Origin of the sequence: Streptomyces sp. NPDC002018, from assembly GCF_042890865.1 — a bacterium.
Taxonomy (GTDB): Bacteria; Actinomycetota; Actinomycetes; order Streptomycetales; family Streptomycetaceae; genus Streptomyces.
In genome coordinates this window covers 172,470-287,812 of the sequence record NZ_JBIASO010000005.1, presented here as the reverse complement: position 1 = coordinate 287,812, position 115,343 = coordinate 172,470, and the positions used below count along the sequence as shown (strand labels likewise).

88 protein-coding genes, 1 pseudogene and 1 riboswitch (1 of these 90 only partly in view) are annotated in these 115,343 nt (G+C 71.3%); of the genes and pseudogenes, 64 read left to right on the top strand and 25 right to left on the bottom strand.

All coding sequences use genetic code 11. The annotated features are described in order from the left end of the window. Window positions 1-57: the beginning of a diiron oxygenase gene (locus ACFYYH_RS10775; RefSeq protein ID WP_388548641.1), read on the bottom strand. Its footprint begins 816 nt before the window's first position; 57 of the gene's 873 nt are visible here — the first part of the coding sequence; its start codon is at window positions 55-57; its stop codon lies off the left edge, out of view. Window positions 58-533: 476 nt separating this feature from the next. On the opposite strand from ACFYYH_RS10775, the gene ACFYYH_RS10770 reads away from it, so the two are divergent. From ACFYYH_RS10770 to ACFYYH_RS10745, 6 genes are all read left to right on the top strand, one after another. After that, window positions 534-4,103, top strand: a complete 3,570-nt coding sequence (locus ACFYYH_RS10770) for a BTAD domain-containing putative transcriptional regulator (protein ID WP_388548895.1) — start codon at window positions 534-536, stop codon at window positions 4,101-4,103. A gap of 291 nt (window positions 4,104-4,394) precedes the next feature. Continuing rightward, a complete protein-coding gene (locus tag ACFYYH_RS10765) occupies window positions 4,395-5,183 on the top strand; it encodes a protein phosphatase 2C domain-containing protein (RefSeq protein ID WP_388548639.1) in 789 nt (262 codons plus the stop codon). Window positions 5,184-5,369: 186 nt separating this feature from the next. Continuing rightward, a complete protein-coding gene (locus ACFYYH_RS10760; protein WP_388548637.1) occupies window positions 5,370-7,136 on the top strand; it encodes a condensation domain-containing protein in 1,767 nt (588 codons plus the stop codon). Next, window positions 7,133-8,419, top strand: a complete 1,287-nt coding sequence (locus ACFYYH_RS10755) for an MFS transporter (protein ID WP_388548635.1) — start codon at window positions 7,133-7,135, stop codon at window positions 8,417-8,419. The genes ACFYYH_RS10760 and ACFYYH_RS10755 overlap by 4 nt, the downstream gene beginning before the upstream one ends. Window positions 8,420-8,421: 2 nt before the next feature. Then, window positions 8,422-9,495 carry a LuxR family transcriptional regulator gene (locus ACFYYH_RS10750; RefSeq protein ID WP_388548633.1) on the top strand — a complete coding sequence of 358 codons (1,074 nt, stop codon included), beginning with the start codon at window positions 8,422-8,424 and terminating at the stop codon, window positions 9,493-9,495. After that, entirely contained in the window at window positions 9,492-10,133 is a 642-nt protein-coding gene (locus tag ACFYYH_RS10745; RefSeq protein WP_388548630.1) for a pyridoxamine 5'-phosphate oxidase family protein, read from the top strand. The genes ACFYYH_RS10750 and ACFYYH_RS10745 overlap by 4 nt, the downstream gene beginning before the upstream one ends. A gap of 117 nt (window positions 10,134-10,250) precedes the next feature. On the opposite strand, the gene ACFYYH_RS10740 is transcribed toward ACFYYH_RS10745, so the two are convergent. Next, window positions 10,251-10,913: an alpha/beta fold hydrolase gene (locus tag ACFYYH_RS10740; RefSeq protein WP_388548627.1), complete on the bottom strand. Its 663-nt coding sequence runs from the start codon at window positions 10,911-10,913 to the stop codon at window positions 10,251-10,253. A 424-nt stretch (window positions 10,914-11,337) separates the two neighbouring features. Here ACFYYH_RS10740 and ACFYYH_RS10735 point away from each other — a divergent pair, with 424 nt between their 5' ends. The 5 genes from ACFYYH_RS10735 (at window position 11,338) to ACFYYH_RS10715 (ending at window position 18,869) form a co-directional block, all read left to right on the top strand. Continuing rightward, complete coding sequence (locus ACFYYH_RS10735) at window positions 11,338-13,464, top strand: hypothetical protein (RefSeq protein WP_388548625.1); 2,127 nt, start codon at window positions 11,338-11,340, stop codon at window positions 13,462-13,464. Between the two features lie 78 nt (window positions 13,465-13,542). Beyond that, window positions 13,543-14,964, top strand: coding sequence for an N-acetylglucosamine/diacetylchitobiose ABC transporter substrate-binding protein (gene ngcE, locus ACFYYH_RS10730; RefSeq protein WP_388548623.1), 1,422 nt, complete (start codon window positions 13,543-13,545; stop codon window positions 14,962-14,964). Between the two features lie 434 nt (window positions 14,965-15,398). After that, a complete protein-coding gene (locus ACFYYH_RS10725) occupies window positions 15,399-16,649 on the top strand; it encodes a PP2C family protein-serine/threonine phosphatase (protein ID WP_388548893.1) in 1,251 nt (416 codons plus the stop codon). Window positions 16,650-16,656: 7 nt separating this feature from the next. Beyond that, window positions 16,657-18,393, top strand: a complete 1,737-nt coding sequence (locus ACFYYH_RS10720) for a CHASE3 domain-containing protein (protein WP_388548620.1) — start codon at window positions 16,657-16,659, stop codon at window positions 18,391-18,393. Continuing rightward, window positions 18,390-18,869 (top strand): response regulator, encoded by a 480-nt coding sequence (locus tag ACFYYH_RS10715; RefSeq protein ID WP_388548618.1) that lies wholly within the window; start codon window positions 18,390-18,392, stop codon window positions 18,867-18,869. The genes ACFYYH_RS10720 and ACFYYH_RS10715 overlap by 4 nt, the downstream gene beginning before the upstream one ends. An 86-nt stretch (window positions 18,870-18,955) precedes the next feature. Here ACFYYH_RS10715 and ACFYYH_RS10710 read toward each other — a convergent pair whose 3' ends face one another. After that, window positions 18,956-20,083 carry a PP2C family protein-serine/threonine phosphatase gene (locus ACFYYH_RS10710; RefSeq protein ID WP_388548615.1) on the bottom strand — a complete coding sequence of 376 codons (1,128 nt, stop codon included), beginning with the start codon at window positions 20,081-20,083 and terminating at the stop codon, window positions 18,956-18,958. A 134-nt stretch (window positions 20,084-20,217) separates the two neighbouring features. Between ACFYYH_RS10710 and ACFYYH_RS10705 the strand changes: the two genes are divergently transcribed. The 3 genes from ACFYYH_RS10705 (at window position 20,218) to ACFYYH_RS10695 (ending at window position 21,848) form a co-directional block, all read left to right on the top strand. Beyond that, entirely contained in the window at window positions 20,218-20,733 is a 516-nt protein-coding gene (locus ACFYYH_RS10705; protein WP_388548612.1) for a MarR family winged helix-turn-helix transcriptional regulator, read from the top strand. Between the two features lie 178 nt (window positions 20,734-20,911). Next, window positions 20,912-21,313, top strand: a complete 402-nt coding sequence (locus ACFYYH_RS10700) for an STAS domain-containing protein (protein WP_388548609.1) — start codon at window positions 20,912-20,914, stop codon at window positions 21,311-21,313. Between the two features lie 118 nt (window positions 21,314-21,431). Beyond that, window positions 21,432-21,848, top strand: a complete 417-nt coding sequence (locus ACFYYH_RS10695; RefSeq protein ID WP_388548606.1) for an ATP-binding protein — start codon at window positions 21,432-21,434, stop codon at window positions 21,846-21,848. Between the two features lie 88 nt (window positions 21,849-21,936). Here the strand turns inward: ACFYYH_RS10695 and ACFYYH_RS10690 are convergent, their stop codons facing one another. From ACFYYH_RS10690 to gcvT, 4 genes are all read right to left on the bottom strand, one after another. Then, a complete protein-coding gene (locus tag ACFYYH_RS10690; protein WP_388548604.1) occupies window positions 21,937-23,319 on the bottom strand; it encodes an L-serine ammonia-lyase in 1,383 nt (460 codons plus the stop codon). 190 nt (window positions 23,320-23,509) lie between these two features. Then, window positions 23,510-24,781 carry a serine hydroxymethyltransferase gene (gene glyA / locus ACFYYH_RS10685; RefSeq protein ID WP_388548601.1) on the bottom strand — a complete coding sequence of 424 codons (1,272 nt, stop codon included), beginning with the start codon at window positions 24,779-24,781 and terminating at the stop codon, window positions 23,510-23,512. A 33-nt stretch (window positions 24,782-24,814) separates the two neighbouring features. Beyond that, window positions 24,815-25,192 carry a glycine cleavage system protein GcvH gene (gcvH, locus tag ACFYYH_RS10680; RefSeq protein ID WP_388548598.1) on the bottom strand — a complete coding sequence of 126 codons (378 nt, stop codon included), beginning with the start codon at window positions 25,190-25,192 and terminating at the stop codon, window positions 24,815-24,817. Between the two features lie 145 nt (window positions 25,193-25,337). Beyond that, window positions 25,338-26,477 carry a glycine cleavage system aminomethyltransferase GcvT gene (gcvT, locus tag ACFYYH_RS10675; RefSeq protein ID WP_388548595.1) on the bottom strand — a complete coding sequence of 380 codons (1,140 nt, stop codon included), beginning with the start codon at window positions 26,475-26,477 and terminating at the stop codon, window positions 25,338-25,340. A gap of 147 nt (window positions 26,478-26,624) precedes the next feature. Beyond that, a riboswitch (glycine riboswitch) is annotated at window positions 26,625-26,722 on the bottom strand. 172 nt (window positions 26,723-26,894) lie between these two features. Between gcvT and ACFYYH_RS10670 the strand changes: the two genes are divergently transcribed. The 11 genes from ACFYYH_RS10670 to ACFYYH_RS10620 all read left to right on the top strand — a co-directional run bounded on the left by ACFYYH_RS10670 (window position 26,895) and on the right by ACFYYH_RS10620 (window position 39,182). Then, a complete protein-coding gene (locus tag ACFYYH_RS10670) occupies window positions 26,895-27,572 on the top strand; it encodes an AAA family ATPase (RefSeq protein WP_388548592.1) in 678 nt (225 codons plus the stop codon). An 88-nt stretch (window positions 27,573-27,660) separates the two neighbouring features. Then, complete coding sequence (locus ACFYYH_RS10665) at window positions 27,661-28,395, top strand: enhanced serine sensitivity protein SseB (protein ID WP_388548589.1); 735 nt, start codon at window positions 27,661-27,663, stop codon at window positions 28,393-28,395. Between the two features lie 296 nt (window positions 28,396-28,691). Next, window positions 28,692-29,477 (top strand): enhanced serine sensitivity protein SseB C-terminal domain-containing protein, encoded by a 786-nt coding sequence (locus ACFYYH_RS10660; protein WP_388548586.1) that lies wholly within the window; start codon window positions 28,692-28,694, stop codon window positions 29,475-29,477. Window positions 29,478-29,887: 410 nt separating this feature from the next. Further along, entirely contained in the window at window positions 29,888-30,886 is a 999-nt protein-coding gene (locus tag ACFYYH_RS10655) for an ABC transporter permease (RefSeq protein WP_388548583.1), read from the top strand. A 44-nt stretch (window positions 30,887-30,930) separates the two neighbouring features. Then, window positions 30,931-32,694: an ABC transporter substrate-binding protein gene (locus ACFYYH_RS10650; RefSeq protein WP_388548580.1), complete on the top strand. Its 1,764-nt coding sequence runs from the start codon at window positions 30,931-30,933 to the stop codon at window positions 32,692-32,694. A 126-nt stretch (window positions 32,695-32,820) separates the two neighbouring features. Continuing rightward, window positions 32,821-33,831 carry an ABC transporter permease gene (locus ACFYYH_RS10645; RefSeq protein ID WP_388548578.1) on the top strand — a complete coding sequence of 337 codons (1,011 nt, stop codon included), beginning with the start codon at window positions 32,821-32,823 and terminating at the stop codon, window positions 33,829-33,831. After that, entirely contained in the window at window positions 33,828-34,952 is a 1,125-nt protein-coding gene (locus ACFYYH_RS10640) for an ABC transporter ATP-binding protein (protein ID WP_388548576.1), read from the top strand. The genes ACFYYH_RS10645 and ACFYYH_RS10640 overlap by 4 nt, the downstream gene beginning before the upstream one ends. Next, complete coding sequence (locus ACFYYH_RS10635) at window positions 34,949-36,136, top strand: ABC transporter ATP-binding protein (RefSeq protein WP_388548573.1); 1,188 nt, start codon at window positions 34,949-34,951, stop codon at window positions 36,134-36,136. The genes ACFYYH_RS10640 and ACFYYH_RS10635 overlap by 4 nt, the downstream gene beginning before the upstream one ends. 126 nt (window positions 36,137-36,262) lie before the next feature. Further along, on the top strand, window positions 36,263-36,937 hold the full coding sequence (locus ACFYYH_RS10630; protein WP_388548570.1) for a trimeric intracellular cation channel family protein: 675 nt from the start codon (window positions 36,263-36,265) through the stop codon (window positions 36,935-36,937). A 39-nt stretch (window positions 36,938-36,976) separates the two neighbouring features. Beyond that, window positions 36,977-37,819 (top strand): thioesterase family protein, encoded by an 843-nt coding sequence (locus ACFYYH_RS10625; protein ID WP_388548567.1) that lies wholly within the window; start codon window positions 36,977-36,979, stop codon window positions 37,817-37,819. Window positions 37,820-38,018: 199 nt separating this feature from the next. Next, on the top strand, window positions 38,019-39,182 hold the full coding sequence (locus ACFYYH_RS10620) for a cysteine desulfurase family protein (RefSeq protein ID WP_388548564.1): 1,164 nt from the start codon (window positions 38,019-38,021) through the stop codon (window positions 39,180-39,182). A 98-nt stretch (window positions 39,183-39,280) separates the two neighbouring features. On the opposite strand, the gene ACFYYH_RS10615 is transcribed toward ACFYYH_RS10620, so the two are convergent. Next, window positions 39,281-39,994 carry an N-acetylmuramoyl-L-alanine amidase gene (locus tag ACFYYH_RS10615; RefSeq protein WP_388548562.1) on the bottom strand — a complete coding sequence of 238 codons (714 nt, stop codon included), beginning with the start codon at window positions 39,992-39,994 and terminating at the stop codon, window positions 39,281-39,283. A 61-nt stretch (window positions 39,995-40,055) separates the two neighbouring features. On the opposite strand from ACFYYH_RS10615, the gene mnmA reads away from it, so the two are divergent. After that, window positions 40,056-41,183, top strand: a complete 1,128-nt coding sequence (gene mnmA / locus ACFYYH_RS10610) for a tRNA 2-thiouridine(34) synthase MnmA (RefSeq protein ID WP_388548560.1) — start codon at window positions 40,056-40,058, stop codon at window positions 41,181-41,183. A gap of 277 nt (window positions 41,184-41,460) precedes the next feature. On the opposite strand, the gene ACFYYH_RS10605 is transcribed toward mnmA, so the two are convergent. The 3 genes from ACFYYH_RS10605 to ACFYYH_RS10595 all read right to left on the bottom strand — a co-directional run bounded on the left by ACFYYH_RS10605 (window position 41,461) and on the right by ACFYYH_RS10595 (window position 44,496). Continuing rightward, window positions 41,461-43,041: a peptidoglycan-binding protein gene (locus ACFYYH_RS10605; RefSeq protein ID WP_388548558.1), complete on the bottom strand. Its 1,581-nt coding sequence runs from the start codon at window positions 43,039-43,041 to the stop codon at window positions 41,461-41,463. Between the two features lie 250 nt (window positions 43,042-43,291). Further along, window positions 43,292-44,077: an alpha/beta fold hydrolase gene (locus ACFYYH_RS10600; RefSeq protein ID WP_388548556.1), complete on the bottom strand. Its 786-nt coding sequence runs from the start codon at window positions 44,075-44,077 to the stop codon at window positions 43,292-43,294. Window positions 44,078-44,166: 89 nt separating this feature from the next. After that, entirely contained in the window at window positions 44,167-44,496 is a 330-nt protein-coding gene (locus ACFYYH_RS10595; protein ID WP_388548553.1) for a DUF427 domain-containing protein, read from the bottom strand. 226 nt (window positions 44,497-44,722) lie between these two features. Here ACFYYH_RS10595 and ACFYYH_RS10590 point away from each other — a divergent pair, with 226 nt between their 5' ends. The 11 genes from ACFYYH_RS10590 (at window position 44,723) to ACFYYH_RS10540 (ending at window position 57,624) form a co-directional block, all read left to right on the top strand. Continuing rightward, window positions 44,723-45,262 carry a TIGR00730 family Rossman fold protein gene (locus tag ACFYYH_RS10590; RefSeq protein WP_388548550.1) on the top strand — a complete coding sequence of 180 codons (540 nt, stop codon included), beginning with the start codon at window positions 44,723-44,725 and terminating at the stop codon, window positions 45,260-45,262. A gap of 29 nt (window positions 45,263-45,291) precedes the next feature. Further along, on the top strand, window positions 45,292-45,981 hold the full coding sequence (locus ACFYYH_RS10585) for an SDR family oxidoreductase (RefSeq protein WP_388548548.1): 690 nt from the start codon (window positions 45,292-45,294) through the stop codon (window positions 45,979-45,981). Beyond that, window positions 45,978-46,973 carry a methionine synthase gene (locus ACFYYH_RS10580; protein ID WP_388548546.1) on the top strand — a complete coding sequence of 332 codons (996 nt, stop codon included), beginning with the start codon at window positions 45,978-45,980 and terminating at the stop codon, window positions 46,971-46,973. The genes ACFYYH_RS10585 and ACFYYH_RS10580 overlap by 4 nt, the downstream gene beginning before the upstream one ends. Window positions 46,974-47,015: 42 nt before the next feature. Next, window positions 47,016-49,319, top strand: a complete 2,304-nt coding sequence (ligA, locus tag ACFYYH_RS10575) for an NAD-dependent DNA ligase LigA (RefSeq protein WP_388548544.1) — start codon at window positions 47,016-47,018, stop codon at window positions 49,317-49,319. A 237-nt stretch (window positions 49,320-49,556) separates the two neighbouring features. Continuing rightward, window positions 49,557-51,686 carry a putative bifunctional diguanylate cyclase/phosphodiesterase gene (locus ACFYYH_RS10570; protein WP_388548542.1) on the top strand — a complete coding sequence of 710 codons (2,130 nt, stop codon included), beginning with the start codon at window positions 49,557-49,559 and terminating at the stop codon, window positions 51,684-51,686. Window positions 51,687-52,035: 349 nt separating this feature from the next. Beyond that, complete coding sequence (gatC, locus tag ACFYYH_RS10565) at window positions 52,036-52,332, top strand: Asp-tRNA(Asn)/Glu-tRNA(Gln) amidotransferase subunit GatC (RefSeq protein WP_066945642.1); 297 nt, start codon at window positions 52,036-52,038, stop codon at window positions 52,330-52,332. A gap of 5 nt (window positions 52,333-52,337) precedes the next feature. After that, on the top strand, window positions 52,338-53,849 hold the full coding sequence (gatA, locus tag ACFYYH_RS10560; protein ID WP_388548540.1) for an Asp-tRNA(Asn)/Glu-tRNA(Gln) amidotransferase subunit GatA: 1,512 nt from the start codon (window positions 52,338-52,340) through the stop codon (window positions 53,847-53,849). After that, entirely contained in the window at window positions 53,846-54,088 is a 243-nt protein-coding gene (locus ACFYYH_RS10555; RefSeq protein WP_388548537.1) for a hypothetical protein, read from the top strand. The genes gatA and ACFYYH_RS10555 overlap by 4 nt, the downstream gene beginning before the upstream one ends. A 16-nt stretch (window positions 54,089-54,104) precedes the next feature. Further along, window positions 54,105-55,613, top strand: a complete 1,509-nt coding sequence (gene gatB, locus ACFYYH_RS10550; protein ID WP_388548535.1) for an Asp-tRNA(Asn)/Glu-tRNA(Gln) amidotransferase subunit GatB — start codon at window positions 54,105-54,107, stop codon at window positions 55,611-55,613. Window positions 55,614-55,768: 155 nt separating this feature from the next. Continuing rightward, on the top strand, window positions 55,769-57,025 hold the full coding sequence (locus ACFYYH_RS10545; protein WP_388548891.1) for an arsenic transporter: 1,257 nt from the start codon (window positions 55,769-55,771) through the stop codon (window positions 57,023-57,025). Window positions 57,026-57,075: 50 nt separating this feature from the next. Beyond that, on the top strand, window positions 57,076-57,624 hold the full coding sequence (locus tag ACFYYH_RS10540; RefSeq protein ID WP_388548532.1) for a universal stress protein: 549 nt from the start codon (window positions 57,076-57,078) through the stop codon (window positions 57,622-57,624). A gap of 124 nt (window positions 57,625-57,748) precedes the next feature. On the opposite strand, the gene ACFYYH_RS10535 is transcribed toward ACFYYH_RS10540, so the two are convergent. Continuing rightward, the gene (locus ACFYYH_RS10535) at window positions 57,749-58,624 is read right to left on the bottom strand and encodes an oxidoreductase (protein ID WP_388548529.1); all 876 of its coding nucleotides are present in this window, start codon (window positions 58,622-58,624) and stop codon (window positions 57,749-57,751) included. Between the two features lie 200 nt (window positions 58,625-58,824). Here ACFYYH_RS10535 and ACFYYH_RS10530 point away from each other — a divergent pair, with 200 nt between their 5' ends. The 6 genes from ACFYYH_RS10530 (at window position 58,825) to ACFYYH_RS10505 (ending at window position 66,984) form a co-directional block, all read left to right on the top strand. Continuing rightward, window positions 58,825-59,421 (top strand): TetR family transcriptional regulator, encoded by a 597-nt coding sequence (locus ACFYYH_RS10530; protein WP_388548527.1) that lies wholly within the window; start codon window positions 58,825-58,827, stop codon window positions 59,419-59,421. A 49-nt stretch (window positions 59,422-59,470) separates the two neighbouring features. Continuing rightward, window positions 59,471-61,768, top strand: coding sequence for a phosphocholine-specific phospholipase C (locus ACFYYH_RS10525; RefSeq protein ID WP_388548524.1), 2,298 nt, complete (start codon window positions 59,471-59,473; stop codon window positions 61,766-61,768). Between the two features lie 150 nt (window positions 61,769-61,918). After that, the gene (locus ACFYYH_RS10520; RefSeq protein ID WP_388548521.1) at window positions 61,919-62,482 is read left to right on the top strand and encodes a GNAT family N-acetyltransferase; all 564 of its coding nucleotides are present in this window, start codon (window positions 61,919-61,921) and stop codon (window positions 62,480-62,482) included. Between the two features lie 183 nt (window positions 62,483-62,665). Continuing rightward, window positions 62,666-63,292, top strand: a complete 627-nt coding sequence (locus ACFYYH_RS10515) for a hypothetical protein (RefSeq protein ID WP_388548518.1) — start codon at window positions 62,666-62,668, stop codon at window positions 63,290-63,292. 286 nt (window positions 63,293-63,578) lie between these two features. Continuing rightward, the gene (locus tag ACFYYH_RS10510; RefSeq protein ID WP_388548517.1) at window positions 63,579-63,833 is read left to right on the top strand and encodes a hypothetical protein; all 255 of its coding nucleotides are present in this window, start codon (window positions 63,579-63,581) and stop codon (window positions 63,831-63,833) included. An 88-nt stretch (window positions 63,834-63,921) separates the two neighbouring features. Beyond that, window positions 63,922-66,984 carry an AAA family ATPase gene (locus tag ACFYYH_RS10505; protein WP_388548514.1) on the top strand — a complete coding sequence of 1,021 codons (3,063 nt, stop codon included), beginning with the start codon at window positions 63,922-63,924 and terminating at the stop codon, window positions 66,982-66,984. An 85-nt stretch (window positions 66,985-67,069) separates the two neighbouring features. Here the strand turns inward: ACFYYH_RS10505 and ACFYYH_RS10500 are convergent, their stop codons facing one another. The 3 genes from ACFYYH_RS10500 to ACFYYH_RS10490 all read right to left on the bottom strand — a co-directional run bounded on the left by ACFYYH_RS10500 (window position 67,070) and on the right by ACFYYH_RS10490 (window position 69,748). Further along, on the bottom strand, window positions 67,070-67,234 hold the full coding sequence (locus ACFYYH_RS10500) for a DUF6191 domain-containing protein (RefSeq protein ID WP_237539716.1): 165 nt from the start codon (window positions 67,232-67,234) through the stop codon (window positions 67,070-67,072). A gap of 48 nt (window positions 67,235-67,282) precedes the next feature. Then, complete coding sequence (locus ACFYYH_RS10495; RefSeq protein ID WP_388548511.1) at window positions 67,283-68,440, bottom strand: PQQ-dependent sugar dehydrogenase; 1,158 nt, start codon at window positions 68,438-68,440, stop codon at window positions 67,283-67,285. A 312-nt stretch (window positions 68,441-68,752) separates the two neighbouring features. Then, window positions 68,753-69,748 carry an aldo/keto reductase gene (locus ACFYYH_RS10490; RefSeq protein ID WP_388548508.1) on the bottom strand — a complete coding sequence of 332 codons (996 nt, stop codon included), beginning with the start codon at window positions 69,746-69,748 and terminating at the stop codon, window positions 68,753-68,755. A gap of 73 nt (window positions 69,749-69,821) precedes the next feature. Between ACFYYH_RS10490 and ACFYYH_RS10485 the strand changes: the two genes are divergently transcribed. From ACFYYH_RS10485 to serA, 6 genes are all read left to right on the top strand, one after another. After that, entirely contained in the window at window positions 69,822-70,760 is a 939-nt protein-coding gene (locus tag ACFYYH_RS10485; protein ID WP_388548505.1) for a 2-hydroxyacid dehydrogenase, read from the top strand. Between the two features lie 231 nt (window positions 70,761-70,991). Further along, window positions 70,992-73,940, top strand: coding sequence for a putative bifunctional diguanylate cyclase/phosphodiesterase (locus tag ACFYYH_RS10480; RefSeq protein ID WP_388548503.1), 2,949 nt, complete (start codon window positions 70,992-70,994; stop codon window positions 73,938-73,940). A gap of 235 nt (window positions 73,941-74,175) precedes the next feature. Next, window positions 74,176-76,029, top strand: a complete 1,854-nt coding sequence (locus tag ACFYYH_RS10475) for an acetolactate synthase large subunit (RefSeq protein ID WP_388548500.1) — start codon at window positions 74,176-74,178, stop codon at window positions 76,027-76,029. 49 nt (window positions 76,030-76,078) lie between these two features. Then, window positions 76,079-76,603, top strand: coding sequence for an acetolactate synthase small subunit (gene ilvN, locus ACFYYH_RS10470; protein WP_066945691.1), 525 nt, complete (start codon window positions 76,079-76,081; stop codon window positions 76,601-76,603). A gap of 38 nt (window positions 76,604-76,641) precedes the next feature. Further along, a complete protein-coding gene (ilvC, locus tag ACFYYH_RS10465; protein WP_388548497.1) occupies window positions 76,642-77,736 on the top strand; it encodes a ketol-acid reductoisomerase in 1,095 nt (364 codons plus the stop codon). 265 nt (window positions 77,737-78,001) lie between these two features. After that, complete coding sequence (gene serA, locus ACFYYH_RS10460; RefSeq protein WP_388548494.1) at window positions 78,002-79,594, top strand: phosphoglycerate dehydrogenase; 1,593 nt, start codon at window positions 78,002-78,004, stop codon at window positions 79,592-79,594. A 338-nt stretch (window positions 79,595-79,932) separates the two neighbouring features. Here the strand turns inward: serA and ACFYYH_RS10455 are convergent, their stop codons facing one another. Beyond that, on the bottom strand, window positions 79,933-81,543 hold the full coding sequence (locus tag ACFYYH_RS10455) for a PucR family transcriptional regulator (RefSeq protein ID WP_388548491.1): 1,611 nt from the start codon (window positions 81,541-81,543) through the stop codon (window positions 79,933-79,935). A 184-nt stretch (window positions 81,544-81,727) separates the two neighbouring features. On the opposite strand from ACFYYH_RS10455, the gene ACFYYH_RS10450 reads away from it, so the two are divergent. Together ACFYYH_RS10450 and pruA are read left to right on the top strand one after the other, a co-directional pair. Continuing rightward, window positions 81,728-82,654 (top strand): proline dehydrogenase family protein, encoded by a 927-nt coding sequence (locus ACFYYH_RS10450; protein WP_388548489.1) that lies wholly within the window; start codon window positions 81,728-81,730, stop codon window positions 82,652-82,654. A 45-nt stretch (window positions 82,655-82,699) separates the two neighbouring features. Beyond that, the gene (gene pruA, locus ACFYYH_RS10445; protein ID WP_388548487.1) at window positions 82,700-84,331 is read left to right on the top strand and encodes an L-glutamate gamma-semialdehyde dehydrogenase; all 1,632 of its coding nucleotides are present in this window, start codon (window positions 82,700-82,702) and stop codon (window positions 84,329-84,331) included. Window positions 84,332-84,521: 190 nt separating this feature from the next. On the opposite strand, the gene ACFYYH_RS10440 is transcribed toward pruA, so the two are convergent. Continuing rightward, window positions 84,522-85,364, bottom strand: coding sequence for a DUF1206 domain-containing protein (locus tag ACFYYH_RS10440; RefSeq protein WP_388548484.1), 843 nt, complete (start codon window positions 85,362-85,364; stop codon window positions 84,522-84,524). A 380-nt stretch (window positions 85,365-85,744) separates the two neighbouring features. On the opposite strand from ACFYYH_RS10440, the gene ACFYYH_RS10435 reads away from it, so the two are divergent. After that, complete coding sequence (locus ACFYYH_RS10435; protein ID WP_093602575.1) at window positions 85,745-85,873, top strand: hypothetical protein; 129 nt, start codon at window positions 85,745-85,747, stop codon at window positions 85,871-85,873. A 174-nt stretch (window positions 85,874-86,047) separates the two neighbouring features. Here the strand turns inward: ACFYYH_RS10435 and ACFYYH_RS10430 are convergent, their stop codons facing one another. Next, entirely contained in the window at window positions 86,048-87,643 is a 1,596-nt protein-coding gene (locus ACFYYH_RS10430) for a fibronectin type III domain-containing protein (protein WP_388548481.1), read from the bottom strand. A 169-nt stretch (window positions 87,644-87,812) separates the two neighbouring features. On the opposite strand from ACFYYH_RS10430, the gene ACFYYH_RS10425 reads away from it, so the two are divergent. The 3 genes from ACFYYH_RS10425 to cimA all read left to right on the top strand — a co-directional run bounded on the left by ACFYYH_RS10425 (window position 87,813) and on the right by cimA (window position 92,165). Continuing rightward, entirely contained in the window at window positions 87,813-88,859 is a 1,047-nt protein-coding gene (locus ACFYYH_RS10425; protein WP_388548478.1) for a 3-isopropylmalate dehydrogenase, read from the top strand. Window positions 88,860-89,084: 225 nt separating this feature from the next. After that, window positions 89,085-90,173, top strand: a complete 1,089-nt coding sequence (locus tag ACFYYH_RS10420) for a branched-chain amino acid aminotransferase (RefSeq protein ID WP_388548476.1) — start codon at window positions 89,085-89,087, stop codon at window positions 90,171-90,173. A 384-nt stretch (window positions 90,174-90,557) separates the two neighbouring features. After that, the gene (gene cimA, locus ACFYYH_RS10415; protein WP_388548474.1) at window positions 90,558-92,165 is read left to right on the top strand and encodes a citramalate synthase; all 1,608 of its coding nucleotides are present in this window, start codon (window positions 90,558-90,560) and stop codon (window positions 92,163-92,165) included. A 66-nt stretch (window positions 92,166-92,231) separates the two neighbouring features. Here the strand turns inward: cimA and ACFYYH_RS10410 are convergent, their stop codons facing one another. Further along, entirely contained in the window at window positions 92,232-94,112 is a 1,881-nt protein-coding gene (locus tag ACFYYH_RS10410; protein ID WP_388548473.1) for a lectin, read from the bottom strand. 294 nt (window positions 94,113-94,406) lie between these two features. Here ACFYYH_RS10410 and ACFYYH_RS10405 point away from each other — a divergent pair, with 294 nt between their 5' ends. The 5 genes and pseudogenes from ACFYYH_RS10405 to ACFYYH_RS10385 all read left to right on the top strand — a co-directional run bounded on the left by ACFYYH_RS10405 (window position 94,407) and on the right by ACFYYH_RS10385 (window position 102,514). Continuing rightward, a complete protein-coding gene (locus ACFYYH_RS10405) occupies window positions 94,407-95,384 on the top strand; it encodes a LacI family DNA-binding transcriptional regulator (RefSeq protein WP_388548471.1) in 978 nt (325 codons plus the stop codon). A gap of 172 nt (window positions 95,385-95,556) precedes the next feature. Beyond that, window positions 95,557-95,787, top strand: a pseudogene (locus ACFYYH_RS10400) (family 1 glycosylhydrolase); the annotation flags it as partial. A 209-nt stretch (window positions 95,788-95,996) separates the two neighbouring features. Continuing rightward, the gene (locus ACFYYH_RS10395; RefSeq protein WP_388548468.1) at window positions 95,997-97,877 is read left to right on the top strand and encodes a discoidin domain-containing protein; all 1,881 of its coding nucleotides are present in this window, start codon (window positions 95,997-95,999) and stop codon (window positions 97,875-97,877) included. A 70-nt stretch (window positions 97,878-97,947) separates the two neighbouring features. Beyond that, window positions 97,948-101,031, top strand: coding sequence for a glycoside hydrolase family 3 N-terminal domain-containing protein (locus tag ACFYYH_RS10390; RefSeq protein WP_388548467.1), 3,084 nt, complete (start codon window positions 97,948-97,950; stop codon window positions 101,029-101,031). A 133-nt stretch (window positions 101,032-101,164) separates the two neighbouring features. Beyond that, window positions 101,165-102,514 carry a hypothetical protein gene (locus ACFYYH_RS10385; protein WP_388548464.1) on the top strand — a complete coding sequence of 450 codons (1,350 nt, stop codon included), beginning with the start codon at window positions 101,165-101,167 and terminating at the stop codon, window positions 102,512-102,514. A 101-nt stretch (window positions 102,515-102,615) separates the two neighbouring features. Here the strand turns inward: ACFYYH_RS10385 and ACFYYH_RS10380 are convergent, their stop codons facing one another. Continuing rightward, complete coding sequence (locus ACFYYH_RS10380) at window positions 102,616-103,242, bottom strand: YceI family protein (protein ID WP_388548461.1); 627 nt, start codon at window positions 103,240-103,242, stop codon at window positions 102,616-102,618. A gap of 261 nt (window positions 103,243-103,503) precedes the next feature. Here ACFYYH_RS10380 and ACFYYH_RS10375 point away from each other — a divergent pair, with 261 nt between their 5' ends. Then, entirely contained in the window at window positions 103,504-104,013 is a 510-nt protein-coding gene (locus ACFYYH_RS10375) for a hypothetical protein (protein ID WP_388548459.1), read from the top strand. A 193-nt stretch (window positions 104,014-104,206) separates the two neighbouring features. On the opposite strand, the gene ACFYYH_RS10370 is transcribed toward ACFYYH_RS10375, so the two are convergent. Next, on the bottom strand, window positions 104,207-105,397 hold the full coding sequence (locus tag ACFYYH_RS10370; RefSeq protein ID WP_388548888.1) for a glycoside hydrolase family 64 protein: 1,191 nt from the start codon (window positions 105,395-105,397) through the stop codon (window positions 104,207-104,209). Between the two features lie 403 nt (window positions 105,398-105,800). On the opposite strand from ACFYYH_RS10370, the gene ACFYYH_RS10365 reads away from it, so the two are divergent. From ACFYYH_RS10365 to ACFYYH_RS10355, 3 genes are all read left to right on the top strand, one after another. Further along, window positions 105,801-108,173 carry a polysaccharide lyase 8 family protein gene (locus ACFYYH_RS10365; protein WP_388548885.1) on the top strand — a complete coding sequence of 791 codons (2,373 nt, stop codon included), beginning with the start codon at window positions 105,801-105,803 and terminating at the stop codon, window positions 108,171-108,173. Window positions 108,174-108,325: 152 nt separating this feature from the next. After that, complete coding sequence (locus ACFYYH_RS10360; RefSeq protein ID WP_388548456.1) at window positions 108,326-109,909, top strand: acyl-CoA carboxylase subunit beta; 1,584 nt, start codon at window positions 108,326-108,328, stop codon at window positions 109,907-109,909. Window positions 109,910-109,959: 50 nt separating this feature from the next. Beyond that, complete coding sequence (locus tag ACFYYH_RS10355; protein WP_388548454.1) at window positions 109,960-110,163, top strand: acyl-CoA carboxylase subunit epsilon; 204 nt, start codon at window positions 109,960-109,962, stop codon at window positions 110,161-110,163. A 140-nt stretch (window positions 110,164-110,303) separates the two neighbouring features. Here ACFYYH_RS10355 and ACFYYH_RS10350 read toward each other — a convergent pair whose 3' ends face one another. From ACFYYH_RS10350 to ACFYYH_RS10335, 4 genes are all read right to left on the bottom strand, one after another. Then, window positions 110,304-110,885 carry an ATP/GTP-binding protein gene (locus tag ACFYYH_RS10350; RefSeq protein WP_031229389.1) on the bottom strand — a complete coding sequence of 194 codons (582 nt, stop codon included), beginning with the start codon at window positions 110,883-110,885 and terminating at the stop codon, window positions 110,304-110,306. Continuing rightward, the gene (locus ACFYYH_RS10345) at window positions 110,866-111,471 is read right to left on the bottom strand and encodes a DUF742 domain-containing protein (RefSeq protein WP_388548452.1); all 606 of its coding nucleotides are present in this window, start codon (window positions 111,469-111,471) and stop codon (window positions 110,866-110,868) included. Before ACFYYH_RS10345 ends, ACFYYH_RS10350 begins: the two co-directional genes overlap by 20 nt. Window positions 111,472-111,571: 100 nt before the next feature. Continuing rightward, on the bottom strand, window positions 111,572-111,985 hold the full coding sequence (locus ACFYYH_RS10340; RefSeq protein WP_026057603.1) for a roadblock/LC7 domain-containing protein: 414 nt from the start codon (window positions 111,983-111,985) through the stop codon (window positions 111,572-111,574). Between the two features lie 10 nt (window positions 111,986-111,995). Then, on the bottom strand, window positions 111,996-115,268 hold the full coding sequence (locus tag ACFYYH_RS10335; protein WP_388548450.1) for a nitrate- and nitrite sensing domain-containing protein: 3,273 nt from the start codon (window positions 115,266-115,268) through the stop codon (window positions 111,996-111,998). Between the last annotated feature and the right edge of the window lie 75 nt (window positions 115,269-115,343).

Below are 115,343 nucleotides of genomic sequence, written 5' to 3'. Positions count from 1 at the left end.
GAGACGGCCCAGTATTCCCTGGAACCGCTCGCTGCGGTCAATTACTTCACTGACCATGGAGCGATGCCCTCCATTCACCTCGCGGTTGCGTCGATTCCGAAGGTAGAGCGGTGACGAGGATTTCCTCAACGCCCGGAAGCGGCCTGGCCTGGACCGGTCAGCGCATCCCGGGGACCCCTCCGCGCGGTTTCCCCTCCGTCGGCGTACCCGACCCGCCGCCACCTCGCGCCCGATGTCACCGAGCGTGAGTCCCGGGCCGCCGGGCCGCCCCGGGCAGGTGGCAAACCAGAAAGCACACACCCGGGGGCGACCCCGTTCGGCTAGGATTATTGGGAATTCGCTCATTCCACAAAAGGGGTGATTTGTGCCGTCAGGGACATCGGGCTGATCAGGCCGAAGCCCAGTTGGATGAATATGCAACCTTGTTGCGAAGTGAACCTCACCGTGCCGTGATCGGAGAGTCCCCCGTGTCGAGGAACCTTTCAGTGGAGAAGCCCGTCCCGCAGGACAGCGCGGAGACCGATGCGGCGTCCATGGGAATGCAGATCCAGTCACTCAGGAAAAGGGCCCACATGAGCCAGCGTGAGCTGGCCGCAAAGGCCGGCATGAGTACGAGGGCACTGCGCGACATAGAGCGGGGACGGGTCCAGCGCCCTCAGCTCCGTACGATCCAGCATTTGGCGGCGGCGCTGGAATTGGCGGAGTCGGAGGTGAGTGAACTCCACGCGGCCGCGCGCGAGAAGCCCGCCAGGAAGACCGGCAAGCCCCAGTTCCTCATCCTCGGGACGCTCGTGGTCCAGCGCGGCGAGACGGTCGTGCCGGTCGGCAGGCCGATGCTCCGGCGCCTGATCGGACTGCTGGTGCTCAAACACCCGGAGCCCGCGACGCACCAGGAGATCGTCGAGACCCTCTGGCCGTCGGGGCCGCCGCATTCCTACCAGAGCCTGATCCACACCTATGTCAGCCAGGTGCGCCAGCTCCTCGAACCCGAGCGGCCCACCGGCCAGACGCCCCCGAGCGTGGAGCGCATACCCAACGGCTATGTGCTGCGCGCCGACGGCAACCAGACCGATATGAGGCGCTTCGACGAACTGGTGGCGAGGGCCCGGCGCACCCAGCACGCGGACCACAGGGAGATCGCGTACGAATCGCTCACCCAGGCGCTCCAGTGCTGGCGCGGGCCCGTCCTGAGCGATGTCGACCCCGTGCTGCGCCAGCACCCCGCGGCCGTCGCGGCCACCGAACGGCGCCTGGAGGTGGCCCTGCTCCACGCCGATCTGGCCCTCGCCCTCGGACGCCCGGAACAGTCCGTCAAGGTCCTCTGGGAGATGGCCAACAGCGAGCCGCTGCACGAGGGCGTGCACGCCCGGCTCATGCTCACCCTGGCCGGCTGCGGTGAGCAGGCGGCGGCCCTGAACGTCTTCAAGAGCCTGCGGGAGAGGCTCGACGAGGAACTGGGCATCACCCCGGGCGAGGAGATCCGCGAGGCGCACATGAGGGTGCTGCGCCAGCAGATCCCCCGCCCCGAGCGGGCCGGGTTCCCGTCGGAGGGCCCCCGCACCACCGCCAAGCCGGCCCAACTGCCCGCCGGTACCTCCTCGTACGTCGGACGGGGCCGGCAGATCCAGACGCTGAACTCGCTGCTGGACACCGACGGGAGTGGACAGACCCCGATCGTGACGGTGGTCGGGCCGCCCGGGGTCGGCAAGACCGCCCTCGTGCTGCACTGGGCGCACGCGCGGCGCGAGCACTTCGACGACGGGCAGCTCTTCGTCAATCTGCGCGGCCATTCCCCGCTTCCCGCGCTGAGCCCCGTCGATGTCCTGGCCCGGTTCCTGCGCGCGCTCGGCGCCCCGCCCGACCAGGTGCCGTCCAGCGAGGAGGAGGCGGCGGCCATGTACCGGACGCTCCTCGCCGACAAGCGCATGCTGATCGTCCTGGACAACGCCAACAGCGTCGACCAGGTCAGGCCGCTCCTCCCGGGCAACGGCGAGTGCTGTGTGGTCATCACCAGCCGCAGCAGGCTGGCCGGGCTGGTCGCCAGCGACGGGGCCCGCCATCTCGGCCTGGAGGTGCTCAATCTGAACGAGGCCCACACCCTGCTCGGCGGCATCCTCGGCGAGCGGCGGGCCGCCGCCGAGCCGGACGCCCTCATGGACCTGGCCCGGCTGTGCGGGTGGCTTCCGCTGGCCATCCGTATCGCCGCGGCCAATCTGATCGCGAACAGCACCATGAGCGTGGCGCAGTACTGCGCGGAACTGGCCGGGGACAACCTGATCAGCGGGCTGCGGGTGGAGGGCGACGAACGCTCCACGATCCGGGCCGCGTTCGACCTGTCGTATCTCGCGCTGCCGGAACCGGCGCAGCGCACCTTCCGGCTGCTGAGCCTCACCCCCGGCTCGGACATCACCTCGCACGGGGCCGCCGCCCTGATCGGCACGGCCCCCGGCGACGCCGGCCGGCTGCTGCGCTTCCTGGCCGACGCGCATCTGGTGCAGGAGGTCGCTCCCGGCCGGTTCGGCATGCACGATCTGCTGCGCTCCTACGCGCGTGAACTGGCCCGCGACGAGGAGGAGGCACGGGACGCCGGACGGCGGCTGCTCGACTGGTACGTGAGCAACGCCGAGGCGGCGGCGCGCCTGCTGTACCCGGAGGAGCGCTCCCCGGTGCCGCCCGCGGACCGGGGGCGGCCCGCCGACGCCCTGGTGTCGGACGCCGCCCAGGCCTCGCGCTGGTTCGAGAACGAGTGCGACAACCTGGTCAGCACGGTGCTGCACGCGGCGAAGTCCGGTGACCACCGGGTCGCCTGGCGGCTCGCCGAGGCCATGCACGGATATCTCTCACTGGGGCTGTACACGGCCGACTGGCTCACCGTCGCCACGGCCGGACTCTCGGCCGCGACCGCGGACAACGACCTGCGGGCCCGGTCCGCCGCCCAGCTGAGGCTGGCCGACTGGCACTGGGTCCAGGGGTCCAACGCCCAGGCGCAGGACCTGTTCACGGCCGCGCTGGAGAGCGCGACGGAGGCGAACTGGCTCAACGGCCAGGCGATGGCCCTGCGCCGGATCGGCGCGGCCCACCAGGAGAACGGCGCCATGCGGGAGGCCTCCGACTATCTCTCGCGCGCCCGTGACCTCACCCGGCAGGCCGAGGGCGTCGGCGCGGCCGACGACCTGATGAACCTGGGCCTGATCTGCTGGAAGCTGGGCCGGCTGGAGGAGGCCGTCGCCCACTATTCGCAGGCGGCCCGGCTCTTCAGGGACATGGGATCGCCCAGCGGGGTCGCCGTCTCGCGCACCAATCTCGGCATCGTCTACCGCGCGATGGGGCGGCCCTCCGAGGCGGTCGGAGTGCTGAGTGAGACCCTGGACATCCACGTCAGGAGCGGCAACAAGGCGAGCGAGACGGTGGCCCTGAGCTGTCTGTCGGCCGCCCATTCCGATCTGGGGGACCATGTCTCGGGGCAGCGGCTCGCACGCGCCGCGCTCGACGCCGCACAGGCCCTGCGCAACAGGAGGCTGGAGGCGAACGCGTTCTTCTCGATGGGGGCGGCCCAGGAACGGGCGCTCGAACTGGAGAGCGCCGCGAACAGCTACCGGCAGGCGCTGCATCTCGCGGAGGTGATGAACGACCGCTATCCCGAGGTGTACGCGCTCATCGGGGTCGCCAGGACGCAGCTCCGCACGGACCAGCCCGAACAGGCCCTGGCCACGGCCGGCAAGGCCCTCACCATCGCCCGCGAGGCGGAGTTCCGTGTCCTGGAGGCATCGGCGCTGAACGTCCTGGCGTTCGTGCGGCTGTGTCTCGGTGAGATACGGCCCGCCATGAGCGACGCGCAGCACGCGCTCGTGCTCCACCGGCAGACCGGGCACCGGCCGGGTGAGGCCCGCAGTCATATGGCGCTCGGCTGCGCCTTCCAGGCGACCGGCGCCCCGTCGCGGGCCTTCGGGCACTGGCGCAAGGCCCTGCTGCTCTTCCGTGACATGAGCATGCCCGGTTTCTACGATGTCCGGCCCCGCGCCGGACGTACCGCCGGGGACCGGCGCACGGGCCGGGGCGCCCGTACGGGGAACGACGGAACCTTCGCCTTTACGCGCGGGTGACGCGCACGTGACCCATGAGGCGGCGGAACGCGCGAACCGCCGCTGCCGGGGGAGACGTTGCGGTTTCTGCCGCCCGTTTCACGAAAAACCCGGCCGTTCCGCGTTGTCGCAGGTCAGAAGGGACGACTGGGCGGAGGAACCCGGCCGGGACGCGGCATCCGCCCCTATGGTCGGACTGTAGCGGGGCGGCTACTCCCTCTCCCTATGCTGCTGGGCACAGGTACAGACCATCCGCACCGCGCGGCCGCCCCGCCGTACCCGGGCCGGCCGCGCACCTCCCAGGGGAGAACCGTGGAGACCACGTGTGCCACACGGCCGGGGGACACCTTCAACGAGGACTTCGTCACGGCGGGCGGGCACTTCGCCGTCGTCCTCGACGGCGCGACACCCGAGCCGGGCGAGGACAACGGCTGCGTCCACAGCGTGCGCTGGCTGGTCCAGCGGCTCGGCAGCCGGCTCACCGCGGGCCTGATCGAGCACGAGGACGCGCCCCTGCCCGAACTGCTGCGCACGGCGATCGCCGCGGCCATGGAGGCGCACGGCGGGCAGTGCGACCTCGGCAACCCGCGGAGCCCCTCGGCCACCGTCGCCGTACTGCGCGCCCATGACGGCCGGGTCGATCATCTGGTCCTGGGGGACTCGGCCGTCGTGGTCCAGACAGGGGACCAGACCGTCGAGGCCGTGGTGGACGAGCGCATCCACGGCTTCCCCGAGCGCTCCTGGGCCGAGCTGCGCCATCTGCGCAACAGGGCGGGCGGCTTCTGGGTCGCGGGCAATTCGCCCGAGGCGGCGGCGCACGCGCTCACCGGGTCCCGGCCGGCGAAGGAGATCAGACGGGCCTGCGCGCTGACCGACGGCGCGTACCGGCTGGTCGAGCGGTACGACTGGAGCTGGTACGAACTGCTCGACGGGCTGGAGAGGGACGGGCCCGAGGCCGTGCTGACCCTGACACGGGCGGCCGAGTCCGCCACCCCCGCCGGGACGTTTCCCGGCAAGCACCACGACGACGCCACCGTCGCGCTGTGTCTGATCGGCGGCGAGGACGGGCCGCACCCCGCTTCGGCCGCCGGACCCGGCTGAGCCGTCCGGCGCTCCCTTCCCCGGCCCCCGCCCCCCTACCCCGATCGCGCCGTCCGCCCCACCCCACCCCGCCCCGCCCTACCCCGCCCGGTTCCGGCTCCGCGCGCGTCCGACGGGCGGCGGAGCGCTGCCCGAAGACGCACAAGGCCCTCACCCAACCCCCCATCAGACCCACGAGGTGACCACTTGCCACAGCTCACCGTGTCATTCACCGGACAGACCAGCCGCTCAGGCCCGCTGTCCTTCGGCCACGCCAACATCGTGCGTTCCATCAGCGTCGACGAGGATCCCTCCCGGCTCAATCTGGCCATGGTCTTCGACGCCCCGGCCGAGGGCGGACTCGACCGGATCACCGACCAGTTGCGCGTCCTGCTGGAGCGCCACGAGTCGCTGCGCACCACCTACCGGCTGAGCACACCCCCCACCCAGCACGTGGCCGGCGAGGGCGCGCTGGCCGTCACCCTGGTCGACCCGGCGGACCCGGCGGACGATCCGCTGGAGAGCGCCGCGGCGACGGCCCGCCGGCTGCGCTCGCAGATCTTCGACCTGGAGTCCGAACTCCCGCTCAGGGTGGCCGTCGTGACCGCCGGCGGCATCCCGCGCCATCTGGTCTGGGTGGTCTCGCACGCCGCGATGGACGTGGCCGCCTGCGAGACACTGCACACCGAATGGGCCGCCCTGTCGGCGGGACGGCCGCTGCCGCCGGCCACCGAGCTGCAACCGGTCGATGTGGTGGAGCTGGAGCGGACCCCCTCCATCAGACGGATCGGCGAGGGATCCGTACGCTACTGGGAGTCCCAGCTCCGCCGTGTGCCCCAGGCGATGTTCACCCCGCCGCACGCGGCCCCCGCCAAGACCGAGTGGCTGCACGCCGGTCTGAACGTACGGTCGAGCACGGTGCCCGCCGATCTCCAGGCGATCGCCGACCGGACCGGCGCCAGCACCTCCGCCGTCGCGCTCGCCGCGCTGGCCGTGCTGGTCGGTCACCGCACCGGCCACCGCACGGTCGTCACCACCTCGCTCTCCGGCAACCGGATCATCCGCAAGCTCCGCGGCTTCTTCGGATCCCTGGCACAGGACGCCCTGCTGCCGGTGGACCTCACCGACGCGGCCGGCTTCGACGACGCCGTACGGCAGGTCCGCTCGGCCGCGCTCTCCGCCTACCGTCACAGCTGGTTCGACCCCACGGCCGTCTGGCAGGTCATCAACGGGGTCAGCGGCGAACGCGGTATCTCCTTCGCCCGCGACCTCGTCTTCAACGACATGAGCGCGCTGGCCACCGCGGCCGACTCACCCGACCACTCCGCGCTGAGCAGACTGCCCAGCGTCTGGATACCCGGCCATCAGCGCGCCGCCGTGGAGGACCCGGAGCTGGGCGGCAGCGTCGACTGGCTGCCCGCCGAGGACATCCCCTGCCGCTTCTTCGTCTGTCTGTACCGGCTGGAGGGCGAGTTCGAGCTGACCCTCTGGGTCGACCCGCAGACCCTGGACAAGGGCGAGGCCGAGGAGTTCGGCCGGGCCCTGCTGCGGCTGCTGCGGACCGCGGCCGGACGGGACGTGCCGCTCGCCGAGGTGGGCGAACTGACCACCCTCGCGCCGGTGGACCGCGGCGAGGGCTGGTTCAGGAGCGACAACTCATGGATCGAACTCGACGCCGTACGGGACCTGATGGCCGATGTCCTGGGCGAGGTCCCGCATCTGGTGACGGCCGTGCCCGACGAGGAACTCGGCCACCGGCTGGTCTGTCATCTCACCGCCCCGGCCGGCCCCACGGCCGTGCACGAGCGCACGCTGGTGGCCCTCGCGGGCCGGGTCACCGCCATCGCCCCGCACCGCTATCTGGTCCACGAGGGCGCCCCGGCCGACGCCGACACGGCCGACCCGGACGCCTGGGCCGCCCTGCCCGTCATCCATGACCTGACCGGCCGCACCCAGGGACGTGACAGCGCGTGAGCTCCGAAGTCGACACCCGTACGGACGACGGCTCCCCCGCCGGGGAACCCGCACCGACCGATCAGCTCTGGTCCGCCAACTTCCGTCTCTACTTCGGCGCCCGCACCGGCTCACTGCTCGGTGACGCGATGCTTCCCGTCGCCCTGTCCGTCGGAGTCCTCGACGCGGGGTACGGCACCTCGGGCGTCGGGTACGCGCTGGGCGCCTGGATGGCCGCGCTCGCGCTGTGCATGCTCTTCGGCGGTGTGCTCGCCGACCGGTTCACACCCCGCCGGATGATGGTCATGGCCGACCTGGTCCGGCTGGTCATCCAGGGCGCCATGGCCGTCATGTTCGCCCTGGGGGTCCCCCCGCTCTGGGGCATCGTCGCCCTCCAGTTCCTCAGCGGACTCGCGACCGCCCTGTTCCAGCCCGGGGTGGCCAGCCTCGTCCCGCGCGTCGCCAAGGACGTCCAGCGCGCCAACGGCGTCCTGCGGATGGCCGAGTCGGTGGCCGGAGTGCTGGGCCCGGCGCTGGCCGGTGTCCTGGTGAGCGTCTCCGGGCCGAGCACCGTCTTCGCCATCTACGCGGCGACCTACGCCCTCAGCGCCGCGTGTCTCTTCGCGCTGCGGCTGGCCACCTCGGTGAAGGCACCCGCCGAGGAGTCGTTCCGGCGCCAGCTCGTCGAGGGATGGCAGGAGTTCCGCTCCCGCACCTGGCTGTGGGCAGTGATCTCCATCTTCCTGGTGTACGGGTGCTTCGTGGCGGGCGTCTCGCTCCCGGTGGCGGCCGACCTGGTCGTCGCCGACCTGGGCTCCACCGCGCTGGGCATCGGGATGGCGGCCTTCGGCGCCGGCGGGGTGCTGGGCGGTGTCGTGGCCATCAGGGCCAGACGCGGACGTCCGCTGGCGGTCGGCTCGGCCGGCTGGGCGCTGTTCGCCCTGTATCCGATCGTGCCCGCCCTGAATCCCAACGTCTACCTGCTGAGCCTCGGTTGGGCCCTGGCCGGCGGCGGTCTCGCCTTCTGGTCCGTCATCTGGGCGACCACGGTCCAGACCCAGATACCGGCCGCCCTCCTCAACCGGGTGTACGCCTACGACGTGACCGGATCGCTGCTCTCGATGGCCCTGGGCCGTTCGATCGCCGGTCCGCTGGCGTCGGTGACCGGGCAGCGGCCGCTGATGATCGTCGCCACCCTGCTCGGTCTGCTGTGCAGCGGGCTGCTGCTCGCCGTGCCCGCCATCAGGCGGCTGCGCGCCGTACCCGCCGACGGGGAACTCGCCGGGGCCGAACAGAGGAGTTGACCATGGACATCGGCACGAGGACCAGAACGCACGAGTACACGGACGCGGGCCGGGTCGACGAGTTCGTGGTCCAGGTCTACGAGTACACGCTCGGCTGCGACAGCGTCACCCCGGAGGGGCTCACCCGTGAGCTCGATGTCCCGCCGCACCGGATCGAGGAGGCGTTCGACGTTCTGCGCGGCCTCAGGCTGATCAAGGAGGTGCCGGGCGGCCGGGGGGAGCTGATCGCGGTCAACCCCGAGGCGGCCCAGATGGAACTGCTCGTACCGCTGGAGCGGGCGATCCATGACAACCGGCGCCAACTGGTCGGGGTCAAGAGCCAGTTGCTCTCCTTCATGGAGGCGTTCAGCAACACCCAGCGGGCGCGGCCACGCCGCGAGACCGTGGTGGTCACCGACGACCGGCACGAGATCGAACTCCGGCTGATGGAGGCCGCGCAGAGCTGTGAGTCCGAGGTGCTCGTGATGCAGCCCTGCGTCGCCCAGGAGCCTCCCGAGCTGACGTACTCCCGCCCGCTCGTCCTGGAGGCGCGCCAGCGCGGCGCCGACGCCCGGGTGCTCTATCCGCACACCGCCCGCGGTGACGCGGGCACCCGCTCCTATGTACGGGACCTCACGGACCTGGGCGGGAAGGTGCGCACCTCCCGGGAGATCCACGGCCGTTTCCTCATCTTCGACCGCCGGGTCGCCTTCGTCCCCGCCGACGCGACGGGGGAGGGGAACGGTGTCGCGATCGTGTACGACCCGTCCGTGGCGGCCTTCCTGGGGTCCATCCACGATCTGGTCTGGCAGTCCGCGTTCGGGCTGGAGTCCGGCGCGGTCGGCTACGGCGGGATCCTGGACGACCTGAAGACAACGATCCTGGAGCTGCTCGCGGCCGGTATCAAGGACGAGGTGATCGCCCGCCGCGTCGGGATGTCGGACCGTTCCTTCCGCCGGCATGTCGCGGCCATCATGCAGGACCTCGCGGCCGACAGCCGGTTCCAGGCCGGGGTCACGGCCGCCAGGACCGGGCTGATCGGGTCCGTGCGGACGGACCTGGCCGACGCGGCCTCCGGCGCGAAGGGCCCGGCATGAGCCGGTACCCGCATCTGGCGTACACCCCGCATGTCGTCACGGTGCAGGAGGAGATGGGCAGCGGCGCCGCGGGACGGCGCCGGCTGCTCGGCTCCGCCGGCCACGCCGAGGTCCCCGATCCGCTCACCGCCGCCGAAGCCGCGTTCGTCCAGGGCCTCGACGGTTTCCTGATGGCGACCGTCGGGGACACCGGCTGGCCGTACATCCAGTTCCGCGGCGGCCCGCCCGGCTTCGTCCAGGTCCTCGACGAGCACACCCTCGGCTACGCGGATGTCCGGGGCAACCGGCAGTACATCACCATGGGCAATCTGCGCGGCGACGACCGGGTGGCGCTCTTCTTCATCGACTACGCCCGCCAGACACGGCTGAAGATGTTCGGACGGGCCGCGGTGACTCCCGCCGCCGACGCGCCAGGACTGCTCGAACGGCTCTCCCCGTCCCGTACCGACGGCCAGGTCGAGCAGCTCGTCACCCTCACCGTGGAGGCGTTCGACTGGAACTGCCCCAAGCACATCACGCCCCGGTTCAGCGAGCGGGAGCTGGCCGAGGCGCTCGCTCCCACCCGCCACCGGATCGCCCAGCTCGAAGGGGAGGTCGCGTCGCTGCGCGCCGAACTCGACGCGCTGCGCGGGCCGTGACCCGCGCGCACGGAGCACGGACACGGCCCACCGCGCCCCGCGGTGGGCCGTGTCCGGCGTCCGGCCGGGCCCCTTCGATCCCCCCGGGGCCCGGCCCGCGGCGGCCGGGGTCCGGCGTCAGCCGGCCCGGCGGTGGGAGAGCAGCCAGGGGTAGAACTCGGGGTCGTCGTAGGTCCGGGTCCACGAGTCGTGGCCGACACCGGGATAGCGGGTGAACCGCACCGGACTGCCCCGCTCCTTCAGGGCCTCGACGACCTGCTCGGTGTGCTTGACCGGGATGTTGAAGTCGTCCTCACCGTGGAAGGTCCACACCGGGAGCAGACCGATCCGCTCGGCCGCCTCGGGCATCCAGGAACCGCAGATGGGCGCGATGGCCGCGAACCGGTCCGGATACCGCGCCGCGATCGCCCAGGTGCCCGCCCCGCCCATGCTGAGCCCCGTGACATAGATCCGGTCCTGGTCGATCCGGTGCGTCGCCGCTATTTCGTCGACCAGCGCCAGCAGGCCCGTCAATTCGGTCGACCAGGTGCTGTACGACGGACATTGCGGAGCCACCATGACGAACGGCAGATCGGCGCCTTCCGCGATCTGTTTGGCGGGGCCGTGCGCGGTGAGCATTTCCGGGTTTTCACCGCGCTCCGACGCACCGTGCAGAAACAGCACGAGTGGCCATTTACCCGTGCTCTCGTCCTGATAGGCGCTCGGCAGGTGAAGGAGGTACGGAAGTGTATTTCCGGCGTCGTCGACCTTGAAAGTGTCCTGGTGAAGAGCGGTGGACATCCAGCACCTGCCTCGCATAGCGGGGATGAATTTCAGATCGTTGCCAGGATCTCGTCGGGATCGGCTCGTGTCAATTGTCGTGCCGGTGGACCGCGGCGGCACAGGGAAGAACTTCCGCGGAAGCCATGACGAAAACTGCCGGGCTTCTTCCGCCCGGCCGGATGCCCCTTTCCATCCGCGCAGCTCAGCGTATGTCTCATGCGGTGCGACGGTGGAACGGAACCCCCCGCTTCCGCTCTGGCCGATTAATGGAAAGGTGGGAGCCGAGATCGCTAGCGTTATCGGTACGACAGACGGCCGTCAAAGGCCAATAGTCCTCCGCGGGGTAAGCATTCGACTGCTACGGAAGCGGTGATGGCCCATGCCGGGAAACAATGGTGCGACAGCCGACGGCGGTCCTCCGGTAAAGCTCAGCGGTGCGGTCATGAGCCATCCGCGGCGGCGTGATTCGGCGGCCGCACTCGTCGCGAAGGCGCCGGAAGGGCTCTTACGGCTTGTTCTCGACCCCGAGCCCGACGGGCCGCCGACCGCGTTACGCAGTGCGATGCTCGCCTGGTCCGCGGTGGCCGATGACGCCACCCACCATCTGGTGCTCCAGGACGACGCGATTCCCTCCGAAGGCTTTTTCGAACGGGTCGCCGAAGTGGTCGCGGAAGCACCCCATGCGGCGATCTCCTTTTTCACCTCCTGGAATTCACGCAACGGCGCCGCCGTACGGCTGGGCGCGCTGCGCGGCGCGCGGTGGGTCGGCGCCACGGGGGAGTACACCCCCACCGTGGCCCTGGTCCTGCCCGCGGAGCCGGCCCGCGGCTTCGCCGACTACGCGCGCCGCAACGCCGGCGGCCGGCCGGACGATGTCGTCATGCGCCGCTATCTCGACGCGCTGGGCGTGCCCACGTATCTGACCGTGCCGAATCTGGTCGAGCACGACGACTTCCCGAGCGTCGCCCGTAACGACGCCCACGGACTGCGGCGCGCCGCCTGCTTCGCGCCGGTGCCGGCCGGCACGGACTGGCGCCTCGGCCCGGGGCTCGCCGCGCTCGACACCGTCCCCTTCTGCAAGCACGGCACGGCGTGGGTCACGGTCCGCGACGGCGGACAGTGGCGGACGGTGGAGGCGGAGCGCTACGGCAGGCGTCTCGGCTTCGATGTCGAGGGCTTCCGCGCGCTGCTCCCGGTGCGTACGGCGGACGCGGCGGACGCGGCGGACACCGCGGACGCGGCGGGCAGGCAGGACCCGTTCGCCGCTCTGCGGCCCGAGGCGGTCGAGGCGGTCTGGATCACCGCCGGCCTCACCGGCTTCCTGTCCCGGCACGGCCGTACGGACCCGTCGTACGGCCGCGCCGGTCCCGGCGGGCCGCCGGCCGACGCGGCGATCAGCACTCTCGGCCCCGGCGGACTGTGCGCGGAGGTCGGCGCCACGACGCTCACCGCGCTCCGGGGAAGGCTCACCGCCCTGGCCCTGCGCGGCTTCGAGTCGGGCGCCGCACTGTACGACCGCGCCCCCGGCGGCCGTGTCCCCGACGGCCGTGCCCCCGACGACCGTGCCCCCGGCGGCCGGGAGGAGGCCGGGAGCGGTGGGACGCGGCGGGCCATGGCCCCGCGCGCCGTGGCCCCGCGCGGCGGCGGCCGGCTGTCGGTCACCGGCACCCCGGGCGATCTGGCCCGTGCCCTGGCACGGGACCTCGCGGACCAGAACTACGAGGTCGCCTCGCTGACGGGAGACCTCGGAGCCGAACCGGAACGGCGCGAGGAACTGCGCGGCACCGGCGCGGTCATCCATATCGGCAAGGCGATCGCCTCCCACCCCGTGCTCTCCCTCGCCGCCGAACTGGGCATCGGCCAGGTGATCTGTATCGACATCGACGCCGACACGGGCGACGACGACGCGACCGACACCGACACCTTCGCCGACACCTTCGCCGACACCTTCGCCTCCACCGGCGCCGAGGTCATGGCCGGGAGTCCCGGCGCTGCGGAACCACCCCCGGTCATGACGGTCCTGCGGATCGGCGTCCCCTACGGCCCGGGAATCCTCGAAGGCAACTCCCTCATGACGGAGTTCGTCCGCAACGCGCTGCTGCGCCGGCCCATCACTCTCGGATCCCCGCTGCCGGAGCCGGTCAGATATCTCTACACGGGCGACCTCTACCGAGCGGTCGAGCGGGCGCTGTCGCTCGGGCGGCCGGGTGTGTACACCGTCCACGACGAGCGCTGGGTGAGTGCCCTGGATCTCGCGGAGGCGGTCTGCGCGGCGGTACGGTCCGTCCCCGTCGAGACGGCGGGGACGGCCGAGAGGCCGGGGCCGGGCAGCCGCACGGGACGCCCGCACGGGACGGCGGACCGGGCCGGGAAGGACCGTCTCGGCCGTCCGCGTGTGCCCCTGACGGAGGGTCTGCGGTCCTTCGCCCAGTGGCTGGCCTACGAGGCCGACCCCGAAGCGGAGACCGCGGCCCGCACCGAAGCGGAGACCGCGGCCCGCACCGAAGCCGAGACCGGGCCCGGGACCCCCGGCGAACCGACGGCGCCACGGCCCGGCGGCCACCGCTGAGCCCCCATCACCCCCACATCCCCGGAAGGCGAGAACCGGACCATGGACTCGACAAGACCGACGCGACCGATGCGACCGATGCGACCGACGCCCGAGCTGAACCGCCGCGACCTGATGAGGCGCGCCGCCGCCGTCGGACTGGCCGTCACCCCCGCCGCGGCGTTCCTCAGTTCCTGCGCCACCCCCGCCGAGAAGCGGCAGAAGGTCTCCAGGAGCGCGCCCAGCGGGAAGAACCCGTTCGGGGTCAACGGCTCGGCCCCGCTGGAGGTGGTCGTGTTCGACGGCGGCCTCGGTGTCCGGTACGTCGAGGACGCCGCGGCGCAGTACCGCAGGACCTTCCCGAAGGCCAAGGTGAAGAACACCGCCACCCAGGACATCCAGGCGCTGATGCAGCCCCGCTTCATGGGCGGGAACCCGCCGGACCTGCTGGACAACACGGGCGCCAAGTCCCTTCCCACCGCCACCCTGGCGGGCAAGGGGCAGCTCACGGATCTGCGCACCCTGCTCGACGCGCCGTCCTACGACGACCCGTCGAAGACCGTGGGCGAGACCCTGATCCACGGAGTCGCCGAGAAGGGGCGGTACGGGGGCGACGAGGTCTGGGCCCTCAACTACGCGTACACCGCGTTCGGCGTGTGGTACTCGAAGTCGACCCTGGAGAAGCACGGCTGGGAGTATCCGCAGACCTGGGACGCCATGCTGGCGCTGTGCGCCGAGGCGAAGAAGAAGGGCATCGCGGGCTGGACGTACGCCGGGAAGTACCCGTACTACCTCCAGTGGACGCTCTACCCGCTCATCGCCAAGATCGGGGGCGCGGACGTCCTCAGGTCGATCGACAACCTGGAACCCAACGCGTGGAAGCACGACGCGGTGAAGCAGGCGTTCGAGGCGTACTACGAACTGGTCGCCAAGGGCTACATACTCCGGGGCACCGCCGCGCTCGACCACATCCAGTCCCAGACCGCCTGGACCGGGGGCAAGGCGCTGTTCGTCCCGAACGGCCCCTGGGTGGAGAACGAGGCCAAGGCGACCACACCGCCGGGCTTCAGGATGACCGTCGCCCCGACCTCCGGACTGGACAGCTCCGACCGGCTTCCCTTCGGAACCATCTGGGCCCAGGCCGGCGAGGCGTACACGGTCCCCAAGGACGCGAGGAACCCCGAGGGCGGCATGGAGATGCTGCGCATCATGCTCAGCAGGAAGTCCGCGCGGAACTTCGCCCGCCTCGTCTCGTCCCTGACCACCGTGCGCGGCGCCCTCGATGGGATGGACCTGCCGCCGGGACTCGCCTCGGCCGCGGCGATGGTCGACGCGGCGGGCACCGCCATCGTGTCCCCCCGCACCGACTGGTACCAGGACCTCAACCGGGAGACGATCGCCGGCCTCATCGGAGAGATGATGGCGGGCCGTCTCCGCCCCGCCGAGACCATCCAGAAGATCCAGAAGGCCTCGGACGCCACGGCGGCCGACGACTCCATCACGCATTACAAGCACCCCTGACCGGGGGATCACCGCGCCGGGCCGACAGAGCGGGGGGCCGCCGGCACGGCGCGGTCGCGGCGGCCCCACCGGGATGTCCCGGTGGGGCCGCCGTTCGGTGACGCGGCACTCCGGTGGGGCCGCCGTCCGGTGACGCGGCACTCCGCCACTCCACGAGGAGCCCGCCGGGGGCGCACTCACCGGAACGTGTGATTCCGCTTCTTCTGGTTTGCCGTCGGCGTGCCTCGGGGAGCGTTCTCCCGCCGCGGGGTACCGCGAGCGCAACGACGTCCCGGTTGTCGCATATGCTGCCCGCCGGAACGGAGCCGGGTGACCGGCTCCGCCGGGTGAGGGGGTGGAGTGTGGTCGAGTTGCCCGTCAGCACTTCGTCGCGTCCCGCGCGTCCCGCGCGGGGAGGCCGCGACGACGGTGCCGTGCCCCCGGCCCTGCCGCCGCTGAAGGAGACGGAGGAGGCCAGGGCGGCCGCCCGTGACGCCCTGTGGTCCGTCGACGGCGTGATCCTGCTCGTCGAGGACGACGCGGGGGACGCGCTGCTCGTCGAGGAGATGCTCGCCGACAGCGATCTGGACTTCTCGCTCACCTGGTGCCAGTCACTGGCCGAGGGCCAGCGTTTTCTCGCCGGCCGCACCACCCCGGTCTGTGTGCTGCTCGATCTCCATCTGCCGGATGTCCACGGCATCGACGCCGTCACCCGGATCCTCGCCACGGCGCCGGACGCCGCCATCGTCGTCCTCACCGGCATGGCCGAGGGGGAGGCCGGACTGACGGCCGTGGCGACCGGTGCGCAGGACTATCTGGTCAAGGGACGGATCGACCCGGAGGCACTGGGCAGAGCGGTCCGCTACGCCCTCCAGCGCAAGCAGGTCGAGCAGGCGTCGGCCGCGCTCCGCGCGAACGAGCTGATGGCCAAGGAGAACGCCCGGCTCGAACGCGGTCTGCTGCCGGTGCCGCTGCTGCGCGGCGACGACTTCGAGGCGACCGCGCGGTACGAACCGGGCCGCGCCCACGGCCTGCTGAGCGGCGACTTCTACGATGTCGTCCAGACCGCCGACGGCACGGTCCACGCCGTCATAGGCGATGTCTCCGGCCACGGGGCCGCGGAAGCCGCCCTCGGTGTCTGTCTGCGGGTCGCCTGGCGCGCGGCCGTGCTGTGCGGGACGGAGCCGCTGGACCTGGTCCCCCTCCTGGAGGAGATCCTCGTCGCCGAACGCTCCGACCAGCATGTCTTCGCCACGGTCAGCTCCCTGGTCTTCCCGCCCGGCGGCCGTGAGGTACGGGTCGTCCGCGCGGGCCACCCGGGACTGCTCGTACGGGACCGCGCCGAGGTCCGCTGGGAGGAGCCGACGGTCGGCATGGCCCTGGGGCTGCTGCCGGGGACGGGCCGGTGGACCGAGACCGCGGTGCCGCTGCCGCCGGGAGGGCATGTGGTGCTCTTCACCGACGGCCTCTTCGAGGGGCGTACGGGCCCCTCGACCCGGCTCGGTGAGGACGGGCTGCTCGGACTGGCCGGGGAGCACGGCGCGCTCCCGGCGGACGCCTTCGTCGACGCGCTGGTCGACGGGGCGGCGGAGGGGGCGGCTCCGTACGGCGGACTCGCCGACGATGTCGCGGTGCTGCATCTCGGCTGGGCGGGTACGAGAAGCGGCACGGAGACCCCGGCACGACAACGCACGGAGAAGTGGTGAGCGAGACATGGTGAGCGCGGCCCCCCGCACCCCCACGGCCTGGCGTGCCGCGGTGGGCCGGCTCTCGGTCCAGGGCTGGGTGCAGCTCATCCTCGTGGCCCTGGTGCTGGTGGTGTGCGGCTGCACCCTCGTCGCCGGGGTGCTGCTGTCGCGGGCCAACGACCGCACCAATGAGCTGGTCGACCACATCCAGCCCGCCCGCTCCACGGTGTTCCAGCTCCAGAAGTCCCTGCTCGACCAGGAGACCGGGGTGCGCGGCTTCGTGCTGACCGCCGACGCCTCGTTCCTCGCGCCGTACGAGCAGGGCCGCGAGGACGAGGTCAGGCACAGCGCACGCGTCCGCGCCATCGTGGCGCCCGACCCCCGGTTCACCGCGGACCTCGACCGCATCACGCGCGCCGCCGAGACCTGGCGGCGCGAGGAGGCGGAGCCGCTGATCGCCTCCGTGCGCGCGGGGGGCCCCGAGGCGGCCTCCGGGGCGCGGATGACGGAGAGCAAGGCGGGCTTCGACGAGCTGCGCACGCTCTTCGCCGTGCAGCAGAACCATCTCGACACGGCCAGGGACCGGGCGCGGGCGGAGCTGAACGACGCGCGGTCGCTCCGCGACGCCGTGCTCGTCGTGATCCTGGTCGTCTTCGTGCTCGCCGTGGTGGGTCTGGCACTCGTGCTGCACCACATGGTGGGCCGGCCGCTGAACGCGCTGCGGGCCGCGTCCGACGGCGTACGCGCCGGGGCGTTCGACCGGCGCATCGAGGTCGGCGGCCCCTCCGACCTCCGGGCCGTGGGCGCGGCGGTCGAGGACATGCGCGGCCGGCTCGCCGACGAGCTCGCCGCGACGCGCTCGCGCGAGGCCCTGCTCGCGGAGCAGACCGAGGAACTGCGCCGCTCGAACTCGGAGCTGGAGCAGTTCGCGTACGTCGCCTCGCACGACCTCCAGGAGCCGCTGCGCAAGGTCGCCTCGTTCTGCCAGCTCCTGGAGAAGCGGTACGGCGACGCGCTGGACGAGCGCGGCAAGCAGTACATCGACTTCGCGGTCGACGGCGCCAAGCGCATGCAGATCCTGATCAACGACCTGCTCACCTTCTCCCGGGTGGGGCGGGTGCACGACGCCTGGCGGACCGTGGCACTGGACACGGTCCTGGACCGGGCGGTGGCCAATCTGGGCCTGGTGATCGAGGAGGCGGGGGTCACGGTCGTACGGGAGGGCCCGCTGCCCGAGGTGACCGGCGATCCGACCACGCTCACCATGCTCTGGCAGAACCTCGTCGGCAACGCGGTCAAGTTCCGCAGGCCCGGCGTTCCCTGCCGGATCACCGTCGGCTGCGCGCGGGAGGGCGACGAGTGGCTGCTGAGCGTCCTGGACAACGGCATCGGCGTCGCGCCCGAGTTCGCCGAGAAGGTCTTCGTCATCTTCCAGCGGCTGCACGGCAGGGACGAGTACGAGGGAACCGGGATCGGTCTCGCGCTGTCGCGGAAGATCGTGGAGTTCCACGGCGGCCGGATCCGGCTGGAGCCGGGCCCGGAGAGCGGTACCCGTATCCTCTTCACTCTGCCCGTCGTCGCCGGGGAAGCGGAGGTCCCCGAAGGAGCCCAGCCCTCCGAAGCCACCCTGCCGTCCCCCGCATCCGAAGCGTCCGAGGCACCCCGCGTACCGGCCCAGCCCGGAGATCCCGCGACGTACGCGGGCGGGCGGACCGGTGAGGGCGGCGTATCGGCCACCACTCCACCGGGAGTCACCTCATGAACACCCCGACCGGTCCGAACGGTCCGTCCGGCGCCCATGCCTCCGTGCAGCCGATCGAGGTCCTTCTCGTGGAGGACGACGCGGGCGACGAGCTGATGACCCGCGAGGCGTTCGAGGACAACAAGATCCGCAACACCCTCCATGTGGTGCGCGACGGCGAGGAGGCCCTCGACTTCCTGTACCGGCGGGGCGCCTACGGGGAGGCGCCCCGGCCGGATCTCGTCCTGCTCGACCTCAATCTGCCGAAGTACGACGGACGCCAGGTGCTCGAACGGATCAAGACCGATCCGGAGCTCGCGCTGATCCCCGTCGTCGTCCTGACCACGTCCTCCGCCGAGGAGGACATTCTGCGCAGCTACAAGCTGCACGCCAACGCGTATGTGACCAAGCCCGTCGATCTGGACCAGTTCATCGCGGCGGTCCGGCAGATCGACGAGTTCTTCGTCAGCGTCGTCCGGCTCCCCGGGCGTACGTGACCCCGGATCCCGGGGGCCACGGGACCCGGGGGCCCGTCGCGCGGGGGCCCGGCGCGCGGGAGGAGAAGGGCGCGGAGCGCTCCGCCTCAGCTCCCGGCGCCGTTCTGTCTGCCGAACCAGTCCAGGCAGAGCACCAGCGCGTCGTCGGTCGACTCGGCGTCCCGGTGGGCCGCCAGCTCGCCGAGCACCGCGCGCGGCACCATCGCCGCGGGCAGCAGATTCGTCGCGCTGATCGCCCGCGCCAGCGCCCGGTCACCGAAGGCCTCGCCCTGGGGCGAGACCGCCGCGTACACCCCGTCGCTGACGAGCAGCAGCCGGTCGCCGGGCAGCACCTGGAACGTCTGCGCCTTGTAGTCCGACTCCTCGAACATGCCGAGGGGCAACTGGGGCTCCAGATCCATGCGCTCCACGGTCCTGCCCCGCCGTCGCCACAGATGCGGCGACCCGGCGTCCACCGCCTCGACGTGTCCCGTGGCCAGCTCGAACCGGAGCAGCAGCGTCGAGACGTGGGACACACCCCGGTGCTGTTCGTACAGTGCCTGGTCGGCCAGCGCGGCCTGGTCCGCGATCCCGATCCCGGCCCGGCGGGCATTGCGCAGGGCGTTGACGGCGAGATTGGTGAGCAGGGCCGCGTGGATGCCCTCGCCCATGCCGTTGGTCACCGCGAGTGTCAGCTCGTCCGCGTCCGCCGCCCAGTCGAAGTTGTCGCCGTAGATGGCGTAGGCCGGTTCGAGCTGCGCGCCGATGGCGTACTCCGGCGCGGTGCAGGCCCTGGCCGGCAGCAGTCCCCACTGCATCTCGGCCGCCAGGGTCAGCCGTGTCGTCCGGCGCGCCCGCTGGTAGAGATCGGTGTCCCGCTCGGCCACCAGGATCGCGTGGCCGAGCAGCTCGGCGACCCCGGTGAGTTCCGCCACGGTGTCCGGGGTGGAGCGGTCCCCGGGCAGCCGGACCGTGAGGATGCCGAGCCGCTCGCCGCGGACGGTGACCGGCAGATGGTGGTCCACCGCGTCCCCGTGCCTGACCTGCTGCTCGCGTGGCTCCTGGCTGCCGAAGGCACGCCCCTCCGGGGAGTTGTGCAGCGACAGGGACCGCGCGTCGGCGGAGCCGACGGCCGAGTCGACCCGCTGGAGCACCGTGAGTCCGTAGTCCACCAGATAGAGCTGTACGGATGCCGCGCCATAAGCCGTGCTGAGAGCGTCACGGAGCGTGTCCACCAAGGCGTGTGGCGCCGCTGAGCGAACCGCTCTTTCCACATCCGCGAGTAGAGTCACTGTCGTTCAGGCCTTCTTCTTCCAGGGGCGGTCCGTCCGGGCTGACAAAGGCCCATGACGGATGAAAGGGTGGATCGATGTCCCGCTTCACCGGTCAGCCGCACCCACGCGAGCAGGTTGCCGAGGCCGCCTGTGCCGCCTCGGAACTGCTGGAGGTGCTGTGGGGACGTGGGCAGGAGACCGCTCCTTCCGGACCGGTCTCGCCGTCCCAGCTACGGGCCCTTCTCGTCATTGAAAAGCGTGAGGGCGTGAATCTGCGCACTCTCGGTGACGTCCTCGGCTCGCGTCCCTCCTCGCTGAGCCGGCTCTGCGACCGGATGGAGGCCATGGGGCTCGTGGTCCGTTCGCCGAGTCCGACCAGCCGCCGCGAGGTGGAGCTGCGGCTGAGCCGCCACGGCCACAAGGTGCTGGACGAGTACCGCGCCCTCCGTACCCGCGAGGTCGGGGTGGTGCTGGAGCGGATGGACCCCTCGGACGTGATGATGCTCGCGCAGGGGCTCGGAGCGTTCCGCGCCGCGGCGAACGAGCGTCTCGGGGCCGTGGAGGGCGCACCCGCCGACTCCGGGCGGAGTCACGTGGCGGACAGCGCGTAGCTTCATTCGGATCCACTTCCTGGCTTGGACACGTTACTCCCCTCGCGGTGCGGTTGTGCGGGAACAACGAGCAGATTGTTGCCCATCGGGGAATGTTGTCAAATGGCAACTATCATTTCTATTGTGTCGTACGACGGCACCTTTCCGCGTCCTCCGCCCGCTCCCGAAGGATCCCCCCATGCACCCTCCCCACAGCGCAGGCCAGGCCCTGGGAATAGCTGCGAGACAGGTCGGGGACGCGATGGTTCTCGTCGTCAGCGGTGATCTCGATCTGGACACCGTCGCGCCGCTCACCGAGGCGATGGCGGAGTCGGGCCGGAGGGTGACGGGACCCGTCGTGGTGGATCTGTCCGGTGTGCGCTTCGCCGACTCCACCGCGGTGAACGTCCTGCTCCAGGCCCGTACGGAGCTGGGCGGGCGGCTGCGGGTGGCCGCCCCCTCCGACTTCGTCCGGCGGCTCTTCGCCATCATCGGACTGGAGCAGGCGCTTCCCGTGTGCGGGACGGTCGACGAGGCCCTGGCGCCGGGCGGGACCCCCGTGCGCCCCTCGGACGCGGCCCCGGAGGGAATTCCGGAGTGAATCCGGGAGCTAATCCCCGGGGAACAGGCTTCGCCCGCGCGCTCTTCGCTCCCGATTGCCGGGGTAAACGACGGGAGGAGACGGCAGCAGGAGAAGCCCAACCGACGGGGTGAGACCTATGCAGCACCCGCTTGTGAGTGACGAACAGCCCTTCGACCACACCGAATGGTCCTGCCATCCCGAACTGGCGGCCGAGGCGCGGGAGGCGGCCTACGGGTTTCTCGCCGCGCTGTACCCGGCGCCTTCCCCGTACACCGCGCAGAACCTGGTGCTGGTGGCCTCGGAGCTGGTCACCAACGCGCTGCGGCACGCGGGCGGGGTCACCTCTTTGCATCTGCGTGCCGACCGGCGGAGCCTCCAGATCGTGGTGAACGATCCGAGCCCCGCCCAGCCGCTGGACCGCACGCCCGACTTCACCGGCCGGACCGGGGGATTCGGCTGGCCGATGGTCCAGCGCCTGGCGCAGAAGGTCACCGTGCGTCCCGGCGCGGGCGGCGGCAAGGCCATCAAGGCCGTTCTCGCGCGCGAGGCGTAGCGCCGGCGCGGATCAGCGCGGATCCGGGGCCGGGGCGGATCAGGGACCGGGAGGGATCGGGGGCCGGGACGGATCAGTGCGGGGCGGATCAGCACTCGATGATGTTCACCGCGAGACCGCCGCGCGCGGTCTCCTTGTACTTCACGGACATGTCCGCGCCCGTCTCCTTCATGGTCTTGATGACCTTGTCCAGGGAGACCTTGTGGCTGCCGTCGCCGCGCAGCGCCATCTTCGCCGCCGTGACCGCCTTGACCGCCGCCATGCCGTTCCGCTCGATGCACGGGATCTGCACCAGACCGCCGACCGGGTCGCAGGTCAGTCCCAGATTGTGTTCCATACCGATCTCGGCCGCGTTCTCGACCTGTTCCGCGCTGCCGCCCAGGACCTCCGCCAGCGCGCCCGCCGCCATCGAACAGGCGGAGCCGACCTCGCCCTGGCAGCCGACCTCGGCGCCGGAGATGGAGGCGTTCTCCTTGAAGAGCATGCCGATGGCGCCGGCCGCCAGCAGGAAGCGGACCACGTTGTCGTCCTTCTCCCGCTCCGTGGCGCCGCCCGCCGCGAAGTTCATGTAGTAGTGCAGGACCGCCGGGATGATGCCCGCGGCGCCGTTGGTGGGGGCGGTGACCACCCGGCCGCCCGCCGCGTTCTCCTCGTTCACGGCCATCGCGTAGAGCGTGATCCACTCCATGGCGTGCGCCTGCGGGTCGCCCTCGGCGCGGAGCTGGCGGGCCGAGTGGGCGGCGCGGCGGCGGACCTTCAGCCCGCCGGGCAGGATGCCCTCCCGGGCCATCCCGCGCGAGACACAGGCCTGCATGACCCGCCAGATCTCCAGCAGCCCGGCCCTGATCTCGTCCTCGCCGCGCCAGGCCTTCTCGTTCTCCATCATCAGCGCGGAGATCGACAGCCCCGTCTCCCCCGACAGCCGCAGCAGCTCGTCACCCGTGCGGAAGGGATACCTCAGCACGGTGTCGTCGAGCTTGATCCGGTCCTCTCCCACCGCGTCCTCGTCCACCACGAACCCGCCGCCCACGGAGTAGTACGTCTTCTCCAGCAGCAGGCCGCCGTCGCCGTCGTACGCGAGGACCGTCATCCCGTTGGCGTGGTACGGCAGGGCCTTGCGGCGGTGCAGGACCAGATCCGAGTCCGCGTCGAAGGCGATCTCGTGCATCCCGAGGAGCTGGAGCCGGCCGCTGGTGCGGATACGTTCCGCCTGTTCGTCCGCGCTCTCCACGTCCACCGTGCGCGGCGAGTTGCCCTCCAGACCGAGCAGCACGGCCTTCGGGGTGCCGTGGCCATGGCCGGTCGCGCCCAGTGAGCCGTACAGCTCCGCCCTGACCGAGGCGGTGTGGGCGAGCAGACCCTCGTTCTTGAGGCGGCGGGCGAACATGCGCGCCGCGCGCATCGGGCCGACCGTATGGGAGCTGGACGGGCCGATACCGATCGAGAACAGGTCGAAGACCGAGATGGCCACGGGGGTGACTCCTTGCTGGCTGGTAGACGCCGTTGTCTGCCGGGGTGGTGCGGACATGACGGGTACATACGGTCCGGGGCACCGCGCCGCACGGTTCAGTGTGCGCGGTGCCCCGTGAACCCGGGCCGAACGGATGGCGTCGGACCGGGGGTGGCGGCTGGTCGGGCCGGGTGCGGACGGGTGTGCCCGGTTACTTCAGACCGGGGTACAGCGGGTGCTTCACGGCCAGCGCGGAGACCCGCCCGGCCAGCTCCTCACGGTCGAAGGACGGCTTGAGGGCCGCCGCGATGATCTCCGCGACCTCGGTGAAGTCCTCCGCGGTGAAGCCCCGGGTGGCGAGCGCCGGCGTACCGATCCGCAGACCGGAGGTGACCATCGGGGGACGCGGGTCGTTCGGGACGGCGTTGCGGTTGACCGTGATGCCGATCTCGTGGAGCCGGTCCTCGGCCTGCTGGCCGTCCAGCTCGGAGTCGCGCAGATCGACCAGGACCAGATGGACGTCCGTGCCGCCGGAGAGCACGGAGACGCCCGCCTCGGCCACATCGGGACGGACCAGCCGCTCGGCGAGGATCCGGGCGCCCTCCAGGGTGATCCGCTGGCGCTCCTTGAACTCCTCGGTCGCCGCGACCTTGAAGGAGACCGCCTTGCCCGCGATGACATGCTCCAGCGGGCCGCCCTGCTGACCCGGGAAGACCGCGGAGTTGATCTTCTTCGCCAGTTCCTTGGTGGAGAGGATCACACCGCCGCGGGGGCCGCCCAGGGTCTTGTGCGTGGTCGTGGTGACGACATGCGCGTGCGGCACCGGGTTGGGGTGCAGCCCCGCCGCGACCAGACCGGCGAAGTGCGCCATGTCGACCATCAGATACGCGCCGACCTCGTCCGCGATCCGGCGGAACGCCGCGAAGTCGAGCTGACGGGGGTACGCCGACCAGCCGGCCACGATCAGCTTCGGACGGGACTCCTTGGCGAGCCGCTCGACCTCGGCCATGTCGATCTGGCCGGTCTCGCCGTCGACGTGGTAGGCGACCACGTTGTAGAGCTTGCCGGAGAAGTTGATCTTCATGCCATGGGTGAGGTGCCCGCCGTGGGCGAGGTTCAGACCCATGATCGTGTCGCCGGGGGAGAGCAGCGCGAACATCGCCGCCGCGTTCGCCTGGGCGCCCGAGTGCGGCTGGACGTTCGCGTGCTCGGCGCCGAACAGCGCCTTCACCCGGTCGATGGCGATCTGCTCGATCACATCGACATGCTCACAGCCGCCGTAGTAGCGGCGGCCGGGGTAGCCCTCGGCGTACTTGTTGGTCAGGACGGAGCCCTGCGCCTCCATGACCGCGACCGGAGCGAAGTTCTCCGAGGCGATCATTTCGAGCGTCGACTGCTGACGGTGGAGTTCGGCGTCGACGGCGGCGGCGACGTCCGGGTCGAGTTCATGGAGCGAGGAGTTCAGAAGCGACTTCGAAGTCATCACAGTCCCTGGGGTCTCAGTTGCCGGAGCGCGTCAGTTGCCGGAAAAGTCTCGGTACTCGTCGGCGGTGAGCAGATCGGCCGGCTCCTCCGCCACGCGTACCTTGAACAGCCAGCCGCCTTCGAACGGAGCGGAGTTCACCAGGGAGGGGTCGTCCACCACGTCCTGGTTCGTCTCGGTGACCTCACCGGTCACCGGGGCGTACAGATCGCTGACCGACTTGGTCGACTCCAGCTCCCCGCAGGACTCGCCCGCGGTCACCGTGTCACCGACCTCCGGAAGCTGGGCGAAGACGACATCGCCGAGGGCATTGGCGGCGAACTCGGTGATCCCGACCGTCGACACCCCGTCCACGGGGTCCGTCAGCCACTCGTGCTCCTTGGTGTAGCGGAGCTGCTGGGGGTTGCTCATGACCTGAATTCTCCTGTACGCGGGGGAGTGGTGCGGAACCGCTGTCTTGCGGAACGAGACGGGAACGGGGCGGAAAACGGGGTGGAAAACGGGATGGAAGGGGAAGGCGCCGGCGCGCGAAGGGATGCCGCCGATGACGTCCGTATCACTTCTGGCGCTTGTAGAAGGGCAGCGCCACGACCTCGTACGGCTCGTGGGAGCCGCGGATGTCGACACCGACGCCCGCCGTGCCCGGCTCGGCGTGCGAGGCGTCGACGTACGCCATGGCGATCGGCCTGCCCAGGGTGGGGGAGGGGGCGCCCGAGGTGACCTCGCCGACGACCTTCCCGTCCGCGACGACCTGGTAGCCGGCGCGCGGGACCCGGCGGCCCTCGGCGATCAGGCCGACCAGCTTGCGGGGCGGGGCGCCCGCGGCCCGCTCGGCCGCCGCCTCCAGGGCCTCGCGTCCGACGAAGGCGCCTCCGTTCGACGTCTTCTCGAACTTCACGACCCGGCCGAGGCCCGCGTCGAACGGAGTCAGAGCGGTGCTCAGCTCGTTCCCGTACAGCGGCATGCCCGCCTCCAGCCGCAGGGTGTCGCGGCAGGAGAGCCCGCAGGGCACCAGGCCGGCCCCCTCACCGGCCTCGGTCAGCGCCCGCCACAGAGTCTCGGCGTACCGGGGCTCGACGAACAGCTCGAAACCGTCCTCGCCGGTATAGCCCGTCCGGGCGATCAGCGCCGGGACACCGGCCACCGTGCCCGGCAGACCCGCGTAGTACTTGAGCCCGTCCAGGTCGGCGTCGGTCAGCGACCTGAGGATGCCGGGTGACTCCGGCCCCTGGACGGCCAGCAGCGCGTACGCGTCACGGTCGTCGCGCACCTCGGCGTCGAAGCCGGCCGAGCGGGCGGTCAGCGCGTCCAGCACGGTCTGCGCGTTGGAGGCGTTGGCGACGACCAGATACTCGTCCTCACCGAGGCGGTAGACGATCAGGTCGTCCAGGATCCCGCCGTCCTCCTGGCAGATCATGGTGTAGCGGGCGCGGCCCACGGCGACGGCGCCGATATTGCCGACCAGCGCGTGGTCCAGCAGCCCGCCGGCGGCGGGACCCGAGACGGTGATCTCGCCCATGTGCGACAGATCGAAGAGCCCGGCCCTCGTCCGGACCGCGTGGTGCTCGTCGCGCTCGCTGCCGTAGCGCAGCGGCATGTCCCAGCCCGCGAAGTCGGTCATGGTCGCGCCCAGCGCGCGGTGCACGGCGTCGAGGGCGGTGGTACGGGGGGTGCTGCTCGGGGGGGCGTGATGCATCGGTGTGGCTCCCAGGGCATGACGGCGAGGACGGTCCTCCCCATCTGTCATCGGAACCTGAGAGGTTCACCACGACCACACGTACTCGGGGTCATGACTTGCACCTTGGGTGGAGCCGCAGCGCTGCGGCCCGCTTTTCAGATCTGCCTCATCCACGCGGTACGGGGCCTGAGAGATTCAAGGGAGGGACTTGCTCCTTCGGCGCCCGGCGCACACGGTGACCGGGACTCTCCCGCGCGGATTCAAACGGCCGGTATGCAGTTGGCGGGCACATCATCGCACGCATTCGGGTGGTTCGGAGCGCCTGGCCCGCAAGTTGCCGGAGGGCGTGAAAAGCTTGTACCGCATTACCATTTCTTTACACTTTGTGGGCAAGGGTCATGGGCCAGGCCGACTGAGCTGACAGGGGGGACGGCGATGACGTCGCAGGGGTCCGGCGCGTATGTGACGAGGGCGGGGGTGCCGTCACAGCAGGGGGTGTCCGACCGGGAGGCCGCGGCACGCCCCGTGGCGGTCGTACGGGATCTCCGGGAGCGCCGGGGCCGGGTCCCGGGCGCCCTGGCCTTCACCGCGGGGGACCTGGTGGTGGTCTCCGGACTGCCGGGCAGCGGGAAGTCCACCCTGATCCGGCGGGCCGCCGAGGGCGGCGGGATCGACTCCCAGGACGCCAGGGACCGCTGGGAGCGCAGACTGCCGGGCGGGCTCCCCTACGCCGTCTACCGCCCCCTCGTCCGTATGGCGCATTACGCGGGACTGCGGCGCGCGCTCCGCTCCGGCCGGAGCGTGGTCGTCCACGACTGCGGTACGCAGAGATGGGTACGGCGCTGGCTGGCCCGCGAGGCCCGAAGACGCGGCCGCCGGCTCCATCTCGTCCTGCTGGACGTCCCGCCGGACGTGGCCCGCGCGGGCCAGCGGGAGCGCGGCCGGGGGGTCTCCGGCTACGCGTTCGCCCGCCACCGCAGGGCCGTCGGCCTGCTGCTGGCCGGCGCCGCGGCGGGCCGGCTGCCCCGGGGCTGTGCCACGGCGGTGCTGCTGGACCGGGACGCCGCGGGAGCCCTCGACCGGATCGCCTTCCCCGCCGCCGCGGGCGAGTGACGCGGGACTGACCACCGCACGGGCGGGTACGGGCCCCGGCCTGCGGCGTTAGGGTGCTGCGGCAGGCACGAGGGCGGAGGAAGACACAGTGGATACTGCATGGCCGGGCAATGAGCTGGAAGAGGTGCTCGCCGCCTCGCTCGGCAGCCAGGGGGCGGGCGGCCGGCTGGTGGAGGTGCTCGGACGCAGCGAGGTCTGGGTGCCGCTGCCCAACGGGGGCGGACCCGACAGCCTCGCCCTCGATCTGCCGACCCTGGAGATAGAGGGCGCTCCCTATGTCCCGGTGTTCAGCTCCCAGCAGCAGTTCCTCCAGTGCGTGGGCGCCCATATGCCCTTCACCGTCGCCCCGGCCCGTGACTTCGCCCGGGGGCTGCCCCCGCAGCTCGGCATAGCGGTCAACCCGGGCGGCATGGTCGGGATGCCCCTGCCGCCGCCCGCCGTCGCCGAACTGTGCCGGGCGGGCCGCACGCCGCTCGACGGACCGGCCGCCGGCGGCCGGGTCAGGCTCTTCGAGCCGGACTGGCAGGAGGACCCGGTCGACTTCCTCACCGCCGCCGCGGCCGAGTTCGAGGCATCCGGTGTGGTGCTCTCGGCCCGCCGCGCGCTCGCCAGTGTTGAGGGGGACTCCCCGGCGCTCTTCATCGGCGTACAGCTCTCCTCCTGGGAGGCCGCCGACCGCAACGCGCCGCTGGACGCGCTCGGCCGCGCGCTGGGCCGGGTACGGGTGGACTGGCCCGTCAATCTCATCCTGCTCGATGTGGCCCAGGACCCGGTCGGCGACTATCTGCTGGCGAAGATACGGCCCTTCTACCAGCGGGCGTAGCCCGAGCGGCGACGCGGCGCGCGGGAGGCGGCTCGGGTACGTACGGCCTTCGCGGGTACGTACGGCCTTCGCGGGTACATCCCGCCTTCGCGGGTACGAGCAGGCCACAGAAGTGCGGCCGCGCCCTCGCCCGCGCGGGAAGCACACCGGGCGTCAAGGCGGTGTCAGGGCGGGCGCCTAAGCTGGTTCCATGGCTGAGCCCCCGCACCGGACGCCCGGACAGGCCCTCCCGCACGGGGGTCACGGGGTCCGGGGGTGCGGGCCGAATGGCGGATCGAAGAGGGGCGGGACCCACAGTGAGCGCGTCAGGCACCGCGGCGGCCGGGCAGGTCGAGCAGATGCTGCGCCAGGTGACGCCAGGACGCTACGACGCGTACGAGGCGCTCCTCCAGGCCCTCGCCGACGACAGCGTCTGGATGCTGCTCTGGCACGGCCGGGCCGGCTCGCCGGACGCCCAGTACGGGAACATGGAGATCGACGGACTCGGGTACGCCCCGTGCGTCACCTCCGCCCAGGAACTCGCCGTCAGCGGCTGGACCCGTGCGTACGAGGTGGTCTCCGGCCGGGACATCGCCCGCGCGCTCTACCCGGACCGCTGGGGCATCTGGCTCAACCCGCACGCTCCCGGCGGCGGGGTCGGCATCCCCTGGCTCGATCTGCGGCGGATCGCCACCGGGCTCGACCGGATGCCCGCGGGACCGCTGCGCCTCTCCGAACCGGCCATCGAGCTTCCGCAGTTCTACGCCCTGCTCACCCAGAACGCCCACCGCACCGCGGCGGTCCGCTCGCTGCGCCGCGCCTGGGTGCAGCCGGCGCTCGGCGTCCCGTATCTGACGATCGGGCTCGATCTGTACGACACGAGCCCGGCCTCGGTGGACTCCGTGCGCACCATGATGCGGCAGTCGATCACGGCGGTCCCGGACGGACTGCCGGTCTCGACCGTGGCGATGTCCGACGAGTACGACCCGGTGACGATGTGGCTGCGCGCCAACTCCCGGCCGTTCTACGACCGTGAGGCGCACGCCTCTCCCGCGCCCACATCGGGCTACGGCTATCCGCCGCCCGCCTCCCACGCCTACTGAGCCGCCGCCTGCCGGGCCACCGACCGGGCCACCGCCCGGGTCGCCGTCTGCGGGGCACCGTGGGGCGGGCGATACGGATGCTCCGGTTCCGCCCGATATCGAGCGAGATGAACCGCATGTCCGATCTGGTGGAATAGTGACCGAGATGGTCCGCTGAGACGGGCGAGCCGTCCGGATAACGGAAACCCTCTACCCGCATCACGTTTGAGCAAACATTCCCCGTTGGGGCTGGCGGGTGATCGCGAAGTGGTTGAAGACTCCGTGGAGCAAGTGGTCTCGGCCTAGTGTGCGATGCGCTGACAGAAGCAGTTCCCGCCACAGGGGGACCACATGTGCCATGTGATGTGAAAGAGCCGCTACAGCGGCGGTCATGGGCCGGCCACCGTCGGCCGAGAGGGGTCTCCAGCGCAATGACGGCACCTATCGAGACCACCGGGTCGGCGGCGCAAGCGCAGCCGGAAGCGGTCCTGGAGGGCGCCGGGGGCAAGCAGATCGAAGGCCGTTCGCTCGGCCGGATCGCGTGGACGCGTTTCAAGCGGGACAAGGTCGCCGTAGCGGGCGGCGTCATCGTGATCCTGCTGGTTCTTGTCGCCGTACTGTCCAAGCCGATCCAGTCGGTGTTCGGACTCGACCCCAACGCCTTCAACCAGGATCTGGTGGATCCCGCCCTGCTGGCGCCCAAGGGGTCCTTCGGCGGCATCAGCTGGGACCACCCGCTGGGCGTCGAGCCGCAGACCGGGCGTGACATCCTGGCCCGCATCATCGAGGGCTCCTGGGTCTCTCTGGTGGTCGCGGCCGGATCGACGTTGCTCTCGGTCGTCATCGGCGTCGTGATGGGCGTCGTGGCCGGGTTCTACGGCGGCTGGGTGGACAGTGCCATCAGCCGCCTGATGGACACCTTCCTCGCCTTCCCGCTCCTGCTCTTCGCGATCTCGATCTCGGCGTCGCTCCAGGGCAGCGCGTTCGGCCTGGAGGGGCTGCCCCTCCGCATCGCCGTGCTGATCTTCGTGATCGGCTTCTTCAGCTGGCCGTACATCGGCCGGATCGTGCGCGCGCAGACGCTCAGTCTGCGGGAGCGGGAGTTCGTGGAGGCGGCCCGGTCACTGGGCGCGCGGGGACCGTTCATCCTGTTCCGGGAGCTGCTGCCGAACCTGGTCGCGCCGATCCTCGTGTACTCCACCCTGCTGATCCCCACCAATATCCTCTTCGAGGCTTCTCTGAGCTTCCTGGGCGTGGGTATCGCTCCGCCGCAGGCTTCATGGGGCGGCATGCTGTCCACCGCGGTCGACCTCTACCAGGTCGACCCGATGTTCATGATCATCCCCGGCATGGCGATCTTCATCACCGTGCTGGCGTTCAATCTGCTGGGGGACGGGCTGCGTGACGCACTCGACCCCCGTGGCAAGTAATCGCGGCCCTGCCGCATCGGTCAATCGAGGGGGCTTTCCTCAGGATGAACAGCAGAAAGACGGCAGCGGCCATCGCCGTGACGCTGGCCATGGCGCTCGGTGCGAGTGCCTGCGGCAGCTCCGACAAGGACAGTGACGACGGCAACAAGAGTGGCGGCAGCGCCAAGGCCGATGCCGCGATGTCGAGCATTGTCAACACGACCGACAAGAAGGGGGGGACGGTCGTCTTCGAGCACTCCAGCGGCCCGGACTCCCTGGACCCGGGCAACACGTACTACGGCTGGGTGCAGAACTTCTCCCGCCTGTACGGCCGTTCCCTGGTCACCTTCAAGCCGGCCGCCGGCAAGGAGGGCCTGGAGGTCGTTCCCGACCTCGCGACCTCGCTCGGCAAGGCCAGCCCCGACGCCAAGACCTGGACGTACACGCTCCGCAAGGGCGTGAAGTACCAGGACGGCACCGAGGTCACCTCGAAGGACGTCAAGTACGCGATCGAGCGCAGCAACTTCGCGCCCGAGGCGCTGTCCAACGGCCCGACGTACTTCAAGGCCTACCTCGAGGGCGGCGACAAGTACAAGGGTCCGTACAAGGACAAGTCCCCCGAGGGTCTGAAGTCGATCGAGACCCCGGACGACTACACGATCACGTTCAAGCTCAACAAGCCGTTCGCGGACATGGACTACCTGGCCGCCTTCTCGCAGACCGCTCCGGTCCCGCAGAAGGCCGACAAGGGTGCCGAGTACGTCCAGAACATCGTCTCGTCCGGCCCGTACAAGTTCGACTCGTACAGCGAGAGCAGCGGCGCGACGCTTTCCCGGAACCCCGAGTGGGACCAGGCGAACGACCCGATCCGCAAGGCGCTGCCGGACAAGATCGAGCTGAAGCTCAACGTCAACGCGACGACGATCGACGAGCACCTGCTCAACGACACGATCACCGCGGACGTCGGCGGCACCGGCCTCCAGGCCAAGACGCAGCCGAAGGTGCTCGTCAAGGCCGACGAGAAGGCCAAGACGGACAACCCCTACGCGGGCGCGCTCCAGTACATGGCGATGAACGTCAACGTGAAGCCGTTCGACAACATCGACTGCCGCAAGGCCGTCCAGTACGCGGTCGACAAGTCCGGTGCGGTCAACTCCATCGGCGGTTCGGTCAAGGGTGACCCGGCCAGCACGCTGATCCCGCCGTCGGTGAGCGGTTACAAGAAGTTCGACCTGTACGCGACGCCCGAGAGCAAGGGTGACGCGGCCAAGGCCAAGGCGGCCCTCACCGCCTGTGGCAAGCCGGGCGGCTTCAAGACCACGCTGACGGCCCGCGCGGACCGTCCCGACGAGGTCACCGTGGCCACCCAGATCCAGGAGAGCCTGAAGAAGGTCGGGATCACGGCGGACATCAAGACGTTCCCGTCCGACAAGTACTTCACGGACTTCGCCGGTGTGCCGGCCTGGGTCCACAAGAACAACGCGGGTCTCATGATGATGGCCTGGGGTGCCGACTGGCCGACCGGCTTCGGCTTCCTCGACCAGATCGTGAACGGTTCGGCCATCAAGCCCTCCGGTGGCACGAACCTGATGGAGCTCAACGACCCGAAGATCAACAAGGCGCTGTCGGACGGTATCGGCACCGTTGACCCCGCGGCCCGTCAGGCCGCCTGGGGCAATGTGGACGAGCTCGTCATGCAGAACGCCTCGGTCGTTCCGCTCTTCTACCGCAAGAACCTGCTCTACCGGCCCGAGTCCGCGGCCAACGTCACGGTCACCGAGGCCTACCTCGGCATGTACGACTACGTGCTGATGACCTCGGCCAAGTGACACACCGGGCCCTGTCCGGTAACACCACGTAACACCTGTACATCAAAACAGCACCCCCCGAAAGGCAGGTGAAGGTGTCGGGCCGTCCAGGCGTATCCCGCCCGGACGGCCCGGCACCGCACGGCTGTGGCTGCGTACATCATCCGACGCGTCTTCGCCGCGGTGTTGCTGCTGCTGGTGGTCAGCGCAGTCACGTTCGCGATCTTCTTCCTTGTGCCCCGCCTCGGCGGGCAGACGACCGACTCGCTGGCCGCCCAGTACATCGGCAAGAGTCCTGACCCGGACGCCATCGCCGCCGTCAAGAAGAACCTGGGGCTCGACCAGCCCCTCTACCTTCAGTACTGGCACTTCATCAAGGCCATCGTGGTCGGCGCCGAGTACAACTTCGGCCCCAACCCCTCGGTGTGCCACGCGCCGTGCTTCGGGTACTCGTTCAAGACCCATATCGAGATCTGGCCCGAGATCGTCCAGCGCATACCGGTGACGCTGTCGCTCGCCGTCGGCGCGGCGGTCCTCTGGGTCCTCTCCGGTGTCGCGATCGGCGTGCTCTCCGCCCTCAAGCGGGGATCGATCTTCGACCGTCTCGCCATGAGCGTCGCGCTGGCCGGTGTCTCGCTGCCGATGTTCTTCACCGGTCTGGTCTCCCTGGCCCTGTTCAGCTTCCACTGGACGATCTGGGACAACCTCGAATTCGTGCCGTTCACCGAGAATCCGGGCGAGTGGGCCTGGAATCTGATCCTTCCCTGGTGCACGCTCGCCTTCCTCTACTCGGCGCTCTACGCGCGGCTCACGCGCGCCGGAATGCTGGAGACGATGGGCGAGGACTACATCAGAACCGCGCGGGCGAAGGGTCTGCGGGAGCGCGACGTGGTCGTCAAGCACGGCCTGCGCGCCGCACTGACCCCGCTCGTCACCATCTTCGGCATGGACTTCGCGCTGCTGCTCGGCGGCGCGGTCATCACCGAGCGCGTCTTCTCCTTCCAGGGCATGGGCGCCTACGCCATCCAGGGCGTGACCCAGAGCGACCTGCCCAAGGTGATGGCTGTGACGCTGGTCGCGGCCTTCTTCATCGTTGTCTGCAACCTGCTGGTGGACCTTGTGTACGCCGCGATCGACCCCCGGGTGAGGCTCTCATGAGCGACGTACGCAAGACGGACGCGGACGAGGCCGCTACGGCTGCGGGTACGGACGCGGGTACGGCCGCCCCGGTCTCCGTTGACACGTCCGACACGTCCGACACGTCGTTCCTGTCCGTCCGGGACCTGCGGATCCACTTCGACACCGACGACGGCCTGGTGAGGTCCGTCGACGGCGTCAGCTTCGACCTGAAGGCCGGCCAGACCCTCGGCATCGTCGGTGAGTCCGGCTCCGGCAAGTCCGTGACCTCGCTGGGCATCATGGGCCTGCACAGCTCCGAGCGGGCCAGGATCTCCGGTGAGATCTGGCTGGACGGCGAGGAGCTGATCGGCGCCGGTCCCGAGCGGGTGCGCAAGCTGCGCGGCCAGAAGATGGCCATGATCTTCCAGGACCCGCTGTCCGCGCTGCACCCGTACTACAGCATCGGCGCGCAGATCGTGGAGGCCTACCGCGTCCACAACGCCGTGGACAAGAAGACCGCGAAGAAGCGGGCCGTCGAGATGCTCGACCGGGTCGGCATCCCCGAGCCGGCGCAGCGCTACCACGACTACCCGCACCAGTTCTCCGGCGGTATGCGCCAGCGCGCGATGATCGCGATGGCCCTGGTCAACAACCCCCAGCTCCTGATCGCCGACGAGCCGACGACCGCCCTGGACGTCACCGTCCAGGCGCAGATCCTCGACCTCATCCGGGACCTCCAGAAGGAGTTCCACTCGGCGGTCGTGATCATCACCCATGACCTGGGCGTCGTCGCCGAGATCGCGGACGAGCTGCTGGTGATGTACGCGGGCCGCTGTATCGAGCGCGGCACCGCGGAGAAGGTCTTCTACCGGCCCCAGCACCCCTACACCTGGGGTCTGCTGGGCTCGATGCCCCGCATCGACCGGGAGCAGACCGACCGGCTGGTGCCGGTCAAGGGAACCCCGCCGAGCCTGATCAATGTCCCGTCCGGCTGCGCCTTCCACCCGCGCTGCCCGTACGCGGACATCCCCAAGGACAACATCACCCGCACCGAGCGTCCTGAGCTGCGGCAGATCACCGACGGGCACTTCTCCGCCTGCCACATGTCGCCGGCGGAGCGGGAACAGATCTGGACCGAAGAGATTGCGCCGAAGCTGTGACTGATCCGAGCAAGAAGATTCCCGAGCAGGGGGCGGGCCAGGTACCGGACGGTTCCGGCCCCGAGCCGCTCCTCAAGGTCACCGGCCTGGTCAAGCACTTCCCGATCACCAAGGGCGTGCTCAAGCGCAAGGTCGGAGCGGTCCAGGCGGTCGACGGGCTCTCCTTCGACGTCCGTCCGGGGGAGACCCTCGGTGTGGTCGGTGAGTCCGGCTGCGGCAAGTCGACGATGGGCCGGCTGATCACGCGGCTGCTCGAACCGACCGGCGGAAAGGTCGAGTTCGAGGGCCGGGACATCACGCATCTCTCGGCCGGCGCCATGCGGCCGATGCGCCGCGACGTCCAGATGATCTTCCAGGACCCGTACGGCTCGCTGAACCCGCGCCACACCATCGGCGGGATCGTCGGCACCCCCTTCAAGCTCCAGGGCATCGAGCCCGAGGGCGGGGTGAAGAAGGAGGTCCAGCGGCTGCTGGAGCTGGTGGGCCTGAGCCCCGAGCACTACAACCGCTATCCGCACGAGTTCTCCGGCGGCCAGCGGCAGCGCATCGGTATCGCGCGGGCGCTCGCGCTCAACCCGAAGCTGGTCGTGGCCGACGAGCCGGTCTCGGCGCTGGACGTGTCGATCCAGGCGCAGGTCGTGAACCTGCTGGACGACCTCCAGGAGGAGCTGGGCCTCACCTATGTGATCATCGCCCACGACCTCTCGGTCATCCGCCATGTGTCGGACCGGATCGCCGTGATGTACCTCGGCAAGATCGTCGAGCTGGCGGACCGCTCGTCGCTGTACGAGTCTCCCAAGCACCCGTACACCAAGGCGCTGCTCTCCGCGGTGCCGGTGCCCGACCCGAGCAGGCGCGGGGCGAAGAGCGACCGGATCCTGCTCAAGGGCGATGTGCCGTCGCCGATCAAGCCGCCGAGCGGCTGCCGCTTCCACACCCGGTGCTGGAAGGCGACGGAGATCTGCAAGACCACCGAGCCGCCGCTGATCCAGCTCGCGCCCGGCCACCAGGCGGCCTGCCACCACCCGGAGAACGCCCCGGACCAGCGTCCCCAGGACACGGTGTCGGTCGCGGCGCGCGAGACGATCGCGCTGGCGAAGGCGCCGGACGCCACGGACACGGCGGACACCACGGAGGCACCGGCCACGGGCGACGCCTCCCCGGAGGCCGGTTCCACCACCTGAGCGGCGCGCCCGAGCGGCGCACCGGACGAGCGGTCAGCAGGACCGGCCGGCCCCCGGCCCCCGACCCCCGCCGAACGGGGGCCGGGGGCCGGCCGTCTGTTCACCGGTGCCCTGCACAATGTCGGGGTGCTCCACGACCTCTTCACGCCCTCCGTCCAGCACGGGCTGGACCTCGCCGGGATCTTCGTCTTCGCGATATCCGGGGCCCTGCTCGCCGTGCGCAAGAACTTCGACATCTTCGGTATGGCGGTACTCGCCGAGATCACCGCGCTCGGCGGTGGACTGCTCCGTGATCTGGTCATCGGCGCCGTCCCGCCCGCCGCCTTCACCGATCTCGGGTACTTCTCCATGCCGCTGGTGGCGACGGCCCTGGTCTTCTTCCTGCATCCGCAGGTCGAGCGGATCCAGGGCGCGGTCAATGTCTTCGACGCGGCGGGGCTCGGCCTCTTCTGTGTCACGGGCACCACCAAGGCGTACGAGCACGGCCTCAACCTCACCGCCTCCGTGGTGCTCGGTCTCGGCACGGCGGTCGGCGGCGGTGTGCTGCGGGACGTCCTCGCCAACGAGGTGCCCTCGCTGCTGCGCTGGGACCGCGATCTCTACGCCGTCCCGGCCATCGTCGGCGCCACGATGGTGGCGCTCTGCATCCGCTTCGACGCGCTGAACGGGCTGACCAGCGGGCTCGCCGTCCTGACCGCGTTCCTGCTGCGGCTGCTGGCGATGCGCTTCCACTGGCGGGCGCCGCGCGCCTGGAACCGGCGCTCGGCCGCGGCCGAGGAGCCGGAACCCGTACGCCGGTAAGCTACTGCTTAGTACAATCCTCTTGTACGCTTGTCTTCCATGGCACAGGCATCCATCGCGTCCATCGGGGACAGCGAGTTCGACCGCGGCACCGCCGTCACCCTCCGGGAACCGGGCGTCCACGACGCGGAGCTCGACCCGGGCTGGACGATCATGAACGTCCTCAACGGCGGCTATCTGCTGGCGCTGATCGGCCGGGCGCTCGGCGACACCCTGCCGCACACCGACCCGTTCGCCGTCTCGGCGCACTACATGACGCCGTCGACACCCGGCCCCGCCGTGGTCCGTACGGAGGTGGTGCGGACCGGCCGTACGCTCTCCACCGGCCAGGCGTCCCTCTTCCAGACCGCCGAGGACGGCACCGAGACCGAGCGGATACGCGTCCTCGCCTCGTACGGCGAGCTGGACGCGCTGCCCGGCGATGTGCGGACGGCGGCGAAACCGCCCGCGATCCCGCCGCTGGAGCACTGTGTCGGCACGGCCGACGGACCACCGCCGCCCGGTGACTTCTCGATGATCGACCGGCTCGCCCTGCGGCTGGACCCGGCCACGGTCGGCTGGGCCCTCGGGACCCCCTCGGGGCGCGGCGAGATGCGCGGCTGGTTCGGATTCGCCGACGGCCGTGACGCCGATCCGCTCGCGCTGCTGCTCGCCGTGGACGCGCTGCCGCCGACCGCGTTCGAGATGGGCCTCACCGGCTGGACCCCGACGGTCGAACTGACCGTCCATGTCCGCTGCCGTCCCGCGCCGGGACCGCTCCGGGTCGCCCTCACCACCCGTAATCTCGCCGGCGGCTTCCTGGAGGAGGACGCGGAGATCTGGGACAGCGCCGACCGTCTGGTGGCCCAGTCCCGCCAACTGGCCCGCGCGCCGCGCGGCTGACGGCCCGACGGCTGACGGCCCGCCGGGCCGGGATCCCGGGGGCCGCCGGGCCACGGTCCCGGCCCGCCGCCGCCCCGGCCCCGCGGGACGTCCGGCCCGCGGGGGACACCGACGGGCGGCCGGCCGTCCCGTCACGGAGCCGGGCCGGCGCGGACCGGGCGCGTGGGTGCCTCCCGTGACTCGTAGAATCGAGCTCACCATGGCATACCTCGACCACGCCGCGACCACTCCGATGCTGCCGGAGGCGATCGAGGCGATGACCGCCCAGTTCGGCCTCGCCGGCAACGCCTCCTCGCTCCACGCCGCCGGCCGTCTGGCCCGTCGTACCGTCGAGGAGGCCCGCGAGGCGCTCGCGGAGGCCCTCGGCGCACGGCCCAGCGAGGTGGTCTTCACCTCGGGCGGCACCGAGGCCGACAACCTCGCCGTGAAGGGCCTCTACTGGTCCCGCCGCGACGCCGACCCGGCCAGGACCCGGGTGCTGGCCAGCCCCGTGGAGCACCATGCCGTCCTCGACGCCGTGGACTGGCTCGGCACGCACGAGGGCGCGACCGTCGAGTACCTGCCGGTGGACTCCTACGGCCGGGTGCTGCCCGAGGCGCTGCGCGAGGCCGTCGCGCGCAACCCGGAGGATGTCGCCCTCGCCACCGTGATGTGGGCCAACAACGAGATCGGCACCCTCCTGCCGGTCCGTGAACTGGCCGAGGTGGCGGCGGAGTTCGGGATTCCGCTGCACTCCGACGCCGTCCAGGCCTTCGGCCAGACGGAACTGGACTTCGGTGCCTCGGGGCTCGCCGCGATGACCGTCTCAGGACACAAGATCGGCGGACCGTACGGCATCGGCGCGCTGCTGCTGGGCCGGGAGTACACCCCCGTGCCCGTGCTGCACGGCGGCGGCCAGGAGCGGCATGTGCGCTCGGGCACCCTCGACGTCCCCGCGATCGCCGCCTTCTCCGTCGCGGGCCGGATCGCCGCCGAACGGCGCGAGTGGTTCGCGGAGGAGATCGGCGCCCTGCGGGACGAACTGATCGAGGCCGTACGGGCCGCCGTCCCCGACGCCGTCCTCGGCGGCGACCCCGACCACCGCCTCCCCGCCAACGCGCACTTCAGCTTCCCCGGCTGCGAGGGCGACTCGCTGCTCCTGCTGCTCGACGCCCAGGGCATCGAGTGCTCCACCGGCTCGGCCTGCACGGCCGGTGTGGCGCAGCCCAGCCATGTCCTGCTGGCCACCGGCAGCGATCCCGATCTGGCCAGGGGCACCCTGCGCTTCTCGCTCGGCCACACCTCCACCCGGGCCGATGTGGAGGCGGTGGCGAAGGCCATCGGCCCCGCCGTCGACCGGGCCAGGAGCGCGGGCCTCAGCTAGGGCCTCCCGGGTCTTTCGTCCGGATGGTGAAAGGAGCGCCGTCCGCCCGGAGGACGGGGCCCGGAGGACGGGGCCCGGAGGACGGGGCCCGGAGGGCCTCAGGCCGCGCCCGTGCCCGGGGCGCCCGCCTCCCGTACCAGCCGGAGATAGCGGTCCCAGTCCCAGTGCGGCCCGGGGTCCGTGTGGTCCGTGCCCGGGACCTCCACATGGCCGATGATGTGCTCCCGGTCCACGGGGATCGCGTACCGCTCGCATATCCCGGCGGTCAGCCGCGCCGACGAGCGGTACATCGCGTCGGTGAAGGACGCGGGCCGGTCCACCCACCCCTCGTGCTCGATGCCTATGGACCGCTCGTTGTAGCCGCGGTTGCCCGCGTGGTACGCCACGTCCAGCTCACGGATCATCTGTGCCACATGGCCGTCCTTGCGCACCACATAGTGCGAGGCGGCGCCGTGGGCCGGATCGCGGAAGACCTTGAGCGCCACCTGGTAGCTGCCCTGGACGACATGGATCACCACACGGTCCACCGTGTAGTCGGCCGGGCGGTCCGCCCGCCGCCAGTTCGCCGGGGACGCCGCGACCCACTGGGCCGAGGTGTAATCCAGCTCACCTTCCGTGCGCGGCTTGTCGATGCCGGGCACCCGCCACCACGCGCGCGTGATCCGCTCCCGCGCCAGCACGCCGCCGCCGATCAGCGCCGCGGCGCCGCCGATCAGCACCGTCCTGCGACTGATCTCCCCGGAGTCCGGGGCCCCGCGATGGCGTCCGCCACCACCGGGGATCCGGGCCGTGCCCGGTGTTTTCTCGCCCATGTGATCGTCAACGCAAACCGGGGCGACTCCGGTTCCCGCGGGGCCGTACCCTGGGGAGGCTATGACTCAGAATCCTCAGCGCCCCCTCCGTGTGCTCGCCGCCATGTCGGGCGGAGTGGACTCCGCCGTCGCCGCCGCGCGTGCCGCCGAGGCGGGCCACGATGTCACCGGAGTGCATCTCGCGCTCTCCGCGAATCCGCAGTCCTTCCGCACGGGCGCGCGCGGCTGCTGCACCATCGAGGACTCCCGCGACGCGCGCCGCGCGGCCGATGTGATCGGCATCCCGTTCTATGTGTGGGACCTCGCCGAGCGCTTCCGTGAGGACGTGGTCGACGACTTCGTCGCGGAGTACGAGGCGGGCCGTACCCCCAATCCGTGTCTGCGCTGCAACGAGAAGATCAAGTTCGCGGCGCTGCTCGACAAGGCGATCGCCCTGGGCTTCGACGCCGTGTGCACGGGCCATTACGCGACGGTCGTCACCGGCGAGGACGGCACCCGCGAGCTGCACCGCGCCAGTGACATGGCCAAGGACCAGTCGTATGTCCTCGGGGTGCTGGACGAGCGCCAGCTCGCCCACGCGATGTTCCCGCTCGGTGACACCCTCACCACCAAGGACGAGATCCGCGCGGAGGCCGAGCGCCGTGGTCTGGCCGTGGCGAAGAAGCCCGACAGCCACGACATCTGCTTCATCGCGGACGGTGACACCCAGGGCTTCCTCGCGGCGCGTCTGGGCCGGGCCGAGGGCGACATCGTCGACGAGTCCGGTACGAAGGTGGGCAGCCACGACGGCGCGTACGGCTTCACCATCGGCCAGCGCAAGGGCCTGCGCATCGGCCACCCGGCCGCCGACGGCAAGCCCCGCTATGTCCTGGACATCTCGCCCGTCGACAACACCGTGACGGTCGGCCCGGCCGCCGCGCTGGACGTCCTGGCGCTGACGGCCGTCAGGCCCCGCTGGTGCGGCACCGCCCCCACGGGCCCCGGCGGCTACACCGCGCAGTTGCGCGCCCACGGCGGGGAGACGGCGGTGACGGCGGAGCTGACGGACGGGACGCTGCACGTCAGCTTCGAGGAGCCGGTCCGCGGGGTGGCGCCGGGCCAGGCGATCGTGCTCTACGACGGCACGCGGGTGGTCGGCTCGGCGACGATCGCGACGACCCGGCGCCGCACGGCGGCCCTGGCCGGCTGACCACCGGCCGGCCGTCCGGGCGCCTGCGCACAGGCGGCCGACCGGCTGACCGGCCGAGCCCTTCACGTCGCCGGCCCTCGGTACGGCTTGATGGCTCGAACGGCTCGTACGGCTCGTACGGTCTGTACGGCCGCCCCCGCGTGCGGAGGCCGGTACGGCCCCCGCACGAGCGGGTCGGTGCCGGACGCCACCGGGGCCCGTCCGCCCCCGTCCGTCCCCCGCGCCGCCGTCCGGACAGGGCCTGGCGTCCGGACGGGAGCTGACGTCCGGCCCGGTCCTAGCGTCCGGCCTGGAGCGCTGACCAGGTGGCCGCGCCGACGATGCCGTCCGCCGTCAGCCCACGGCTGCTCTGGTAGTCCCGGACCGCCTGGGCCGTCCCCGACCCGAACTGCCCGTCGGCGGACACGGTCCGCCCGAGCGCGGCCGTCAGCGCGCGCTGGAGACGCTCCACCGCCGCGCCCGTGCTGCCCTCGCGCACCACGGTGGCGCTGCCGGCCGAGAGCAGGGCCGTCCAGGTGCGGGCGCCGACCACACCGTCCGAGCTGAGCCCGCGGGCGCTCTGGAAGGACGCGACCGCGTTCGCGGTCCGGGTGCCGAAGACACCGTCCGCGGTGCCCGCGTCGTATCCCTGCTGGTTGAGCAGGGTCTGAGCGGCCGTCACCTGGGCGCCGGTGGAACCGCTCCTGAGGGTGTTGTACGAGGGGAAGCTGAGCTGTACGCCCCCGCCGCCGCCGCCGGAGCTGCCGCCGACGAGCTGCATGTAATAGTTCCAGTTCCAGTTCGGCCCCGGATCGGTGTGGTCGTTGCCCGGCACCTCGACATGGCCGACGATGTGCGCCCGGTCCTTGGGTATGCCGTAGCGCTCGCACAGATACTTCGTCAGGGCGGCGGAGGAACGGTACATCGCGTCCGTGAACCAGCTCGGGTCGGCGACGAACCCCTCGTGCTCGATGCCCAGGCTGGAGGCGTTGGCCGAGCGCGCGTGGTACGCGGTGTTGCTGTCGCGGACCATCTGGGTGATCGCGCCGTCCGACGAGCGCACCACATAGTGGGAGCTGACCTGCGAGGACGGGTTCTGGAACCAGCTTATGGTCCCGGCGTAGGAGCCCTGGGTGACATGGACGACCACGGTGCTGATCGACGCGCTGCGGCCGACAGCGTAGTTGGCCGCGTTGGCGGGGACCCAGGCGGCGGGCGGATAGTCCGGGCTGAGCGCGGCGCGCTGCCCGCCCGCGCCCGCCGCGTACCGGCCGCGCTCGGGCGCGACGGCGCGCGGCCGTACGGTGACCCGCTCGCCGCCCGCGGCGTTCGCGGTGATGCCCTGGGCGAGGAACGTGTAGACGGCGTCGGCGTAGAGCCGGGCCGTGGCGGTGTCGGCCGCTCCGCCGTAGCGGGCCACCACCGGGTACCACTCGTCGACGCCGCGCCGCTCCGAGGCGTCCAGCCCCAGCCCGTCGGCGTAGGAGCGCAGTACGGCCGCGCCGCCCCGGATGTTCGCCGCGGTGTCCTCACGCAGCTCGGCGGCCGGCTCGCCGGTCAGCTCGGCGGCCTTCTCCAGGGTGCGGCGGGTCGGATTGCTCACGAGGTGCATCACCCCGTAGCCGTTGGCCTGGCTCGGTTCGCCGCGGTGCCCGTCGAGGTGGGTCTCGCCGTACCCGACCGCCACCAGCAGGTCCCGGGGCACGTCGAATTCGGCGGCGGCGCGTGCGAAGGCCCGGCTCATGGCGTCCCGGCCGGCCGGACCGACGGGGGCGGGCGCGGCGCCCGCGGGCTGGGCCGTGGCGACGAGCGCCGCGGTGACCAGGCCGGCGAGCGCGGACAGCGCCGTCCGTCTCCCTGGCGTCGATCGTCGGTACATGCTTCCTCCAGGTCGGTCGGTTCGACGGTCTCCGCGCGAGCGGATCCGGGGTCTACGCCCGTTGAACGACCAGACCTATCGGTGAGTCATGTCCATGTCAAGGGTGGGCAGGAGTACCAAGTGTCCCCATGGGGAACGGGGTTGGGCGATTCTCGCAGCTCCCCCGGCGCGTGGGACCCCGCGCGCGGGATCCGGTGCGGGGAACAGTTCCTCGCGGGGAACAGTTCCGCGTGGGAAACCCCGCGCGGGCCTACGCGGCGAAGAACTCCACCAGCACCGGTGCCAGCACATGCGGGGCCACCTCGTGCGTCTGGCCCGTCAGGGTGCGGTGGCGGCCCCGGGGCAGCGCCTCGGCCACCGCCCTCGCCGCGTTCCGCAGGAGCACCGGACTGCATCCCCCGTCCACGACCATCGCGCGGACCCTGACGGACCGCAGCCGCTCCGCCGGGACCGGGCCGGAGCCCAGTAACGCGCTGTCGTACGCGAGCGTCCCCGCGAGGGCCGTGAGCTCCGGCCACATCGGTGACCGCCGCAGTCCGGCGACCGTGTCGGGCGCCACCCCGGCGAAGGACAGGAACAGCTCGACGGCCTCGGCCCGCAGCCCCCGCGCCAGCAGTCCGGAGAGGCGCTCGGCGTAGGCCGCGTACACCGGCGGATCCGCCGGGCCGGTGGCGTACGGCGGCTCGTACACCGCGAGCTGGGTGACGGGGAGCCCGGCCGCCGCCGCCTCCAGGACGAGTGCCGCGCCCGAGGAGACGCCGTACACGGAGGCACTGCCGCCCGCCGCCGCGATCAGCGCCGCGAGGTCCTCGATCTCCCGCTCCACGGCGTACGGAGCGGTGTCACCGCTCGCGCCGCGCCCGCGCCGGTCGTAGCTGAGCACCTCGAAGACCGGCGCGAGCAGCCCCGCCAGCGGAGCCTGCGATCGCGCCGTATGGAGCGCGCCACCGACCAGGATCACCGGTGGACCCTCGCCCGTACGCCGGTAGGCGATGGGGGTGCCGTCCCCCGACTTGGCAGTGCACACGTGCTCCATGGTGATGCAGACCGGCGCGGCGCGTACGGCTCATCGCTCAACGACGGGGTTTTTCATGGTCCATTCTCATTCCCGTCCGCGACTTTCGCTCAGGCCGCGACGACTTCGGTTCCGTAGAAGCAGAAGTGGTCCTTGACCTGGGCGACTTCGGCCTTCGGCGTGGGATAGGCCCAGACGAGATCCGGTGCGTCGGGCAGCGACCAGTAGGAGGCGTCCCCCTTGAACGGGCAGTGCGTGGTGGTCGTCGAAGGCGTCAGCAGTTCCGTGCGCACATCCTCCGGCGGGAGGTAGTACCGCACGGGGCAGCCGGTCTCCCGCAGCACCAGCGGGCTGCGGCTCTCGGCGAGCACCTGTCCGTCGTGTACGACGCGAACGTGCTCGGTCCCCTGCTCGACGGTGATGATGTGTCCCGTGGCCATGTGATCCGTCCCTTCGGTGATTCCCGGCTCATGCGTGTCCGGCTCATGCGTGTCGCGCTCGTGCGTGTCGGGCTCGTGCGTTCCCGGCTTCCTGTGCTCCCGGTTTCCCGCGTTCCCGGCTCGTGCGTTCCCGGCTCGTGCGTTTCCTGGCTCGTGCCTCCTTCTTCAGCAACGATCCGGGGCGGAGTCTTCCCGGCGGGGGCGCACCGGCCCTTACCGTTGCCCCATGAATATCTGTGTCTTCCTCTCCGCCGCCGATCTGGACGAGCGCTACACCGGACCCGCCCGTGAATTCGCCGAGCTGATCGGCAAGGGCGGCCACACCCTGGTGTGGGGCGGCTCCGACAGCGGACTGATGAAGGTCGTCGCCGACGGGGTGCAGGAGTCCGGCGGCCGGCTGGTCGGGATCTCGGTGGACTTCCTCAAGGAATTCGCGCGGCCGGGCGCCGACGAGATGGTCATCGCCAAGGACCTGGCCGAGCGGAAGGCGCTGCTCCTCGCCAGGGCCGACGCCGTGGTGATCATGGTCGGGGGCGCGGGCACGCTGGACGAGGCCACGGAGATCCTGGAGCTGAAGAAGCACGCCCTGCACACCAAGCCCGTGGTGCTGCTCAACACGGCGGGTTTCTACGACGGGCTGAAGCAGCAGTTCCGGCGGATGGACGAGGAGGGCTTCCTGCCGGTCCCCCTCACCGACCTGGTGTTCTTCGCCGAGGACGGGGTCGGCGCCCTCGCCTATCTGGAGGAGAGCGCGGGCGTGCGCTGACCGGTCGCCGGTGATGCGACGATGACCGCATGGCTACCCATCTCATCACCGGTGCGGGCTCGGGCATCGGCGCCGCCGTCGCGCGCCGACTGCACGAGCGCGGCGACGACCTGCTGCTTCTCGCCCGCGACGCCGGCCGCGCAAAGGAACTCGGCGCGGCCTTCCCCGGCGCCCGGACGCTCGTCGGCGATCTGGCCGTCCCCGAGCGGCTCTCCTGGGCGCTGGCCCAGCAGCCGGTGCCCGACCGGCTCGACTCGCTCCTGCACATCGCGGGCGTGGTCGATCTCGGCCCCGTCGGGGAGCTGACCCCCAAGGTCTGGCAGGGCCAGCTCGCCGTGAACCTGGTCGCCCCGGCGGAACTGACCCGGCTCCTCCTGCCCCAGCTACGGATCTCCCAGGGGCAGGTGATCTTCGTCAACTCGGGCGCCGGGCTCCGCGCCCACGCCCAGTGGGGCGCGTACGGCGCCTCCAAGCACGGTCTCAAGGCGCTCGCCGACGCGCTGCGCGACGAGGAGAAGCCGAACGGGGTCCGGGTGACCTCCGTCTATCCGGGCCGTACGGCGAGCCCCATGCAGGTCAGGGTCCACCAGCAGGAGGGCAAGGAGTACGACGCGTCGCGCTGGATCGACCCCGGGTCGGTGGCGACGGCCATCCTCACCGCGCTCGACCTGCCGCGGGACGCCCAGATCGACGACCTGACCGTCAGGCCGGGCCGATGAGCGATGTCGTGTGGGGGCCCGCCACCGGTGTCGGCTCGATGCCCGGCGGCGACGCCAGGGAGGCCGCCAAGGCCGTCACGGGCACCTTCGAGGACTTCCCGTTCCTGCCGGAACTGCCCGCGCGGGGGCCGGGCGCCGACATGATCGGCCGTACGGCGGGACTGCTCGTGGAGGTCTACGCGCGCGTGGAGCCGAGCGGCTGGCGGGTCGGCGACCGGCCGGGGCGGGACACCAAGCGGGCCAGGTCCTGGCTGGGCGAGGACCTCGACGCGCTGGAGGAGTTCACCCAGGGATACGAGGGCCCGCTCAAGATCCAGGCCGTCGGGCCGTGGACGCTCGCCGCGGCGCTGGAACTGCGCAACGGCGAGTCGGCGCTCAGCGATCCCGGGGCCTGCCGCTATCTGACCGGGTCGCTGGTGGCGGGGCTGACCGCGCATCTCGCGGAGGTGCGGCGCCGGGTGCCGGGCGCCGTACCGGTGCTCCAGCTCGACGAGCCGTCGCTCACCTCCGTCCTGCGCGGCGAGGTCAGGACGGCCAGCGGCTACCGCACCCACCGCGCCGTGGACCGCCAGGTCGTGGAGAGCGCGCTGCGGGAGGTGACCGCGGTGAGCGGGGGGACGGCGGTCGTGCACACCTGCGCGCCCGAGGTGCCGTTCGCGCTGCTGCGGCGGGCGGGCGCCGCCGCCGTCTCGTTCGATGCCAGCCTGCTCACCGAGCGTGACGAGGAGGCGATCGGTGAGGCGGTGGAGGGCGGTACGAAACTCTTCGCCGGAATCGTGCCGGGCACCGACGGCCCGTTGTCAGACCCGGCCGGTAGCGTCATGGGTGTCAGAACGTTGTGGCGCAGGCTGGGGCTGAATCCCGGGACTCTCGCGGAGTCCGTGGTGCTCACCCCTGCGTGCGGGCTCGCGGGCGCTTCACCCGCGTACGCGCGCGCTGCGCTCGCGCACTGCGCCAGGGCCGCGAGATCCCTCGCGGACAACCCTGAGTGACGATCCCGGGTGACGGGTCATGGTGAACGGGAGGACGAGACGGTGGCTGGCGAAGAGCGGACCGGAGTACCGGCACAGGCGCGTACGAGCGTGCCCGCGGAGGCACGGGAGGAGCATGCCCGGCTCGCGGAGCAGATCGAGGAGCACCGCTTCCGGTATTACGTGAAGGACCAGCCGGTCGTCAGCGACGCCGAGTTCGACCGGCTGCTGCGGTCGCTGGAGGCGCTGGAGGAGACCTATCCGGAGCTGCGTACGCCCGACTCGCCGACCCAGAAGGTCGCGGGCGCGTACGAGACGGACTTCACCGCGGTCCAGCACCGCGAGCGCATGCTCTCCCTGGACAACGCCTTCGACGACGCGGAGCTGGCCTCCTGGGCCGACCGGGTCGCCAAGGACGTGGGCACCACCGACTACCACTTCCTGTGCGAGCTGAAGGTCGACGGGCTCGCGGTCAATCTCACCTATGAGCACGGCAGACTGACCCGCGCCGCCACCCGGGGCGACGGGCGTACGGGCGAGGACATCACGCCCAACGTCCGTACGATCGCCGAGATCCCGCACCGTCTGGCGGGGGAGCGGGTGCCGGCCCTCGTCGAGATCCGGGGCGAGGTCTACTTCCCGATGGACGCCTTCCAGGAGCTGAACGCGCGGCTGCTGGAGGCCGGGGACAAGCCGTTCGCCAATCCGCGCAACGCGGCGGCGGGTTCGCTGCGCCAGAAGGACCCCAAGATCACCGCGACCCGTCCGCTGCACATGGTGGTGCACGGCATCGGCGCGCGCGAGGGCTTCGACATCGACTGTCTGTCGCACGCGTACGGCCTGCTGCACGAGTGGGGCCTGCCGACGGCCCGGCACAACAAGGTGGTCGGGGACCTGGCGGGCGTCCGGGAGTTCATCGCGTACTACGGCGAGCACCGCCACTCCGTGGAGCACGAGATCGACGGCGTGGTGGTCAAGCTCGACGAGATCCCGCTCCAGGGGCGGCTGGGCTCGACCTCCCGTGCCCCGCGCTGGGCGATCGCCTGGAAGTACGCCCCGGAGGAGGTCAACACCAAGCTGGTCAACATCCGGGTGGGCGTGGGCCGTACGGGGCGTGTCACGCCGTACGCCCAGGTCGAGCCGGTCACCGTCGCCGGCTCCGAGGTCGAGTTCGCCACCCTGCACAACCAGGACGTGGTGAAGGCCAAGGGGGTCTGGATCGGCGACACGGTGGTGCTGCGCAAGGCCGGGGACGTCATCCCCGAGATCCTCGGCCCGGTGATCGACCTGCGGCCCGAGGACGCCTACAGATTCGAGATGCCGGCCGTGTGCCCCGAGTGCGGCACGGAGCTGCGGGCCATGAAGGAGGGCGATGTCGATCTGCGCTGTCCCAACGCGCGGAGCTGCCCCGCCCAGTTGCGGGAGCGGCTGTTCTATCTCGCCGGCCGCAAGTGCCTGGACATCGAGAACTTCGGCTATGTGGCCGCCGCGGCCCTGACCAAGCCGCTGGAGCCGCCGACGCCGCCGCTGCTGGACGAGGGTGATCTCTTCGACCTGACGGTCGATCAGCTCCTGCCCATCAAGGCGTATGTCCTCGACCAGGACAGCGGACTGCCCAAGCGCGACCCGAAGACCGGCGAGGAGAAGATCGCCACGGTCTTCGCCAACCAGGAGGGCGAGCCGAAGAAGAACGCCCTGGCGATGCTGGAGAACATCGCGGCGGCCAAGCAGCGCCCGCTGGCCCGGATCATCGCCGGGCTCTCCATCCGCCATGTGGGCCCCGTCGCGGCCGAGGCGCTGGCCAGGGAGTTCCGCTCGATCGACCGGATCGAGCAGGCCACGGAGGAGGAGCTGGCGGCCGTCGAGGGGGTCGGGCCGACCATCGCCGCCTCCCTCACCCAGTGGTTCGCGGTCGACTGGCACCGCGAGATCCTGCGCAAGTGGCGTGCGGCCGGGGTCCGTACGGAGGACGAGGGCGGGGGCGAGGACGAGGGCCCGAGGCCGCTGGAGGGTCTGACGGTGGTGGTCACCGGCACCCTGGAGCGGTACACCCGGGACGGCGCGAAAGAGGCCCTCCAGAGCCGGGGCGCGAAGGTGACCGGTTCGGTCTCGAAGAAGACCGCGTTCGTGGTGGTCGGTGAGAACCCCGGTTCGAAGTACGACAAGGCGATGCAGGTCAAGGTGCCCGTGCTGGACGAGGAGGGCTTCGCCGTACTCCTCGGACAGGGCCCGGACGCGGCGCGGGAGGTCGCGCTCACCGCCGGGGAACCCGCCGAGGAAGCGCCCGGCGAGTCCCCTGAGCGGACGAACGCGGAGCCGGCCGGGGAGCAGCCGGGGGAGCAGGCGGGCGAGAGCCCCCAGGAGTAGGGCGCCACCGCCGGGTCCGGGTCCCCAAGCTCACCCGTTCGGCGCATATCGGACGGATGCGGATGGGCAGGTCGCATTCGGGCAAGAGCTGTGGAGCGCTGCCCGTTGAGGCCTTTCGCGGCCTACTGTTGGGATGTGCGCCTGTCGTGCACGGCTGCGTGGTGCGTTTTCAGCCGTGATGGCATGACAACGTGCCATCGCGTGGCATCGGCTCCGCCGGCTGTGAGAGGGACGGGAATGAAACCGACCGAGAGCGCCGCCCCGGTCTCACCCCCGCGCGGTTTCGCGGGAATTGCGGACAGCGCGGCGAAAACGTCCGCCGTGGTGATGGGACTCGCGGGTCTCCTGCTGGTCACCGGTCTCATCCGTACGGTGCGGGCCGGCCACGCGCTTTTCCCCGGCGGCACGACGGGCTGGGCGCTGGCCGTCCTGACCGGCATCATCGTCGGCCATCTCGTGGCGCTCGGCCGCGACCGCTGGTGGGGCGGCACGGGTTCGGGCGCGGCCCTCACCCTGGCCGTCCTGCTGCTGTACGGCTGGGTGCCCGCCGTCCTCGTCAGCCTGTCCGTCGTGGTGCTCGTCGGCATGGCCCGCAGACACCGCTGGCGACAGGGCGTCCTGCACGGCGCGGCGGACATGCTGGGCATCGGCGCCGCCGCGCTCGTCCTGAGACTCTTCGATGTGCTCCCCACCGTCGAGAAGCCCTGGAATCCGCTCGACTGGGGGTTCGAGGCCCTCCCGGAAATCGTGCTGGCGGCCGGGATCCATCTGGTCGTGACCCGGGTGCTGTTGTGGTATGCGCTGGCCCCGCAGGGCGGCGGGGTGGCGACCGCGGCCCGAACCGCCCTGTACCGCCAGGGACTTGTCGCGGTCGCCCTGCTCGGTATCGCCCCGCTGATCTGTGTGGTCGCGATGACCGTGCCGGTGCTGCTGCCCCTCTTCTCCATCCCGCTGATCGCCCTGGACTCCACGCTCTGGATCGCCAGGGCACGGGCCGAGGAGCAGTTGCGCGACCCCCTGACGGGCCTGCCCAACCGGCAGTGGCTGCTGGAGCGCACCTGGTCGGCGCTGGAGGACGCGGAGGGACTCGGCGCCAGATCCGCGCTGGTCCTGATCGACCTCGACCGCTTCCGTTCGGTCAATGACACACTCGGTCATCTCGCGGGTGACCGGCTGCTGCTCCAGATAGCCGACCGGCTCCGGCTGGCCCTTCCCCGCGGTGCGGAGGCCGCGCGGCTGGGCGGCGACGAGTTCGCGGTGCTCCTCCCGACCTGCGACTCCGCGACCAGCGCCCAGCGGGTCGCCCGCCATCTCGTGGCCGAGCTGTCCTCACCGCTGGACCTGGACGGGCTGACGCTGGTCCTGGAGGCGAGCGCCGGGGTCGCCGTCTACCCCGAGCACGCGCTGGACGCGGAGGGGCTGCTGCGCCGGGCCGATGTCGCGATGTACCAGGCGAAGCGGGACCGTACGGGCGTCGAGGTGTACGAGTCCAAGCGGGACTCCAACACCCCCGACCGCCTCGGTCTGCTGGGGGACCTCAGACGGGCGCTGGACGCCGGCGAGGTGGAGCTGCACTACCAGCCCAAGGTCCGCTTCGACGGCCAGGTCGCGGGCCTGGAGGCACTGGTGCGCTGGGTGCACCCGGAGCGCGGCCGGGTCCCGCCCGACGAGTTCATCGCGATCGCCGAGTCCTCGGGTCTGATGCCGCACCTCACCGAGTACGTCCTCGAAACCGCCCTCGCCCAGGTCGCCCGCTGGCGCTCCCAGGGGCTGAAGGTGCCGGTCGCCGTCAATGTCTCGCCGCGCGATGTCCACACCCCCGGTTTCGCGGGAGCGGTCGCGGCCCGGCTCGCCCGCCACGGCGTCCCGGCCGGCTCCCTCCAACTGGAGATAACGGAACACGTCCTGCTGGAGGACCCCCAGCGCGCCGCCGACACCCTGGCGGGGCTGACCGGGCACGGCGTGAAGATGTCCCTCGACGACTTCGGTACGGGGTACTCCTCGCTGGTGCACCTGCGGCGGCTGCCGGTGAGCGAGCTGAAGATCGACCGCTCCTTCGTGGCCCGGCTGGCCGTCGACACCGAGGACGCGGAGATCGTCCGCTGCACGGTCGACCTGGCGCACTCACTGGGTCTGCTGGTCGTCGCGGAGGGCGTTGAGGACGACGAGACCTGGGAGCGGCTGCGGGATCTGGGCTGTGACGCGGTCCAGGGCTGGCTGGTGGCCGCCGCGATGCCGCCGCCCGAGGCGACGGCCTGGCTGCTGGCCAGGGGCGAGCGCGGCTGGCAGCGCCCGGCGGAGCTCGAGGCGGCCCGCCGCGAGCAGGCGGCCCAGATCATGGGGAAGACCGGCGGCGTGGTGCAGTAGCCCCGCCCCCGGCCCGGCCCCCGCATCCGGGCCCGGCCTCCCCTGTCCCGCATCCGGCTGCTGTCCCCGCGTCCCGCGGTCGGCCTCCCCTGTCCCGCATCCGGCGTCCGGGCGCCGCGTCGGGATCCGGACCGGCGCCTCACCGGGTGCGGTGGTCCGCGTACACGGAAGCGGTCCGCACCGCCGGCGCGAGGGGGCCCGACCGGCGCCGGGCGGGGCGCCGGGCGGGGCACGGGTGCTCCCCGTTCCGCCGCCCGTCCCCGGGGGGCGGTTCATCCGTTGCGTGGTGAGGTGACCGCGCCCTCTAGGATTGACTCAAAGAAGCCAATCAACCCCTGAGGATCGCTGAATGCCTGGCATCACGCGCGAGGAGGTCGTCCACCTCGCTCGGCTGGCGCGTCTGGAGCTGTCCGGCTCCGAGCTCGACCACTTCGCCGGACAGCTCGACGACATCATCGGCGCGGTCGCCCGCGTGTCCGAGGTCGCCGACCAAGACGTACCGCCGACCTCCCACCCGCTGCCGCTGACCAATGTCATGCGCGCGGACGAGGTCCGTCCGTCGCTCACGCCCGAGCAGGCGCTCTCCGGAGCCCCTGCCCAGGAGCAGCAGCGTTTCAAGGTGCCGCAGATCCTGGGGGAGGACTAACCGTCATGACCGACCTGAACAGGACCGAGAGCATCATCAGGCTCACCGCCGCCGAGATCGCCGGGAAGATCGCCTCCGGTGACCTCACGGCCGTCGAGGTCACCGAGGCCCATCTCGCCCGTATCGAAGCGGTCGACGAGAAGGTGCATGCCTTTCTGCACGTGGACCGTGACGGCGCGCTGGCCCAGGCCCGCGCCGTGGACGCCCGGCGCGCCGCGGGGGAGGAGCTCGGCCCGCTGGCCGGCGTCCCCCTCGCGCTCAAGGACATCTTCACCACCGAGGGCGTCCCGACCACCGTCGGTTCCAAGATCCTCGAAGGCTGGATCCCGCCCTACGACGCGACCGTCACCAGGAAGCTCAAGGACGCGGGCGTCGTCATCCTCGGCAAGACCAACATGGACGAGTTCGCCATGGGGTCCTCCACCGAGAACAGCGCGTACGGCCCGACCGGCAACCCCTGGGACCTGACCAGGGTCCCCGGCGGCTCCGGCGGCGGCTCGTCCGCCTCCCTCGCCTCGTACCAGGCGCCCCTCGCCATCGGCACGGACACCGGCGGCTCCATCCGCCAGCCCGCCGCCGTCACCGGCACGGTCGGTGTCAAGCCCACCTACGGCGGGGTCTCCCGCTACGGCATGGTCGCCTTCTCGTCCTCCCTCGACCAGGGCGGCCCCTGCGCCCGTACGGTCCTGGACGCGGCCCTGCTGCACGAGGTGATCGCCGGCCACGACCCGCTGGACTCGACCTCGATCGACGCCCCGGTCCCGCCGGTCGTCGAGGCCGCGCGCAACGGCTCGGTCGCCGGGATGCGCGTCGGTGTCGTCAAGCAGTTCCGCGGTGAGGGGTACCAGGCCGGGGTCGTCCAGCGCTTCGACGAGTCGGTGGAGCTGCTGAAGGGGCTGGGCGCCGAGGTGGTCGAGCTGGACTGCCCGTCCTTCGATCTCGCGCTCGCCGCGTACTACCTGATCGCGCCCTCCGAGTGCTCCTCGAACCTCGCCCGGTTCGACGCCATGCGCTACGGCCTGCGCGTCGGCGACGACGGCACGAGGTCCGCCGAGGACGTCACCGCCCTGACCCGCGAGGCGGGCTTCGGGGACGAGGTCAAGCGCCGCATCATGCTCGGCACGTACGCGCTCAGCTCCGGCTACTACGACGCGTACTACGGCTCGGCGCAGAAGGTCCGCACGCTCATCACCCGGGACTTCGAGAAGGCTTTCGAGCAGGTCGACGTGATCGTCTCCCCGACGACCCCGACCACCGCCTTCCCGATCGGCGAGCGCGCCGACGACCCGATGGCGATGTATCTGGCGGACCTGTGCACCATCCCGACCAACCTGGCGGGCAACGCCGCCATGTCGCTGCCCTGCGGTCTCGCACCGGAGGACGGACTCCCGGTCGGTCTCCAGATCATCGCCCCCGCCATGAAGGACGACCGTCTTTACACGGTCGGTGCCGCCGTCGAGGCGGCCTTCGTGGAAAAGTGGGGGCACCCGCTGCTGGAGGAGGCACCGTCACTATGAGCGCAATGACCGCGAAGGCCAAGGGTTTCAAGAAGTCCAGGACCGGCACGTACCTGTCGATCGGGAGCACCGCCTTCGGTGCGATCAGCGTCGTGAAGCAGGCGAGGATGGCCCGCAAGGACAACGACACGCTCCGGCTCGTCGACGCGGTCGTCTCGGCCGCCGCCATCGTCACCGGCCTGGCGATCCTGTACCGCGAGCTGAAGCGCCTCGGCGACGACGACGTCCTGCTGGGCTGAGAGGGAAAGTTGCACTGTGACCGTCATTGAACTCGTGTCGTACGAGGATGCCCTCGGGACGTACGACCCCGTCATGGGCCTGGAGGTCCATGTCGAGCTGGGCACGAAGACCAAGATGTTCTGCGGCTGCTCGACCGAGCTGGGCGCCGCGCCCAACTCGCAGACCTGCCCGACCTGCCTCGGCATGCCGGGATCGCTGCCGGTCGTCAACGCGATCGGGGTCGAGTCGGCGATCAAGATCGGTCTCGCGCTCAACTGCGAGATCGCTGAGTGGTGCCGCTTCGCCCGGAAGAACTACTTCTACCCGGACATGCCGAAGAACTTCCAGACCTCCCAGTACGACGAGCCGATCGCCTTCAACGGCTATCTGGACGTCCAGCTGGAGGACGGCGAGATCTTCCGGGTGGAGATCGAGCGTGCCCATATGGAGGAGGACACCGGCAAGTCCACCCATGTCGGCGGTGCCACCGGCCGGATCCACGGCGCCTCGCACTCCCTGCTCGACTACAACCGCGCCGGTATCCCGCTCATCGAGATCGTCACCAAGCCCATCGAGGGCGCCGGCACCCGGGCCCCCGAGGTCGCCAAGGCGTACGTCGCGGAGCTGCGCGAACTGATCAGGACGCTCGGTGTCTCCGAGGCCCGTATGGAGATGGGCCAGATGCGGTGCGACGTGAACCTCTCACTGCGCCCGCACGGCCGTGAGAAGTTCGGTACGCGCTCCGAGACGAAGAACGTCAACTCGCTGCGCAGCGTCGAGCGTGCCGCGCGCTTCGAGATCCAGCGCCATGCCGCGGTGCTGAACGCGGGCGGCACGATCATCCAGGAGACCCGCCACTTCCACGAGGAGGACGGTTCCACCACCTCGGGACGGGTGAAGGAGGAGGCCGAGGACTACCGGTACTTCCCGGAGCCCGACCTCGTCCCGGTGGCGCCCTCCCGTGAGTGGGTCGAGGAGCTGCGTCAGGGGCTCCCCGAGCTGCCGCGGGTGCGCCGCAACCGGCTGCGCGAGGAGTGGGGCGTCTCCGAGCACGACATGCAGTCGATCCTCAACGCGGGCGCGATCGATCTGATCGTGGCCACGATCGACGCGGGCGCCCCGGCCGACCAGGCCCGCAAGTGGTGGATGGGCGAGCTGGCCCGGAACGCCAACGAGTCGGGCCGTCCGCTGGACGAGCTGCCCATCACCCCGGAGCAGGTCGCCCGGGTCGCCGCGCTCGTCGCGTCCGGCGATCTCAACGACAAGCTGGCCCGTCAGGTGATCGAGGGCGTGCTCGCGGGCGAGGGCGACCCGGACACCGTCGTGGAGAAGCGCGGTCTCAAGGTCGTCTCCGACGACAGCGCGCTCGGCGCCGCCGTGGACGAGGCCATCGCGGCCAACGCGGCCGTCGCCGACAAGATCCGGGCCGGCAAGGTCGCCGCCGCGGGCGCGCTGGTGGGCGCCGTCATGAAGGCCACCCGCGGCCAGGCGGACGCGGCGCGGGTACGTGAGCTGATCATCGAGCGGCTCGCCCCGGCGGAGTAGCGGCGCGGCACAGCCGTGCGGTACGGGCCGGCTCAGGCCGGTCCGTACGCGTCCGGCGGTGGGCGGCGCGGGTCCGTCCGTAAGCCACGAGGGGCGGCGCACCGAACCGGTGCGCCGCCCCCGACCGTCCCCCCCCCGGAATCCGGAGCGCCAGCCTGAACACCGTCGCCGCCGAGGCACTCTCCGTGGGCCTGCTGCTCGCCGTGCTGGCGTTCGCCGTCGTACGGCCGCGCGGCCTGCCCGAGGCCGTCGCCGCCGTGCCCGCCGCGCTGCTGGTCGTCGCGTTCGGCGCGGTCTCGCCGCGGGACGCCTGGGAGCAGACGCACACACTGCTGCCCGTGGTGGTGTTCCTCGCCGCGGTGCTGGTGCTGGCTCAGCTCTGCGACGAGGAAGGGCTCTTCACCGCGGCCGGCGATCTGGTGGCGCGGGCCTGCGGCGGCCGGCCGCGGCGGCTGCTGGGCGGGGTGTTCGCGGTCGCCGCAGTGATCACCGCCGTGCTCAGCCTGGACGCCACGGTCGTGCTGCTCACCCCCGTGGTCTTCGCGACGGCGGCCCGTGTCGGTGCCCGCCCGCTGCCGCATGTCTACGCCTGTACGCATCTCGCGAACTCGGCGTCGCTGCTGCTGCCGGTCTCCAATCTCACCAATCTGCTGGCCTTCACCGCCAGCGGGCTCTCCTTCACCCGGTTCGCCGCGCTGATGGCGCTGCCGTGGCTGGCCGCGATCGCCGTCGAGTACGCCGTCTTCCGCCGCTTCTTCGCCGCCGATCTGGCCGCGGGCGCGCACCCGCCGGGGACGGACGAGCGGCGCGCGCTGCCGGTGTTCACCCTGGTGGTGCTGGGGCTGACGCTGGCCGGATTCGTGGTGACGTCGTTCGCCGGGATCGAACCGCTGTGGGCCGCCGTCGCCGGTGCGGCCGTGCTCGCCGTCCGCGCGCTGCGACAGCGGCGTACGACGGCGGCGGGGCTGGTCCGCGCCGCCTCACCGCTGTTCTGTCTTTTCGTCCTCGCGCTCGGCGTGGTCGTCAAGGCGGTCGTCGACAACGGGCTGGACACCGGGATCAGCCGGCTGCTGCCGGACGGCTCCTCGCTGCCCTCGCTGCTGGCGGTCGCCGCGGTCGCCGCCGTACTGGCCAATGTGATCAACAATCTGCCGGCGATCCTGGCGCTGCTGCCGGTCGTCGCGCCCGCCGGACCGGGGCCGGTGCTCGCCGCGCTGATCGGCGTCAACCTGGGTCCCAATCTGACCTATGTCGGATCGCTGGCGACCCTGCTGTGGCGGCGCGTCCTCCACGAGCACGACACCGAGCCGAAGTTGGGGCATTTCACCCGGCTGGGGCTGCTGACCGTGCCTGCCACGCTCGTCGCGTCGACCGTGGCACTGTGGGGCACGCTGCAAGTGATCCGAGGCTGACCCCGCGTCGGCCGAGCCCGTGCCGATGAGCCCGTGTCGGAGGCTGACCCGTGACCGTACCGATGCCCGATCCTCCGGAGACGAAGCCCGGTCCTCCGGAGACGGATCCCCCGGCGACCGGTGCGCCCGGAGGCGAGCGGCCGGGGACGGATCCGCCGGGGCCCGTGCTCGTCTGGATCACCGAATCCACCTGGCCCGCCTGCGTGGACGCGGCCCGTGAGCGTGCCCCGCACGACGCGGTGGTGCTGCTCCATGTCAGTGACGACGAGGTCGCCGCCGCCGCGCACCACGCCTACGAGGGGCTCCTCGGACGCGGGCACCGCCCCGACCGGGACCCGGGCACCCGGCTCGAGGCGCTGTCGGGGACGGCGGCGGCCGATCTGCTGGAGGCCGCCGCGCACCGGCTCGGGCGACCCTGCGAGCTGCTCGACCACCATGGCCGCGCGGAGCACGAGGTCGTGCGCGCGGCGGCGGACGCGGCTCTGCTGATCTGCGCGCGGGACGGCGAGCGTGACCGCCCGGGACCGCACAGCCTCGGCCGCGTTACCCGGTTCGTGGTCGACCACGCGCAGTGCCCGGTGCTGCTGGTGTGGCCGTAGCCGTAGCCGTAGCCGTAGCCGTAGCCGTAGCCGTAGCCGTAGCCGTAGCCGTAGCCGTAGCCGTAGCCGTGGCCGCAGCCGCAGCCGCAGGCGTGGCTGACGGTGCGCGGGGCGGGCGACCGGGTCAGGCGCCCGGCAGCTTCGTCGCGGCGGCCGCTGCGGCCGCCGCCGTGGAGTCGTAGTCGATCGACTCGGTCAACTCGCGCCATTTCGCGTCGGATTCGGTGCGGGCCCGGTCGGAGTCCGTGACATACCGGTACGCGTCGCTGCCCAGCAGCAGATGGACCGGGGGCTCCGCCAGATCGGGGAGGCCGAGGATGACCTGGGCCGCCTTGGCCGGATCGCCCGGCTGCCGGCCGTCCGCGCCCCGCACCATCTCGGCCATCGCGCCGACGGTCTGCCGGTACGGCTCGCTGATCTCGGGGATCGTCATCGACGACCCGGCCCAGTCGGTGCGCAGACCGCCCGGTTCGATGACGGTGACCCGCACCCCCAGCGGGGCCAGTTCGCGGGAGAGCACCTCGGAGAAGCCGGCGACCGCCCACTTGGCGCTCTGATAGGCGGCGAGGCCCGGGGTGGTCACCCGGCCGCCGCTCGACGAGATCTGGACGATATGCCCGGATCCCTGCGCGCGCAGGATCGGTACGGCCGCCTTGGTGACGTGGTAGACCCCGTAGAAGTTGGTGTCGATCTGGGCGCGGAAATCGGCGTCGGTGACGTCCTCGACGGCGGCGATGTCGCCGTATCCGGCGTTGTTCACCACGACGTCCAGCCGTCCGAAGGTCTCGGCCGCGCCCCGGACCGCCGCGCGCGCGGCCTCGCCGTCGGTGACATCGAGCGCCACGGCCCGCACCCGCTCGCCGTACGTACGCACGAGATCGTCGAGCCGGCCGGGCTCGCGTGCCGTCGCCACGACCCGGTGGCCGGCGGCGAGTGCGGCCTCGGCGATGGCGCGGCCCAGACCGCGCGAACTGCCGGTGATGAACCAGACCTGAGACATGGGTGGAGCCTTTCAATGAAGTAACTGACTATCCAGTTACTTCACTGTAGACCCGGGTGGGTGCCGATGCAAGGAGTGTGGACAGCCGGTGATCCGCAGGTCAGGGGGCTTGAGCGGAAGTGACCATACGGTCAGTTGACAGCCGTCGACCTGGGGTGATCGACCGGGACCCGGCCGTCGCCGCTGATTACCATGAGCGCGTGGCCAGAGACTCCCGCACCACCAAGCGCACGCTCCTGCGCGCCGCGACCGACGAGTTCGCCGCGCACGGCATCGCCGGCGCGCGCGTCGACCGCATCGCCGCGGCGGCCGGATACAACAAGAACCTGATCTATGTGCACTTCGGGAGCAAGGAGCAGCTCTTCGACGCGGTGTACGAGGCGGCCGTCCAGGAGATCCTCGAAGCCGCGCCGTTCGACGCCGGGGATCTGCCCGGATACGCGGGCGCGCTCTTCGACTTCCACCACGCGCACCCCCATCTGATGCGGCTGACGCGCTGGCACAGCCTGGAGCGCCCAGGAGTCCTGCTGCCGGTCGCGGAGAAGGCCAACAGCGCCAAGCTCCAGGCCCTCGCCGAGGCCCAGGGCAGGGGCGCGGTCGACGCCGGGCTGCCGCCCCATCTGCTGCTGGCCCTGCTCGTGGCGCTCGCGAGCGCGTGGACCGAGGGCAGCCCCGAGCCGATCGGGGAACTGACGGACCCCGCCGAGATCGCCGCCAGACGCCATTCCGTGGTGGTCTCGGTCGGGCGGCTGACCCGCCCCCACACCGTGCCGGCCCCGGGGACGTTCACCTCGTAGTCGTCCTCGGTACGCCCCTCTGCCATGCGCTCTCACTACCGTCCCGCGCATGTCAGCGGAAATATCGCGGAGAAGAATGGTCACCCTCGGCACAGGAGCCCTCGGCGCGGCCGCGGTCGGGTCCGTACTGCCGCCGTCCCTGCGGACCGCCCTCGCGGCGGAGCCCGCCGCCGGCGGGATGGGGGCGATCAGGCACGTGGTCGTCCTGATGCAGGAGAACCGCTCGTTCGACCACTACTTCGGCACGCTGCGCGGAGTGCGCGGGTTCGGTGACCGCAACGCGGTGGAACTCCCTTCCGGCAGACCCGTCTTCGAGCAGCCGGATCCGCGGCCCGGCCCGCCGGCCACCGTCCTGCCCTTCCCCGTCCGGGACGCGGCGGCGGAGCAGCGCAAGGACCTCCAGTACATCGACGCCCTGGACCACTCCTGGGACGGCGGGGCGAAGGCCTGGAACAACGGCTGGATGGACCGCTGGGTCTCCGCCAAGACCGCCGCCACCATGGCCTACTACGACCGGCGTGACATCCCGCTGCACTACGAGCTGGCGGACACGTTCACGGTCTGCGACGCGTACCACTCGTCCGTCCACACCTCGACGAGCCCCAACCGCAACCATCTGTGGAGCGGCTGGACCGGTTACGAGGCCGACGGCCGGCGGGCCGTGGGCAACGACGCGTACGAGGAGGACACCCACCCCGGCTATCCGTGGCCGACCTACGCCGAACGGCTGGAGCGGGCCGGCCGGAGCTGGCGGACATACACCGAGTGGGAGAACTTCACCGACAACAACATCGAGTTCTTCACCACCTTCAAGGACATCGCCCGCAAGGCGCTCACCAGGGCGCGGGCCCTCACCGGCGAGCCAGGGGCGGCGGGCTTCACCTATATGGAGGCCTTCTACGCCGCCGTGCGCGACACGGACGACGAGACCCGGCGCGCCCGGCTGCTGGCCGCGCTGGACGAGGGCGTCGCCCTGCTGACCGACCACGAGCGCTCGCTGTTCGAGCGAGGGCTGCGCCGGGTCGAGAGCGGCACCCTGGCCGAGCGGTTCCGCGCCGACGTGGCCGCGGGGACCCTGCCCGAGGTGTCGTATCTGGTGCCGTCCGCGATCGACTCCGAGCACCCCGGCTCCTCGTCACCGGTCGCCAGCGCCACCCTGGTCTACCAGGTGCTGGACGCGCTCGGCGCGCACCCCGAGGTCTGGCGGCACACCGTCGTACTGATCAACTACGACGAGAACGACGGCTTCTTCGACCATGTGCCGCCGCCCGTACCGCCCGCCGAAGGGCCCACCGGCTCCGCCGAGCGCTGGCAGGGACGGCCGACCGGCCTCGGGATGCGCGTGCCCCTGCTGGTGGTCTCGCCCTGGACCGTCGGCGGCCATGTCTGCTCCCAGGTCTTCGACCACACCTCGGTCATCCGCTTCCTGGAGAAGTGGACCGGTGTCGACGAGCCCAACATCACCGCGTGGCGGCGCACTGTCACCGGCGATCTGACCTCCGCCTTCGACTTCCGGCGCGGCCGTACGCGGCCCGAGGTGGAACGGCCCGGCGCGATCCCGCCGTTCACCGGCCGCTGGCTGCCCGTACCGCCGGCCCGGCAGCGGATGCCGGAACAGGAGCCGGGCGCGCGGCCGGCCAGGCCGCTGCCGTACCAGACCGACGCGTACGGTCATCTCGGCGCGGACGGGCGGACGTTCACCGTCGCGCTCAGCAACACGGGCCGGGCGAGCGCGCACTTCGCGCTCTATCCGTACGCCGGTGAGTTCGCGATCCCGCAGCACCGCGATGTAAGGGGCACAGGACAGTGGACCGTACCCCTTACCGGGCTGACGGGTGACGGGTACCGCTTCACGGTCACCGGGCCGAACGGCTTCCGCCGTGAGTTCGCCGGTCCGGTGAGGGGCCTCGGCGCGGAGGTCTCCTCCGCGCTCGACCACCATGACCGGGATCTCCATCTCACCCTGCGCAACAGGGGAGAGCGGTCGGTCACCTTCACGGTGCGGCCGCTGGGCTATGTGGACGAGGCGGATCTGAACGGCTGGACCCGCCGGATCACGGTGAAGCCGGGCCGCGTCCGGAACGTCGTGCACTCGGCCGCCGACGCGCACGGCTGGTACGACATCGAGATCACCGCCGAGCCGTCGTCGGCGCACGGCGGCGACCGTGACACCGGGGCCGCCGGGGCTGCTGGAGCCGCCGGTGCCGCTGGAGCCGCCGGTGCCGCTGGGACCGTCGGGGCTGCTGGGACTGTCGGGAACATGGTCACCACCGGGAACACCGGGACGCGCTTCCGCCGCCGTCTCATGGGCCATATCGAGAACGGGCGCCCGAGCGTCTCGGGCTGAGCGTCCGCCGCGCCGCCTCACGTGGGCCGGCGCGGCACCGCCCGACAACGGCGGCCGTCGCGGCGTGCGAGGATCCCTGAGCCCTGTCCGCGGAGCGTGTTCCCGCGGCGGGAGCAGGCTCGTACGGCAGACAGCGCACAGGAGGAGCCCATGTTCGCGATATCCCTCGGTGACGGGGCGGAGCTGCGGCCACTGGAGCCGTGGCAGGCCGAGGAGTTCCTCGCCCATATGGACCGCGCCAGGGATCTGGTCGACCAGCACATTCCGCTGGCCCGCGCGGCCTCGGACGTCGTATCGGCACGGGCGGTGCTCACCGGGTACGCGGAGAAGCAGGCCGCCGACAGCGGACGGATCTACGGGATCTGGCTCGGCTCCACCCTGGTGGGCGGGGTGCTCTTCCGGGTCTTCGACGCGGAGGCGGGCAACTGCGAGGTCGGCTGCTGGCTGGAGCCGGCCGCGACGGGGCGCGGGCTGGTGACGCGTGCCGCGCGCGTGCTGATCGACTGGGCGGTCGAGCGCCGGGGGATCCACCGGGTGGAATGGCAGGTGTCGTCCGCGAACGAGCCGAGCATCGGCGTGGCGCGGCGGCTCGGCATGACGCGGGAGGGGGTGCTGCGGGAGAGCTATCTCCACCGAGGGGTGCGGCAGCACACCGAGATCTGGTCGGTCCTGGCACCCGAGTGGCGCGCGCGGAAGGACGCCGCCGCCCGCTGAGCCTTCGCGCCGCCGTCTCCCCGGGCCCCTTCGCCGGCGACCGGCCCCTCCCAGGGCCTCCGAGCCTCCGGGCCCTCGGGCCCCCGGGCCCCGGAGTCCGGCCGGGAACGGCGGGAGCCCACCCGTTCCGGGACGTTCCGCCGTTCTCAGGAAGTTCTCAGACGGGGCCCCTAGCGTGCGGGTATGAATCCCACCCCCGAGACCCCCACCTCCACGCCGGAAACGGCCGAGGCCCCCACCGCCAAGGCCCCGGAGGTGATATCCGACTCCGCGTCCGAGGGCCCCTCGCTCGCCAAGGCCGACCCCCGGACCGGCCCCCGGACCGGGCCGCAGGGTGCCGCCGCCGACGACCCCGAGGACGCCGAGGGCGTCCACGACCTGGACGACGACGAGGACCTGATCGACGACGACGACGCCGACGAGCGCCGTCCGTCCGGTCTCGGCGCCGCCGCCGCGGCCGTCGTCGCGGTCTGCCTCGGCATCATCGCCCTGACCGGCACCTGGACCGGCCGGGTCGTCGCCGAGCGCGAGACCCTTGTCGGGCAGATCACGACCGGCCAGTCCGCCACCCCGGCGCAGCAGATCTCGGAGATCTACGGTGACGCCTGGCACGCCACCGCCGCGGTCAACGGCGTCGTGGCGCTGCTGGCGCTCCTCGTCGGTGTGATCGTGCTGGTCCTGCCCCAGCGGGCCGGCTGGGTGCGCCCCTTCGCCGTGGCCGGGGCCGTTCTCGGTTTCCTCGGGCTGCTGGTCTCCGTAGGGATGTACTTCGACCTCTTCGCGGCCCTGCCGACCACCCCCGCCGCCTGACGGCGAGCGGAAGCCCCGCAGCGTTGCCCGTATGCCCGTATGCCCGTCGGCCTGTTCTGAGGCCGTGCCCGAGGACCCGTCCCCGAACCCTTAGGCGCGCCGGACGGGCCAGGGAAGCCTTAGGGGCCAGGGGGGCCTTAGGCCCTCCCCGCCCTCGCCGGCCCTCTTTCTGAGGTCCGGCGGGCCGCCGGAATGCGGAACTCTCCCGATGTGCCGGGACCCCCTGGGAGACGAAGGTGGAGGCGTCGACAAGACGCCGGAACACCTTCGCACCAGGGGGAAGACGATGTGGGAGCACGAACTCCAGAAGGTCCACAGGGCCGAGCTGATCCGCAGGGCCGACAACGAGCGGCTCGTACGCGAGGTCCGTGAGGCGGGCCGTGAGACACGCCGACAGGCCCGGAGGGCGGCCAGGGACACGGCCGGGAACACCCGCAGGGACACGGCCGGGAACACCCGCGGGGGCACGGGCGGGGACGCCCGCGGGGACGCGGGGGAGGACCGGGGGAAGGGCCCCGGCCGGTTCACCCGTGCGGCATGACGCCGTGGGGACGACGAGCGCCTCGCCCGCGCGCGCCTCACCGCCGGGCCCCCCGATAACGGGTGCCGCGTTGTCGGACGCCTGTGCGATGCTCGGGCCTGTGGAGACCAGGTCCGTCAGCCCGGTGTTCGTCGGCAGGGCCGGTGAACTGACCGCGCTCACCCAAGCGCTCGCCCGCGCCACCGCGGGCGAGCCCCAGGCGCTGCTCATCGCCGGTGAGGCCGGGGTCGGCAAGACCCGGCTCATCGAGGAGCTGCACGAGGTCGCCTGCGCGCGGAAGGCCGTCGTCGCGGTCGGCGGATGCGTCGAGATCGGCGCGGACGGACTGCCGTTCGCGCCCTTCTCCACCGCCCTGCGCTCGCTGCGCCGCCAGTTGCCCGACGAGCTGGCCGCGGCGGCCGAGGGCCAGCAGGACGAGCTGGCCAGGATCCTGCCCGAGCTGGGCCGCTCCGACCGGGGCGCGCTCGGCGAGGACGGCACGGCCCGGCTGTTCGAACTCACCGCGCGGCTGCTGGAGCGGCTGGCGGCCGACCGTACGGTCGTGCTCGTCCTGGAGGACCTGCACTGGGCGGACGCCTCGACCCGCCATCTCCTGGCCTATCTGTTCCGCGCGCTGCGCCGCGGCCGGCTCGTCGTGCTGGCCACCTACCGCGCCGACGACATCCACCGCCGCCATCCGCTGCGGCCGCTGCTGGCCGAGCTGGACCGGCTGCGGTCCGTACGGCGCATCGAACTCTCCCGCTTCACCCGCGCCGAGGTCCGGCGCCAGCTCACCGGCATCCTCGCGGCCGAACCGGAGCCGGCCCTGCTGGACCAGATCTTCGAGCGCTCCGACGGGAACGCCTTCTTCGTGGAGGAGCTGGCCTGTTCCCTCGGGACGGGCTGCGGCACCGGACTGAGCGACTCCCTGCGCGATCTGCTGCTGGTCAGGGTCGAGGCGCTGCCCGAGGACGCCCAGCGGGTCGCCAGGATCGTCGCCGAGGGCGGCACCACCGTCGAGTACCCCCTGCTGCTGGCGGTCGGCCGCCTCGCCGAGGACGATCTGATCGAGGCCCTGCGGGCCGCTGTCGGCGCCAATATCCTGCTGCCCACGGAGGACGGCGACGGCTACCGCTTCCGGCACTCCCTGGTGCGCGAGGCGGTCAGCGACGATCTGCTCCCCGGCGAGCGCTCCCGGCTCAACCGCCGCTACGCTCAGGTGCTGGAGGCCGATCCCTCGCTCGTACGGGCCGATGAGCGCACCACACGGCTGGCCAGCCACTGGTACCACGCGCACGATGTCGCGAAGGCCCTTCCCGCCGTTCTGAGAGCCTCTGTGGAGGCACGGCGGCGCTACGCCTACTCCGAGCAACTGCGGCTGCTGGAAAGGGCGATGGAGCTGTGGGACGACGCCCCCGGGAGCGTGCGTGACACCCTGCGGCCACCGGACGACGCCGACACCGAGGTCTATCCCCTCTGCGGGCGCGACCCGGCCCCGCTGACGTATCTGGACCTGATGGCGGAGGCGACGGTCGCGGCGCGGCTCGGCGGCGAGCGGGAACGCGCCCTCGCGATAGCCAAGAAGGCCCTCCGGGCCCTGGACGGCGAGGACGGGGAGCAGGACCCGCTGCGCGCCGCGTGGTTCTGGATCCAGCGCTCCAAGATGATGCAGGAGCTCACGCGCGGCGACGGCTGGCAGGAGCTGGCCACCGCGCAGGAGCTGGTACGCGGGCTCCAGCCGTCCGCCGTGCACGCGGAGGTCCTCGCCAGTGTCGCCGCGTGGGGCGCGCTGCACCGGCCGGGACCCGACAGCCTGGTCGCCGCCAACCGCGCCGTGGAGTACGCCCGGCTCGTCGGCGCGGAACACACCGGACTGCACGCCCGCCTCACCCGCGGCTGGCTCACCGCCGACGCCGGGGACGTCGAGGAGGGCCTCGCGGAGATGTACGCGGTGCGGGACCGGGCCGACGCCCTGGGGGCGGTCGGGGTCCTGGGCCGGGCCAGCATCAATCTGCCGTCCACGCTGGAGGGCATGGGCCGCTCGGAGGAGGCGGTGGCCGCCGCGGACCGGGGCATCGCCGTCACCCATCAGCGCGGCCTCGCCGACACGGAGGCCTGGGTACGGGGGAACCAGGCCCACTCGCTCCACTCGCTGGGCCGCTGGTCCGAGGCGGACGCCGTCCTCGACATCGCCGCCGGACTCGCCCACTCCCACAAGGCGCGCGGGGTCGTCGCCGTGTGCCGGGCCGAGCTGGCCCTGACCCGCGGTGAACTCGACGAGGCACAGCGCCAGGTGGAGCTGACCCGGGCCCTCGTCGGCACGCACGACCCGCAGCCGCAGCACTTCATCACACCGGCCCGGCTGATGATGGGGATCGCCGCACGGCGGGGCGTGCCCGCCGACGCCAGGGCCGAGTTCGAGCGGATCGCCGAGCAGGGCTTCCCGCCGGGCACCCAGCGGTACGCGCTGCCGCTGCTGTGCGCGGCGGCGGCGACGGAGGCGGACACCCGGGGACTGCCCGGCACCGAGGAGGACCGGCCGGCCGTGCTCGCGGCCATCCGCTCCCACGCCGGACGGCTGCCCACCCTGGTGCCCGTCTGGCGCGCGTACGGCCTCATGCTGGACGCGGAACTGGCCCGCGCGGAGGGCACCGCGACGCCGGAGCACTGGGCGGGGGTCGTCGCCGCCTTCGAGGAGACCGGCCGTCCCTTCGAACGGGCACTCGCCCGTCTGCGCCGGGCGTCGGCCCTTCTGGACGCCCACGCCGGCCGGGCGGAAGCGGCCGGGCTGCTCGCCCAGGCCCACACCACCGCCCTGCGGCTCGGTGCCCGGCCCCTCGCCGAGGACATCACGCGGGTCGCGGGACGGGCACGCCTCGGCCTCCCGGGCGCCGCAGGCGGGGCCGTGGAGCGCGCGGCCCCGCGGCCCGTCCCCGACCCGGCCCGCTCCCTGGGGCTTACCCCCCGGGAACAGGACGTCCTGCGCCTTGTCGCCGCCGGTCACAGCAACCGCCGGATCGCCGAGGAGCTGTACATCTCACCCAAGACCGCGAGCGTCCATGTCTCCAACATCCTGGCCAAACTGGGTGTCTCCGGGCGTACGGAGGCCGCGGCTCTCTCCCACCGCCTCCGTCTCTTCCCCGACCCGGCGGACGCCTCCGCGCGTTCCTGAGGGCCGTCCCCGCGCGGGGACGGCTCAGGCAAGTCCTCGGGGGCCAGTCCTCCGGGGCCAGTCCTCGGTGGTCAGTCCTCTGTGGTCAGTCCTCGGCCGGCGCCGGGACCCTGATCGTGACCTTTCCGGAGGCGAGGTCTATCGGGCCCCGGCCCGGATCGTTGTCATCGACGTCCACCCGGCTGACTTCCAGCCGCTTCTGCTCGTCGTCGGTGTGCTTGCGGCCCGGAGCGAAGATCTCTTCGATCATGTTGAACACAGACAACTCACCGTCCCACTACCTGGTGCCGGGCCCCGTTCAGGAGACCTCCAGCCGGAGGATTCTGTCGTCCCCCGGCTTCGGCGTGCCCCGGCCGTCCGTATTGTTGGTCACCAGCCACACCGTGCCGCCACCCGTGGAAAGCACGGTGCGCAGGCGGCCGTACTCGCCTACGAGGAACGCCTGGGGTGGTGCCGCCAATTCCCGTCCCGCCAGCGGAGCGCGCCACAGCCGCTCACCGCGCAGGGTCGCCAGCCAGATGGAGCCCTCCGCGAAGGCGATCCCGCTGGGTGAGGCCTCGCTCGGCGGCCACTCCGCGACGGGACTGACCACGCCCGGCCGGTCGGACTTTCCCTCGGCGTCCGGCCAGCCGTAATTCTTCCCGGGCTCGATCAGATTCAGCTCGTCCCAGGTGTTCTGACCGAACTCCGAGGCCCAGAGGCGTTTCCCGGAATCCCAGGCCAGACCCTGCACATTGCGGTGGCCATAGGAATAGACGACCGAATCCGGCTCGGGATTGCCATGGACGGGCTGTCCGTCGGGAGTCATCCGGAGGATCTTGCCGGCGAGGGATTTCCGGTCCTGGGCGAGCTGCCCGTCCCCGCTCTCCCCCGTACCCGCGTACAGCATTCCGTCCGGGCCGAAGGCGATCCGCCCGCCGTTGTGGATGGTGCCTTTCGGGATACCGCGCAGCACCGTGTCGGGCGCGCCGAGCTGCTGCCCCGCGGGCTTCTTCCCGTCGTACAGCATCCGGGCGATGCGGTTGTCCGACTCGGTGGTGAAGTACGCGTACACCAGACGGTCCGCGCCGAAGGTGGGGGAGAGGGCGATCCCGAGCAGCCCGCCCTCGCCCGCCGAGGAGACCCCCGGCACCGTCGAGACCAGGCTCTTCTTCCCGTTCTCCGCGTCGACCCGGGTGATCGTCCCCTCGTCGCGCGAGGAGACCAGGAGATCGCCGTCGGGCAGGGCGGCCAGCCCCCAGGGCGAGTTCAGCCCCTCGGTCAGGGTCGACACCACCTTCACCGAGCCCTTCGCGGGCGCGGCCGGCGGGCTGGGCGTCCCGCTCCCGGGCGAGGCCGCCGGACTCGACGCCGCGGGCCGCCCCGGCCCGGGACCGGTCCCGCCGTCGGAGGAACATCCGGTGACCACGAGAAGAGCGGCAGCGGCCCCCACGGCCGTCACAGCTGAACGATGCACGGTTCCGATCCCTTCGACGACGGCGCTCGAACTGACGGCGCGCTTCCCCTGTTCATACACCGCCGCCCCGGCTCGGGTTCCCGCCGACGGCGTACTCATGGCCGATCGAACGGATCCGGCCAATCAGCGGCCCGCCGGCCCGCCGGCCCGCAGGCCGCCGCAGGCAACCCATCGCCCGGGACCCGCCGCCCGACCCGCTGACCCACCATGCCCCGCGGCCGGCCGACGGCAGTCCGACGGCGTCCGACGGCGTCCGACGGCGTCCGTCGACGGAGGTCCTCAGCGGCGTCCGCCGGCGGATCCGCCGCCGTCTCAGTCCCACGACCCCCGTGCCGGCGGCAGCGCCGCGATCTCCGCCAGATCCCGCGCCGTCAGCTCCACCTCGGCCGCGCCCGCGTTCTCCACGGCCCACCGCTCCCGCTTCGTCCCCGGCAGCGGCACCACATGACGCCCCCGGCCGAGCACCCAGGCCAGCGCCACCTGCGCCGGAGTCGCGCCGTGCCGCCCGGCGATCCGCCGCAACCCGGCCACCAGCGGCTGGTTCGCGGCCATCATCTCCGCCGTGAACCGAGGATGCCGCGCCCGCAGATCGTCCGGTTCGAACCCCTGCCCAGGGGTGAGCGTGCCCGTCAGAAAGCCGTTGCCCAGCGGCATCGCCGCCAGAAAACCCACGCCGCGCGCCTCGCACCACGGCAGCAGCCGCTCCAGCGCCTCCGGCGACCACACCGACAGCTCCGCCTCCACCGCGCTCACCGGGAAGACCTGCTGCACCCGCTCCAACTGCCGGATCGTCGCCTCGTGCAGATGCGCGCCGGATCTGCGCCGGGACGCGCGCGCCCCGACCGCGCACAGTCCGAGCGCCCGTACCTTCCCGGCGCCCACCAGTTCCGCCATCGCGCCCCATGTCTCCTCGACCGGTATCTCGGGATCGGCGCGGTGCAACTGGTAGAGATCGATCACATCGGTCTGGAGCCGCCGCAGCGAGGCGTCACAGGCCCGCCGCACATATCCGGGGCTGCCGTTGGCGACGATGTGCTGATCGCCCACGAGCAGCCCGCACTTGGTCGAGACGAAGGCGTCCGCGCGCCGCTGTCCGAGTACCCGCCCCAGCAGCAGTTCATTGGTGAACGGCCCGTACATGTCCGCCGTGTCGAGCAGGGTCGTCCCGGCGTCGAGCGCCGCGTGCACCGTACGGAGCGAACGGTCACCGCGCTGCTGCGAGCCGGTGTAGGCCCAGTGCATCGGCATACAGCCCAGCCCGACCGCTCCCACGTCCAGCGCCGCCGCACCGATTGTCCTGCGCTCCAACGCCGTTACCCCTCCCTGTGCCGTCCTCAAGCTAACCTCATCGGTCCGACGCGCTTCGCATAGCCTCCTGACCATGACTTCAGACGTGTGGCTCCCGTTTCCGGCCGAGGAGATCGACGGCCTTCCCCCGGGGCTCCGCCTCCGCCTCTGGGACGGCACCCAGGACTTCCCCGCCGACCCGGCCGACTGCGCCTTCTACGTCGTCCCGTACATGAAGGGCCCGGAGATCGCGATACGGCCGCTCGCCGCGATGACCTCGGTACGCGTCGTCCAGACCCTCTCGGCGGGAACCGACCATGTGACCCCCGGGCTCGGCTCGCTGCCCGCCGGGGTGCGGCTCTGCAACGCCCGGGGCGTCCACGAGGCCAGTACCGCCGAACTCACCCTCGCGCTCGTCCTCGCCTCCCTGCGCGGCATCCCCGGCTTCGTCCGGGGACAGGAGCGGGAGGAATGGCGCTCGGGCTTCTACCCCGCGCTCGCCGACCGGTCCGTGCTGATCGTCGGATACGGATCGATCGGCGCCGCCATCGAGGACCGGCTCGCGCCCTTCGAGTGCGCGCGGGTGGCGCGCGTCGCGCGCTCCGCACGCACTACGGAGCGCGGTGCGGTCCACGCGTTCACCGAGCTGCCCGCGCTGCTGCCGGACGCCGATGTGGTGATCCTGTCGACACCGCTCACCGAAAGCACGAAAGGCCTGGTGGGAACCGAGTTCCTGGCCCGGATGAAGGACGGCGCCCTGCTGGTGAACATGGCGCGCGGCCCCGTCGTCGACACTGAGGCGCTGCTCGCGGAGACGAAAAGCGGAAGGATCACGGCCGCTCTCGATGTCACCGACCCGGAACCCCTCCCCGCGGGGCATCCGCTCTGGCATGCTCCGGGTGTCCTCGTCAGCCCCCACGTCGGCGGGTCCACCTCGGCGTTCCTGCCGCGTGCCAAGCGTCTGCTGGTCGACCAGCTCACCCGGTTCGCCACCGGGGAGGAACTGCGCAACACCGTCCTCGTCACCGGATGAACCCCCGCGGAAGCACCCCCTGACCGTCCGCGCGCCGGTCATCGGACACGCTCCGCAGCCGTCCGGACACCCTCGTGGCCGACAACCGCCCAGGTCGTCATGGAGAGTAGAAGAACTATGTCCCTGAGTGACGAGACTGGTGTATCGTCCCGATCTGGGGGCTGCTCCATGTCCGGAGCGGCGCGGCGGAGCGACCAGAATCCGAGGGGGGCGACGGGCGATGTACAGCCGATGGACCAACGATCCGACGCGGCAGGGACGCCGGCGGCGACCTCCGGACACCCCGGTGCGCAGGCCGGCCCCCTCGGCGGTGACAGCGAAGCGTCCTGGAGCGATCCGGTGAGCGCCGAGGGCGTGTTCCTCGGCCGGCGGTCGGTCCCCGGCAGCGGCACGGCGCTGCTGGCACAGCTTCTCCTCGCCCTGATCTGCGGGGGATACGCGACCGGGGCCGCGCTCGGCTGGGGCTCGGAGAAACTGGCCCTCTTCATGGGGGATTTCGGGCTGAGCCTCGCCGCCCTGATCGCCGCCGTCTCCTGCTTCCTCTACGCACGCGTCCGGGGCGGCCCCTTCCGGCCCGCCTGGCTGCTGTTCTCGTTCTCCTCGGCGATGGCCGCCGGCGGCAACGCGGTCTGGGGCTGGTACGAATTCGTCCTGGGCAGGCCGGTGCCCAGCCCCTCCCTCGCCGACCTCTTCTTCCTCTGCTTCGCGCCGCCCGCCATCGTGGGCCTGCTCGTCCTCGCCAAGCGCCCGGTCAGCCGGGCCGGCTGGCTCTGTCTCGCGCTGGACTCCTGGCTGATCGGCGGCTCGCTGCTCACCCTCTCCTGGAGCCTGGCCCTGGCGCGCACCACCCGGGTCAGCGGCGAGAGCGTGACCCAGGCGGCGCTGTCCCTCGCCTATCCGCTGCTCGACATCGTGCTCGTCAGCATGGTCCTCGCCCTCCACTTCCGGCGCTCCACGGGCAGCCGTTCCGCGGTGAACACCGCGATCGCCGCCCTCGCTCTGACGGTGCTGTGCGACGCCCTGTTCACCTCGCCGCTCATGCGGGAGACCTACCGCTCGGGCCAGCTCCTGGACGCCGGCTGGTTCGCCGGCTCGCTGCTCCTCGCCTACGCGCCCTGGGGCGTGCGCCGGACGCCCGAGAGCGTCCCGCAGCCGCGCCCGAGCCGGCAGAGCCGCCCCTCCGGCCATCCGATCGCCGGTTCCCTGGCCGCGATCACGCCGTATCTCGCGGCGGCGGTCTGCACCCTGGGAATCCTCTACAACGTCATCGAGGGCCGTCAGGTGGACCGGGTGGTGGTCCTCACGGGCTGTACGGTCGTACTCGCCCTCGTCGTGCGCCAGGGCATCATGCTCATCGACAACATCGCCCTCACCCATGAACTGGCGCAGAAGGAGAACCACTTCCGCTCCCTGGTCCAGGGATCCAGCGATGTGATCATGATCGCCGCGCCCTCCGGGATACTGCGCTATGTCAGCCCCGCGGCCTCCGGGGTGTACGGACGCGAGGCCGAGGATCTCGTCGGCGCCGAACTCGCCTCGATCATCCACCCGGACGATCTCGGCCGCGTCGTCCACGAGGTGCGGAGATTCCTGGCCGCGCCCCCCTCGGAGGAGCCCACCACCCGCATCGAGTGCCGCTTCAGGTCGGGCACCGGCGACTGGCTCAATGTGGAGTCCACCGTCAACCGCCACCAGGGCGGGCTGATCTTCAACAGCCGGGACGTCACCGAACGGGTCCGTCTCCAGGCGCAGTTGCAGCACAACGCCGAGCACGACCCGCTGACCGATCTGCCCAACCGGGCCCTGTTCACCGAGCGGGTGCGCCAGGCCCTGTCCGGCCGCCGTACGACCGACGCCGGCACCGCCGTGCTCTTCATCGACCTCGACGGCTTCAAGGCCGTCAACGACCGTCTGGGCCACCAGGCCGGGGACGAGCTGCTGATCCTCGCCGCGCACCGGCTCCAGGAGTCCGTACGGGCCGGGGACACCGCCGCCCGGCTCGGCGGGGACGAGTTCGCGGCCCTCGTCCTCGGCGACGGCGGCACCGACCGCAGGGCCCGGGAGTACCAGGTCCATGAGATCGCCGACCGGCTGCGCCTCAAGCTCTCCCAGCCCTACCGCATCGACGGCAACGATGTCCGGGTCGCCGCCTCCATCGGTGTCGCCTTCGCCGAGCCCGGCACGACCCCCACCGATCTGATGCGCAACGCCGACCTCGCCATGTACCGCGCCAAGGCGGGCGGCAAGGACCGCGTCGAGCTGTACGCGCCCCAGATGCAGGCCGATGTGGTCCGCAGGACGGAGCTGGCCGCCCGGCTGCGCACCGCGCTCCACGACGGCGAGTTCGCCCTGCTCCACCAGCCCGTGGTCCATCTCGCCACCGGCCGGGTCTCCTCCGTGGCCGCCCAGGCCCGCTGGCGCTCGGCCCAGGGCATCCTCTTCACCCCGGCCGAGTTCCTGCGCGTCACCGACGACAGCGACCGCACCGCGGAACTCGCCCGCTGGCTGCTCGAAGAAGCCGTCGCCCAGGCCGCGGAGCGCGCCAGAAAGGGCCATCCCGTACCCGTGGCGGTCCGGCTCCCGGCCCGCAGGCTGCTCGACAGGTCGATGCCGCTCGGCTCCATCGAGGCCCTGCTGACCCGCCATGGACTCGCCTCCGGGGATCTGGTGATCGAGCTGGCCGACACCGACCCGCGCGCCTCGCTGGACGAGCTGGAGCGCCGGCTCGTCGCGCTGCGCCGGCTCGGGGTACGGATCGCGCTCGACGGCTTCGGCAGCGGTTACGCGGCGATAAACGCGCTGCGGCGCCTCCCCGTCGACGTACTGAAACTGGACCGCGGTCTGGTGGAGGGCGTCGTGGAGTCCGCCCGGCTGCACAAGATCACCGCGGGGCTGCTCAGGATCGCCGGCGATCTGGGTCTCCAGTCGGTGGCCGACGGCGTGGATGTGCCCGAGCAGGTGCTCGCGCTGCGCGCCATGGGGTGCACCCACGGCCAGGGGATGGCCTTCTCCGGGCCGCTCGACGAGTACCGGCTGCGCCGGGCCCTGGTGGGCGGCGCGTACACGCTGCCGGGCGGCGGCGCCGTCCGGCCCGTCCTGACCGGGAGCGCGCTGCCGGTCAGAAACCCTCGTCAGCCGGTCACCGACCGGATTCCGCGTCCCCTCGATCCGCTCAAATAATGAGACTCCCATCCCACCCACTTGACAGCCGGGGCGCGCCGGAGGGAGGGTCTGAGCCATGCGCACCCGAATTCTCGTACTTGGACAGCGCGTCGGCTGAAGCAGAGCTCCGTATCCCGCTCTGCAGACCGCACCGACGCGCTCCCCTCGCTTGCCTCACGGCACGAGGGGTTTTTTGTTGCACCGGCACACCACAAACCTCGCAAAAACCCTCAGCTTCGAGAAGAGAATGCCGATGACCGAGCAGGCCACCGGGGCCCACCATCCGCAACCGCGGGCCCGTAACGGCGGACCGTCCTCCGCCTCCGTTGAGCACGTCACGGGTGCGCAGTCCCTCATCCGTTCGCTCGAGGAAGTGGGCGCCGACACGGTATTCGGCATCCCCGGCGGTGCGATCCTGCCCGCCTACGACCCGATGATGGACTCCACCCGGGTCCGTCATGTGCTGGTCCGCCATGAGCAGGGCGCGGGCCACGCGGCCACCGGTTACGCCCAGGCCACCGGCAGGGTGGGCGTCTGCATGGCGACCTCGGGCCCCGGCGCCACCAATCTGGTCACCCCGATCGCCGACGCCCATATGGACTCGGTGCCGCTGGTCGCGATCACCGGCCAGGTCGCCAGCAAGGCCATCGGGACGGACGCCTTCCAGGAGGCGGACATCTGCGGCATCACCATGCCGATCACCAAGCACAACTTCCTTGTCACCAAGGCCGAGGACATCCCGCGCACCATCGCGGAGGCCTTCCACATCGCCTCCACCGGCCGTCCGGGCCCCGTCCTGGTCGACATCGCCAAGGACGCGCTCCAGGCCCGTACGACCTTCAGCTGGCCGCCCACCCACGACCTGCCCGGCTACCGCCCGGTCACCAAGCCGCACGCCAAGCAGATCCGTGAGGCCGCCAAGCTGATCACCCAGGCCAGGCGGCCGGTGCTCTATGTCGGCGGCGGAGTCATCAAGGCCGGCGCGACCGCCGAGCTGAAGGTCCTCGCGGAGCTGACCGGCGCCCCCGTCACCACCACCCTGATGGCGCTGGGCTCCTTCCCCGACAGCCACCCGCTGCATGTGGGAATGCCGGGCATGCACGGTTCGGTCACCGCCGTCACCGCGCTCCAGAAGGCCGATCTGATCATCGCCCTGGGTGCCCGCTTCGACGACCGCGTCACCGGCAGACTCGACAGCTTCGCCCCGTACGCCAAGATCGTCCACGCCGATATCGACCCGGCCGAGATCGGCAAGAACCGCGCCGCCGACGTGCCGATCGTCGGCGACGCGCGTGAGGTCCTCGCCGATCTGGTCCAGGCCGTCCAGGCCGAGCACACCGAGGGCCGGGTGGGGGACTACAGCGCCTGGTGGCGGGATCTCAACCGCTGGCGCGAGACCTATCCGCTCGGCTACGAGCAGCCCGCGAACGGCAGCCTCTCCCCGCAGCAGGTCATCCAGCGCATCGGCCAGCTCGCCCCGGAGGACACCATCTACGCCGCGGGCGTCGGCCAGCACCAGATGTGGGCCGCGCACTTCATCGACTACGAGAAGCCCGCCACCTGGCTCAACTCCGGCGGCGCGGGGACCATGGGATACGCCGTCCCGGCCGCCATGGGCGCCAAGGCGGGCCGGCCCGACCGTACGGTCTGGGCGATCGACGGCGACGGCTGCTTCCAGATGACCAATCAGGAACTGACCACCTGCGCGCTCAACAACATCCCGATCAAGGTCGCGATCATCAACAACGGCGCGCTGGGGATGGTCCGCCAGTGGCAGACCCTCTTCTACAACCAGCGCTACTCCAACACCGTCCTGCACTCGGGCCAGGAGACGACGGAGGGCGGCCCCACCGGTGGCACCCGCGTCCCCGACTTCGTGAAGCTCTCCGAGGCCATGGGCTGTGTCGCGATGCGCTGCGAGTCGCCCGAGGAGCTGGACGCGGTCATCGCCAAGGCGAACGCGATCAACGACCGCCCCGTGGTGGTCGACTTCATCGTCCACGAGGACGCCCAGGTGTGGCCGATGGTCGCCGCAGGCACCTCCAACGACGAGGTCATGGCCGCGCTGGGTGTCCGCCCCGACTTCGGCGACAACGCGGACGACTGAGCCGGAACGAGAGCACGAGAGACCGAGAGCCCGAGAGAGAGACCGACACATGACCAGGCACACGCTCTCCGTTCTGGTGGAGAACACCCCCGGTATCCTCGCCAGGATCGCCGCCCTGTTCTCCCGCCGCGGCTTCAACATCGACTCCCTCGCCGTCGGTGTCACCGAGCACCCCGACATCTCCCGCATCACCATCGTGGTCAATGTCGAGGAACTGCCCCTGGAGCAGGTGACGAAGCAGCTCAACAAGCTGGTGAACGTCCTCAAGATCGTCGAACTCGAGCCCGGCGCCGCGATCCAGCGCGAGCTCGTCCTGGTGAAGGTCCGCGCCGACAACGAGACCCGCTCCCAGATCGTCGAGATCGTCCAGCTCTTCCGCGCCAAGACCGTCGATGTCTCACCCGAGGCCGTCACGATCGAGGCCACCGGATCGAGTGACAAGCTCGACGCCATGCTCAAGATGCTGGAGCAGTTCGGCATCAAGGAGCTGGTGCAGTCCGGGACGATCGCCATAGGGCGTGGCGCGCGGTCCATCACGGACCGCAGCCTGCGGGCGCTCGACCGCAGCGCGTAGCCCGCTCAGCCCGTCCGTCCACCCGGGGTCCGGCTCGCATGGCGAGACCGGAAGACCGCCCCCGCCCGCCCCGCCGTACGGTGGGACGCAAGCTGCGAATACACAGAAGTGCACACCAAGGAGAAGACCCAGTGGCCGAGCTGTTCTACGACGACGATGCCGACCTGTCCATCATCCAGAACCGCAAGGTCGCGGTCATCGGTTACGGCAGCCAGGGCCACGCCCACGCGCTGTCGCTCCGTGACTCGGGTGTCGATGTCCGGGTCGGCCTGCACGAGGGCTCCACGTCCAGGGCCAAGGCCGAGGAGCAGGGCCTGCGCGTGGTGACGCCCGCAGAGGCCACCGCCGAGGCCGACGTCATCATGATCCTGGTGCCGGACCCGATCCAGGCCGAGGTCTACGAGAAGTCCATCAAGGACAATCTGAAGGACGGCGACGCCCTCTTCTTCGGCCATGGCCTCAACATCCGCTACGGCTTCATCAAGCCGCCGGCCAATGTCGATGTCGCGATGGTCGCCCCCAAGGGCCCCGGTCACCTGGTCCGCCGCCAGTACGAGGAGGGCCGCGGCGTTCCGTGTATCGCCGCCGTCGAGCAGGACTTCTCCGGCAGCGCCTTCGCGCTGGCCCTCTCGTACGCGAAGGGCATCGGCGGCACCCGCGCCGGCGTGATCAAGACGACGTTCAAGGAGGAGACCGAGACCGACCTGTTCGGTGAGCAGGCGGTGCTCTGCGGCGGTACCGCCGCGCTGGTCAAGGCGGGCTTCGAGACGCTGACCGAGGCCGGCTACCAGCCGGAGATCGCGTACTTCGAGTGCCTCCACGAGCTGAAGCTGATCGTGGACCTGATGTACGAGGGCGGTCTGGAGAAGATGCGCTGGTCGGTCTCCGAGACCGCCGAGTGGGGCGACTACGTCAGCGGCCCGCGCATCATCAACGACCAGACCAAGGTCGAGATGAAGAAGATCCTGGGCGAGATCCAGGACGGTACGTTCGCCAAGAACTGGATGGACGAGTACCACGGCGGTCTGAAGAAGTACAACGAGTACAAGAAGGCCGACAGCGACAGCCTGCTGGCGACCACCGGCGCCGAGCTGCGCAAGCTCATGAGCTGGGTCGACAACGACGACGCGTAACACCGCGCGGGGACGGCCCCGGTCCGCCCGGACCGGGGCCGTCCGCACGCACGACGACGCGGGACCGCACGTATGAGTGATCCTCTCGCGCGGGCGGATCACACGCCCCGTGACAGCACTAGACTGCTCACACATACGCGTCAGGCCCACAGCGTCGTGCGTCTTCCACGCGGCTAGGTCCTGTCCGACCGGGCACGCCCTAGGACCCCTCCACCGCCTGCGGCCGTCGGGACGGCCGTCCGCAATGGGACTTGTGAGGACTCACGTGAGCTCGAAACCTGTCGTACTCATCGCCGAAGAGCTTTCGCCCGCCACTGTCGACGCGCTCGGTCCGGACTTCGAGATCCGGCACTGCAACGGCGCCGACCGCGCGGAGCTGCTGCCCGCCATCGCCGATGTGGACGCCATTCTCGTCCGTTCCGCGACCAAGGTCGACGCCGAGGCGGTCGCCGCGGCCCCGAAGCTCCGGGTGGTCGCCCGCGCCGGGGTCGGCCTCGACAATGTCGATGTCTCCGCCGCCACCAAGGCCGGCGTGATGGTCGTCAACGCGCCGACCTCCAATATCGTCACCGCCGCCGAGCTGGCCTGCGGCCTGCTGGTCGCCACGGCGCGCAATATCCCGCAGGCGAACACCGCCCTCAAGAACGGCGAGTGGAAGCGCTCCAAGTACACGGGCGTCGAGCTGAGCGAGAAGACGCTGGGCGTGGTGGGCCTGGGCCGGATCGGTGTGCTGGTCGCCCAGCGCATGTCCGCCTTCGGGATGAAGATCGTCGCCTACGACCCCTACGTACAGCCGGCCCGTGCCGCGCAGATGGGCGTCAAGCTGCTGACGCTGGACGAGCTGCTGGAGGTCTCCGACTTCATCACCGTGCATCTGCCGAAGACCCCCGAGACGCTGGGGCTGATCGGCGACGAGGCGCTGCACAAGGTGAAGCCGACGGTACGGATCGTCAACGCCGCGCGCGGCGGGATCGTGGACGAGGAGGCGCTCGCCTCCGCCCTCAAGGAGGGCCGGGTCGCCGGCGCGGGGCTGGACGTGTACGCGAAGGAGCCCTGCACGGACTCCCCGCTGTTCCAGTTCGACCAGGTCGTCTGCACCCCGCACCTCGGCGCGTCCACCGACGAGGCCCAGGAGAAGGCGGGTATCGCGGTCGCCAGGTCCGTGCGGCTCGCCCTCGCCGGTGAGCTGGTCCCGGACGCGGTCAATGTCCAGGGCGGGGTCATCGCCGAGGACGTCAGGCCGGGGCTGCCGCTCGCCGAGAAGCTGGGCCGTATCTTCACCGCCCTGGCGGGCGAGGTCGCGGTCCGTCTCGATGTCGAGGTGTACGGCGAGATCACCCAGCACGATGTGAAGGTGCTCGAACTCTCCGCGCTCAAGGGCGTGTTCGAGGATGTCGTCGCCGAGACGGTCTCCTATGTGAACGCGCCGCTGTTCGCGCAGGAGCGCGGGGTGGAGGTGCGGCTCACCACATCGAGCGAGTCCCCGAACCACCGCAATGTGGTGACCGTGCGCGGCACGCTCGCCGACGGCGAGGAGGTCGCGGTCTCCGGCACGCTGGCGGGCCCCAAGCACCTTCAGAAGATCGTCGCGATCGGCGACTACGACATCGATCTGGCGCTGGCCGACCACATGGTCGTCCTGCGGTACGAGGACCGTCCCGGTGTGGTCGGCACGGTCGGCCGGATCCTCGGTGAGGCCGGACAGAACATTGCGGGGATGCAGGTCTCCCGGGTGGAGGAGGGCGGCGAGGCGCTGGTCGTGCTCACCGTCGACGACACGGTGTCGCCGTCCGTGCTCGCCGAGATCGCGGAGGAGATCGGCGCGACGTCGGCCCGCTCGGTGAACCTGACCGACTGAGCCGCACCGGCCGCAGCGGCCGGACCGGGCCAGGGGGCCCGGCTGAACGACGAGGGGCCCGGCAGCAGCCGGGCCCCTCGCATGTCTCCGGTGCCGACGGTGCGGCGAGGGGGCCCGTGCGGCCTCCTCGACGGTCTCCCTGGCTCGATGGCCTCACCGGCCGGTTCGCAGGCCGGTTCCGCTCATCGACTCCGGCCTCCCTCCCGGCAGTTGGCCCGCGACGGCGCTCGCGGCGCTCGCAGCCCGGGGCAGGCGATCGCGTCGGGGGCCTCGAACGCGTCGGGGGCGTCGGGGCGTTGGGGAGTCGGGGAGTCGGGGAGTCCCGGCCCCCGAGGCCGTCAGAGGCGGGCGGATTTGAGGGCCATATGCAGCAGCAGGCGGTCCTCGCCCTGGTCGAGGTCGAGGCCGGTGAGCTGTTCGATGCGGGACAGCCGGTAGTAGAGCGTCTGGCGGTGGATGCCGAGGGCGGCGGCCGTGCGGCCCGCCTGGCCCGCGTGGTCGAGGAACACCTCGGCGGTGTGGGCGAGTTCGGCGTGGGCCGGGGCCAGGAGTGGGCGGACCGCGGGATCCGGGCCGGTGGGGAGCGCGGTCAGCAGGCGGTACGGGCCGATCGAGGTCCACTCGGCCACCGGGCCCGTGTGCGGCCGGGCCAGGGACGTACGGGCGGAGGCGACCGCCTCCCGCCAGGCGGCGGGCAGTTCGGCCAGACCCCGGCGCGGGGCGCAGACGCCGGCGGCGACCTCAGGGCCCGCGCTGGCGCAGAGCCGGGCCACGGACGCGAGGACGGGCGCGAGCGCGTCCGCCGAGCGCAGCCGTACGAGCAGGGCCACCGCCTCGGGGCCCTCCCCGTCGCCCTGATCCGCCGCCGTGCCGGACGCGTCGCCGGTCCGCCACCCGGCCACCGCCTCGGGGGCCGCCGGGGGACCGGTGGGCCCGCCGGGAGGAGTCCGCCCGGCCGGGGCGTCCGCGGGGGGCGGGCCGGCGGGGTGCCCGGCCGTCCCGCCCCGGGGTGTCCGGGCGGGCGGACCGGCCGGACCGTCGTACGCCCGGTGGCCGTACGGATCGGCGGCGGGCGAGGGGCCGTGCGGGGGCGCCAGGTCCGTCCGCCGCGCGGATGCTTCCCCGCCGCCGTGCCCGCCGCCGTGCCCGCCGCTAGGTGTGCCCCGGGGAGTCCGGCCGGCCGGCTCGTCGGGACCGGGTGCACGGGCGGGCTCGTACGCGCTCGTGCGGCCGGCCGTCGCGGGCCCGTGGGACCGGACCGTACGGCCGGGGCGTCCGGTCCCGCCGCTCAGGCCGGCCGAAGGCGACCGCGGGTCCGCCCCCGGATACGGCAGCGTGCACAGGGCCGCCGTGCCCGGGACGGCGCGCAGCGAGGGCTCCTCCAGCCGCCAGGGCGCCACGCACAGCAGGACATGCGGACCGTCCGCGCTCGGGCCCAGCGCCGTGCGCAGGGTGGCCAGGGCCATGTCGCGCTGCCAGCCCGGCCCCGCCGTGAGCACCGCGCGCAGCTCGCGGGCCAGGTCCGCGCCCGCCTTCGCCTCCTCGGCGAGCAGGTCGCCGATCCGGGCCGTCACCTCCATGGCCGCGGCCAACCGGGAGTCGCTGGGGCCCGGGTCGGAGTCGTCGAGCAGCCATACGTACCCGAGCACCCCGCCCCGGTGCCGTACGGGCAGACAGATCCGGCCGCGGAAGACGCCCGCGTCCGGGGCGGCCGGGATACGGACCGGGCCCTTCGCCCGGGTGATGCCGAAGCCCTCGAACCAGGCCCGTACCGCCGGGGTGGACTTCCTGGTCAGGATCGAGCGCGTCCTGACCGGGTCCATCGCCGTGTCGTCGTCGCTGTCGTGCGCGCCGAAGGCGATCAGCCCGAAATCCCGGTTCTCCAGCGTCGTGGGGACACCGAGCAGCGCCGTGATCTCGTCGACCAGTTCCTGGTAATCGCCCTTCATCCGCATATTCTCGCACCGCCTTCAGACAAGTGTCTGAGATCCCGGCCACGGATGCGTGACACCTGTCGATGGCAGAGGATCGAAGCGGTCCCTAGGTTTCACAGTGGTTCTCCGTGCCGTACGGAAGCGGCCCTCCCGGCCCGCCCCGACCCGGCCCTGCTCGATCTCACCATGGAGGTGCCCTGTGCTGGGTCCCGTGATCCTCGCCGCCGCGCGCAGCGACAGAATGCGCCGTGTCGTGTCGGCCGCCCCGGTCACCAAGCCCGTGGTGAACCGCTTCATCGCCGGTGAGTCGATCGAGGAGACGGCCCCGGTCGTCGAGGCCATGGCCGGCCGCGGGCTGGAGGTCACGCTCGATGTGCTCGGCGAGGACATCACCGATCCGGTCGAGGCCCTGTTCGCCCGTGACGCGTATCTCCGGCTGATCGAGGCGCTCGCCCCGCTGGAGCTGGGCGCCCGCGCCGAGATGTCGGTCAAGCTCTCCTCCTTCGGCCAGGCACTCCCCGGCGGGCACGACCTCGCCCTGAAGAACGTCACCGCCGTGGTCGAGGCCGCCGCCGCGATCGGCACCACGGTCACCCTCGACATGGAGGACCACACCACCGTCGACTCGACGCTCGCCATCCACGGCGAGCTGCGTGAGCGCTTCCCGGAGACCGGCGCCGTCGTGCAGTCGTATCTCTTCCGCACCGAGGACGACTGCCGGGCCCTCGCTGCGGCCGGCTCGCGCGTACGGCTGGTCAAGGGCGCCTACAAGGAGCCGGCCTCCGTCGCGTACCAGGACAAGGCCGAGGTCGACCGGGCCTATGTCCGGGGTCTGCGGATCCTGATGGAGGGCTCGGGCTACCCGATGGTCGGCTCCCACGATCCGCGCCTCATCGCGATCGCCCAGGACTGCGCGCACCGCGCGGGCCGCAAGCCCGACGAGTACGAGTTCCAGATGCTGTACGGCATCCGCGAGGCCGAGCAGAACCGGCTCGCGGCCGAGGGACACCGGATGCGGGTCTACATCGCGTACGGCACCGACTGGTACGGCTACTTCATGCGCCGGCTCGCCGAGCGCCCCGCCAACCTCGCGTTCTTCCTGCGTTCGCTGGTCAGCCGCGGCTGAACCCCCGACCGCAACTGATCTACTGATGAAGGAGATTCGGCAACCATGGACGCTGTGACCCAGGTCCCCGCGCCGGTCAACGAGCCGGTGCACGGCTACGCGCCGGGCTCCCCCGAGCGGGCCCGTCTGGAGGTCAGGCTCAAGGAGCTGGCCGAGAACCCCGCCGACCTGCCGATGACCATCGGCGGCGTCAAGCGGATGGGCGGCGGCGAGCGCGTCGATGTCGTACAGCCGCACCGTCACCGGGCCGTGCTCGGCACCTTCGCCGGTGCCACGGAGCAGGACGCCCGGGACGCGGTCGACGCCGCCCTCGCCGCGGCCCCCGGCTGGCGCGCGATGGCCTTCGACGACCGCGCCGCGATCATCCTGCGCGCCGCCGAACTGCTCGCCGGCCCCTGGCGCGAGACGATCGCCGCCGCCACCATGCTCGGCCAGTCGAAGACCGCCCAGCAGGCCGAGATCGACGCGCCCTGTGAGCTGATCGACTTCTGGCGCTTCAATGTGTCGTACGCCCGTGAGCTGCTCGCCGAGCAGCCGGTGGCCAACTCGCCGGGTGTCTGGAACCGTCTCGACCACCGCCCGCTCGAAGGCTTCGTCTACGCGATCACGCCGTTCAACTTCACCGCGATCGCGGGCAATCTGCCCACCGCGCCCGCGCTGATGGGCAATGTCGTGGTCTGGAAGCCCTCCCCGACCCAGACGCTGGCCGCCGTGCTGCTGATGGAGCTGCTGGAGGAGGCGGGACTGCCGAAGGGCGTCATCAACCTGGTGACGGGCGACGGCATCGCCGTCTCCGAGGTGGCCCTGAACCACCCCGAGCTGGCGGGTATCCACTTCACCGGCTCGACCAAGACCTTCCAGCATCTGTGGAAGACGGTCGGCAACAACATCGAGAAGTACCGCTCCTACCCGCGCATCGTCGGCGAGACCGGCGGCAAGGACTTTGTCGTCGCCCACCCGAGCGCCGACCGCGCCGTCCTCAAGACCGCGCTGACCAGGGGCTCCTTCGAGTACCAGGGCCAGAAGTGCTCGGCCTCCTCCCGCGCCTACGTACCGGCGTCGATCTGGCACGACGGCTTCGCGGAGGAGTTCGCGGCCGAGGTCGACGGGATCGCCATGGGCGATGTCACCGATCTGGACAACTTCATCGGCGCCGTCATCGACGCGCGCGCCTTCGCCAAGAACAAGGCCGCGATCGACCGCGCGGCCGCCGACCCGACCTGCACGATCGTCGCGGGCGGTACGTACGACGACTCGGTCGGCTACTTCGTCCGGCCCACCGTCATCGTCTGCACCGACCCGGAGAACGAGGTCTTCACGACCGAGTACTTCGGCCCGATCCTCGCGGTGCACGTCTACGACGACGCCGACTACGACGCGGTGCTCGCCCAGCTGGAGTCCGTCTCGGCGTACGCGCTGACCGGTTCGGTCATCGCCGGCGACCGTGCCGCCGCGGCCGACGCCATGGCGAAGCTGCGGTACGCGGCCGGCAACTTCTACATCAACGACAAGTCGACCGGTGCCGTCGTCGGCCAGCAGCCTTTCGGCGGCGGCCGTGCCTCCGGCACCAACGACAAGGCGGGCGCGCCGCAGAACCTGATGCGCTGGACGCTGACGCGCTCCATCAAGGAGACGCTGGTCCCGCCGACGGACTACCGCTACCCGCACATGGGCTGACGGCTCCGCCCCCACAGACCCGCCCCCGTACCGGCGTCCCCCTCGCCGGTACGGGGGCGGCTCCACGACCGGTTCCACGGCCGGCCGTCAGTGCTCCCGTGGCCCGCTCTCACCCCGTGCGCTCACCCCGTGCGCTCACCCCGTGCGCTCACCCCGTGCGCTCACCCCGTGCGTCTGGCCCCGTGCGAGCTCACAGCTTGCGCCGGCGCGCCATCGCGAACGAGAAGAGCCCGAACAGCGCCAGACCGAGCGCGACCGCCGCCAGCAGCCAGGTACCCGCCGGGTTCCCGGCGAAGGAGCGCAGCGTGTCGTCCAGGCCCTTGGCCTCGTCCGGCCTGTACGCGATCGCCGCCCGTACGACGAACACGCCCACCGCGGCGAAGAGCACACCCCGTGCCACCCCGCCGGCCACCCCGGTCACATCGACGAACTGCTTCTCCCGCCGGGACATCCGGCTCAGCTTGAGATGCTTGTGGTACTTCCGCAGGGCCGCGCGGCTCCCGATCCACACGCCCGCGACCGCGATCCCGGCCCCGGCGATCCCCACGATCCACTGGCCGCCCGGCAACTCCAGGGCCCTGGCCGTGACGTCCTGGGACTGCCGGTCACTGGAACCGCTGCCGCTGCCGGCGTCCCCGGCGGCGAAAGCCAGCACCGAGAAGGCCACGAATCCGTAGAAGACGGCCCGCGCCGCCGACATCAGCCGTTTGTGCGCCTTGTGCCCGTCCGGACCCGCCGCGCCGAAGAGCGCCTCGGAGAGCCGCCACAGCGCCATGCCCGCCAGCCCGAACCCCAGGGCCCACAGCACGACGGAGCCCATCGGCTGCTTCGACACCTCCGCCAGGGCGCCGCCGCGGTCCGCCTGTTTGTTCTCACCCCCGCCGAACGCGATCTGGAGCGCGAGCACGCCGATGAGCAGATACAGGACCCCGCGCGCGGCGAAGCCCCAGCGGGCCGCCACGTCCATGGCCGAACTGTTCGCCGCCTGCCGCGCCTTGCCTCGCCCGCCGAGTGACATCGTCCGTGCGTTCATGGTTGACCTCCGCTGCTCGGGTGCCCCCGCGCCCCTGCCGGAAACGGCGGCGGTCGGGGGCGGCCGGGGTACGGGGGCGCACGGCCGGGGGCTCGGTACGGAACCGTCCGTTCGGGTCGCACGCCGGATGGGAACGCCGCAGGTCGGAGTGGGTGCCGTCTCAGATAGTAGGAAGTCCGAGTAAATATAGAGACAGGGCGGCGTCCCTCGCTTAGCGTGGAAGAGCCGAACGTCTCGCTCCATCCAGCGAATGGCGGTCGTGGGCCGGCGCCCCCAGCAGGCAACCCCTGTGGCGCACGCCCCCCGCCCCTTCCGGCACCTCGTAGATGCGTCACGCGCCCCCCGCCGCGTGACTGGGCTATCTCAAGGAGTCGATCATCATGGCAGAGACGACCGTCCGCCGCGTCCGTCACACTCCCCGCACGAGCGAGTCCGACCGCAAGAACGCCGCCGCCGCGCTCCAGCGTGCCCTCGACCGCAGGGACAACGGCGGTTCGACCGGGCACTGACACCACCCGGCACTGACACCACCCGGCACTGACACCGCGGCGCACTGACACCACCCGGCACTGACACCGCGGCGCACTGACACCACCCGGCACTGACACCACCGGCACGCCCGCCGCTCCCCTCCAGGGGTCGCGCCGTTCCCCTGCGGGAGCAGGCCGTTCCCTTCCGGGCGGTCAGCGGGTGACGGTGAAGTGGTCCACCCGCTCGCCGCTCTCGGCGAGCGCGGTGACCCTCAGCTCCGGGCGGCTCCCCGTCGTCACCTCGACGGCGAGGAAGGAGAAGCCGGTGTAGCGCACCCGTGACCACTCCACGGTCTCGGGCGCCTTCGCGCCGTCCGCCTCCCAGTGGTAGGTGGGCACGCTCTCCACCTCGTCGGCCCCGCCCTCGTGGCCCTCGTAGCTGTCCGGCACCGGAAAGCCGTACAGCGCCTTGCCCGCCCCGCCCGCCGTCACGTACACGATCCCGTCCCGCGTGGAGCTGACGGACGCGCCGATGTCCACCCGGCGCCCGACCGCGCCGCCGCGCAGGGCGTCGGTGCGCTCGTACACATGGTTGTGGCCGTTGACGACCAGATCGACGCGGTGTTTGTCGAAGAGCGGCACCCATGCCTCGCGGACACCGCCGTCGGAGGCGTGCGCGCTGGTCGTCGAGAACGCGCAGTGGTGGAAGAAGACCACGACGAAGTCGAGGTCCGGGTCCGCGCGCAGCTCCCCGAGCCGCCGGTCCAGCCAGCGTGTCTGGGCGCCGTCCGTATGTCCGGTGTTGGCCCGGATCTCGTGGGAGACGTCATTGGCGTCCAGCGCCACCACGCCCACGTTGCCGTAGGTGAACGTGTAGACGCCGGGCGAGCCCACCGGGTCGAGGCCGTTGTCCGGCAGGGTCCAGCGCGCGTTCTGGCCGCCGTAGCCGTCGGGGGAGTACCACGCCTCCATGTCGTGATTGCCGGTGGTCACCATCCAGGGCACCCGCGAGGCCACGGTCTCGGTCTGCGCGAGGAACTGGTCCCAGACCCGTGCGTCGTACACGTCGGACGGCGACCCCCGGCCGCCGCTGTCCGCGTAGCAGAGATCCCCCGCGTGCAGATGGAAGGCCGGGTTCTGGCCCAGGATCACCTGGTCGTTGGCGAGCGCGTCGTACGAGACGCCCTGGTCGCCGAAGGCGGTGAACACGAAGGGCTCGGCGGCGGCGGGCGCGGTACGGAACGTGCCGAGGGTGGAGAAGCGGCGGGGGTCCGCCGGGTCGAACCCCTCGTGACCCACGCCGTAGTAGTACGTGGTCCCGGGGCGCAGCCGCTCCAGTGCCACATGCAGGTAGTACTGGTCCACCGCGGGCAGCGCGGACGACAGTGACGGTGTGTGCAGCGGCCGTACCTCCGCCTCGATCCGCCGGCTCAGCTCCCAGGGCTTCAGCCCCACCCGCAGGAAGGGCTCGCGGACCGGGAACGGCACCTGCCAGGAGACCGTCATCCGTGTCCTCGGGTCGGAGCCGAAGGCGAGATGCCGCCCGAAGGGCGCGACCAGCGACCCGTCCACCCGGGCGGTGACCGGGGAGGGCACCAGGGCCGGACCGGTGACCGGTCCGCCCGAGGAGGCCCCGGCGGGCGCCGTGCTGGAACCCAGTAGCCCGGCGCCCGCGACCGTGCCCGCGACCAGCGTGCCGCCCCTGAGCAGCCCGCGCCGGCCGATCCGGCCGCGCAGGAACTCATGCTGTTCCGGCATGGTCATACGGGAGGCGAGCGGGCCGGGAATCCCGACACGAGGGGTGTCCATGGTCAGACCGTGACACCGGTGGGTGGCGTCCGGATGGATCCTGGGCGTCGAACGGGTGACGGACGCGGCCGGCGGCCGGTGACGCGGCCCGCGCTCGGCGGCGAGACGCGCTCTGTCCACGGAATGGACGCACCGTGTCATGGGATGGGACGCCGGGTAGGGTGCCGACATGTCTCGCAGCATCAATCTCGCAGTGATCCCCGGTGACGGCATCGGCCAGGAGGTCGTGGCCCAGGGCCTGAAGGTCCTGAGTTCCGTCCTTCCTCAGGACGTGAAGCTGGAGACCAAGGAGTACGACCTCGGCGCGGGCCGCTGGCACCGCACCGGGGAGACCCTCCCGGACGCGGAGCTGGAGGCCCTCAAGGGCCATGACGCGATCCTGCTGGGCGCGATCGGCGACCCGTCCGTGCCCTCCGGTGTGCTGGAGCGTGGGCTGCTGCTCAAGCTGCGGTTCGCCTTCGACCACTATGTGAATCTGCGTCCGTCGAAGCTCTTCCCCCACACGGCCACGCCGCTGGCGGGCCGGCCGGACATCGACTTCGTCGTCGTCCGCGAGGGCACGGAGGGCCCGTACACGGGCAACGGAGGTTCGCTGCGCACCGGTACGCCCGCCGAGGTGGCCACGGAAGTGAGCCTCAATACGGCGTACGGGGTGGAGCGGGTCGTCCGGGACGCGTACCGGCGGGCCGCCGCCCGTCCGCGCAAGAAGCTGACGCTGGTCCACAAGAACAACGTCCTCGTCTACGCGGGCCACCTCTGGAAGAACATCTTCGACCGCGTCGGCCGGGAGTACCCCGAGGTCACCACCGACTATCTGCATGTCGACGCCGCGACGATCTTCTTCGTCACCCAGCCCCAGCGCTTCGACGTGATCGTCACCGACAACCTCTTCGGTGACATCCTCACCGACCTGGCCGCCGCCGTGACCGGCGGTATCGGCCTGGCCGCGTCCGCGAACATCAATCCGGACCGTACGTTCCCGTCCATGTTCGAGCCGGTCCACGGGTCGGCGCCGGACATCGCGGGCCAGGGCAAGGCCGACCCCACGGCCACGGTCCTCTCCGTCGCGCTGCTGCTGCGTCATCTCGGCTTCGACGCCGAGGCCGTCCGGATCGAGGAGGCCGTCGCGGCCGACCTCGCCGCACGGGACGCGACGGCTCCCGCGCGCACGACCGACGAGATCGGTGACGCGCTCGCCGTACGCGTGGCGAGCTGACCCGTCGACTCCTTACAGCCGCCGGGTCCTGGAACCCGGCGGCTGTGCTGTGCGGCCACCGGGTACCACCCCCTCAGCCATTGGGCCGCATTCACCCGTTTCCTCCGCTGTGCGTTCACGCGATAATCAGCGTGGGCCGCGGCATGCGGGAATGCTCGGACGTCCTAGTAGCAGGAGCGGCGTGAGCGCGGTCCGTCATACACAACCGGTGAAGGACGAGTATTCATGACCACGCCCACGATCGAGCTCAAGCCCTCCGCGCATCCCCTGTCCGACGCCGAGCGGGAGGCGATCCTGGCCCGCCCCGGGTTCGGCCGCCACTTCACCGATCACATGGTGACCGTCAAGTGGACGGAGGGGCGGGGCTGGCACGACGCGAAGCTCGTTCCGTACGCGCCGCTCTCGATCGACCCGGCCACCATGACGCTGCACTACGCGCAGGAGATCTTCGAGGGCCTCAAGGCCTACCGCCGTCCCGACGGCTCGGTCGCCACCTTCCGGCCCGAGGCCAACGCGACCCGCTTCCAGCTCTCCGCCCGGCGGCTCGCCATGCCCGAGCTGCCGGTGGAGACGTTCATCGCCGCGTGCGACGCGCTGGTCCAGCAGGACAAGGCATGGGTGCCCGCGCACGGCGGCGAGGAGTCCCTGTATCTGCGTCCGTTCATGATCGCGACCGAGGTCGGTCTCGGGGTGCGGCCGGCGAACGAGTATCTGTTCCTCGTCATCGCCTCCCCGGCCGGCGCGTACTTCCCCGGCGGGGTGAAGCCCGTCTCGGTCTGGCTCTCGGAGAACTACGTCCGCGCGGTCCCCGGCGGCATCGGCTTCGCCAAGACCGGCGGCAACTACGCGGCGTCCCTGCTCGCCCAGGCCGAGGCGGCGGAGAAGGGGTGCGAACAGGTGGTCTATCTGGACGCGCTGGAGCACCGCTGGGTCGAGGAACTGGGCGGGATGAATCTGTACTTCGTGTACGGCGACCGTATCGTCACCCCCGAGCTGACCGGCTCGCTGCTGGCGGGCATCACCCGTGACTCGCTGCTCGCCGTGGCGCGCGACCTCGGCTACACCGCCGAGGAGGGCCGGATCTCCAAGGAGGACTGGCGCCGCGACACCGAGAACGGCACCCTCACCGAGGTCTTCGCCTGCGGCACCGCCGCGGTGATCACCCCGGTCGGCCAGGTGAAGTCGGCGGCCGGCGAGTGGATCCAGTCGGGCGGCGAGCCGGGCAAGGTCACCATGGAGCTGCGCACGGCGCTGCTGGACATCCAGCGGGGCGTGGCGCCCGACCCGCACGGCTGGATGCACGAGCTGGGCTGACCCGCCGGGCGGCCGGCTGGCCCCGCCGCCGGTCCACCCCGATTCGGGGGCGGACCGGCGGCGTCCGTGTCGCCGCGGCCGTGAACTGCGGCGGAGCACGGCCGCGACCGTATGGTGAGACGGTTCCGCCCCGTCATGGACGACGTGCGAAAATCGGCTCGTGCTCTCGTTCGCCATGATTATCGGCAGCAAGCGCGCCGGTCCGCAGTGACCGCCTCGTACCACCACGTACGGCGCGGCCATCGTGCCCCAGACCCGCGCGCAGACCTCTCGCACCCGCGAGGGGTTTTTTCGTTTTCCGGCCCCACCCCGGCGGACAGCGGACGGCGCGCGAAGATGGGGGCAAGTGGAGCCAGACCATCCACTCGACAGGAGCAACCCACCATGACCCCAGAGTCCACGGAGAGCGACGACAGTTTCCATGTCTTCGACACCACGCTGCGCGACGGCGCACAGCGCGAAGGCATCAATCTGACCGTCGCCGACAAGCTGGCCATCGCCCGTTACCTGGACGAGTTCGGCGTGGGCTTCATCGAGGGCGGCTGGCCCGGTGCCAACCCGCGTGACACCGAGTTCTTCGCCCGCGCCCGGCAGGAGATCCAGTTCCGCCACGCGCAGCTCGTCGCCTTCGGCTCCACCCGCAGGCCCGGCGCCACAGCGGCGGCGGACCCGCAGGTCAGAGCGCTGGTCGAGTCGGGTGCCCCGGTGGTCACCCTGGTCGCCAAATCGCATGACCGCCATGTGGAACTGGCGCTGCGCACCACCCTCGACGAGAACGTCGAGATGATCCGCGACACCGTGTCCCATCTGCGTGACCAGGGCCGCCGCGTCTTCGTCGACTGCGAGCACTTCTTCGACGGCTACCGCGCCAACCCCGAGTACGCCAAGGCCGTCGTACGGGCCGCCTCCGAGGCCGGCGCCGATGTGGTCATCCTCTGTGACACCAACGGCGGCATGCTGCCCGCGCAGATCCAGGCCGTCGTCTCCACCGTGCTGGCCGACACCGGCGCCCGGCTCGGCATCCACGCCCAGGACGACACGGGCTGCGCCGTCGCCAACACCCTCGCCGCCGTCGACGCGGGCGCCACCCATGTCCAGTGCACGGCCAACGGCTACGGCGAGCGCGTCGGCAACGCCAATCTCTTCCCGGTCGTCGCCGCCCTGGAGCTGAAGTACGACCGGCGCGTCCTGCCCGCGGGCGCGCTCGCCGAGATGACCCGGATCTCGCACGCCATCGCCGAGGTCGTCAATCTCGCGCCCTCCACGCACCAGCCGTACGTCGGTGTCTCCGCCTTCGCCCACAAGGCGGGACTGCACGCCTCCGCGATCAAGGTCGACCCCGATCTGTACCAGCACATCGCCCCCGAGCTGGTCGGCAACAGCATGCGGATGCTCGTCTCCGACATGGCCGGGCGTGCCTCCATCGAGCTGAAGGGCAAGGAACTCGGCATCGATCTGAGCGGCGACCGCGATCTGGTCGGCCGGGTCGTCGGCCGGGTCAAGGAGCGTGAGCTGAAGGGCTACACGTACGAGGCCGCCGACGCCTCCTTCGAACTCCTGCTGCGCGAGGAGGCGGAGGGCAGGCCCCGCAGCTACTTCCGTACGGAGTCCTGGCGCGCGATCGTCGAGGACCGGCCCGACGGCACGCACGCCAACGAGGCCACGGTGAAGCTGTGGGCCAAGGGCGAGCGCATCGTCGCCACCGCGGAGGGGAACGGCCCGGTCAACGCGCTGGACCGGGCGATGCGGGTCGGTCTGGAGCAGATCTACCCGCAGCTCGCCAAGCTGGAGCTGGTGGACTACAAGGTCCGGATCCTGGAGGGCCGGCACGGCACCGAGTCCACCACCCGGGTCCTGGTCACCACCTCGGACGGCACCGGCGACTGGGCCACGGTGGGCGTCGCCGAGAATGTGATCGCCGCCTCCTGGCAGGCCCTGGAGGACGCGTACACCTACGGACTGCTGAGGGCCGGGGTCGAACCGGCGGAGTAGTCACTCCTCCGGTCCGACCCCGGCCCCCGGGGTCCCCGGCCGTGGACGGCACGGCCGGGCACGGCCTCAGCCCTGGAGCCGCCACTTCTGGTTGGCGGCTCCGGTGCAGGTCCAGATCTGCGTCGAGGTCCCGTTCGCCGACGAGTTGCCCGTCACATCGAGGCACTTGTCGGCCGTGACGTTCACGAGATCGGCCGAGCCCTCGTATCTCCAGCGCTGCGCTCCCGACCCGTTGCAGTCGTAGAGCTGGACCTTCGCGCCGTTCGCCGTCGAGGCCGCGGCGACATCCAGGCACTTGCCCAGCACCTGTACGGAGCCGTCCGCCTTCAGGGTCCAGCGCTGGGCCGTCGAGCCGTTGCAGTCGTAGAGCTGTACGGCCGTGCCGTTGGCGCTGCTGCCACCGGCCACGTCCAGGCACTTGCCGCCGAGCCCGACCAGCGTGCCGGTCCTGTCCGCGCCGCCGGACGGGGTGCCCGCCCAGGTGAAGGTGGCCGAGGTCTTGCCGGGCAGCGAGTAACTGAAGTTCTGCCCGCCCCAGTTGACCCGCACCTGCTGGGCCCCGGAGCCGTCGTTGTACGCGATCAGGGCCTTGGAACCGTCCGGATTGCGCCACGCCACATTGGAGACCGTGGTGCTGGCGGTGGAGGCGATGCGCTCCGCGCCCGGCTTCACGAACTTGGTGAGGTGCCCCATCGTGTAGTACTCGATGGTGTAGTCGACCTGGCCGTGCCGGGAGTCACCGTTGTGGACGGTGATCAGACCGTCGCAGGTACCGCAGCCGCCGTTGTGCGGACCGCGGTTCTGGTCCACCGCCAGGGACCACTTGGTCACCGACTTCGCCCAGTGACGGGTGTAGTCGATGATGTTCGCCATGTCCTCGCGCTGCTGGTTGGCGATCCAGGTGCCGCCGGAGTGCTCGGTCTGGAAGGCGTTCAACTGCGGGTACTGGTTGTGGACATCCGTCTGCTTCTGGATGTTGCCGCCGTACCCGTGCCAGGCGACCCCGCCGAAGTTGGGGTGGTTGCGGACGGCCGCGTCGTTCACGGTCTCGGCCGCGTACGCGTCATAGGTGTCCCAGTTCCAGTCGTGCGCCAGGACCTTGGTGGGGAGGCCGGCGCCCTGGAGCTTCGGCAGCAGCTCGGTCTTGGTGAAGTAGGCCAGACCCGAGCCGTTCCAGCTCATCGACGGGTAACCGCCGCAGCACGTGGGCTCGTTCTGCGCCGAGACATAGTCGACCGGTATGCCCTGGTCGCGGTAGGCCTGGAGGTATTTGACGAAGTAGTTGGCGTAGGTGCCGTAGTTCTCCGCCTTCAGCCAGCCGCCGTTGAGCTGCCCGCTGTCCTTCATCCAGGCCGGCGCCGTCCACGGCGAGGCCATGGTCGACAGGGCCGGATTGAGCTGCTTGGCCTGCTTGGTCAGCGGCAGCACGTCCGCGAGGTCGTGCGCGATCGAGAACCGGGAGAGCGTGGGGTCGGTCTGACCGGCCGGCAGATCGTTGTACGTGTAGCCGAACCGGGCGAGGTCGGAGCCGCCCATCGGGTTGCGGATGAAGGAGAGGCCGATGCCCTCGGTGGGCGAGAACAGCTTCCTCATCGTGTCGTCACGGGTCGCCTGGGAGAGCGCTCCGCTGCCCTTCATCAGCCAGGCCGCGGTGTCCGTGAAGGAGGCGCCGCCGCCGGTGAAGGTCTGATAGCGGGTGCCCTCGTCGACGGTGATGTTCGTCCCGCTGCCGCCGCTGCCCGCCTGGAAGGTGACGGGAGTCTGCTGCTGGAGACCACGGGTGACATGGCGTCCGAGCGCGTCGTCGGTGGTCGTCAGCCAGATGTTGACCTGTTCGCCGGCGGCCTGGGCCGTACCCGCGGAGAGGCCGGTGAGCCCGGCGGTGGCGAGGGCACCGGCGAGCAGAACTCTCGCCAGCCGTCGCCCGGTACCAGTCGATCTCGACATAGAACTGCTGCCCTTCTCGGCAGAGGTGTGGGGGGTGGTGCGGTGGTGCGCTGTCGCTCCCTGCGGCGTGAGTGAACTGCCGTTGCGAACTCCCGTCAAGAGCCCGCGCATTCGAGAACTGAACGCATAACGCCCTTGACCTGCTACCGGCCTGGTACGTAACAAAGGTGCGGACCAATCTCGACGTGAAGTATTGACGACTGTGTTGCGTGCCGGTTAACTCACCGCCCAACGCCGGTACCGGTTCCGGAAGCGGTTGCGGTACCGGTTCCACACCTCGAAGCGGAGGCCCCGATGCGTGTCACGATCGCCGACGTCGCCCGTCAGGCAGGCGTCAGCAAGACGACCGTGTCCCGGGTGATCAATACCAAGGGTGAGGTCGACCGGGGTACGGCGGCCCGCGTTCGAGCCGTGATCGCCCAGCTCGGCTATGTGCCCAGTTCGGGCGCGGTCGGACTGGCCCGCGGCAGCAGCCGTACGCTCGGCATGCTGGTGCCCTCACTGACCTGGCCCTGGATGGGCGAGGTGCTCCAGGGGGTCGTCGACACGGTCGAGGCCGCGGGCTACGGCCTGCTCCTGTTCACCTGCAACCGGGGCGCCGAGTCGGTGGAGCACTTCACCGCCCAGGTCTCGGCCCGCGCGTTCGACGGACTGCTCGTGGTCGAACCCGAGAACACCCTCGACACCATCATCGGCCTGCACCACAAGGGACTGCCCGTGGTCCTGATCGACGACCGCGGCAGCCATCCCGAGGACTTCCCCTCCGTCGTGACCACCAATCGCGAGGGAGGCGCGTCGGCGGCCCGCCATCTGCTGGCCGACGGCCGCCGCAGGCCCCTGGTCATCACCGGGCCCGCCCACTTCGGCTGTGTACGCGACCGGCTCAGCGGCTTCCGTGAGGTGCTGCCGACCGATCTGGTCGTGGTGGGGGACTTCACCGAGCTGTCGGGACGGCTCGCGGTGGAGAAACTCCTCACCGGCGGGGTCGGCTTCGACGCCGTCTTCGCGCACAACGACATCAGCGCGGCCGGCGCGATGCGGGCCCTGCGGGCCGCGGGGCGGAGCGTTCCCGACGACATCGCGGTGGTCGGGTTCGACAACATCCCGATGGCCCGGCACACCGAGCCGCCGCTGACCACCGTTCACCAGCCCGCGCGCCAGATGGGCGAGACGGCGGCGACGATGCTGCTCGGACATCTCGGCGGGTCGTCCGCGCCGGACGAACCGGTCGTCCTGCCCACCGAACTGATCGTACGGAAGTCGGCCCCGTAGGGGGCCCGTACCCCCTCGCGAGCCCAGCGAGCCCAGCAAGCCCAGCGAGCCCAGGCAAGCCCCCGGCACCTCGCACGCCCAGCACACCGGAAGACCGAGCACGTCGGACCTGCCCGTTCCCCCAGGAGTCCCCCATGTCCGCACCCCGCAAGCTCCGGGCACCGGCCGCCGTATGAACGCCACCACCCCCCAGGCCCTCGCCCCACCGGCCGCGGCGGTCCCCGGCCCGTCGGCCGGCTTCCGCCGGGGCGTCGCCACCTCCGCCTACCAGATCGAGGGCGCGGCTGCCGAGGACGGCAGGACCCCCTCGATCTGGGACACCTTCTGCCGGGTCCCCGGCGCCGTCGTGCGGGGGGAACACGGCGACGTGGCGTGCGACCACGACCACCGGATGCCCGAGGAGGAGGGCTCCCCGGTGGACGCCGACGGGCTGCCCGTCACCCGCGGCGTTCCCCGCGATCTCCCCCGTACCGCCGTGGACGGGGAGATCAAACCCTCAAGGACGGCGCCGGGTGGTACCGCGACACCATCCGTCCCACCCGGGAGGCGTCGCTCCAGCACCCCGTACGGACATCGCTCCACCCACCCGCACTCCCCCCACAGGAGGTACCGATGCCCTCACGTATGACCCTGATGGCCACCACGGCGGCGCTTGTGGCGCTGTCGGCCCCCCTCGCGTTCAGCGCGCCCGCACCCCAGCCCGACCGGGCCGCCGCCGTCGCCGCGGCCTGGAACACCGACCGGGCGGCCGAGGCCTACGCCCTCAACCCCGCCTCCGTCACCGCCTCCGGCAGTGAGAACCCCGGCACCCCGGCCTCGGGAGCCGTCGACGGAAACGCCGCCACCCGCTGGGCGAGCGACTTCGCGGACAACGCCTGGATCCGCGTCGATCTGGGCAGCGTCATCCGCGTCCAGCAGGTCAAGCTCGAATGGGAGGCGGCCTACGGCAGGCAGTACGTCCTGGAAGCCTCCAAGGACGGCACGAACTGGACCAGCTTCTACACCGAGACGGAGGGCACCGGCGGCACCGTCACCGCCCACACCTATCCCCAGGAGGTCACCGCGCGGTATGTCCGGATGCGTGGTGTCCAGCGGGCGACCGCCTGGGGCTACTCCCTCTTCTCCTTCCAGGTGTACGGCGGCGCGCCCGCGCCCGCCTCGACCACCCGCACCAATCTCGCCCTCAACCACCCGGCGTACGGCAACCTCTACCAGCACGCGGGCAATTCCCCCGCCTTCGTGACCGACGGTGGCTGGCCCGCGGACCTCAAGGCCGACCAGAGCCGCTGGTCCAGCGACTGGAACGCGGACCGCTGGGTCGGGGTCGACCTGGGCGCCTCGTCCCGGATCGAGGCGGTCGACCTGTACTGGGAGGCGGCCTACGCCGTCGACTACGAACTCCAGGTCTCCGACGACAACCGCACCTGGCGCACGGTGTACCGGCCGTCCGCCGCCGAGATCGCGGCCCGCCGCGCCGACGTCAAGTCCCCGGGCGAGGCCACGGGCCGGCGCGACACCGTCACCCTCTCCACCCCGGCGACCGCGCGCTACATCCGGATGCTGGGCAAGGAGCGCCGCTCCTTCTACAACCCGGCGCCCTCGACCGCCCAGTTCGGTTACTCGCTGTACGAGTTCCAGGTCTGGGGCACGGGCGGCAGCGCGGCGGCGGCCTATCCGGCGCTGCCCAAGAACTCGGGAGCCGCGTACCGCACGACCTTCTTCGACGACTTCACCGGCTCAGGACTGGACCGGAACAAGTGGCGTGTCGTCCGTACGGGTACGGAGATGAACTCGGTCAACGGGGAGTCCCAGGCCTATGTGGACTCGCCGAACAACATCCGTACCGAGAACGGCAACCTGGTCCTGGAGTCCAAGTACTGCAAGGGCTGCACGACCGTGCCCGGCGGCGGGACGTACGACTTCACCTCCGGCCGTATCGACACCAACACCAAGTTCGACTTCACCTACGGCAAGGTCAGCGGCCGTATGAGGCTGCCGGTCGGCGACGGCTTCTGGCCGGCCTTCTGGCTGCTGGGCAGCGATGTCGACAACCCGTCCGTCTCGTGGCCGGGCTCGGGCGAGACGGACATCATGGAGAACATCGGATACGGGGACTGGACCAGCACCGCGCTGCACGGGCCCGGTTACTCGGCCGACGGCAACATCGGCAAGACACAGACCTTCCCGAACGGCGGGCGTGCCGACGAGTGGCACACCTACGCGGTGGAGTGGCAGCCCGAGGGCATGCGCTTCACCGTCGACGACCGGGTGGTCCAGGAGACATCGCGCCAGAAGCTGGAGTCCACCCGGGGCAAGTGGGTCTTCGACCACAACCAGTACGTCATCCTCAACCTCGCGCTGGGCGGGGCCTATCCGGCGGGCTGGAACAAGGTCACCCAGCCGTACTGGGGCCTGCCGCAGTCGAGTGTCGACCGGATCGCCCAGGGCGGCATCAAGGCCGAGGTCGACTGGGTCCGGGTCGAGCAGAAGTAGCGCGAGCGGATGTATCACGGTCCCCGGCGGCACCAGAGCCGCCGGGGACATCAGCCACACAAGGAGCACGATGCAAGGCACACGTGTCAGACAGCGCCCCGGCGTCAGGACGGCCGCGGTGCTCGCCGCCGCCGTCCTGGCGGGGCTGCTGCCCCTCGCGGGGGCCGGTCCGTCCGCCGCGGCGGACGAACCGGCCCCGGTGGCCGTCGACCGGTTCGAGGGGGAGGTCCCGTTCGCGGGGCCGCCCGCGGGAGGCATCTTCACCTGGGGCGGTGACTCCGACGACCCGCCGACGCTGAGCCTGGCCGACCGCGCCGACGCCCCCGAGGGCGCCAAGGTCCTCGAAGGCAGCTACGACATCAGCGGGTACGGCGGATTCAGCCATGACTTCGCCTTCGACCAGCCGTCCCACGACTGGTCCGCGCACCGGGGCGTCCGCTTCTGGTGGTACGGCCAGAACACCGCGCCGCTGCCGCCCGGTTCGGGCAAGAGGATCAACTTCGAGATCAAGGACGGCGGCGCCAACGGCGAGGCCTCCGAGCTGTGGACGACGTCCTTCACCGACGACTGGGAGGGCTGGCACCAGGTCGAGATACCCTTCGCCGACTTCCAGTACCGGACCGACTATCAGCCGGTCGGCGGAATCGACCAGGTGCTCGGTCTGACACAGATGTGGGGCTACGCCGTCACCCTGCCGACGGGCGCGCCGGGCCGGTTCGCCCTGGACGGGGTCGAGCTGTACGGCAAGGCCGACCCGAGCCTGACGGCGAGCGTCATCACCGACGCGGCCGTCTACCCCGTCACCGAGGGCGCCAGGGCCAAGGTGCGGATCTCCGTCGCGACGACCGGCTCCGGTCCGGTCGAGGAGCCCGTGACGGTCGACTACACCACCGAGGGCGGCACCGCGCAGGCGGGCAAGGACTACACGGCCGTCTCCGGCTCGGTCACCTTCCCGGCCGGCACCGCCTCGGGCACCTCGCGGACCGTCGAGGTCGCCACCCTCAAGGACCGGACCGCCGAGAGCGCGGAGACCGTTCCGCTGCGGCTGACCGTCACCGGGGCCAAGGCCCCGGCGGAGAACCCGCAGATCGTGGTCGACGCGCACGGCCTGCCGTATCTCGACGCCCGGCTGCCCGTGAAGAAGCGGGCCGCCGATCTGGTCTCCCGGATGTCCCTGGCCGAGAAGGCCGGCCAGATGACCCAGGCCGAGCGCAACGCGCTCACGGCCCAGGGCGACATCGCCGCCTACGACCTCGGCTCGCTGCTCTCCGGCGGCGGCTCCGTGCCCACTCCCAACACCCCCGAGGCCTGGGCGAGGATGGTCGACGCCTTCCAGCTCAGGGCGCAGGCCACCCGCTACCAGATCCCGCTGATCTACGGCGTGGACGCGGTGCACGGCCACAACAATGTCATCGGCGCGACGATCATGCCGCACAACATCGGCCTCGGGGCGACCCGTGACCCGGCGCTGGCGGAGAAGACGGGCGCCGTGACGGCCAGCGAGGTGCGGGCCACGGGCATCCCGTGGGACTTCGCCCCCTGTGTCTGTGTCGGCAGGGACGAGCGCTGGGGCCGTACGTACGAGACCTTCGGCGAGGACCCCGCGCTGGTCACCGCCATGGACACGGTCGTCAACGGAATGCAGGGCCGCTCCTCCGGCGCGGATCTGGACCGCAACGACAAGGTGCTGGCCACGGCCAAGCACTTCGTCGGTGACGGCGGCACCGAGTACGGCTCGTCCACGACCGGCTCGTACACCATCGACCAGGGCGTCACCAAGGTCACCCGCGAGGAACTGGAGACCGTCCATCTCGCGCCGTTCGAGGACGCCGTGAAGCGGGGCGTGGGCACGGTCATGCCCTCGTACTCCTCGCTGGACATCACCGACGACAACGCGCCCGCGGTGAAGATGCACGCCGACGGCGCCATGATCAACGGTGTGCTCAAGGACCGGATGGGCTTCCAGGGCTTCGTCATCAGCGACTGGCAGGCGATCGACCAGATCCCCGGCGACTACGCGAGTGACATCCGTACGTCCGTCAACGCCGGGCTCGACATGATCATGGTCCCGACGGCGTACAAGGACTTCACCCGGATCCTCCAGGCCGAGGTGACGGCCGGCCGGATCAGCCAGGCCCGGATCGACGACGCCGTCTCCCGCATCCTGGAGCAGAAGTTCCGGCTCGGCCTGTTCGAGAAGCCGTACGCCGACACCGCCAACCAGTCGAAGATCGGCTCCCCCGCCCACCGGGCGGTGGCCCGTGACGCGGTGGCCAAGTCGCAGGTGCTCCTCAAGAACGACGGAGCGGTCCTGCCCCTGAAGCCGTCGCAGAAGGTGTACGTGGCGGGCTCCAACGCCGACGACCTGGGCAACCAGATGGGCGGCTGGACCATCACCTGGCAGGGCGGCTCCGGGCCGACCACCAACGGCACCACCATTCTGGAGGCGATGAGGAAGGCGGCCCCGGACGCCGGTCTCACCTACTCCAAGACGGCCACCGCGCCCACCGAGGGCCATGACGTCGGTGTGGTCGTCGTCGGCGAGAAGCCGTACGCCGAGGGCCAGGGCGATGTCGGCAACGGCCATGACCTGCTCCTGTCCGACGAGGACAGAAAGGCCGTGGACACCGTCTGCGCCGCCATGAAGTGCGCCGTCCTGATCGTCTCGGGCCGCCCGCAGCTCATCGGTGACCAGCTCGGTGACATCGACGCCCTGGTGGCGTCCTGGCTGCCGGGCAGCGAGGGCGACGGGGTGGCCGACGTCCTCTACGGCAGGAAGCCCTTCACCGGCCAGTCCCCGGTGACCTGGCCGAAGTCGGCCGAGTCGCTGCCGATCAATGTCGGTGACGCGTCCTACGACCCGCAGTTCCCGTACGGCTGGGGCCTGACGACCCTCAAGGCGCCGCCCGCCGGGGGACAGCTGACGCTCGCCGCCCTCGGGGTCGCGGCCCATGTGCTGGAGAAGGCCGGGCTCGGCAGGTCCGCGCAGGGCAGGGAGCTGGTCGGCCAGGCCAGGCTGCTCGTCCAGCAGAAGATCGGCGGCCATCTCACCCCCGCGTCGGCGAAGCCCTTCGCGGAGGCGGACCATCTGCTGCTCACCGGTGATCTGACCGGTGCCGTGGCCAGGCTGACGGCGGCCTACCGAGCCGCCTGATCAGCGAGGGACCCCAGGGGTGAGGCACCCGGGCCGGCGGGCCCGGGTGCCTCACCCGCTCTTTCCCTGTCGCTCCGCTTTCACTTTTGCTCGCCCCTGTCCCAACTTGACGCATTTCGGGTAGCGTCAATATATGAGGACGAGGCTGTACTCCACGCTCTCCGGACTGTTGCTCGCCGGCTCGGCCGCCGCGCTGGGGGTGGCGCCCGCCGCGGAGGCCGCCACCGGCCCCGGGACCGTGGCCGAGGCACTCAAGGACGGGCCCGTCTATGTGGATCCCGGGGCCGCCGCCCAGCTCTCCACGACCGAGGCCGAGGCCCTGGCGAAGAAGATCAAGGACGCGGACAAGCCGCTCTTCGTCGCCGTCCTGCCCGACACCGCCCAGTTCCCCGCCGACAGCGTGCTGAACACGGTGCGCACCGAGACCGGGGTCACGGGGCTGTACGCCATCCGTCTCGGCGACGGCTTCGACGCGGGCGCCGACTCCGCCGTCCTCTCCCCGCAGGCGGTCCGCAATCTGACCGGCGCGGTCAAGGCGGGCGGCCCCGTCGACGCCGCGACCCAGCTCAACAACTTCGTCGACCAGGCACTTCCGCAGATACGGGGCCAGGCCCCGTCGTCCTGGGACACGACGGGCTCGGGCGCCGCCGCCGGCTCGGCCACCGGGCTGATCGTGCTCGGCTCGGTGCTCGCGGTGGGCGGCGCCGGTGCCTACGCCGTGGTGCGGCGCAACCGCCGCAATCGGTTCGAGCGGGAGCGCGAGGCACTGGAGACGCTGCGGGTCGTCGTCGACGAGGACATCACCGCGTTCGGCGAGGAGCTGGACCGGCTGGACTTCCACCCCGCGGAGGCGGGTGCCGACGACGCGATGCGCACGGAGTACGAGCGCTCCCTCGACGCGTACGAGAAGGCCAAGTCCCTGATGGGCTCGGCCCGGCGGCCCGAGGACGTGCGCGCGGTGACGGAGGCGCTGGAGGACGGCCGGTTCTCGCTGGCGGTACTGGACGCGCGCAGAAGGGGCGCCCCCCTTCCGGAGCGCCGTTCGCCGTGCTTCTTCGACCCGCGCCACGGCCCCTCGACGGCCGACGCGCAGTGGGCCCCGCCCGCCGGCGCGCGGCGGACCGTACCGGTCTGCGCCGCCGACGCGGCGCGGCTGGCCGACGGCGAGGACCCGATGACCCGCACGGTGGCGACGGCGGGCGGTCCGCGTCCCTACTGGGAGGCCGGACCGGTGTACGGCCCCTGGGCCGGCGGCTACTTCGGCGGCGGGCTGCTGCCGGGGCTGCTGGTGGGCACGCTCCTCGGCTCGATGATGGCGACGCCCGCCTATGCCGCCGAGTTCGGCGGCGGCGACTACACCGGCTACTCCGGGGGCGACGTCTCGGGCGGCGACTACAACCCGGACGACTTCGGCGGCGGAGGGTTCGGCGGCGGCGGGGACTTCGGCGGTGGCGGGGGGTTCGACGGCGGGGGCGGTTTCTGAGGGCTGTCGTCGCGCGCCCGCCAGGGGTTACGGGACAGCCCTCGGGCCGTTGCCTCCGGACCGCGCCCCCGTCGCTCCGCCCACCACGGCGTACACCTGGCTCAGACGGCCTCGGCGGCCTTCTTGATCGCGGAGATGTCGAAGTTCAGCTTGACCTTGTCGCTGACCATCACACCGCCGGTCTCCAGCGCCGCGTTCCAGGTCAGGCCCCACTCGGAGCGCAGGATGGTGGCGCTGCCCTCGAAGCCGACCCGCTCGTTGCCGTACACGTCGGTGGCGGAGCCGTGGAACTCCAGGTCGATGGTGAGCGGCCGGGTGACGTCCTTGATCGTCAGGTCACCGGTGACCCGGTAGGTCTCGGCGTCGATCTGCTCGGCCGAGGTGGAGCGGAACGACATCTTCGGGAACGTCTCCGCGTCGAAGAAGTCGGCGCTGCGCAGATGGCCGTCGCGGTCGGGCATACCGGTGTCGACGCTGGCGATCGAGACATCGATCAGGGCCGTGGACGCCGCCGGGTTCGAGCCGTCCAGGTTGAGCGTGCCCTCGTGCTCGGTGAACGAGCCGCGGACATTGGTGACCATCGCGTGGCGCACGGTGAAGCTGATGGTGCTGTGGGCCGGGTCGATGGTGTATGCGCCGGTCAGCGCGGCGAGAGCCGGGTCGGCCACGGCGGTGCCGGTGGCCGTGGGGGCGGGTGCGCTGTCGTTCTTGCGGCCGAAGAGAGCCATGGTTCCTCCTGAGAAGGGCGACGGTGGTTAAACCTTCAATGGACGCCCACGATAGACCCATCTCGTTCAAGCTTCAACAATGTCACCCGATCGAGTTCCCCGCACCCTGGCGGACGCGCGTAGACATCGGGCACGATCTGTCTGCCCGGCCGCACCCGGTGCGTCCGGCGTGATCCGTACCGCCTGTACTGCCGTACCGCCTGTACCACCTGCACCGCTGCCCCATCGACACCAACGGTCTTCAGCAGGAGGCAACCCCCCATGAGAATCCGCTCGGTACTCACCGCGCTCGCCCTGGTCCTGGGCGCGCTCTTCGCCCCCGGTTTCGGCGTCCTCAGCTCGGCCGGCGACGCTTACGCGGCGACCAAGATCACCCACGCCACGGCGACCTCGATGTTCAGCTCACGGGGCATCACCTGGTCCTCGTCCGGTGGCTGCTCCAACCGCAACAACCCGACCTGTACGTCGTTCGACCAGCTCAACCAGGCCACGGCGCAGGGTGCGCAGACCCTGAAGAGCGCCAGTGGCTGCGCCCTGAACATCACGGGCGGTACGGAGACGGGCCACGCCAGCGGCACGTACTCGCACTGGAACGGCTACAAGCTCGACTTCGGCAAGGCCACCTGCGTCACCAACTACGTCAAGAACACGTTCACCTACATCGGGGTGCGCGGTGACGGGGCCCCGCAGTGGCAGTCCGGCGCCGGCAATGTCTACGCCGACGAGGGCAACCACTGGGACGTGACGTTCTACAACTGCGGCGGCTGCTGATCCGCCGCCCGCTCACGCGGGTCCGTGTGTGACGGTGCCCCGTCCCTCCCCGAGCGGGAGGGGCGGGGCACTCGCCGTCCGCGCGCGTCACCGGCGCGTGCGGGATTCCGCGTACGCACGGGCGCGAGTCCGCGTGCGGACGGGGGCGACTGCGCGAGCGGGCGGACGTGCGTGTGGCGTGCGTGCGGGCGGATCAGGAGCCGACCGACACCGTCCAACGGCGCGGATTGCCGTCGTGCGCCACACCCGACACATCCGGCTGTCCGTCCGGCTGCACGTCGTCGTACGGGAAGGCGTACCCGATCGGTGTGTTGGCGTGCACCACCCGCGCGAAGTGGTTGGTGACGGGGTCCTGGTAGTAGTCCGCCGCCGTGGCGCCGTTCGGCTGGTCGGCGTGGCTCAGCACGGTCGACCGGTTGAAGGCGGCGGCCAGCCGCGCGAGCAGCCCCTTCTTCTCGTCCGAGTCGCCCGGATTGTTGGCGAACGGACCGCTGTTGCAGGTGAAGATGTCCATCGAGGTCGGCTTGGCGAAGGTGTGGCCGCCGTCGAAGGTGAGCGTGTCACCGCTGACCCGCCCGGTGAACACGCCCCGGCCGCCCTGGAGGTCGATCCGCAGATCGGTGCTCCGGTACTTCTCCCAGACCTGGTCGGCATAGCCGGTGAAGACATCCGCGAACGGCGTCTGGCCCGCCAGGTTCTGCGGGGAGATGACCCGCAGGACCCGGCCGTCCCCGCCGCGCAGGACCAGCCGGTCCCAGGGGTGTCCGTCGACGGCGGCCTGTGCGGTGAGGCCGTCCGCGATCCGCTCCAGCGCGCCTTCCGGCAGCGGGGCGACCGTATGCGTGGCGTCGCCCTCCAGCGTGATGCCGATGGGCAGGGCCGTCACCAGGTCGACATAGCTGATGTTGGAGAAGAGCTGGTCCTGGTTGAAGGTGAACTCGCAGAACGACCAGGTGCGGCCGTAGTTGGGATCGGCCTCGGTCGCGAAGGCCGGCTCCACCAGGGCGGGGCCCGGGTTGACGAAGAAGTCCAGCGTGTCGTCGCGTACGAAGTAGACGCGGGCGCCGTACATCCGGGGCAGCGTCAGCACGACCGGTGCGCCGCCCGCCGGGGCCAGCGGGATGGCGCAGTCCACGGGCAGCGGGGTCTGCGGGGCCCCGGGGGAGTCGGGCCGGTAGAGGCTGCCGTCGGCGCGCAGCAGGACCCAGCTGTTGGTGGCCTGGTCGTGGCCGGTGACATAGGCGTTGACCGAGCCGGGGAGCGACAGGTTCCGCAGAGCGAGTTCACAGGTCTCCGGAGCGGCGGACGCGTGCGGGCTGAGAGCGCTTCCCCAGAAGGGATAGGTGAGCGCCGTGGCCGTGGCGGCCGTACCGGTAAGAAACATCCTGCGAGAAATCACGGAGTTCTCCTGAAATGTGGGGGGCGACGCGGGAATGCGCGGTATGTGGGGGCCGCGTCCACGTCGCGGACCACTCTCGCGAGACGACCCGGAAGGCGTCAAGGGTTCTGCCTGAGAGCGCTCTCAGAAAACGGATCACCCCTCGCTCCGGTCGCGACGGGTCACCACCCGGTCACCACCCGGTCGCCGTCGGGTCCGGCCGGCGGCCCCGCGGGCGCCCGCTCAGGACCGTGTCCGGGTCATCGACGGCCCGGGAAACGGGTACGGGACCGGAGGACAGCCCGTACGGGACCGGAGGACAGCCCGGTCCGTCCGTACCCGGCCGTCCGTCCCCCGTTCCTCCCCGTGTCCGTGCCCGTGCCCGTCCCCGGAGGCCGCCGTGTCGCCCCTGCCCGACTGGTCCCGCCGTACCGTGCTGCGTGCCCTGCCGGCCGCCGCCGGAGCGAGCGCCCTCGGCCCCGCCCCCGCGCGGCCGGCCGCCGCCGGACGGGCCGCCCCCGCCGACGAGTTCGACGAGCTGCGGCTGCGCTGGAGGGACCTCCAGCTCGGCACGGGGTACGATCCCGCCGCCGAGCCCTGTGCCTCCCGGCTCGCCGGGACCGGCCGGCTGGCCGCCGGCTTCCGGCGTTCGATGGCCCCGGCCGCCACCCATCTCTGGCCGGACCACCCCTTCGACCCGCCCGCCGGAATCACCCAGAGCTACAGCAGGCTCTGGACCATGACCCAGGCGTACGCGCAGCCCGGCACGGGGCTCACCGGTGACGAGACGCTCCTCGCCGGTCTCCTGCGCGGTCTCGGCCATCTCTCCGACACCGTCTACCGCCCCGCGACCACCCCCTACGGCAACTGGTGGGAGTGGCGGATCGGCAGTCCCCGGCTTCTCATGGACATCACCGCCGTCCTGTACGACCACCTTCCCGAGGAGTCACGCGCGGCGGCCTGCGCGGCCGTCGACCACTTCGTCCCCGACGCCCTCCTCGGCGCGTACACGGGCATCAGCACCGGGGCCAACCGTGTCGACCTCTGCCGCTCCGTCGCCCTGCGCGGGGTCCTCGGCCGGGCCCCCGCGAAGATCGTCCTGGCCCGCGACGCGCTCTCCCCCGTCTTCCCGTACGTCACCGAGGGGGACGGGCTCCACGCCGACGGCTCGTTCGTCCAGCACACCTGGGTCGCCTACTCGGGAACGTACGGCCAGGTCCTGCTGGACGGCCTCGGCCGGCTCTTCTCGCTGCTCGCCGGGTCCTCCTGGGCCGTCACCGACCCCGGCCGGCAGATCATCCTCGACAGCGTGGAGCACGCCTTCGCACCGCTGGTCTACAACGGTCTGATGATGGACAGCGTCAACGGGCGTGCCATCAGCCGCGGTTGCCTCAAGAGCGACGACCGGGGCGTCCTGCGCGGCGACCACTTCCACGGCCAGGCGCTCATCGCGGCCGTCGCGCTGCTCGCGGGCGCGGCGTCCGCCGCCGAGCGCGCACGCTGGACGGGCCTCGTCAAAGGCTGGATCGAGCGGAACACCGTCTCCCCGGTGCTCACCGCCCCGCAGTACGACGTCGCCGATCTCGCCCGGCTGCACGCGCTCGCCGCCTCGGACGTGCCCGCGGCCCCCGAGCCGGCCGGCCACCGGCTCTTCCCCTCGATGGACCGGGCCGTGCACCGGGGATCCGGCTGGGCCGCCGCCCTCTCGATGGCCTCGGAGCGGATCGCGCACTACGAGTGCGGCAACGGCGAGAATCCGCGCGGCTGGCACACCGGGGCAGGAATGCTCCTGTGGTGGTGCGCCGACCGGGGCAACGACCAGTACACCGACTGGTTCTGGCCCACGGCCGACCCGTACCGGCTGCCCGGCACGACGGTGTCCACCCGGCGGCTCCCGGACCGGGCCGGCGGCGAATGGGGCGCGCCCAGGCCGGCCGTGTGCTGGGTGGGCGGCGCGACCGACGGGACCTTCGCCGCCGTCGGCCAGCATCTCCAGGGCCTCGGCTCCACGCTCGAAGCCCGCAAGTCCTGGTTCTGTCTCCCCGATGCCGTCGTCTGTCTGGGCGCGGGCATCATCTGTACGGACGGGGTGCCCGTGGAGACGGTCGTCGACAACCGCAACCTGGGGGAGAGCGGTACCCACGCCTTCACCCTCGATGACGGGCCGCGCCCCCGCTGGGCCCATCTGGAGGGCCACGGCGGCTGGCTCTTCCCGGGTGGCGCCCCGAGCGGCCCCGCCGGCGCCCTGCGGACCCTCGCCGAGGAGCGGGAGGGCTCCTGGAACGACATCAACACGACCAGTTCGCCCGAACGGCGTACCCGCCGCTATCGCACCCTCTGGTTCGACCACGGCACCGACCCGACGGGCGCGGCCTATGTCTATGTGCTGATGCCCGGTGCCTCCCGGCGGACCCTGGCGGCCCGCGCCGCCGACCACCGTCGGCTGGAGATCCTCGCCAACACCGACGCCTGTCAGGGGGTCGCGATCCACCCGCTCGGCCGCACCGCCGTCAATTTCTGGCGGCCCGGCACGGCGGGACCGGTCACCGCGACGGCGCCCGCGAGTGTGCTCGCCGTGGTCCACGGCGGGACGGCGACGCTCTGTGTCGCCGAACCCCCGCGCACGGGACGGCCGCTGGAGGTCGTCTGGGACCGGAGGGTACGGCGCGTCCTGGCCCACGACCCCTCGGTCGAGGTGCTCACCGCGGGGCGTACGCTACGGCTGAGGATCACCCCCGGGACCGCCGGTGCCACACACCGCTGCGAGGTGTCGTTCATCTGACATCTAGGGGAATCCCACAAGAGCCAGGGGTACCTTGCTGTCCGGGAACCCCGCATCCGGCCGGGTTCTGTCCAGGCCCACCAGGAATACCGCCAGGAGACTGTGTGGAGTCAACGGCGTGTTTTCCCCGGTGCTCTTCGTAGGGTTGGCACATGACCGTAGTGGACGAGACGCCGAGCGAGCCCACCGACGCCCGGGGACGAGTGGCCGAACTGCACGCCCTTCGCGAGGTGGCCCGCCGAGGGCCCAGCGACCGCGCCACCGAGGCCCAGAAGGCCAAGGGCAAGCTGACCGCGCGTGAGCGCATCGAGCTGCTGCTCGACGAGGGGTCGTTCAAGGAGGTCGAGCAGCTCCGCAGGCACCGCGCCACGGGCTTCGGCCTGGAGGCCAAGAAGCCGTACACGGACGGTGTCATCACCGGCTGGGGCACGGTGGAGGGCCGCACGGTCTTCGTCTACGCGCACGACTTCCGGATCTTCGGCGGCGCCCTCGGCGAGGCCCACGCCACCAAGATCCACAAGATCATGGACATGGCCATCTCGGCCGGTGCCCCGCTGGTCTCGCTGAACGACGGTGCGGGGGCCCGGATCCAGGAGGGCGTCTCCGCGCTCGCGGGCTACGGCGGGATCTTCCAGCGCAACACCCGTGCCTCCGGCGTCATCCCGCAGATCAGCGTGATGCTCGGCCCCTGCGCGGGCGGCGCCGCCTACAGCCCGGCCCTCACGGACTTCGTGTTCATGGTCCGTGAGACCTCGCAGATGTTCATCACCGGTCCCGATGTGGTCAAGGCCGTCACCGGCGAGGAGATCACCCAGAACGGCCTCGGCGGCGCCGATGTGCACGCCGAGACCTCGGGCGTCGCGCACTTCGCGTACGACGACGAGGAGACCTGCATCGCCGAGGTGCGGTACCTGCTGTCGATGCTGCCGCAGAACAACCGCGAGAACCCGCCCACGGTCGTCTCCGAGGACCCGGTGGACCGCCGCTCCGACGTACTGCTCGATCTGGTGCCCGCGGACGGGAACCGCCCGTACGACATGCACAAGGTGATCGAGGAACTGGTTGACGAAGGCGACTTCCTGGAGGTCCACGAGCGCTGGGCGCGCAACATCATCTGCGCCCTGGCCCGGCTGGACGGCCAGGTCATCGGCATCGTCGCCAACCAGCCGCAGTCCCTCGCCGGGGTGCTGGACATCGAGGCCTCCGAGAAAGCTGCGCGCTTCGTCCAGATGTGCGACGCTTTCAATGTCCCGATCGTGACGCTGCTGGACGTGCCCGGCTTCCTGCCGGGGGTCGACCAGGAGCACGGCGGGATCATCCGGCACGGTGCCAAACTCCTGTACGCCTACTGCAACGCCACCGTGCCCCGGATCTCCCTGATCCTGCGCAAGGCGTACGGAGGCGCCTACATCGTGATGGACTCCCAGTCCATCGGAGCCGACCTCACCTATGCCTGGCCCACGAACGAGATCGCGGTGATGGGCGCCGAGGGTGCCGCCAATGTCATCTTCCGCAAGCAGATCGCGGAAGCCGCGGACTCGGAGGCCATGCGCGCTCGGATGGTCAAGGAGTACAAGGCCGAGCTGATGCATCCCTACTACGCGGCGGAGCGCGGTCTGGTCGATGACGTCATCGACCCCGTCGAAACCCGTGAGGTGCTCGCGAGCGCGCTCGCGATGCTCCGTACCAAGCACGCCGACTTGCCGTCCCGCAAGCACGGCAACCCCCCGCAGTGACCACCCTGCGTACCGCGCCCTCCCGCCGAGAAGACGGAGACACGACCTCCATGAGCGAATCCACGAACGAATCCCTGCTGCGCGTCGAGAAGGGGCAGGCCGGCCCCGAGGAGCTGGCCGCCATCACCGCCGTCCTGATGGCCCGCGCCGCGGCCCGTCCGGACGCGCCGGCCCACCACGGCCGCTCCACGGCCGGCTGGCGCCGCCTCGAACGCACTCCCGGTTTCCGCGCCCCCCACAGCTGGCAGGGCTGAGATTTCCGCAGACGACGGCCCCCGCACTCCTCGTGAGTGCGGGGGCCGTCGTCTGCGTGTCGGCGTCTGTGCCTGTGTCTGTACCGTCCGCGCGTCCGGGGCGGGCCGGCCGGTGAGCCGGCCCGCCCCCGACGCAAGACCTATCGGAGTCGTGCCATGAGGGCGTGTTCGACGAGGGTGATGAGGCCGCTTTTGGCGTCGGCGCGGTGGCGTGCGTCGGTGGTGATGATGGGGGTGTCGGGGCCGATCTGGAGTGCTTCGCGTACTTCGTCGGGGGTGTAGGGCTGGTGTCCGTCGAAGCCGTTGAGGGCGATGACGAAGGGGAGTCCTGAGTTTTCGAAGTAGTCGACGGCGGGGAAGCAGTCGGCGAGGCGGCGGGTGTCGACGAGGACGACGGCGCCGATGGCGCCGCGGACGAGGTCGTCCCACATGAACCAGAAGCGGTCCTGTCCGGGGGTGCCGAAGAGGTAGAGGATGAGGTCTTGGTCGAGGGTGATGCGTCCGAAGTCCATGGCCACGGTGGTGGTGGTCTTGTCTCCGGTGTGGGTGAGGTCGTCGATGCCTGCGGAGGCGCTGGTCATGACGGCTTCGGTACGCAGCGGGTTGATCTCCGAGACGGCGCCGACGAACGTGGTCTTGCCCACGCCGAAGCCGCCCGCCACCACGATCTTCGCGCTGGTGGTTGAGCGGGCTGCACCGCCGCTAGAGCTTGCGAAGTCCACTGAGCACCCTTTCGAGCAGTGTCACGTCTGGCTGGCCACCGACGGCCTCGTCGCCGCCGGGCTGATGGATGGCGACAAGTCCGGCCTCCGCCAGGTCGGCTACGAGGATCCGGGCCACGCCGAGGGGAATGGAGAGGAGCGCCGAGATCTCGGCGACCGATTTGATCTCGAAACAGAGCCGGCAGATCCGCTGGTGCTCGGGCAACTGCCCATGGAGCTGGGACGGATCGGCCGTCGTGCTGACCAGTGCCTCGATGGCGAGCTGGTACCGCGGCCTCGTCCGGCCGCCGGTCATGGCGTACGGACGGACCAACGGGTTGTGCGTCATGGCAGGAGCGGGCTGCTCCGGGGCGCGCGGTGGCACCGGCTGGATACGGGGCCGCCGCGGCCGCTCGTACGGCTGCCGTTGTGGCGGTTCGTACGGCTGCTGCTGGGAATGGTAAGGCTGTTGGGGTCGTCCGGCGTCCTCACCGGTCACCTGACCGCTGGGCGCGGAGGGGAAGTTGAAGCGGTTCCGCGCGTGGTCGCCTGGGGACCGTTGTACACCGTCATGGTCATAGGGATGTCCGCCTGGGGGTGTAGCCACGTTTCCTCCTCCGACTGCCGGTCGCCGGGCCGATGCTGACGGACCAGTGGATCCGCGCCACCGCACCCTAATGGTGCGGCGGCGAACGGCGCACTGTCTGTCAGTTGAGCAGACTTCCCTGGAGCTCGGCCCGGAGGTCCGGGGTGAGGACCGTACCCGCTCGGTCGACCAGAAGTGCCATCTCGTATCCCACCAGGCCGATGTCGGCCTCCGGGTGCGCCAGGACGGCCAGGGAAGAACCGTCCGAGATGGACATGATGAAGAGGAAGCCGCGTTCCATCTCGACGACGGTCTGGTTGACCGCACCGCCTTCGAAGATCCGGGACGCCCCCGCGGTCAGCGAGGTCAGACCGGACGCCACGGCCGCGAGCTGATCGGCGCGGTCACGCGGGAAACCTTCGGACATGGCCAGCAGGAGTCCGTCGGCGGAGACCACCACCGTGTGGGACACCCCGGGGGTGTTGTCCACAAAGTTGGTGATCAACCAGTTCAGATTCTGCGCCGCCTGGCTCATCGGGCTCACACTAACGCTCCTGGTTGTAGGTACTGCCCGGGGCTTGGCCCGGTCCGTTCGTGTCCGCTCCCGCGTTGCGGCCCCGCTGGACGCCCCGCCGCAGGTTGCTCAACCTGCCGCGGATGTCCTCGGGGGCCCGGGAGACCTGGGTGCCGCCCTGCGGGGTCTGCTCGGCCGCCCCCTCGATCAGATTGGCCTTGGGCACCCGGCGGGGGAGCCCGGACGAGGTGATTCCGCCCGCCTTGGGCTCACGGAGCTTCTCGGCCCGCTGCCAGCGCTCGTCGTTCCTCGAACGCCAGTCGTCGGAACCGGCCGCCTCGCTCTGCCCGTTGTCCTGACCGCTGCTGTGCCCGCCGCCCTGACCGTTGCCGAGGCCGTTCGGCGAAGCCGGCCCGGCCGGCGCCGCGGCGGACCCGCCGTCCTGCTCCGCGGGCTGCCACTGCTGCTGCGGCGGCTGGCCGCCGCCCCGGCGCGGCAGACCCGCGTCCGTCAGCGTGTGACTGCTGCTCGGGGACGGGCCCGGACGGTCGAAGCCTACGCGGTCCTGAGCGATCTCGGGAGCGTCGGGGACAGATTCCGCTTCTGTTCCCCGCTGGGTTTCGTACGTGTCCTGATACGTGCTCTGACCGGCCCACTCGTCCTGATGGGGCTGGGCCGCGAAGGGGTCCTCGTAGGACGTCCCGGGGCTCTGCGGCTCCGGGTAGGCGGCCTCCGCATACGGCTGTCCCTGAGGCTCCTGGTACGCGTTGTACCCGGAGTCGGGTGCCGGGTACCCGGCGGCGGGGCCGACGGGCTGCTGAGGCGCGTACCCCTGCTCGTACGACGTCTCTCGCGGCACGTACTGGCCGTCGACCTCCTCGCGGTACCGGTCGTCGCCCAGGTCGCCGAAGGCGGGCTGCCCGGCGCCCGGGGGAGTGCCCAGCGCGGCCCGTCGCTCCTCGCGCCTGAGCGTGCGGTTGACGGGGTCGAGCGTGCGGGTGCCGTCGGCCGACGGGGCGGCCTGGTCCTCGTAGCGCGAGTCGTCGAAGCCCAGTTCCGCGGCGGTCAGCATCGGAGCGCTCTGGAGGGGCAGCTCCTCGGCCGGGGCCGGCTGGTCCGGGATGATCTGCGAGACCGTGAAGTCGTCGGCCGGAACGGGCTCGCCGCCCCCGCCGTGGGTGATCGCGTCGGGGAGCATCACCAGCGAGGTGGTGCCGGCCTGCTCGCCCGAGGGCCGGAGCTGGACCCGGATGCCGTGCCGGTCGGCGAGCCGGCCGACCACGAAGAGGCCCATGCGCTGGGAGACGGCCGCGTCCACGGTCGGCGGGTTGGCCAGCTTGTGGTTGATGTCCGCGAAGTCCTCGGCGGTGAGGCCGATGCCCTTGTCATGGATCTCGATCATCACCCGGCCGTCGGGCAGCCGGGTCGCGGTCACCCGGACCTTGGTCTGCGGCGAGGAGAACGTGGTGGCGTTCTCCAGCAGCTCGGCGAGGAGATGGACCAGGTCGGTCACCGACTGGCCGTGGATCTCGGTCTCGGGGACGCCGGTCAGCTCGATACGCGCGTAGGACTCCACCTCGGAGGAGGCGGCGCGGAGCACGTCCACCAGCGGCACCGGCTGGTTCCAGCGGCGGCCCGGCTCCTCGCCCGCGAGCACGAGGAGGTTCTCCCCGTTGCGCCGCATACGGGTCGCGAGATGGTCCAGCCGGAAGAGGTTCTCCAGCTGGTCCGGATCGCCCTCGTTGTTCTCCAGCTCGGAGATGAGGGTCAACTGCCCCTCGATCAGCGACTGGTTGCGGCGGGAGAGGTTGGTGAAGATGGCATTGACGTTTCCGCGCAGCATGGCCTGCTCGGCGGCGAGCCTGACCGCCTCGCGGTGGACCTGGTCGAAGGCGCGGGCCACCTCGCCGATCTCGTCGCGCGAATCGATCGGGATCGGCTGGACCCGGGTGTCGACCCGGCCGGGCTCGGCACGGGAGAGCTGGTCGACCAGCATCGGCAGCCGCTGCTCGGCGATGCCGAACGCGGCGGTGCGCAGCTCCCGCATCGAACGGCTCATCTGCCGGGCCATCATCCCGGCCAGGATGAAGGCGGCCAGCAGGGCGATCACCACGATCGCGCCGTTGGTGATCGCGTCGTTCCTGGCGTTGTCCGAGATCTGGGCCGCGTCGGCCACGGCCTTGTCGACGAGATCCTTCTCCAGGATCGTGTAACCGTCGAACTTGGCGGTGGAGGCGGCCAGCCAGGCCGCGGGGGTGACCCCGCGCTGCGCGAGCCGCTCGGGGCTGTCGCCGGTGGCGATCGCCGCCACCATGCCGTCCAGGACGGAGCCTTCCTTGCTCGGCGGGGCGGTGAAGTCCTCACCCGCCGCGGCGGCCTGCTGCTGGGCCGCCGCGAGCTTCTTGGCTCCCTCGGCCGCCTTCTCCTTCATCACGTCCTGGAGCCGGACGGTGTCCGCCCCCGTGCCGCCGGAGACGTACTCGCCGACGGCGATGTCCTCCAGGTAGGCGTACGACGAGAACGCGATCGTCTGGCCGTTCCTGACGTCGTCCTTCTGGCTCGGCCGGACGAGCAGATGCATCCCGATGGAGCGCTGGAGCGACTCGGCGGCCTTGGCGAGCTGGATCGCGTAGACGGTACGGCCGTAGCTGGTGATGTTGCCGGTGCCCAGGCCCAGCTCGTTGGCGAACTCCATGAGGGAGTGCTGCACCAGCACATAGCCCTCTTCGGTCGCGACGGGGCCGCCCTTGCCGTTGCTCTTGTCCGCGGTCTCGACGGCCTCGATGTACGCGCTCTTCCTGATGGCCACGAGCTTCGGTTCCTCGGCCCTGAACAGGCTGAGACGGCGTTCCAGGCCCTGCTTCGCGGGCATGTCCCGCACCGCCAGGTCGAACTTCTTCTTCGCCGCGTCCGTGGCCGCGCGGGTCTGGACGACGACCGGCGCGTCGCCGTCGCCGGTCAGCAGGGGCTGAGCGGTGAGATCACGCTCGTTGAGCAGTGCCTGGCCGTACTCCGAGGCGGCCCGGACGACCAGGGCCGTCCGTTCGGCGTCCTGTGCCTCCTGCCAGGTGTCGATGGACGCCTTCACCTGGAAGCCGCCCATCACCAGCCCGACCAGCACCGGGATCAGGAGAATGGCGTTCAGCCGAGTGGGCACCCGCCAGTTGCGTGGTGAGAGCGCACTGGTGCTGCCGGGCTTCGGCGGCGAGCCGGACGCGACCGCAGGCGGCACCGCCGTGCGCGGCGGCGGGGTGAAGTTGCCCCGCGCCTGCTGCTCCGCGGAGCTCGTCTTGCTTCGCCTCACTCGACCAACAACCTCTCGGCGTCGGCACCTACTTTTGTGCCGTGTTCTGTTTCAGGGCCGTACTACTCGGGAGTT

Bases quoted from the DNA above. Each gene is read 5' to 3' on its own strand.
- ACFYYH_RS10745 (WP_388548630.1), top strand. From the start codon at position 9,492: ATGAGCCGGTACCCGCATCTGGCGTACACCCCGCATGTCGTCACGGTG.
- ilvN (WP_066945691.1), top strand. From the start codon at position 76,079: ATGACCAGGCACACGCTCTCCGTTCTGGTGGAGAACACCCCCGGTATC.
- ACFYYH_RS10360 (WP_388548456.1), top strand. From the start codon at position 108,326: ATGACCGTAGTGGACGAGACGCCGAGCGAGCCCACCGACGCCCGGGGA.
- ACFYYH_RS10390 (WP_388548467.1), top strand. From the start codon at position 97,948: ATGCAAGGCACACGTGTCAGACAGCGCCCCGGCGTCAGGACGGCCGCG.
- ACFYYH_RS10370 (WP_388548888.1), bottom strand. From the start codon at position 105,397: ATGTTTCTTACCGGTACGGCCGCCACGGCCACGGCGCTCACCTATCCC.
- ACFYYH_RS10380 (WP_388548461.1), bottom strand. From the start codon at position 103,242: ATGGCTCTCTTCGGCCGCAAGAACGACAGCGCACCCGCCCCCACGGCC.
- ACFYYH_RS10520 (WP_388548521.1), top strand. From the start codon at position 61,919: ATGTTCGCGATATCCCTCGGTGACGGGGCGGAGCTGCGGCCACTGGAG.
- ACFYYH_RS10395 (WP_388548468.1), top strand. From the start codon at position 95,997: ATGCCCTCACGTATGACCCTGATGGCCACCACGGCGGCGCTTGTGGCG.
- ACFYYH_RS10605 (WP_388548558.1), bottom strand. From the start codon at position 43,041: ATGTACCGACGATCGACGCCAGGGAGACGGACGGCGCTGTCCGCGCTC.
- ACFYYH_RS10385 (WP_388548464.1), top strand. From the start codon at position 101,165: ATGAGGACGAGGCTGTACTCCACGCTCTCCGGACTGTTGCTCGCCGGC.
- ACFYYH_RS10475 (WP_388548500.1), top strand. From the start codon at position 74,176: ATGACCGAGCAGGCCACCGGGGCCCACCATCCGCAACCGCGGGCCCGT.
- gcvH (WP_388548598.1), bottom strand. From the start codon at position 25,192: ATGAGCAACCCCCAGCAGCTCCGCTACACCAAGGAGCACGAGTGGCTG.
- ACFYYH_RS10600 (WP_388548556.1), bottom strand. From the start codon at position 44,077: ATGGAGCACGTGTGCACTGCCAAGTCGGGGGACGGCACCCCCATCGCC.
- ACFYYH_RS10705 (WP_388548612.1), top strand. From the start codon at position 20,218: ATGTCCCGCTTCACCGGTCAGCCGCACCCACGCGAGCAGGTTGCCGAG.
- mnmA (WP_388548560.1), top strand. From the start codon at position 40,056: ATGACTCAGAATCCTCAGCGCCCCCTCCGTGTGCTCGCCGCCATGTCG.
- ACFYYH_RS10355 (WP_388548454.1), top strand. From the start codon at position 109,960: ATGAGCGAATCCACGAACGAATCCCTGCTGCGCGTCGAGAAGGGGCAG.
- ACFYYH_RS10555 (WP_388548537.1), top strand. From the start codon at position 53,846: ATGAGCGCAATGACCGCGAAGGCCAAGGGTTTCAAGAAGTCCAGGACC.
- ACFYYH_RS10595 (WP_388548553.1), bottom strand. From the start codon at position 44,496: ATGGCCACGGGACACATCATCACCGTCGAGCAGGGGACCGAGCACGTT.
- ACFYYH_RS10480 (WP_388548503.1), top strand. From the start codon at position 70,992: ATGGACCAACGATCCGACGCGGCAGGGACGCCGGCGGCGACCTCCGGA.
- ACFYYH_RS10585 (WP_388548548.1), top strand. From the start codon at position 45,292: ATGGCTACCCATCTCATCACCGGTGCGGGCTCGGGCATCGGCGCCGCC.
- ACFYYH_RS10375 (WP_388548459.1), top strand. From the start codon at position 103,504: ATGAGAATCCGCTCGGTACTCACCGCGCTCGCCCTGGTCCTGGGCGCG.
- ACFYYH_RS10695 (WP_388548606.1), top strand. From the start codon at position 21,432: ATGCAGCACCCGCTTGTGAGTGACGAACAGCCCTTCGACCACACCGAA.
- ACFYYH_RS10570 (WP_388548542.1), top strand. From the start codon at position 49,557: ATGAAACCGACCGAGAGCGCCGCCCCGGTCTCACCCCCGCGCGGTTTC.
- pruA (WP_388548487.1), top strand. From the start codon at position 82,700: ATGGACGCTGTGACCCAGGTCCCCGCGCCGGTCAACGAGCCGGTGCAC.
- gatA (WP_388548540.1), top strand. From the start codon at position 52,338: ATGACCGACCTGAACAGGACCGAGAGCATCATCAGGCTCACCGCCGCC.
- ACFYYH_RS10700 (WP_388548609.1), top strand. From the start codon at position 20,912: ATGCACCCTCCCCACAGCGCAGGCCAGGCCCTGGGAATAGCTGCGAGA.
- ACFYYH_RS10640 (WP_388548576.1), top strand. From the start codon at position 33,828: ATGAGCGACGTACGCAAGACGGACGCGGACGAGGCCGCTACGGCTGCG.
- ACFYYH_RS10740 (WP_388548627.1), bottom strand. From the start codon at position 10,913: ATGTCCACCGCTCTTCACCAGGACACTTTCAAGGTCGACGACGCCGGA.
- ACFYYH_RS10340 (WP_026057603.1), bottom strand. From the start codon at position 111,985: ATGAGCCAGGCGGCGCAGAATCTGAACTGGTTGATCACCAACTTTGTG.
- ACFYYH_RS10455 (WP_388548491.1), bottom strand. From the start codon at position 81,543: ATGAAGGGCGATTACCAGGAACTGGTCGACGAGATCACGGCGCTGCTC.
- ilvC (WP_388548497.1), top strand. From the start codon at position 76,642: ATGGCGAGACCGGAAGACCGCCCCCGCCCGCCCCGCCGTACGGTGGGA.
- ACFYYH_RS10655 (WP_388548583.1), top strand. From the start codon at position 29,888: ATGACGGCACCTATCGAGACCACCGGGTCGGCGGCGCAAGCGCAGCCG.
- gcvT (WP_388548595.1), bottom strand. From the start codon at position 26,477: ATGCATCACGCCCCCCCGAGCAGCACCCCCCGTACCACCGCCCTCGAC.
- ACFYYH_RS10580 (WP_388548546.1), top strand. From the start codon at position 45,978: ATGAGCGATGTCGTGTGGGGGCCCGCCACCGGTGTCGGCTCGATGCCC.
- ACFYYH_RS10500 (WP_237539716.1), bottom strand. From the start codon at position 67,234: ATGATCGAAGAGATCTTCGCTCCGGGCCGCAAGCACACCGACGACGAG.
- ACFYYH_RS10590 (WP_388548550.1), top strand. From the start codon at position 44,723: ATGAATATCTGTGTCTTCCTCTCCGCCGCCGATCTGGACGAGCGCTAC.
- ACFYYH_RS10720 (WP_388548620.1), top strand. From the start codon at position 16,657: ATGGTGAGCGCGGCCCCCCGCACCCCCACGGCCTGGCGTGCCGCGGTG.
- gatC (WP_066945642.1), top strand. From the start codon at position 52,036: ATGCCTGGCATCACGCGCGAGGAGGTCGTCCACCTCGCTCGGCTGGCG.
- ACFYYH_RS10735 (WP_388548625.1), top strand. From the start codon at position 11,338: ATGAGCCATCCGCGGCGGCGTGATTCGGCGGCCGCACTCGTCGCGAAG.
- ACFYYH_RS10770 (WP_388548895.1), top strand. From the start codon at position 534: ATGGGAATGCAGATCCAGTCACTCAGGAAAAGGGCCCACATGAGCCAG.
- ACFYYH_RS10650 (WP_388548580.1), top strand. From the start codon at position 30,931: ATGAACAGCAGAAAGACGGCAGCGGCCATCGCCGTGACGCTGGCCATG.
- ACFYYH_RS10525 (WP_388548524.1), top strand. From the start codon at position 59,471: ATGTCAGCGGAAATATCGCGGAGAAGAATGGTCACCCTCGGCACAGGA.
- ACFYYH_RS10485 (WP_388548505.1), top strand. From the start codon at position 69,822: ATGACTTCAGACGTGTGGCTCCCGTTTCCGGCCGAGGAGATCGACGGC.
- ACFYYH_RS10715 (WP_388548618.1), top strand. From the start codon at position 18,390: ATGAACACCCCGACCGGTCCGAACGGTCCGTCCGGCGCCCATGCCTCC.
- ACFYYH_RS10405 (WP_388548471.1), top strand. From the start codon at position 94,407: ATGCGTGTCACGATCGCCGACGTCGCCCGTCAGGCAGGCGTCAGCAAG.
- ACFYYH_RS10420 (WP_388548476.1), top strand. From the start codon at position 89,085: ATGACCACGCCCACGATCGAGCTCAAGCCCTCCGCGCATCCCCTGTCC.
- ACFYYH_RS10425 (WP_388548478.1), top strand. From the start codon at position 87,813: ATGTCTCGCAGCATCAATCTCGCAGTGATCCCCGGTGACGGCATCGGC.
- ACFYYH_RS10510 (WP_388548517.1), top strand. From the start codon at position 63,579: ATGTGGGAGCACGAACTCCAGAAGGTCCACAGGGCCGAGCTGATCCGC.
- ACFYYH_RS10435 (WP_093602575.1), top strand. From the start codon at position 85,745: ATGGCAGAGACGACCGTCCGCCGCGTCCGTCACACTCCCCGCACGAGC.
- ACFYYH_RS10620 (WP_388548564.1), top strand. From the start codon at position 38,019: ATGGCATACCTCGACCACGCCGCGACCACTCCGATGCTGCCGGAGGCG.
- ACFYYH_RS10615 (WP_388548562.1), bottom strand. From the start codon at position 39,994: ATGGGCGAGAAAACACCGGGCACGGCCCGGATCCCCGGTGGTGGCGGA.
- ACFYYH_RS10535 (WP_388548529.1), bottom strand. From the start codon at position 58,624: ATGTCTCAGGTCTGGTTCATCACCGGCAGTTCGCGCGGTCTGGGCCGC.
- cimA (WP_388548474.1), top strand. From the start codon at position 90,558: ATGACCCCAGAGTCCACGGAGAGCGACGACAGTTTCCATGTCTTCGAC.
- ACFYYH_RS10670 (WP_388548592.1), top strand. From the start codon at position 26,895: ATGACGTCGCAGGGGTCCGGCGCGTATGTGACGAGGGCGGGGGTGCCG.
- ACFYYH_RS10430 (WP_388548481.1), bottom strand. From the start codon at position 87,643: ATGGACACCCCTCGTGTCGGGATTCCCGGCCCGCTCGCCTCCCGTATG.
- ACFYYH_RS10625 (WP_388548567.1), top strand. From the start codon at position 36,977: ATGGCACAGGCATCCATCGCGTCCATCGGGGACAGCGAGTTCGACCGC.
- glyA (WP_388548601.1), bottom strand. From the start codon at position 24,781: ATGACTTCGAAGTCGCTTCTGAACTCCTCGCTCCATGAACTCGACCCG.
- ACFYYH_RS10410 (WP_388548473.1), bottom strand. From the start codon at position 94,112: ATGTCGAGATCGACTGGTACCGGGCGACGGCTGGCGAGAGTTCTGCTC.
- ACFYYH_RS10515 (WP_388548518.1), top strand. From the start codon at position 62,666: ATGAATCCCACCCCCGAGACCCCCACCTCCACGCCGGAAACGGCCGAG.
- ngcE (WP_388548623.1), top strand. From the start codon at position 13,543: ATGCGACCGACGCCCGAGCTGAACCGCCGCGACCTGATGAGGCGCGCC.
- ACFYYH_RS10440 (WP_388548484.1), bottom strand. From the start codon at position 85,364: ATGAACGCACGGACGATGTCACTCGGCGGGCGAGGCAAGGCGCGGCAG.
- ACFYYH_RS10505 (WP_388548514.1), top strand. From the start codon at position 63,922: ATGCTCGGGCCTGTGGAGACCAGGTCCGTCAGCCCGGTGTTCGTCGGC.
- ACFYYH_RS10750 (WP_388548633.1), top strand. From the start codon at position 8,422: ATGGACATCGGCACGAGGACCAGAACGCACGAGTACACGGACGCGGGC.